Source organism: Streptomyces sp. NPDC002851, from assembly GCF_053591935.1.
Map to the genome: position 1 here is coordinate 1 of NZ_JBSFUT010000026.1, position 113892 is coordinate 113892.

The following is a 113892-nucleotide window of genomic DNA, read 5'->3' on the forward strand; positions in this document are numbered from 1 at the left end:
CGGCCCGGACCGGGGGCCTTCTCCCCGGCCCCGCCCCTTCCCGTACGCTGGGGGCTCTGCCCCCTGCACCCCCGCTCCTCAAACGCCGGAGGGGCTTGATTTGAAACGCCGGAGGGGGCTTGATTTGCTCACCGGTGCCGCGGGAACTCCACCACCTGCTGGTACGTCGGCCGGTTCTGCCACTGGATCGGCTGGTGCGTGATGCCGCCGACCGCGCGGTGGATGATCGCGTCCGCGCACCACTGGTCGCCCGCGGCGCAGTTGTCGTCGCCGGGGTAGACCTCCGACGCCGGTTCCGCGGCCGCCTTCGCGAGGGTGTCGAGGAGCGCGTCCCGGCAGGCGTCCAGGTCGCCGCCGCCGCAGTACGTGGCGCCGAGCCCGCCCTCGACCGGCTCGCCCAGGACCGCGCGCAGGTCCTTGTCGACAAAGCCCCACCAGCCGTACTGGAAGGCGGAGCCCGCGTGCCCGCCGGTCGGACCGTGGCCCGCTGACGGCGCCTCGTCGATCGCGAGCTGCCCCTTGAGCGCGTCGTACAGTCCGGCGCCCAGGCCCGGCTTGAACTCCGCCTCTACGAGGAGGGGCCACCAGGCGTCCATGATCCGGACGGCGTCCGGGTGTGCGTACGTCTTGCTGCCCGCCGCGGTCTGGTTGCGCTGCGCGCCCGCCTTCTGCCAGGCCTCCAACTGCTGTACGGCCCTGGCGAGTTCCGGGTCCGTGACCGGCTTGCTGCGCAGCACCTTGAGCAGTTCCGGCAGGACCTGTTCGCCGCGCAGGTCGGTGACGCCCGCCTCGGCCATGGCCCGGGTGAGCGAGGCGCGGGTGACGCCGCCGTCCTCGACGAGCTTCTTGACCCGGCCGTCGAGCAGGTCGCCGCGGTGGACGGCGCCGTGACCGAAGCCGGCGGCGCTGTAGTCGTCGGCCTGCTTGTTGTTCCAGGAGATGTAGTAGTCCTGGTTCACGGACTGCGGGTGCTCGGCGGGCGGCGTATAGGCCGAGGTGTTGTCGGCGGGGTCGAAGTCCCGCCATTCGTACGCCGCTTCGGCCCGGACCGGGAAGGCCGGGTCGACGCCCTCGGCGCGCTCCGGGTTGAGACCGCTGTTGTAGTACGCGATGTCGCGCGAGTCGGCGTAGAACCAGTTGAAGGCGTAGCCGATGTGGTCGGCGGCCCGCATGAAGGACCCGGCGTCCTTGACGTACGACGGGTCGTTGAACATCTGGAAGCCGATGATCGAGTCGGCCTCGTGCCGGTAGGTGGAGCGCAGCGAGGTGTACGCGACGGGCTTGCCGTCGACGGTCGCGCGGTGCGTGACGATGCCGTACTTGGTGCGGAACACCTGCATCCGGTACGAGCCTTCGGCCGTGGAGTCGGCGAGCGTCGGCTTCCAGGCGTTCTTCTTCTCGAGCTTCTCCAGGGGCAGGCAGTCGCCGCGGTAGCGGTAGTGGTTCGACTTCTTGGTGGGTGCCCGGCCGTCCGGCTCGCAGAGTTCGACGGCGTACGTGTCGGTGATGTCCTGCGAGGCGGAGGTGGCGCTCCACGAGTAGTCCTGGCCGCGGCCGAGCTGGATGTACATGCCGACCCCGGCGAAGGAGACGCCGCGGGCGCTGATGCCAGGGCCCTGGAGCTCCTGCATCATCAGGAGCTGGGGCGCGAAGTAGCCGGTCTGCGGCCCGAAGACGGCGATCGGGTTTCCGCTGGCCGTGTGCTTGCCGGAGACGAGCAGGGCGTTGGACATGCCCTTGCCCTCGGCGGCGCTGCCAGTGGCGAAGGTGTCCTCGGGCAGTACACCGTCGTCGTAGAGGCCCTGGAGCTTCTTCAGCTTCTCGGGCGCCTCGACCGGGTCCTTCGCCGGTTCCTTCCCTTCTTCTGTGGCGGCGGATCCGGTGCGGTCGTAGACGAGTTGTTCGCGCTCGACCGTGCCCGGGTCCGGCAGTGCGCCGCCGCGCGGGTTCTTGGGCTTGCCCGCGTACGGGAAGCTGGAGCCGTCGTGGATGGTCTGGACGGTCTCCGGGTCGTTCCGCTGCCGGAAGGACTCCCAGATCTTGGTGCCCTTTTCCACGCCGTACTTCTGTTGCGCCTGAAGCAGGGAGAGCGCGGCCTCGACCTCGCCGCCGCCTCCGTTGCCGAAGAGGCCGCCGACGACCGAGGCGAGCGCGATCAGGTCGGTGAGCTTGAACGGCTTGATCTCGCCGCTGTTGGTGACCGCGTCGATCTTGCCGGTGAGGACGTACTCGCCGGGGAAGTAGCGTCCCTTGTGGGCCTGTTCGCGGTAGGCGTTGAGGCCGTCGACGTAGGCCTGGGCGTCCTTCATGGCCTGTTCGCCGCGGGCGCCGTTGTGTTCCCGTATCCACTCGACCTGGCGCTCCAGATCCTCTTCCGAGTACGGCGCCATGGGCCAGAACTGCTGCTCCAGGCCCTGGTTGGCGAGCGCGCCGCCCGCGAAGGAGGTGAGCTCGCCGCGGCCGATGTGCCGGAACAGGTCGATCAGCCAGAGCCGGTCCTGCCCGGCGGCGTAGCCCGCGCCGAACTCGGTGCCGTAGCGGGTGGTGCCCTTGATGTGCGGGACACCGTTCTGCTTGTCCCGGGTGATCGTCACGTCGGGGTGCGGGCGGGTGACGGAGTCGACCTGGTCGTCCGGCACCCCGAAGGACGCGTCCCGGAAGAAGTCCGTGAGGGTGGCGTCGGTGACCTTGCCGTATCCGGAGGAGAGGGCGTCGTAGGGGCCCAACTGGTCGTCGCTGTGAGCGGGTTTGGTACCGAACACGCGGTGGCCGAGGATCTCGGCGAGCGTCGCGGAGCCGTTCGCGCCGGGCGGCAGGATGTCGACGCACTGCTTGCCGCAGTAGTCCTCCGGCCTGTCCGGCTCGGCGGCGGTCGCGGCCGTGGCGGCCGTAGCGGCCGTAGCGGCCTGCTGAGGCACAAGCAGCCCGGCGAGCAGGGCCGCGGCGGCGACGAGGACGCCGGTGGCTCTGCGGGTGCTGCGGGGTGCGGTGCGGGGGATGCGCCGTCGCATTCCTGCTCCTCCCGGGGGTCGGTGGTGGCCGGGAGGTTACCGGCGGTAGAGCCGGTACTGAAGATGAACAACCGTCACCTTTCTGAATCACCACACGCGTGGGGCATGCCGGATGCGTGCGGCGCCTGAAGCACCGCGGCCCGTGCGACAGTCACAGAGAGTTCCGGCAGTCACAGAGAGGACTTACGCGGAGCGCACGCCCCATGTGGTGGACTCCCCGCAACCTCGCGTATGGCAGCCATCGGAAAACGAATGGCACCGAAAGGGAGCCGGATCGCGGGTCGGTACGTCTATAGGCCGACGTCTCTTCGCGGACGCCGAGGTCCGAAGTACAAGCAGGACACGCAAGTACACGGCACGGAGGTGCGTTGCCATGGCCGGTTTCCGGAGCCTTGCGAGACAGGTGCGGGACCCGCACAACGACCTGGCGCTGCGGCGGTATTCGCTGCGCAAATGTCTGGAGCGGTTCGCCCCCTACGGGCACCGCGCGACCTGGGACCACCTGTGCGCCCGCGCCGGGTTCGGACCCGAGGACCGCTCCCCCGATCCGGCCCGGCTCACGGCCGCGCTCGACGAGTTGGAAGAGGCGCGGGCGGTCTGGCTCGCGTACGAGGCGGAGTTCGCGTCCCGCCGCAAACAGGAGAAGCACGACGGCCTGCGCCGCCCCGGCAGCATGGACGACTGGCACCGACTCACCTGGGGCGGCCACGGCGTGGCCTGGTGCGACGACCCGCACACCCACCCGACGGAGCCGCTCGCCGAGGTCCTGCGTCGGCTGATCTCGGCCCTGGAGCGGGAGCCCGGCGAGGAGTGCCCGGTCTGCTCCTCGTCCGCGATCGTCTGGCGGCACGGCCTGGCGCACGAGCCGGGCGCGGGCCCGGTCTGCACGGGCTGCGGCATCGTCGTCCCGCAGCCCGTGCTCGCGCCCCGCGCCCTCACCCGGGCCCGACTGTGCCGGGACCTCACCCCGGCGTGAACACGGCGGGGGTGCGCCGGCGCTGCCGCACCCCCGTATTGCCACGGGCGGACCTCACGGCAGGAGCACGTCCGTGTGGATGGTGAGCTTGAACTGGGCGTGCGTGATCGGCGTCGCAACCCCGGTACCGCTTCTTCGTGCCGAGATCTTGAAGCCGAGCGGCGTGCCCTTGTGCACATACATCTGCCAGTGGTACTGGCGGTACTGCCCGCCGCCCGTGGGCGGATAGTCGGTGGTCGCCGTCGAGTCGTACCCGTCGGTGAGCGGATGCCGTACGAACCGCGCACGGTACTCGGTGGGCGTGGCGTCGCCCTGCCAGAAGACGAGCGCCGAGAGCAGCCCCCAACCGTCGTGGCTCGGCCATATCAGTCCGGAGCGGGCGTCCGGGTACTGCGACTGGTTGTCCCCGCCGTGCGATGGGTCGTGCATCTTCCATGGGTCGTACGACTCCCGGCCGTCCCCGTAGGGGAAGCGCACCAGGTGGTAACCGTCGTTGTCGTACGTGATTTTCTGCTGTCCGTCGTGCGAGGCGTCCCACAGCAGGGAACACACGGCGATGCTCATCGACCTTCCTCCTAGCATCAGTTGCATGGTGCAGGTCTGTCTGAACGGTGCCCGCGGTGCGGGCGACGGTGCGCTCGTACCGATGTCCCCGGGGGACGCGGCGGATGCCGCGGCGGCCGCGGTCGCCGCGGGAGCGACGGACGTACACGTCCATCCCAAGACCCCCTGCGGGCGGGACACTCTCTCGGCTCGGGCGGTTACGGCCACCCTCGAAGCGATACGTTCCCGGGTCACGGTCCCCGTAGGCGTGACCACGTGCGCCTGGGCGGAGCCCGATGCGCGGGAGCGCGTGGAGCGGGTGCGGTCGTGGACGGTGCTGCCCGACCACGCCTCCGTCAACTGGCATGAGCCCGGCGCGGAGTTGGTCGCCGCAGCGCTCCTGGAGCGGGGTGTGGCGGTCGATGCGGGTGTGTGGTCGGGGACGGATGGGGCTCGGCGCTTTCTCGCGTCGCCTCTTGCCGCGCGGGTGGGGCGGGTGTTGGTGGAGGTGACGGAGCACGGGGCCCGGGCTGCGGAGGCTGCGGCGCACGCGCTTCTTGCGGAGTTGGGGGCGGAGCCCGGCGGGGCTGTGCGCGGGCGGCCTGTGCTGTTGCACGGGGAGGAGGGTGGCGCCTGGCCCGTGTTGCGCCTTGCACGACGGCTCGGTCTTGCTACGCGGATCGGGGCCGAGGATGTGCTCGTCCTGCCGGACGGGCGGGCGGCGGGGTCCAATGCTGAGCTGGTGGCGGCTGCGATGTCCGCACCCCGCACGAACTGAGCGACGCCCCGGTCCGTTGACACCGGCCACCCGGGACACCATCCTGAGCAAGCGCTTAGATATCTCAGTGCAGGGAAGAGTCGGGAGGCAGGGACATGGCAGAGCCGAGGACCTTCACGTCGGCCGAGGAGCTCCGGGCGGCCGTCGGGGAGCAGCTGGGCACCAGTGACTGGCTGGAGATCGACCAGAAGCGGATCGACCTGTTCGCCGAGGCGACCGGGGACCACCAGTGGATCCACGTGGACCCGGAGAAGGCCGCGCAGGGTCCCTTCGGTACGACCATCGCGCACGGCTATCTGACGCTCTCACTGCTGCCCGCCCTGGTGCCCCAGGTCATGCGGGTCGACAACGTGAAGATGGGCGTCAACTACGGCACCAATAAGGTGCGTTTCCCTTCTCCCGTTCCGGTGGGCTCCCGGGTGCGGGCCACTGGAGTACTGAAGGAAGTCGCCGAAACGTCCGACGGTGGGGTGCAGCTCACCACCGCCGTCACCGTGGAGCGCGAGGGCAGCGACAAGCCCGCCTGTGTGGCGGAGTCGGTGTCCCGCTTCTACTTCTGAGAACCCGGGACCCGGGAGGGGGCGGACTACCGGCGCGCCCCCACCATGCGCAGCACGAGGTCGGCGTAGGACGCGCCGACCTCGTCCGGCGTGCGGCGCCCCGCCGCGTTGAACCAGCGGGCCACGTCGATGCAGAGGGAGAGCACGGCCAGGGTGGCGCCGGGTACGTCCGGGACGTCGAACTCGCCCGCCCTGACGCCGTCTTCCAGGATCCGGCGCACCGCCGCGTCGCACTTGCGGCGCAGCTGGACGACCTCGGCGCGGTGCTCCTCGCCGAGCGCGTCCAGCTCGTACTGCACCACGCGCGCGGTGGTGTGGTGCCCGGCGTGCCAGACGACGAAGGAGCGTACGGCCGTGGCGAGCCGCTCGGTGGCGGTGCCCTCGCCGTCGGCGGCGGCCCGCAGGATGGCGAGCGCCTTGGCGTGGCCGAGGGTGCTGATCCGGTGGAGCAGCTCTTCCTTGGTCTTGTAGTGGATGTAGAGCGCGGCCGGGCTCATACCGGCGCGGCCCGCGATGTCCCGCGTGGTGGTCGCGTGGTAGCCGCGCTCGGCGAAGGCCTCGACGGCCGCCACGAGCAGCCGCCTGGCCGCGTCCGGGGCCACCTCGCCCCACGGCTGTTCCTCACCGCCGGTCTGCTCCGCCGTGCTCATCACTCGCCCTTTCCCAGTCCGAGGACGAACACCATACATCCTGGGGTGAGCAAGCGCTTAGGCCCCGAACGCGTCAGGGCGTCTTGTACGGGTCATGGTCCGTGAGGATCTTCTCCAGGCGGGCCTGGTCGACTCGGCTGTAGATCTGCCCGACCTCCTGCCGGTCCCTGATGACCTTGGACAGCGTGAAGGAGGAGGTGACGAGGTAGAGGAGGCCGATGCCCAGGAAGGCGCGCACCCAGACATCGACGTCCATGTAGAGAATGGCCACGGCCACCGCGACCAGGGAGACGCTGAAGGATGCGACGGCCATGCCGTAATAGGCGGCCGTGTTCTGTGGCTTGATCGGCTCATCAGTCATGCCCGACAGGATGGCCGCGCGCCCCGACTTCCGTATCCGCCGAGGTACTCAGATAGGTACTCAGAACGCCGATACGCCCGTCAGCGCCCGCCCGATGACCAGCTTCTGGATCTGGCTCGTGCCCTCGTAGAGGGTCATCACGCGGGCGTCGCGCAGGAGTTTGCCCGCCGGGTACTCGTCGATGTAGCCGTAGCCGCCGAAGACCTGGAGGGCGTTGTTGGCGGCGCGGACCGCGGCCTCCGAGGCGAACAGCTTGGCCTTGGAGGACTCCGTGGCGAACGGCTCGCCGCGGTCGATCAGGTCCGCCACCCGCCAGGTGAGCAGGCGGGCCGCGTCCACGTCCACGGCGATGTCGCTGATCAGCTCCTGGATCAGCTGGTGATGGGCGATGGTACGGCCGAACTGCTCGCGCTCGCCCGCGTACGTGACCGCCGCGTCGAGGGCGGCCTGCGCGATGCCGACGCAGCCCGCGGCCACCGACATCCGGCCCTTGGCGAGCGCCGACATGGCGACCGAGAAGCCCTTGCCCTCGGGCGCCAGCAGCGCGCTCGCGGGCACCCGGACGTCTTCGAGGACCAGCTCGGCGGTGGCCTGGCCGCGCAGGCCCAGCTTGCCGTGAACGGTGCGCCGGGTGAGGCCGGAGGTGTCGGTGGGGACGAGGAAGGCGGAGACGCCGCGGTGGCCAGGGGTGTCGTCGGTGCGGGCGAAGAGGAGCACCACGTCGGCCCAAGTCCCGTTCGTGATGAACATCTTGGTGCCGTTGATGACGTACGTATCGCCGTCCCGTACGGCCTTGGTGGCGAGGTTGCCCGCGTCGGAGCCGGTGCCCGGCTCGGTGAGCCCGAAGCAGCCGACGTACGCGCCGGAGGTGAGGCCGGGCAGCCACTGCCGCTTCTGCTCTTCGCTGCCCCAGGCGGCGATGGTCTTGGCGACCAGGCCGAGCGAGACCGAGACGATGCCGCGCACGGAGGAGTCGCCGCGGCCCAGTTCCTCGGTGACCAGGCAGTACGCGAGGTGGTCGCCGCCGGATCCGCCGTACTCCTCGTCGATGGTCAGGCCGAGGAAGCCGAGCTTGCCGAGCTTCTTGACGATCCCGCGGTCCACGCTCTCGGTGCGGTCCCACTCGATGACGTGGGGCTTGATCTCGCGCCGTACGAATTCCTCGGCGAGCTGCCGGACCGCGTTCTGCTCCTCGCTCAGTTCCAGGTTCACGCCCGCGCCACCCGCCTTTAAAAACCGCTTGGTTGCCACTTGGTTGCCGCTGGAATTACCGCTCGGCGGCCAACTTAATTATCACTGCTAGTTTTCTGTTCGCAGGCCCTACTATGAGCCGCATGGCCCGACCGCGCAAGCCCCTCCTCAGCCGAGACCGGATCGTCGACACGGCCCTCGCACTCGTGGACGCGGAGGGCCTCTCGGCCGTGTCCACGCGGCGGCTCGCCGCCGAGCTGGGCGTGAGCGGACCCTCGCTCTACAACCACTTCCGCACGAAGGACGAGATCCTGGAGGCGGTCGCGGACTCGGTGAGCGCCCGGGTCGACCTGTCGATGTTCGAGGACGGGCGGCCGTGGCGGACCGCGCTGCACGACTGGGCCGTCTCCTACCGCGCGGCCCTCGCCGAGCACCCGCACCTCGTGCCGGTGCTCGCGCGCGGGCCCGGCCGCCGCCCTGCCGGACTGCGGGTCGCGGACGCGGTGTTCGGGGCGATGACGGCGGCGGGGTGGCCGCCCGCGCAGGCGACCTCGATCGGCGCCCTGATGCGGTACTTCGTGATGGGCTCGGCGCTCGGCTCGTTCGCGGGCGGCTTTCCGGGCGACGAGACGGCGTACGACCCGGCGGACTATCCGCACCTGGGGCAGGCGCACTTGCTCGCGGACCGCCAGGAGAAGGTCGACGAGCGGGCCTTCGAGACGGGGTTGCGGGCGCTGCTCGATGGGCTCGAGGTGCAGTACCGGGGCCTCGGCCCGGCCGGGGCCGAGGCCTGAGCTTCCTCCGCCGGCGCTATCGGATGGGGCGCCGCCCCGTACGTCGGGACCAGCGCACGGCGATGAAGACCAGGTCGACCACCAGGAGCGCGATGCCGATGATCAGCAGGTAGCCCAGACCTTCTACCAACGCGCCGATGAACCCCAGCACGACGGCCACCAGTGCGAGGAACAGGAAGAGAGCCATCACGCGAACGCCTCCTTGGGACTGGGCGCGGGCGGCGGTCAGCGGCGTGCGAGTTGCCGTTCGCCGCCTGCTCCCGGCTCGTAGGTCATGTCGTAGTGCCGGAAGACCGCTTCCTCCGCCTCGGCGGGCAGGACGTCGTCCATACCGACCGAAGGCGCCTTCTTCACGACCGCCCTGGCGTGGGAGACCTTGAGATAGTCCGGCCCGAGGATCGCGTCGTCCAGGGGGACGAAGGCCAGGCGGTGACGGGTGGGGAGTCCGGTCCGGACCGTGGCCACGGCCGGTTCGTCGGTGGTGGTGTCCACATAGATCGCTTCGAGCACGCCGATCTTGTGGCCCTTCGGGTCGACGACGTTGTGGTTGCGCCACTCACGGATATCGGCTGCCTGGATCATGGCCTGCCCTCCTGAGCCGTTCACCCAGCCGGTGCGAGCCGTCACCACGGGAATCAGAGCCCGCCGAGACCGGCAGCGAGACCGGCAGCTGTTGCCCTTCCAGGCTATCCGGGAACCCGCGCGTCGCGCGTCCGCGCGGTGACCGTATCGACCGTGGCACACGAACGCCCGCCCGACGGCCGCGATGCCCTGAGCACCCACCGAGTTCCTGCTGCGTCAGGTCGCATCGCCGCGTCGCTCGTCCGTCTGTCCGCGTTCCGCGGGACCCCGGCGTGCGGGGTCGGTGCCGGTGTGGATGAGGATCTGCTCGGCTTGGGTGATGTTGTCGGCTCGTACGGCCTGGGCCATCGCGGCGCGTGCCGCGTCCGGCGTCGCCTGCGGGGGGACGACAAGCAGGGAGAAATGATCCTCGTCGCCCCGGGTGACGAGGACGGTGTCGTCACCGACCGGGAAGGAGTCGAGGTGCACAACCTGGTCGTCGACGATCAGTCGCTTCGGCAGTCCCTCCCAGGCACTCGCGTCCAGTCCGACGCGGGTGATCGGGCCGAGATGCCGGCTCAACGCGGTGATCAGACCGGGTAGTTCGGCGGCGATGTCACGGGATCGCGGCCACCACGCGCCATCGAGGATTCCCTCGCGAAGCCGTGTCGTCTCCAGCCTCAGAAGCGCTGTCCCGGGCTTCACGGCCTGGTGGATCGTTTCCGGCAGGAGCCTGGCGGGATGCGGGGTGTCGGAGTCGGCCATGGTGCATTCCCTCGACGGGGCTCGGCATCTTCACTGGGTAGTCCGTGGCAGAACCGCCGTGGCTGCCGCAGCGAGCTGTTCCAGGGCTTCACCGTACTCCGAAAGCGCTGGTCGCGAGGGCGGGCGGGCCCGTGCACCGGAGTAGTGTGAAGAGACCGGGAGCACTTCGCAGGAGTTGCCCGCTCCGGGCGGGGCCCCGCAGCTCAAGCACCCGATCGGGCTCCCGACCTCCGCCCAGGAGAGGTGAGGACAGTGGAGACCGTCATCACCACTGCGGTGATCCTCGCCATGATCGCCCTGGGAGTTCTGCTGATCGACCTGCTCAATGCCCAGCACGACCAAAGGATCGCGGCCTTCCGCTACAGCGGTGTCCTGCCGCTGCGCGGCGGCCGCAGCCGGAAGCGCCGGCGGTCGGCCGAGGGTACGCCCGGACACCGCGAAGAGAGGGCGGCACCGATGGCGACACTGCGCGAACGCAAGACTTACCGCACGAAGGTCCTCCGGGCGCTGTACGAGGCCACCGAAGGCAACCGCCTACTGGGCGTCGCCGGGGCCCAACTGCGCGATGACCTCGGTATCCACGAGGAGGACCTGGCTGCGGCCTGCACGTATCTGGTGGGCGAGGGCCTGATCGCGGTCGACTGGGCAGCCGGCAATACGCCCGCGATGGTCACTCTGACCCACGAGGGAATCCGGCTCATGGAGGCCGAGGAGGAGGAACGCGGCTGACGCGGCACGGGCCCTTCCCGATCAAGGACAGAAATACGACATAAGGGCAGAAATCCGACAAAAGATCCCTTCTGCCGGATAAGCGACACAGGCATAGCATGGTCAGTGGACCGGTGCACTCTCACGTGCAACCGGCCCGGAAGGGCGGCCCCGGTGTGTATACGCCGGGGCCGTTGCGCACCGTCGGCGGACGGCAGGGAACCAGCGGGTCCTGGCGAGTGTGGCGGCCGAGCAACACCCCAGCACGAGGCTCCCCTGTGACCCACTGAGGGGAGACCACCCTCTCGGGAGGGGCTGGCGCAATCAGGCCGGTGAGCTGAAAGGGCACGGCTATGGCGGAGGGTGATCGGCAGCCCGGTAGGGACGCGGTGGACCGGTCGGAGGGGTTCGGTGAGCGGCTCCTTGGGGTGCTGCTCGACCGGGCACACGAGATGCCGCCTCAGCTGATCGCTCCGCTGATCGCGGAAGAGGTGGCCAGGGTCGGTGGCCGGGACATCTCGATCCTCCTGCAGGACTACGCACAGCTGCTGCTGGTGCCGCTGCCGGGCAGACGGCTGGCCGTCGGCGGGCCCGAGCCGATCGGTGATTCCCCCGCCGGTACAGCCTTCCTGGAGGCGACCACCGTCGAGGTACCGCAGGCCGACGGTGTCCGGATGTATCTGCCGTTGCTGGACGGCAGTGACCAGGTGGGGGTGTTGGCCCTCACTCTGGAGACCGTCGATGACGACGACCGGCGCCTGCTGCGCAGGCTCACCGGTTTGATCGCCGACATGCTGGTCACCAAGCACAGCTATACCGACCAGTTCTTCCTCGCCCGGCGCCGTGAACCCATGAGCGTGGCTGCGGAAATCCAGTGGTCCTTGCTACCGCCGCTGGCGATGTCCGTACCGCAGGTCTCCGTGGCCGGGATCCTGGAGCCCGCCTACAGCGTCGCCGGGGACAGCTTCGACTACGCGCTGAACGACGACATCCTGCATGTGGCCGTGGTTGATGCCATGGGCCACGGCCTGAACGCCGCCACGATGGCCACGGTCGCCATCGGCGCCTACCGGCACTCCAGACGTGCCGGTATCGGTCTGCCCGAGATCTACACGTTCATGGATCGGGCCATCGCCGAGCAGTTCGGCCCCGAACACTTCGTGACCGCGCAGATGATGCGCCTGAACATCGCAACGGGTCACCTGCAGTGGGTCAACGCGGGTCACCCCGCACCGCTGCTGATCCGCAACCGCCAGGTCCTGCGGCAACTCGAGAGCCCGACCACCTTGCCGGTCGGCCTCGGAGGTGAAGAACCCCAGGTCAGCGAGCAGACACTACAGCGTGGCGATCGGGTCCTGTGCTTCACCGACGGCCTGATCGAGGAGCACGAAGCCGGCCAAGAGCAGTTCGGCGAGGAACAGCTCATCCACTGGGTCAACCGCGTCGGGCGGAAAGAGAAGGGAGTGCGGGCAATGGTGCGTGCGCTCTCCTGCACACTGATGGTGGAACGAGGCGGGAGTACCAGTGACGATGCGACCCTCTTCCTGATCGAGTGGCACGGGGGCGCCGCGGACCACCTCGCCGTCCTGGACTGAGCCGATAGCCGACCCGTCCTTGACGTAGCCGAGGCGCGCGGGCCCCCGGCCCTCGATCTCAATGCCGCAGTGGCTCGCTCACCCTGTCGAGGAAACGTGTCCTCCAGGCCCCGCGGGTCAGCGAGTGGCGGCCCGTCTGGCCAGGATGCGGATGCTGATCAGCGCGATCACCGCGAGCAGGATGAGGTACGCCGATACGGCCATCGACGTGCCGGTGGCCTCAAGGAGCAGCACCATCACGAACGGCGCGAGCCCGCCGCCGAACACCGCCGCGATCTGGTAGCCGAGCGAGGCGCCGGTGTAGCGCATCTCGGCGGTGAACAGCTCGGCGAACAGGGCGGCTTGGGGCCCGTACATGATGCTCAGGAAGCAGCTGGTGACGAAGGTTCCGACGGCCAGCCACAGCAGTGAGGCGGTGTCGATGAGCAGGAACATCGGTATCGCCCACAGCGCGAGCCCGACCGCCCCGAACGCGTAGATCCGGATCCGTCCGATGCGGTCGGAGAGCGCGGCCGCGAGCGGGATGAGGGCGAGCTGGGTGAGGCTGATGCAGAGCGAGACGGTCAGGACCGAGCTGCGCTGCATGCCGAGTTCGCGGGTGGTGTAGTCGAGGACGCCGGTGATGATGATGTAGAAGGTCGCGGTGTTCACGGCGAAGGAACCGCCCGCGAGGAACACCGTGCCGAGGTGCTCGCGGAGCACGGTGCGCAGCGGCGAGCGGCGCTCGCCCTCGCTCTTCTCCCGCTCGGCGAGGGCCCGTTCGGCCGCCTTGAACTCGGGGGTCTCCTCGACCTTGGTGTGGATGTACCAGGCGAGGCCGAGCACGAGCAGCCCGACCACGAACGGCAGTCGCCAGCCCCAGGACGCGAAGGCGGAGTCGCTGGTGAACGCCCCGGCGATCAGGAACACGGCGTTGGCCGTGACCACGCCGATGGGGACGCCGAGTTGGACCAGGCTGCCGTAGAGGCCGCGCTTGCCCTCCGGGGCGTACTCGGTGGCCATGAGCATCGCGCCGCCCCACTGGGCGCCGACGGCCAGGCCCTGAAAGACGCGCAGGATGACGAGCAGCAGCGGGGCGGCGATGCCGATCGTCTCGTACGTCGGGAGCAGGCCGATGCCCGTGGTGGCCAGGCCCATCGTGGTCAGGGCCAGGACCAGCATGGGCTTGCGGCCGCGCTTGTCGCCGAGGTGACCGGCGATGATGCCGCCGAGGGGGCGGGCGAGGAAGCCGACGGCGAAGGTCGCGAAGGCGGCGAGGACGCCGGCGGAGGGGCTGCCCGCGGGGAAGTAGAGGTCGCCGAGGACGAGGGCGGCGGCGATGCCGAAGACGAAGTAGTCGTACCACTCGACGGCCGAGGCGAGGGCGGCCGCGGTGGCGACGCGGCGGCGGTGGTTTTCGGCCGGGGCGGGGGTGGTGGTGGACGGGGGGACCGGTGCGGTGTCCATACGCGTGCACACTCCGAGGGTCCGTGGGGACGGGGACGTGTGGGGGGTGGTGCCGTGCCACGCGGCGTTAGCCGCATATCGACACGCTCGCGGAACGTACCGACCAGTCGGTGCGGGGTCAACGGGTTGTGCAGCAACGGTTCTGGGTGGCCTGGCCACGGGAAGCGCCGGAGGGGCTGAAGAATCAGCCCCTCCGGCGTTTGAGGAGCGGGGGTGCAGGGGGCAGAGCCCCCTGCTTACGGGAAGGGGCGGGACTGGGGAAGAAAAAGACGGCGCTAGGCGAAGACCACCAGGGCCCGGCCGCCCTTGCCCGCCAGCATGTTCTCGAACGCCGCCGGGATCCCGTCCAACCCGATCCGCTCCGTCACCAGTGACGACAGGTCCAGGCGGCCCGCACGGACGTGCTCCGCGAGGATCGGCAGGTCGCGTTCCGGGTCACTGTTGCCGTAGACGCAGCCCGAGAGCGTGCGGCCCCAGTGGAAGATCTCCAGGGCGTTGAAGGTGACTTGCTGGTCCTTGCCGCCGATGCCGACGACCGTCGTACGGCCGCCGCGCCGGGTCGACTCCCAGGCCGTACGGATCGTGGCGGCCCGGCCCACGCACTCCACCGCCACATCCGCGCCCTGGCCGTCCGTCAGTTTCCTGATGTCCTTGGCCGTTGTCTCCGAGGCGACTACGTACTCCGTCGCACCCGCCGCCCGCGCCAGCGCCTCCTTCTCCGGGGAGACGTCCACCGCCACGATCCGTTCCGCGCCCGCGATGCGGGCCGCCTGGAGCGTGGCCAGGCCCACGCCGCCGACGCCGAAGACGGCCACCGACTCGCCCGCGCGGACCCGCGCCGAGTGGTGGACCGCGCCGTACCCGGTGAGGACCGCGCAGCCGAGCAGGGCCGCGTCCGCGAGCGGGACACCGTCCGGGACCGGCAGGACGCAGTTCGCCGCGACCACCGTCTCCTCCGCGAACGCGGCGACGTTCAGGCCGGGGTACAGCTCGGTGCCGTCCGCACGGCGGGCGTAGACCGAGGCCGCCCCGGTGAGGGCCTGGGCGCAGAGCCAGACCTCGCCGAGGGTGCAGGGGTGGCAACTACCGCAGGACGGCGCCCAGTTGAGGACCACCCCGGCGCCGGGGGCCACGTGCGTCACCCCCTCGCCGACGGCGACCACCGTGCCCGCGCCCTCGTGCCCGAGGACGCACGGCGTCGGCACCCGCATCGTGCCGTTGGACAGGGACAGGTCGGAGTGGCAGACCCCGGCGGCGGCCAGGCGGACCCGCACCTGGCCGGGGCCCGGCTCGGGCAGGTCGATCTCGCCCAGTTCCAGGGGCGCGTTGACGGCGGGCAGGACGGCGGCGCGGACCACGGTGGCGTACTCCTCGATCGACGGGCGGGGCAGGGCGACGGGCGGGGGCGGAGCGGGTCAGGGGAAGGCGCTCAGAACTGCAGGGACTTCGTCTGGAGGTACTCCCCCAGGCCGTGCGGGCCGAGCTCGCGGCCCACGCCCGACTGCTTGTAACCGCCGAACGGGGCCAGCGGGTTGAAGCGGCCGCCGTTGATGTCGACCTGGCCGGTGTCCATTCGGCGGGCGAAGGCGACCGCCTCCGCCTCGTCCCCGGCCCAGACCGCGCCCGCGAGGCCGTACACCGTGCCGTTGGCGATCGCCAGGGCCTCGTCGTCGTCGGCGTACTTCAGGAGGGACAGGACCGGGCCGAAGATTTCCTCCTGCGCGATGGTCATGGCGGGCGTGACGTCCGCGAAGACCGTGGGCGGGATGAAGTAGCCCTTCTCCTGGGCGGATTCGGGGCCTCCCACCACCACGCGGGCGCCCTCGGCCACGCCCTTCTCGATGTAGCCGCGCACGCGTTCCCGCTGCTTGGCGTTGACGAGCGGGCCGATGCGGTCGCCGTACTTCGCGGCGGCAGCGGCGGCGAGTTCGACCGCCTCGTCGTACTGGTCGGCGTGGACGAGCATCCGGGTCCAGGCGCTGCACGTCTGGCCGGAGTTGGACATGACGTTGGCGACGCCGACGTTGACCGCCTTGGCCAGGTCGGCGCTGGGCAGGATGACGTTGGCGGACTTGCCGCCGAGCTCCAGGGCGACCGGTTTGACGGCCGCGCCCGCGGTGGCGCCGATCTGCTTGCCGACCGCGGTGGAGCCGGTGAAGGAGACCAGGTCCACGCCTTCGTGCGCGGCGAGCGCCTGTCCGGCGACCGTGCCGAGCCCGGTGACGAGGTTGAACACCCCTGCGGGGACGCCCGCTTCGTGCACCGCCTCGGCGAAGAGCTGGGCGACCAGCGGGGTGTCCTCGGCGGGCTTGAGTACGACGGTGCAGCCTGCGGCGAGCGCGGGAGCCGCCTTGGCAACGATCTGGTGCAGCGGATAGTTCCAGGGCGTGATCGCGCCGACCACGCCGACCGGTTCGAGCAGCACCGTCGAGTTGCCGATCTTCTCCTCGAAGGCGTACGAGGCGGCGAGTTCGGCATAGGATCCGGCGACCGCGATCGGCACGCCCGCGTGCACCTTCTGCGAGAACGGGAGCGGGGAGCCGAGCTCGGCGGTGACCGTTTCGGCGATCTCGTCCTTGCGGGCCTCGAGCACGTCGCGCAGGGCGGTGAGGCGTGCGGCGCGCTCGGCGGGCGGGGTCGCGGCCCAGGCCGGGAGTGCGGCGCGGGCGGCGCGGACCGCGGCGTCGACATCCTCGGCGGTACCGGCCGGGACGTGCGCGATCACCTGCTCGTCCACCGGGTTCACCACGGCGATCGTGTCCGGGCCCGCTGCGGGACGCCACTCGCCGCCGATGTACATGCCGTCGTGTGCCTTCATGGCACTCCTTCCGCGCCTGCTGCGCCTGCTGTCTGCGTTCTGGGTCCTGGTCCTGTCCTCAGCCTCTCAAACTAGCGGTGTTAATTTTAGGGCGCCAGGGCCGAATCGGCCCTGGCGCCCCGGACGTACTCGCTCAGGTCAGGACGGGCTCGGCGCCGCCACCGCCTCGACGGGGCGGACCGCCAGCGCGTTGTGCCGTTCCTGCCAGGTCGCGAGCGCCATCTCGCACGCGTGGTCCACGTGCCGCAGACCGCTCAGGTCGAGATGGATCGCGCGGTCGGCGGGCAGCGCCTCCAGGGAGTCCAGGAGCTTGGGCAGCCGCAGGAATGTGGCGTTGCCCAGGACGCGGACCCGCAGCGGCTCCTCGGGCGCCGCCTGCGGCGAGACCACCTCCACATGCACGTGCGATATCTCCCAGGCCGTCTTGGCGACCGCGAGCAGCAGCCCCAGGATGACGCCCTCGAAGAGGTTGCCGACCACGATGGCGACCGCCGTGGTCACCAGGATCAGCAGCTCGCCGCGGTGGCCCAGCCACAGCGGCCGCAGGTCCTTCCACGGGATGAGCTTGAACCCGGCGTGCACCAGGACGCCCGCGAGCGCGGCGACCGGGATGACGCCGAGCGCCGCCGGGAAGGCCGCCGCGAAGACCAGGAGCCATACGCCGTGCAGCACCCGGGACGCCTTGGTGCGGGCACCGGCGTGCACATTGGCGGCGCTGCGCACGATCACCGCGGTCATCGGGAGCGCGCCGAGCGCGCCGCAGACGGCGTTGCCCGCGCCCTGCGCCATGAGCTCCTTGTCGTAGTCGGTACGCGGCCCGGTGTGCAGCCGGTCCACGGCGGCCGCGCTGAACAGCGACTCGGCGGACGCGATCAGGGCGAAGGCGAGCACCGTGCCGATCATGCCGACGCTGAGGAGTCCGGCGAAGTCGTCGCCGCCGGGCGGCTGGATGGCGTCGAACAGGCCCTGCACCTCTACGCGGGCCACGGGCAGGCCGAGCACGACGACCGCGAGCGTCGCGGCGGCCACGGCGACCAGCGGGGCGGGCACGATCCGGGCGGCGGCGCGCCAGCGCGGCCAGAGCACCAGGATCGCGATGGTGCCGAGCCCGACGCAGGCGGCGGCGAGCGCCTCCGGCGAGGCGAGCACATCGGCGACCAGACCCGGGATTCCGGCCAGCTTGGCCAGGCCGCTGCCCGGCGCCTTCAGGTCGGCCATGGCGTACACCTGACCGGCGATCAGGACCAGGCCGATACCGGCGAGCATGCCCTGCACGACGGCGACGGAGATGGCCCGGAACCAGCGGCCGAGCCGCAGCGCCCCCATCGCCAGCTGGAGCAGCCCGGCGGCGAGCACCAGGACGCCGAGCGCGCCGAGGCCGTAGCGGTCCACGGCCTCGTACACGAGCACCGTCAGACCGGCCGCGGGGCCGCTGACCTGGAGCGAGCTGCCGGGCAGAAAGCCGGTGAGCAGGCCGCCCACGATGCCGGTGACGATGCCGAGTTCGGCGGGCACACCGGAGGCGACGGCGACGCCGACGCACAGCGGCACGGCCACCAGGAAGACCACGATGGAGGCGGTGACGTCGTGGCGGAGCGAGGAACGGTCGAAACGGCCGAAGCGGCCGCCCAGGCCGGAGCGCTTACTGCGGGCGGCAGCAGGCGCGGCGCCGGGCGCCGGATCCGGCGCCGCGGCGGTCATGCTGTCGTCGTTTTTCTTCACAGCAGCTTCCTCTTTCACAGCGGCAGAAAGGCGTCGGCCGCCGGCTTGTGTTCCATGACGAGACCGGTGTCGATCGCGTAGTACCAGCCGTGCAGGCGCAGTTCGCCCGCGGCCAGGCGCTCTTGTACGCAGGGGTAGTCGCGCAGCCGGTCGAGCTGTGCCTTCACGTGGCTCTGCACGGCGGCGGCCACCTGGGCGGTGTCGTCGACGCCCGGGGCCGGGGCCTCGCCCGCGGGCAGGTGGGACAGGTGCCGGTCGACCAGGGCGGCCACCGCCGGTACGGCCCCCAGGTCATCGCCCCGGACGCGGGCGGCGACGGCGCCGCAGTGCGAGTGGCCGCACACCACGATGTCGGGGACCCGGAGCACGCTGACCGCGTACTCGATGGTGGCGGCCTCGCCGTCGGCGGGTCCTTCGGCGCCGTAGGGCGGCACGGAGTTGCCCGCGGTGCGCAGCTCGAAGAGCTGGCCGGGGGCGGCGCCGGTGAACAGGGACGGGATCACGCGGGAGTCGGAGCAGGTGATGAACAGGGCCTCGGGCGACTGGCCCTCGGCGAGCTTGCCGAACCGCTCGCGGTCCTCTCCGTGGGCGGCGATGCGGCCGGGAAAGCTGCGGGCGTGGTCGATCAGCGATTGCATGAGGTTCCTCCGGATGCGCCATGGCAGGCGGGGGGACGGTCGTCGTACGCGTGGGGGGCTGGGCCGTGGTGATGAGGGCGCGCCGTTGCGGTACCTCGCGGCCGTGGAGTCTTGGAAAACAGTTGGAGCCTTGGACACTTGGAAACACATACGAAGGCAATGGGCGGCGAGTTCACCGGGTGTGCCGGTGTGTCGGTGTGTCGGCCCGCCCGGTGCCTCGCGGTGCGGGGTGGTTTGCGCTGCGCTGTGCGATCGGTCCGGCTCGGTCCGGGACCCTGCGAGCGGTTCCGGAACGCCGTGACGGTAGGGCTCAGTTGCGGATCAGGCTCAGCGGCCGGTCAGCAGCGGAACACCTGAAGCAGGCTGAGACGATCGCCCGATCCGGGCAGCGCGGCGCGGGGGTCGTCGAGCCCCGGCACCCGGGCTCCGGCCGCGTCGCCGAACTCCGCCCGGGTGCCGCCCGGTTCGTCAGGGTCGGGCTGCGGTACTGCGGGGGCGGCGAGCGACGCGCGTGAGGGGCGCCGGTGGCGGCAGTCGTCGAACGGGCTGTGTCCCTTGCCCTCCGCGGTGTAGGCGGGCAGCGGGGCGCTGTCGGCCGTATCGCCCGGCAGCTGGGTGTCGGTCGCCGTGGCGTCGCCGGTCGCTCCGCCGAATTGAGTGGGGGCGGAGTCGGCCGGGTCCGCGAGGGCGGTGTCCGTGGCGAGGACGAGGGCGAGGAAGACGCACACGGCGGCGATCAGCGTGCCGATCACAGCGCGTCCGTGTCGCATCTCAACTCCCCTCCTTCATCTGCGCATGGGTAACGGGCGGACCGGCCGACCACCCGTGACAACCCGTGATCACCATTGTGCCCAAGAGCCTTACCCAGTTTGGGGGTTGTGTTGTGAACACTGGGTAAATCCGACGGCGCAGTGTGGCCGAAATCTCGCTGCTCAGCGTCCTGATACGGGGTACGTGCCGCGCCCGCGCCCCGTACGCACGCCGTGCCCCGGCAACAGGAACGGCGCGGCCCGGGCAGAAGCCCGGCGCCGCGCCGTGACACAACAGCAAGGGTGGGAATGGCGGAAAGTGCAGCCCCCTCCAGACCTGTCAGGTCCCGTCGGGTCAGATGATCCCGAAGAGGAGTCCCGCGCCGAGCACCACCAGAGAGGTGAGCGCGGCCCACTTGACCGTGAATTTGGTGTGGTCGCCGAACTCGACCTTGGCCATGCCGACGAGCACGTACACGGCGGGCACCAGAGGGCTCGACATGTGCAGCGCCTGGCCGACGAGGGAGGCGCGGGCGATCTCCACGGGGGCGATGCCGTGGGCGGCACCCGCCTCGGCGAGCACCGGCACGATGCCGAAGTAGAAGCCGTCGTTCGACATGAAGTACGTCAGCGGGATGGAGAGGAGTCCGGTGACGATGCCCATCTGCGGCCCGAGCGCGTCGGGGATGGCCCCGACGAGCCACTTGGCCATGGAGTCGACCATGCCGGTGCCCTGCAGAACGCCGGTGAAGACGGCGGCGGCGAAGACCATGCCGGAGACGTTCAGGACGTTCTCGGCATGGGCACCGATGCGGGCCTTCTGGTCGGCCATGTGCGGGAAGTTGACGGTGAGCGCGAGCGCGGCACCGAGCAGGAACAGCACCGGGATGGGGAGCAGCTCCATGATCATCGCGGTGAGCAGGACGACGGTGAGCAGCGCGTTGAACCAGTAGAGCTTGGGGCGCAGCGTCGCCCGGTTCGGGTCAAGACCCTTGAAGCCTTCGTCATCGTCCGCCGGACCGTCGGCGGCGGGGGCGGGGGCGGGGGCGGGGGCGGGGACGGCACCAGCACCGTTTCCGGCACCCGCACCGTTTCCGGCACCCGCACCCGCACCCTTTCCAGCAGCGGCGGCGCCACCGGCGCCCACAAGAACCGTCTCCGACTCGGACTCCTTGACGAGGACGTCGTCCAGGGTGAGGACACCGAGCCGCTTGCGCTCGCGCAGGCCGAGGACGTACGCGAGGAGGAACACCGCGACGAGACCCACGGCGAGTGCGGGGATCATCGGCACGAAGATGTCGCTGGCGTCGAGCTTGAGCGCGGTCGCGGCGCGGGCCGTCGGGCCGCCCCAGGGCAGCGTGTTCATGACGCCGTTGGCGGTGGCGGCGACGCCGGTCATCGTGACGAGGCTCATCTTCAGGCGCTTGTACAGCGGGTACATCGCCGAGACGGTGATCATGAAGGTGGTCGAGCCGTCGCCGTCGAGCGACACGATCGCGGCGAGCACCGCGGTGCCGACCACGATCCGCATCGGGTCCGCCTTGCAGAACCGCAGGATGGCGCGGACGACCGGGTCGAAGAGACCGACGTCGATCATCACGCCGAAGTAGACGATCGCGAACATCAGCATCGCCGCGGTCGGCGCGAGGTCCGTGACGCCCTCCAGGACGTAATCCCCGAGCTGGGCTCCCTGTCCGACGAAGACACAGAAAAGCGCGGGGATAAGGACCAGTGCCGCAATCGGCGACATCTTCTTCATCATGATCAGGACCAGGAAGGTCGCGATCATGGCAAAGCCAAGAATGGTCAGCATGTGTGGGTACCTAACGTTCGCCCTTGAACTCCCACCAGGGCCGGGGGTGCGATGACGTTAGGTCGCCACGACAAGCGTTAACAAGATGTTGACCCGCGAGCAATAAGCGCAAAACTCCAGGTCACGAGCTTTTGCTAGCTCGCGGAGGGTCCGGCGGGCGGGCCCGCGGGCGCGACGATCACCGGCACGCCGTTGAGCACGGCCGTGCCGGAGACCGGGTCGATGAGGGCGCCGTCGGCCAGCTGGTTGCTGTTCACCCCGGGGTGGGCGGCGGCCACCGACATCCGGGTGCCGGGGCGGTCGTGGCCCCAGCCGTGCGGCAGGCTCACGACGCCGGTGCGCACGGCGTCGGTGACCTCGGCGGGTGCCGTCACCTCTCCCCCGTCCCCCTTGATGCGTACGGTCGCGCCGTCGGTGACGCCGAGCCGGGCGGCGTCCCCGGGGTGGATCTGGAGGGTGCAGCGGTTCGAGCCGCGGTTGAGCGCGGGGACGTTGTGCAGCCAGCTGTTGTTCGAGCGCAGATGGCGGCGGCCGACGAGGACCAGACCGGCGTCGCTCCCGTTGACGGCGGCGCGCACGCGTGCGGCGCTGAGCCGGGGCAGGTCGGCGGCGAGCGGCGCGGGGAAGAGCTCGATCCGGCCGCTGCGGGTCTTCAGCGGCTCCGGCAGCCGGGGGCGGAGCGGCCCGAGGTCGATGCCGTGCGGGTGGGCGAGCAGCCGGTCGAGGGTGAGGCCGTCGGGGTCGGCGCCGAAGCCGTCGCCGTACGGGCCGAGGCGCAGCATCATGTCGAGCCGCCGCTCGGTGCCGCTCTCGCCGGTCAGCTCCGCGGCGAGCTCCTTGGGGTCGCGGCCGTGCACGGGCGTGTGCGCGGCCTGGACGGCCTTGCCGAGGGTCTGGTCGACGACCAGGTCGTCCACGGCCGCGGGCGACGCGCCGTGCATGCCGCTGGCGGCGAGGACAAGCCGGGCGAGGATTTCACTCTCGGCCATCCGGCCGTTCTGGAGGGGTACGGCGGGCCGGGTGTAGCGGACCTGGTTGCGGATCGCCAGGGCGTTGAAGGCGAAGTCGAAGTGCGGGCTCTGGGCGGGCGGCGGCGGGGGCAGCACCACGTGCGCGTGCCGCGAGGTCTCGTTGAGATACGGGTCCACGGAGACCATGAAGTCGAGCTGCTCCAGGGCCCGTTCGAGCCGTAGCCCGTCGGGCGCGGAGAGCACGGGGTTGGCCCCGATGACGATGAGGGCACGCAGCCGCCCCTCCCCCGGGGTCTCGATCTCCTCCGCGAGCGCGGTCATCGGCAGCTCGCTCTTCACCTCGGGGTATCCGCTGACCCGGCTGGCCCAGCGGCCGAGCGTGAAGCCCTTGCCGGGTCCGGCGGGGCGCGGGAAGTCGGAGGTGGCGGAGAGCGGGAAGAGGGCACCGCCGGGCCGGTCGAGGTTGCCGGTCAGGACGTTCAGGACGTCGACGAGCCAACTGGCGAGGGAGCCGAACGCGACGGTGCTGGTGCCGACCCGTCCGTAGACGGCGGCGGTGGGCGCGGCGGCGAGCTCGCGTGCGAGGCTCCGGATGGTGTCGGGCTCGACGTCGCACGTACCGGAGACGGCCTCGGGCGTGAACTCGGCGAGCGCGTCCCGGAGTTCGTCAACGCCCTCGACGTGCCCGTCCAGTACATCCAGTTCGGTGAGCCCTTCCGCGAAGAGCACCTGAGCCATGGCGGCGAGCAGCAGCGCGTCGGTGCCGGGCCGTACGGCGATGTGCCGGTCGGCGAGTTCGGCGGTACGGGTGCGGCGCGGGTCGACGACGGTGAGGGTGCCGCCGCGCTTGCGGAGCGCCTTGAGGCGCCCGGGGAAGTCGGGGGCGGTGCACAGACTGCCGTTGGACTCCAGGGGGTTGGCGCCGAGGAGCAGCAGATGGTCGGTGCGGTCCAGGTCGGGCACGGGGATGGCGAGCGGGTCGCCGTAGAGCAGTCCGCTGGAGACGTGCTTGGGCATCTGGTCGAGCGTGCTCGCGGTGAACAGGCTCCGGGTGCCGAGCGCGGCGAGCAGTACGGGTGAGTAGAGCAGGCCGGCGACGCTGTGCACGATGGGGTTGCCGAGGACGACGCCGACGGAGCTCGGGCCGTGCTCCTCGACGATGGGGCGGAGGCGGGCGGCGATCAGGTCGAACGACTCGTTCCAGGTGGCCTCTCCGTGCACGGCTTCCGCGGCTTCCGGCGTACGGCGCAAAAGGGGTGCCGCGAGCCGGTCCGGGTCGGCGTCCAGCTCCCCGAACGCGGCGCCCTTGGGACAGATGAAGCCCCGGCTGAAGACGTCGTCCCGGTCGCCCCGGGCTCCGGTGACGCGGGTGCCCTCGATGGTGAGGGTGAGTCCGCAAGTTGCTTCGCAGAGGGGGCAGATGCGCAGGGCGGTGCGGGTCTCGCGGGACACGGGGCCTCCCAGGGCGGCGGCGTCGGTCGACGGGCTCGGTGGCCGAGCATACCGACCGGTCAGCTTGTCACCAATAGCCCGTCCGGTGTTTGAGGACGACGCCCTTCATGGCGGACAAGGGGGTCTGGGGGCTTGCCCCCAATTACGGGAAGGGGCGGGGCTGGGGCTGGGGCTGGGGCTGGGGCTGATCGAACGTCCGCGCCAAGTACGCGTGCAGCAACTCCCGCGTCTCCGCGATCAGTTCCGGGTCCCCGGAAGGCGCCGCGCGGAAGGCCAGGTGCAGGAGGGCGTCCGCGGCCTCCACGCTGACCAGGAGCGAGCGGCGTAGGCGGGCGTCCAGGGGGCGGCCGAGGTGGGTGGTGAGGAGTGCGCCGAGGCGGTCGGCGACCACGTGGTTGGCTTCGGCCACGCGGTCCGGGGCACCGAACTCGATCAGGCCGAAGCCCGGCACCGTGCGCTTCATCTCCAGGTACTCGTCGAGCGCCGCGTCGACCGCCGTGCGCCAGTCGTCGTGCGGCACCTCGGCGATCCGCGCGGTGATCCGGCGCGCGAACCGGTCGAGGTTGCGCTCCGCGAGCGCCTCGGCCAGGGCGCGCTTATTGCTGAAGAAGCGGTAGACGGAGCCGATCGGGACGCCCGCGCGGTCCGCAACGGCGCGGGTGCTCAGGTCGTCGTAGCCGACCTCGTCCAGAAGGGCTGCGCAGGCGTCGAGGATCCGGGTCAGGCGCTCGGCGCTGCGCCGCTGCACGGGTACGCGGCGCAGGCCCGCGGACCGGGGGCTGCTGATTCGGGGCACGGGCCCATCATGCCGCCGATCTCCGACCCCGATCCACGCCGCGTCAGCCGCCACCACACCCACCGCCGCACTCCCACGCCCCGCCCCACGGCCACCCCGCACCCCACCAACCACCGCCCCGATCACCGCCGTACGGGCGAACGGCTCCGGCCCGTGCCGTTGACGGACACCCTCGGTAATCCTACGGTTATCCATAGGATTCCAATAGAGGCAGCGGGGAGCGACCATGAGTGGCACCGGGCACGTCGGCATCGAGCAGGCGCGGAAGACGGCGGAGGGGCTTGCGTACCTCTCCGGTTTCGGGAACGAACACAGCAGCGAGGCCGTGCCGGGCGCGCTGCCCGTTGGCCGGAACTCGCCGCAGCGCGCACCGCTCGGCCTGTACGCGGAGCAGCTCAGCGGCACCGCGTTCACCGAGCCCCGGGCCGAGAACCGCCGCTCGTGGCTGTACCGGATCCGCCCCTCGGCCGCGCACCCGGCGTTCACGCGCGCGGACAACGGCGCGCTCCGCACGGCGCCGTTCACCGAGACCGTGCCCGACCCCAACCGCCTGCGCTGGAACCCGCTTCCGGAGCCCGCGCCGGGCACCGACTTCGTGGCGGGCCTGTGGACGCTCGGCGGCAACGGCGACGCGACACAGCGCTCCGGCATGGCCGTGCACCTCTACCACGCCAACTCCCCCATGGAGCGGCGGGTGTTCAGCGACGCCGACGGCGAGCTGCTCATCGTGCCCGAGCACGGCGCGCTGCTCCTGCGCACCGAGTTCGGGCTGCTGCGTGCCGCGCCGGGCGAGGTGGCGCTGATCCCGCGCGGGGTGCGGTTCCGCGTCGAGCTGCTCGACGGCACCGCCCGCGGCTATGTCTGCGAGAACTACGGGGCACCGTTCCGGCTCCCCGACCTGGGCCCGATCGGCGCCAACGGGCTCGCCAACGCACGGGACTTCCGGGCTCCCGTGGCGGCATACGATGAAGACGCGGCCGTGGAGGGCGAGGTGGAGGTGGTCAACAAGTTCTGCGGCAACCTCTGGACCGCGACGTACGACCACTCGCCGCTCGATGTCGTCGCCTGGCACGGCAACCACGTCCCGTACGTCTACGACCTGCGCCGCTTCAATGTCCTCGGGACGATCTCGTACGACCACCCGGACCCGTCGATCTTCACGGTGCTCACCTCGCCGTCGGACACCCCGGGGCTCGCGGGCCTCGACTTCGTCGTGTTCGCGCCGCGCTGGCTGGTGGGCGAGGACACGTTCCGGCCGCCGTACTTCCACCGGAATGTGATGAGCGAGTACATGGGCCTCATCGAGGGCGCGTACGACGCGAAAGCGGAAGGCTTCGTCCCGGGCGGTGGCTCGCTGCACAACATGATGTCGGCGCACGGGCCCGACCGGGAGACCTTCGACAAGGCGTCCGCGGCCGAGCTGAAGCCGCAGAAGATCGACGACGGGCTTGCGTTCATGTTCGAGACCCGCTGGCCGGTGACGCTCGCGCCGCAGGCCGCGGACCCGGAGAAGGCGCCCCACCTGCAGACGGGTTACGACGATGTGTGGCAGGGTCTCCAGCGTCATTTCCGGTCGTAAGACGGAGCAGGTACAAAACGGAGCGGAGCAGCTGTGACCGCCTTTGCCCCGGACTCGATCGTCCTGAACCGTAAGTTGCCGCTGTGGTACCAGGTGTCGCAGTCGCTGCGCGCCTCGATACTCGGCCGCTCGCCCTCCGCGCCGCTGCGGCTGCCGACCGAGGAGCAGCTCGCGGGGCACTACGGCGTGAGCGTGCTGACCATGCGGCAGGCGCTCAAGGAGCTCGAGGACGAGGGTCTGATCAGCAGGCACCGGCGGCGCGGCACGTTCATCGAGCCGAGCGCCGAGCGGGGCGCGCCGGTGCGGCTGCTCGGCTCCGTGGACGCGATCGTGGCGCAGCAGTCGGGGATGCACACCCGGCTGCTCGACCACGGCTCCGGGCCCGCGCCCAAGGACCTCGCCGAGTACTTCCCGGACGACGCCGAGGTGGCCACGTACCACCGGCTGCGCAGCGACGAGAAGACCGGTGAGCCGACGAACCACGCGCGCAACTGGGTACGCCCCGCGATCGGCGCCCGCATCGACCCGGCCGACCTGGAGCGTTGGCCGATGACGAAGGTGCTGCGGGACGTGGTGGGGGTGCGGATCAGCCGCATCACGGACACGGTGGAGGCGCGGCTCGCGGATCCGGAGACGGCGTCGCTGCTCGACGTGCCGTTGCTGAGCCCGATCCTGCACTACACGGGGGTGACGTATGACGAGGAGGGGTGCGTCCTTGATGTGGCGCGGATTCATTATCGGGGGGATCGGTTTTCGTTCACGGTGACGCTGGATGCTCACTGAGGCCGGTCTTTTTATCCCCAGTCCCGCCCCTTCCCGGCTGTGTTCAATATGCGGCTGACGCCGCGTGGGGGGGCTCCGCCCCCAGACCCCCGCTCCTCAAACGCCGGAGGGGCTGAATCATGGCCAGCGCCTACGATGCTGACCGTGACGACGCATGCCGACTTCGTTGACGCGCCGCTGCTCGAAGACCTGCTGCCGTGGTCGGTCGCACCCCTGCGGCTCGGCCGCAGCTGGCCGCTCGGGCCGGACGCCGCGTCCCTCAAGGCCCGTTGGGCGGCTTTTGTCCGGGCCCGTGGTGACGAGCGGGCCGCACTGCTTCGTCCGTCCCGTTCTCGTACGGTGACCAGCGCCGTCGGCCAACTCCCCGGGCAGTCCGGCGGGACCGGTCCGCTCGCCGAGGAGGACGGGCCCTGCCCGGAGCCCGTGCGCGTGGTGCACGGGCCGTTCGACGAGCAGTGGCTGATACCCGACCACCGGCTGATCGACGCGGCCCGCCCCGAGCTGTGGCGGGTCGCCGGACCGCACCAGCTGTTCCTGGTCGAGCCGGGCCACGTGCCCGAGGCCGCCGCCCCGACCCTGTCGGTGACCGCGCTGCTGCCCGACGGCCACTCCCCTGCCGGGCGCCCCGGCCGCATCCGCCCGCTGTACCGGCGCCCCGGCGGCGAGGAGCCCAACCTCGCGCCCGGACTGCTCGGACTCCTCGGAGAGCGGCTCGGCCGGACCGTACCGGCCGAGGAGCTGCTCACCTGGGTCCTGGCGACGGCCCGCCGCACCGGCGGCGCGGAGTTCCGGGTGCCGCTCACCGCCGACCCCGACCTGTGGGGGCACGGCGTACGGCTCGGGCACCGGCTGCTGTGGCTGCATCTGCGGACCGGGGAGCGGCCCAAACTGCCCGGCGGGCGCCGCCCGTACGTCCGCGCGGCGCTCCCGGCGCGCCCCACCGAGCTGCTCTACGACCGCGAGGACGAGACCCTGCACGTGGGCGAGGGCCGGATCTCCCCGGTGCCCGCGGCCGCCTGGGACTTCCACGCGTCAGGTGTACGGGTACTGGAGCTGTGGTTCGCGCGCCGTGCCTGGCCGGGTCCGGATGCGGAGCCGGGCGAGGGCCGGGCCGACGGCCTGGACACGATCCGGCCCGCCGCCTGGCCGCAGGCGTGGACCTCGGAGCTGCTCGAACTGATCACCGTACTCGCGCTGCTCGCCGAAGTGCGGCCGCAGCAGGAGGAGTTGGCGCGCGCCGCCGCGGCGGCCCCGCTCCCCGCGAGCGCCCTGCGGCGGGCCGGGGTACTGCCCGTACCGGCCGCGGCGCGCCGCCCCGCCTCGGTGCTCGACCACCACGAGGAGGGGCCTGGCGGTCAGTTCGCGCTGCTCTGAGCCGCCGTCGTCCCGGTCTGCTCCGGCTCGATCCGGTGCAACCGCCCGCGGGCGACGAGTTCGAGGCAGACGGCGACCGCGATCGCCTGGACGGCCATCAGGGCGACCAGGACGAAGAGTTGGACCGCGCCCGCCTGGACCGGTGACGCCCCGCCGAGGAGCATGCCGACGAACGCGCCGGGCAGCGTGACCAGGCCCACCGTGCGGGTCTGGTCGAGCCCGGGCAGCAGGGCGTCGGAGGTGGCGGGCCTGGCGACCAGGAGGCGGGCCTCGGGGTCGGTCAGGCCGAGCGCCATGCCCGCCTCCACCTCGCCCTTGCGGGCGTGCAGTTCGTCGAGGGCGCGGCGGCCCGCGAGCACGGTGGCGGTCAGGGCGCCGCCGATGAGGATGCCGGTGACGGGGATCAGGGCGATGCCCTTGAGCGGTACGAGTCCGGTGAGCAGCAGCGCGACGACCACGGGCGCGACTGCGGTGCCGATCGGCAGCGCGGTCCACCACCAGCTGCCGTTGGCGGTGATGCGGCGCCCCGCGGTGCGTACCGCCACGGCGTACATCAGGAGGAGAAAGCCGAGCAGCAGGGGTACGGAGCGCACCACCCAGCCGATCAGCAGGGAGACGGCGGCCAGTTGGGCCGCGGCCCGCACCCCGGCCACGGCGATCTCCCGGGCCCGGCCGCGGCCCTCATCGGGCGCGAGGCGGGCCAGGGCGGCCACGGTCGCGGCGACGACGAGGAGGGCGGCGAGTACCGCGCCCAGGGTGAGGTTGACGGGGAGGAGGGTGGCGGAGGCGGCGTACTCGAGCACGCGGTCACCCTAACCAGCCGACCGCACCCGCCCGTCCGCTACGCGAACCCGTCGAGCAGCCGCTCCACGGTCCGCTCGAACGCCTCGTCCGGGTCCGGAGGTGGCGGCCCCTGCGCGAGCAGCGCGGCAAGCCGGGGATAGGAGCCACCGGCGACCTGGCGCCGCAAGTACGCGCCCCGTACCGCCTGTTCCTGTTCCTCGGTCCACGGCAGGGAGCGGCTGCGTTCGGCGATGGCCAGTTCGTTGGCGACGGAGATCATGGCCGTGCCGTTGACCATCGCGATCAGTTCCATCTTGGTGCCGCCGGGTGCGTCGAGGGTGTCCAGGCACGCCAGGCAGTGTTCGAGGTAGCGCAGGGCGTTGGGGCTGTAGCCGTACACCGTGGACATGACGCGGGTGAGCCAGGGATGGCGGTGCAGGATGCCGCGGGTCTGGCGGGCGATGCCGCGCATGTCGGCGCGCCAGTCGCCGCTGGGTGGCGTGGAGAGGTCGTACTCGCCGCTGACCGCGTCGACCATCAGCTCGTACAGGTCCTCCTTGCGCGGCACGTAGTTGTAGAGCGACATGGTGCCGCAGCCGAGTTCGCCCGCGACGCGGCGCATGGAGACCGCGTCGAGGCCGTCGGCGTCGGCGATGCGGACGGCCGCCGCCGCGATATCGCTCCTGCTGTACGCGGGTTTCGGGCCGCGGCCCGTGCGCTCGGGGCGCGCCCAGATCACTTCGGGTTCGGCCGCTCGGCCCGCCATTGATCATCACCTCGCCCACCATCCTAGTTACGTACAGCGTACGAAGTGAGGTACGGTGGGCCGCATGACTTCTACGTACGCTGTACTTAGTGAAGGTCTGGACAAGCGCTTCGGCCGCGTCCATGCCCTGCGCGGGCTCGATCTCGCGGTCCCCGAGGGCTCGGTGTGCGGACTGCTCGGGCCTAACGGCGCGGGCAAGACGACCGCGGTCCGGCTGCTCACAACGCTGCTCGCGCCGGACGCGGGCAGTGCGCGGGTGGCGGGGCACGATCTCGTACGGGAGGCCGATGCGGTACGCCGCCACATCGGTGTCACCGGGCAGTACGCCTCCGTCGACGCGGATCTCACCGGCGCCGAGAACCTGCGGCTCTTCGCGAAGCTGCTGCGGGCGCCGCGCGCACGGGCCGCCGAACTCCTGGAGCGTTTCGGGCTCGACGGCGCCGCCGACCGGCCCGCACGCACCTATTCGGGCGGGATGCGGCGCCGTCTCGACCTCGCGGCGAGCCTGATCACCCGGCCGCGGGTGCTGTTCCTGGACGAGCCGACCACCGGGCTCGATCCGCACAGCCGCAACCAGATCTGGGACTCCGTACGGGAGCTGGCGGAGCAGCGCACGACCGTGGTCCTCACCACCCAGTACCTGGAGGAGGCCGATCAGCTGGCCGATGACATCGTCCTGATCGACGAGGGCCGGGCCGCGCACCGCGGCACGCCCGCCGAGCTCAAGGCCACGATCGGCAGCTACGCACAGGCGGTGGTCACCGACGCCTCCGCGCTGCCCGCCGCGGCCGCGGTCCTCGACCGCCTGACCGGAGCGGAACCGGTGCTCGACACGGAGCGCCGGACCGCCGCCGCCGTCTGCCTCGACCCCACGCTCACCCTGCCCCGGCTGGTCCGTGAACTCGACGCCGCGGGCGTGCCGTTGGCCGATGCGAGCCTGCGCCCGCCCACCCTCGACGAGGTGTTCCTGCGCCTCACCGCACGTAAGGAGACGATCGCCGCATGAGCGCCCCCGGGACCCTGGTCCACGACACCTCCGCCGTGTTCGGACGCCATCTGCTGCGGGTCCGGCACGCGCCCGCCATCACCGTCATGACGCAGGCGATGCCGATCGTCTTCCTGCTGTTCTTCGGGTACGTCTTCGGCTCCGCGGTCGCCATGCCGGGCGCCGACTACCGGGCCTTCCTGGTGCCGGGGCTGCTCGTCGCCACGGCGGCGGGTGGCCTCATGAACGGGATGTTCGCCGCTGCCCAGGACTCCCACCGGGGCGTCATGGACCGCTTCCGCACCCTGCCGATGCGCCGGGCCGCCGTTCCGGTGGGGCAGGCCGTGGCCGATCTGCTCGTCTCGGCGGTCGGGATGGTGCCGCTGCTGCTCGTGGGGCTCGCGATGGGCTGGCGGATCGAGGGCTCCGCGCTCCGAGCGGTGGGCGCCTTCGGTCTGCTGCTGCTCTTCCGGTTCGCGACCACCTGGGTCGGGATTCTGCTCGGGTTGGCCTCGCAGAGCGAGGAGGCGGCCGGGCAGCTGGGCAGCGCGACGTTCATCCTGCCGCTGCTGTCCAACGCGTACATCCCCACCGACAATCTGCCGTCCTGGCTGCGCACGGTCGCCGAGTGGAACCCGATCAGCGCGGTGACCACGGCGGTGCGCGACCTGTTCGGCAACGCGCCCGTGCCCGAGGGCGCGGCCTGGCCGGTCACGCATCCGGTGGCGGGGGCGGTTGCCTGGTGCGCGGTCCTGATCGCGGTGTTCGCACCACTGGCCGTCCGGCGGTACGCGACCGCCGGTCGGTAGCGTGCCGCCGGGTGGGGATGACAAAGCCGTCACCTGGGGTTCATGATCTCGAGGCATGCAGATACGTCCCCTGGCCTCGCAGCCACTCCCCCTGGACGGCATCACCGTCGTCGCCGTCGAGCAGGCCGTCTCCGCGCCCTTCGCCACCCGGCAGCTGGCCGATCTCGGTGCCCGGGTCATCAAGGTGGAGCGCCCCGACGGCGGCGACTTCGCCCGCGGGTACGACACCGCGGCCGGCGGGCTCGCCTCGCACTTCGTGTGGGCCAACCGCGGCAAGGAGTCCCTGGCCCTCGACCTCAAGGATCCGCGGGGGCTCGAGGCGATCCGCCGCCTGATCGCGGACGCCGATGTGTTCGTGCAGAACCTGGCGCAGGGCGCGGCGGCCCGGCTCGGCCTGGACGCGGCGAGCCTGTGCGCCGCGCATCCGCGCCTGGTCGCGGTGGACATCTCGGGGTACGGGGCGGGCGGGCCGTATGCCGACAAAAGGGCGTACGACATGCTGGTGCAGTGCGAGGCGGGTCTGGTGTCGGTGACCGGGACCCCGGAGCAGCCGGTGAAGGCGGGGATTCCGGCGGCCGATATCGCGGCGGCGATGTACGCGTTCTCCGGTGTTCTCGCGGCGCTCCTGCGGCGCGGCACGAGCGGGCGCGGCGGTCCGGTGGAGATCTCGATGCTGGAGGCGCTCGCCGAGTGGATGGGGCATCCGCTGCACCACGCGATGCACGGGGGTGAGCCCCCGGCGCGCACCGGCCTGGCCCACGCCGTCATCGCGCCGTACGACGCCTATCCGACGGCGGACGGGGCGCGGGTGCTGCTCTCCGTGCAGAACGACCGGGAGTGGCGGCGCCTGGCCGAACTGGTCCTGGAGCGGCCGGAGTTGGCGGATGACCCGGAGTACGCCACGAACGCGGCGCGGACCGCGCACCGCGCGGCCGTGGACGAACTGGTCGCGAAGGCGCTCGCGGGGCTCGACGCGGACACGGCCCTTGGACGCCTGGAGGCGGCGGGGATCGCGTGTGCGCGGCTGCGGGATGTGACGGAGGTCGCCGCGCATCCGCAGCTGGCGGCCAGGGAGCGGTGGCGCGAGGTGGATTCGCCGGTGGGGCCGCTGCGGGCGCTGCTGCCGCCGGTGACGCTGCCGGGCGGGGCCGAGCCGGTGATGGGGAGGGTGCCGGGGCTCGGGGAGCACTCGGAGGCGTTGCTGCGTTCCGTGGGGATGCGGGACGCGGAGATCGCGGCGCTGCGCCGGGACGGGGTGATCGCCTGCGGCGAGGCCACGGACCGGAGGCGGCGCGGGTAGGCAGGTACGGAAGTGTGGCCCGCGGGTGCGGGCCCACTTGGTCTTGCTCTACCGCTCAGCGGCCGCCGAAAAGGGATCGGGTCAGCCTGCGAAGCGGGGCGAAGAGCGAAACCCTGCGCACACGGGCCCTGTGACCGGTGGCCCGGTGCTCGTGCGCCACCTCACGCGTCGTCAGCTCACGCATCAGCGACGTCGCCTCGGCCGTCTCGCGCTGCGGCACGGCGGGACCGCCGAGCACCGCGAGATGGCGGTCGAGGCGAGAGCTGGTGGCGTTGCTCCCGCAGGTGATGGCAGGGACTCGCGCCCTGCTGCGCACTGTTATCTGTTCCATGGCTCTCCCCATACTTCAGCCCACCCCCGGAAGGGCACCCGGCCCGGGCAGGTTAACCCTATCGCCCTTGAGAGACACCCGGGTATCCCGGCCCTGTGATTCACCTACCCGGGGAAGTCGACCTCACTCTCCGAATACGACTGATCCCAGGGCGAGTTGACCACTGACGGGGACATGCCGCAAGAGCGCCCGGCACTGTCGGAGGGCCCGGACCGCGTGGGGCGGCCGGGCCCGCCGAGCAGCTCGCCGTCATACTCAGGCGGCGCTGTTGAACGAAGGCAGATAGCCACCGGACTGGCCGCTGGCGGTGGGGTGGTAGGACTCACCGAGGTTGCCCCAGTTGACGCTGTGCAGCCAGGAGTCGCCGGAGCAGATCTCGTGGCCGGTGAAGGCGGGGACGACGTCGGCGAAGGCGAAGCCGTGGTCGGCGGCGCGCTTGGCCGTGGCGGCGTTCAGGTGGTCGGCGCCACCGTTGATGGCCGACCGCTTCGTCTCCGACATGCCCACCGAGCAGCTGCCGTTGAGCTTGTAGAAGCGGGGGTAGCCAAGGACGACGACGCGGGCGTTGGGGGCCTTGGACTTGATCGCGGAGTAGGTGGAGTCGAGCTTTCCGGGCAGGGTCGTGTCGACATAGCGTTTTGCCTCTTCGACCCGGGCCACGCAGGCGCTGTCGGACGACGTCACACAGGTGATCATGACGTCGGCGAACCCGGCGTCATTGCCTCCGACGGTGATCGAGACGAGCGAGGTGGCGGACGAGAGCGGCCCCAGCTGTCCGTTCACCACATCACCCGTACGAGCGCCGGAACATGCGGTGAAGGCAAAGGACGAGGGGGAGTTGGCGGCCGCCCAGAGGGCCGGATAGGCGCGGGTGCTGCGCTTGCAGTCGCCGCTGCCACTGTCGTAGTTACCGGCCCCGACGCCCGAGGAGTAGGAGTCGCCGAGGGCCACATAGCTCTCGGCGGCGCGCTGTTCGGCGGATTGAGCCGGTCCCGCGGAGGTGAGCGCGAGACCGGCGGCCAGGAGGAGTGAGGAAGCGTATGCCGTGATTCGGGATAATCTCATGGAACCTCCCTTAGCAGGATCACTGCCACATCCGTGGTAGCACGCACCGGTAGCAACTAGCGGTGTCCATGCCAAGGAGCTTCTGGACAGAGACCTTCACAGCCAGCGGGTTTGAACTGCCGTCAGCCCGATGGACGATCAGATCGCGGGCATGCCCGAGCACGCCCGAACAGATCGGGAGCGGATCGGGAGCGGATCAGGAGCAGATTGCGCACAGATACGCCGTCGTCGACGGTCGGCTGACGGACCATCGACGACGGCGTATCAGGCAGCGATCGTGAGGGGCGCCCTCAGGCCGCGTGCAGTGCCAGCGTCGGGGAGAGGCGGGCCGCCCGTACCGCCGGATAGAGACCCGCGAGGGTGCCGATCGCCAGCGTCGCGCCGAAGCCGCCCGCCGCCGCCCACGGCGGCACCACCCACGGCAGCCCGCCCGACGACGCGTACACCGCCGTCGCGGCTGCCCCGAGCGCCACGCCCACGGCGCCGCCGAGTCCGGAGAGCAACAGCGACTCCGTTACGAACTGGACGCGGATATGGCCCTTGGTCGCGCCGAGCGAGCGGCGCAGGCCGATCTCGTGGCGGCGCTCCAACACCGAGATGATCATGGTGTTGGCGACGCCGACCCCGCCCACCAGAAGCGCGATCCCGCCGAGCCCGAGCAGCAGCGTGCTGAACGTGCCCTCCGTCGCGGCCCGCGCCTGTAGCGCCGCGGACGGGTCGCTGACCGCCACTCCGGTCGGGTTTCCGGGATTGACGGTACGGGCGAGGAGGTCCCGGACCTCGTCCACGGTGCCGTCGGCGGAGCGCTCGTAGATCGAGGTGGGGTGGCCGTCGAAGCCGAGGTACCGTTCGGCGGCGGCCCAGCCGACCAGGGCCGAGCGTTCGACCTCCGGGGCCAGCGGGAGCGGGGCGAGGATGCCCGTCACCGTGAAGTAGCGGCCGCCGATGAACACTTGCTGTCCGGGTTCGGTGATGCCGAGGCGCTGGGCCGTGAGGTGGCCGAGGACGACCGCGGGGTAGCGGCCGGTGGCGCCGTTCAGCCAGGAGCCGTCGCGCATCGTGCCGCGCAGCGTTTCCAGGAGCTCGCCCCGGGCGGCTTTGACCGTGATGCCGTTGGTCTCGTCCTCGTCGATCTTCTCGCTGCGGCGCGCCGTGTGGTCGAGGTCGCCGGTGGCGCCGACCTTCTCGACGCCCTCGATCCGGCCGACCATGCCGGGGGCGGTCTTCGGCAGCTTGTTGTTCTGCCCGGAGAACAGTTCCTCGCCGGGGGTCACCACCAGCATGTCGGTGCCCAACGCTTCCAGTTTTCGCAGGAGTTGGGCCTGGCTGGAGGCGGAGATGCCGACCACCGCGACCATGGTGGCGATGCCGATGGCGATGCCCAGGGCGGAGAGCACCACCCGCATCGGCCGGGAGCGGAGCCCGGGGGCGCCGACGTGCAGCACATCGCGCGGGGCCAGCCGGGCGGGTGACAGCCGGTGCCGCACCCGGCCCGCGCTGGCTCGCTCGTACCGTCGTACGGGGCTCGGCAGATCGCGCCGCACGCGCTCGTTCTCGAACGCCGGACGGGCTGAAGCATCCTCTTCGGTGCTCATGCGGACACCCGCCCCGGCTCGGAGCGCGCCGCGTGGTCCGGGTCGCCGACCGTCCGGCCGTCCCGGAGGCGTACCTGGCGCGGCAGCCGGGCCGCGATCTCCGTATCGTGGGTGATCACGGCGATCGTCGCGCCGTCCCGGTTCAGACCGTAGAGGAGCTCCATCACGGCCTCGCCCGACACCGAGTCGAGAGCGCCGGTCGGCTCGTCGGCGAGCAGCAGGTCGGGCTCGCCGACGACCGCGCGGGCGATCGCGACGCGCTGCTTCTGCCCGCCGGAGAGCTCGTGCGGCCGGTGGCCCATCCGGTCCCCGAGCCCGACCCGCTCCAGGGCCTCGGCGGCCCGGCGCCGCCGACGGGCCCGGGACAGGCCCGAGTAGAGCAGCCCCTCGGCGACGTTGTCCCGGGCGCTGATGCCGGGCACCAGGTGGAAGGACTGGAAGACGAACCCGATGTGCCGGGCGCGCAGTGCGGACAGGGCACGGTCGGAGAGCACGGAGATGTCGTATCCGGCGATCGCGACGGACCCGGCGGTGGGCCGGTCGAGGGTGCCCACGATGTGCAGCAGCGTCGACTTTCCGGAACCCGACGGTCCGACGATGCCGAGCAGTTCCCCCTCCCCCACGGTGAGGTCGACACCGCGCAGGGCGGCGACCCCGCCGGCGTACTCCTTGGTGACACCGCGCAGTTCGACGACGGGGCGCGGGGCGTCGTGCGGGGTGCTCATGGCGTGCGGGGTGCTCATGGTGCTCATAGCTTGGGCACCCCCACCTTCATCCCGGCGTGCAGCCCGGAGCCGCTGATCTCGACCCGGCCCTGCCCGAACATGCCAAGCTCGACCGGGACTTCGCGGGTCTTGCCGTCCTTGACGACCTGCACCCCGAAGCCGCCGCCGGGCAGGGCGAGCAGCGCGTTGACCGGCACGGACAGGACGTCCTTACGGGTCTCGCCGGTCAGCTGGACCGTCACCGGGGACGCGTCGGGGCCCTTGACCTTCGCCGAGTCGTCGAAGCTGACGGTGATTTTGATCTTGGGCTTGTCGTCTCCGCCGCCCTGCTGCTGATCCTTTTCGGGTGTGCTGCCGACCGAGGAGACCTTGCCCTTGGCGGTGCCGCCGCCGGGGAGCAGGACGGTGACGCGGGTGCCCTTCTTCGCCATGTCCGCCTGGCTGACGTCGAGCTTGAAGGTCACGACGCGCTCGTCTCCGGTGACCGTGAGGACGGGCTTGCCCGGGGCGAGTTCGTCGCCGGGCGCGGCCTCGGCCTGCCGCACCCGCAGCGGGCCGGGCGCGAAGGCGATGGCGTCCTTGCCGAGCTCGCCGGTGCGCTTCGCGCCGTGGTCCTTCTGCCAGCGCTTGACCGCGTCGGCCGTGCCGGGCGTGAACTGGTCGTCGAGCGCGAGCTGAGCCCCGTATCCGAGCGCCTTCAGATTCTCCTTGAGCAGGCCTACGTCGTCGCCCTCGTCGCCCTCCTTCATCGTCCGGTACGCGGGTGAGGTGCCGTAGAGGAGGCGTACGGGCTTGCCGTTGACCTCGTAGAGGACCTCGCCGCGGCGGACCGTGTCGCCCTCCTTCGGGACCTTGGTGAGGGTGCCGGGCGCCCCCGCGTTGACCTTGCGCTCCTTGGCGTGCCCGAGGGTGCCGTCCGCCTGGACGGTGTTCTTCAGATCGCCCTTGGTGATCGGCGCCGTCTCGGGCGGGAGCCCGGCGCTGCGCTGCTGCCCGGCGGTGCCGGTGTCGCCGCCCGGCCGGGCCTGGGTGACCGCGAAGCCGCCACCGGCCAGGGCCACGACGACGACCGCCGTGGCCAGGCCCCATGTCTTGCGTGCTGCCATCAGTGGACCCCGACCCCGCCTCAGCCGTTGTCCTGCGAGCAAAGCTTGTTGGCCTTCTCGAACTGGTCCTTCTTGCCGTCCGGGATCTTCATGGCCTCGCCCTTGGCGCCGCCGCCCTCGAACTTCGGGTCGGGCATGTCAATGCCGTTCTTCCGCATGCACTGGGCGTACTTGAGCATCTTGTCCTTGTCGGCCTGCGTCATCTTTCCGCCGCCCTTGCGGCCGGTGCTGCCGCACTTCTTCATGGCCTTCTCGAACTTCGCCGGGTCCGAGCCCTGGTCGAGGGTGAGGCCGCGCGGGTCCTGGCCGGGCTTGGGGTCCGGGATGTCGATGCCGTGCTTGCGCAGGCACTGGCGGAGCTTGAGCGCGGCGTCGACGTCCTTGCCGCCGTCGCTCACCGAGCTGCCGCCGCCCGCGGCACCGCTGTCCTCGACGCCGCCGGAGGAGTTCGAGCAGGCGGTGGCGAACAGGGCGAGGCCGCTGCAGCCCGCCACCACGGCCATCTGGAGCGACCGCTGCACGTTCGATGTCGTCCGCGTCTTCGGCACCTTGGGTCTCCTTGCGAGATTCGGTTGCAGGTGGCCGGAGCCTGGCAAGGAGTGCGGTTTCGTCTCTCTCACAGCACCCGCTTATCCCGGCGAAATGCGGCCCTCCGGTAAACAGGGGCCCATGCGTGTACTGGTGGTGGAGGACGAGGCGTTTCTCGCCGAGATGATCGCCGACGGGCTGCGCCGCGACGCGCTCGCCGTGGACGTGGCGGCCGACGGCCTCGAGGCGCTGCGCAAGCTGCAGCTGGGCGAGTACGACGTGCTCGTCCTCGACCGGGACCTGCCCGGACTGCACGGCGACGAGGTGTGCCGACAGGTGGTACGGCAGCGGCTGCTCACCCGGGTCCTGATGCTCACCGCCTCCGGAACCGTGCGCGACCGCGTGGAGGGCCTCGGCCTCGGCGCCGACGACTACATGAGCAAGCCGTTCGCGTACGACGAACTCCTCGCCCGGGTGCTCGCCCTCGGCCGCCGCGTCCACCCGGCGCTGCCGCCGGTCCTGGAACGCGGCGGCCTCGTCCTGGACACCGCGCGCCGCACCGCCGCCCGCGACGGCCGCCGACTGGCGCTCTCCCGCAAGGAGTTCGCCGTCCTGGAAACGCTGCTGCGCGCGGACGGGGCCGTGGTCCACCACGACGACCTGATCGAACAGGTCTGGGAGGAGGACACCAGCTACCGCACCAACGCGGTCCGCGTCACCCTCAGCAAGCTGCGCGCGAAGCTGGGCGAGCCTCCGGTCGTGGAGACGGTGCCGGGGGCCGGGTACCGGATCGCGGACGGGGCGACCGCGGATGCGTGACCGTACCGCCTTTTCAAGGGTTCTGGGGCACCCGAGTCCGCTGGGTCTGCGAGGGATTCCGGGCAGCGAGCGCGTCCGGCTCACCCTGCTCTACGGCACGCTGTTGTTGCTCTCCGGCGGGGCCCTGGTCGCGCTTGTCTACGTTCTCGTACGACAGAGCCTCTACCCCAGCATCACCCGCGCCGTGACCACCGCGGCGCCGGCGTACCGGATGCCCGCCACCCCGGTGGACCCGCGGGCGACGCCGAGCCCGGCCGCCTCGACGGCCCCGGGGTCGTCCACCGCCCTCGACGGCCAGGACTACGCGGTGACCCGGGGCGCGATCTCGGACGCCGTGGAGCAGGCCGCCCTGAGCCGGCTGCTGACCGTCTCGCTCCTGGCGCTCGCGCTGTTCGCGGTGGCGTCGATGCTGCTCGCCTGGTGGATGTCGGGCCGGGTCCTTCGCCCCGTCGGGGTGATCACCGAGCGGGCGCGGAAGCTCTCCGGCGAGAATCTGCACGAGCGGATCGCGCTCAAGGGCCCGCGCGGCGAGCTGAAGCGGCTCGCCGACACCTTCGACGGCATGCTGGGCCGGATCGAGCAACTGGTCTCCGCGCAGCAGCGGTTCGCCGCGAACGCGGCGCACGAGCTGCGTACCCCGCTCGCCGTGCAGCGGGCGGCGGCGGAGATCGGGCTCGCGGACCCGGACGACCCGGAGCGGGTACGGCGGATCCGGGCCAAGCTGATCGACCTGGCGGACGACAGCGAGCGCCTGATCGAGGGGCTGCTCCTGCTCTCGGTCGCCGACCAGGGCCTGAGCCGCACGGAGCCGGTCGACCTGGCGGAGACGGTCACGGAGGCGGCCGCGGGCCTGGCCGAGGAGGCGGCCCGCCGCGACGTCACGGTGCGCACGCACACCGAGCCGCTGACGGCGCCCGGCGCCCCGGTGCTCGCCCACCACCTGGTGGCCAACCTGCTCGCCAACGCCGTACGCCACAACGTGCCCGGAGGCACGGTCACGGTCCGGGTCGGCCCGGCGGGCCTCACCGTCACGAACACCGGGCCCGAGGTGCCGCCCGAGGCGGTGCCGCGGCTCTTCGAGCCGTTCCATCGCGGGGGTGGGCGGCGTGGGCACGGCCCCGGTGAGGGGGCGGGGCTCGGGCTGTCCATCGCGGCCGCCATCGCGCGGGCCCATGGGTGGGACCTGACGGCCACGCCGAATCGGGCGGGTGGGCTGCGGGTGCGGGTGACTATCTGAGCCCGTCCGGCGATTGAGGACGAGCGCGTTCAGCGCGAAAGGGCGGGGTCTGGGGGCGCAGCCCCCAGTTACGGGAAGGGGCGGGACTGGGGAAAGAAGACCTACCCGTACACGGCCCGCACCGCCTCCTCCACGGCCGCAAGTGCCGCGTCCCGCGACGCCCCAAGCCGCCGGGCCTCCGAGGCATACTGCGCCGCCGCCGCGGCCAGGCGCCGCTCAGCCGCATCCCCCGCCGCCGCGATGAACGTCCCGTTCCGCCCCCGCGTCTCGATGACCCCGTCGGCCTCGAGTGCCCGGTAGGCCTTCGCGACGGTGTTCGCCGCGAGCCCCAGTTCCTCGGCGAGCCCGCGCACGGTCGGCAGCCGGTAGCCCACCGGCAGCGCCCCGGATCGCGCCTGCTCCGAGAGCTGGGAGCGCAGTTGCTCGTACGGCGGCGCAGCGCCCGCGCCGTGGTCCACATGGATCTTCAAGGTCACGGCCCCGATTGTTCCGCACACCCGGGTCCGTCCCGCGCCCAACCCCCGCGAAATTCCCGGGCGTACACCCGCCTCGCCCCGTACTGTCCGCCCCATGACTGTGATCGTCCGAGATTTCCGCCCCGAGGACGCGGAGGGCACGGCCGAGGTGCTGCGCGCGTCCGTGCCCCCGCTGGTCGTCGTACCGGAGGAGATCGGCTGGGAGGTGGAGTACGCGCACCCGGCCGCCCGGTACCGGATCCTCGTCGCCGAGGAGCGCGCCGAGGGCACGGGGGGCGACGTCGGCGGGCGGATCGTGGCGCGCGGCCAGGTCGGCCTCGCCCATGACAGCCCCAAGCCCGGCCAGGCGTACGCCAATCTGTATGTCCATCCGGAACGGCGCGGCCATGGCATCGGCTCCCTGGTGCTGCGCGCCGCCGAGGAGCATCTGGCCGGGGCGGGCGCCACGGCCGTGCACTCCTGGGTTCTGGACGAGACCGCGAACCGCGCCTTCGCCGAGCGCCATGGCTATCGCCCGGGCCGCTCGGCGCACTTCCTGCGCCTCGACCTGGCGCACGGCACGCTGCCGCCGCCGCCCGAGCCGCCCGCCGACGTGGAGCTGCGCACGGCGGCGGACTTCGCGGCCGACCCGCGCCCGCTGTTCGACCTGGACGCGGCGGTGACCGCGGACGAGCCGAGCGACATCGGGGCCGACCTCGACGACTACGAGGACTGGCTGCGCACCACCTGGCACCGGCCGAGCCTGGACCGGGAGTTGAGCGTGGTGGCGGTGGTCGACGGCGTGCCGGTGGCGTTCACGGCGGCCCGTACGGACGGCCGCGGCCGTTATACGTCGGGCATGACCGGCACCGTCCGCGCCCACCGTGGCCGGGGCCTGGCCAAGCTCGTCAAGACCCACTCACTGCACCGCGCCCGCGCCGCCGGCTGCACCGAGGCGTTCACCGGCAACGACGCGGGGAACGGCCCGATGCTGGCGATCAACCGGTGGTTCGGCTACGAAATCAGCGCTACGGAGGTACGTCATGTCCGCGAACTCGCCTGAGCCCCGGCCCGAGCCCGACCCCGAGCGCGTCGGCGGCCCGGTGGAGGTCGTCCTCCGCAAGGCCGGGCGTACCAAGATCCGGTACGCCGCCGAGCTGCTGCGCGACGACGGCAACTGCATCACGGTGCGGGCGCCCTGGGCGGGCGCGGGCGACCGGGACTTCGGGTTCGTCCGCTTCGAGGTCGGCGATGTGTTCACCGAGCACTACTGGCGGGACCGCTGGTACGCGGTGAAGGAGGTGCACGCCCCCGACGGCACCCTGAAGGGCTGGTACTGCGACGTGACCCGGCCCGCGGAGCTGCACGAGGCGCTCGACAACGGCGCTGTCGGCGGCGCAGGTGGCACCGGGCCCGCCGAACTCGTCGTCGAGGACCTGGATCTGGACCTGTGGGCGTCCGGCGACGGCCGTACCGTGCTCCGCCTCGACGAGGACGAGTTCGCCGAGAGCGGCCTCACGGAGCGCGACCCGGCCGCGGCGGCCGAGGCGGTCCGCGCTCTGGACGAGCTCGAACTCCACGCCAAGGGCGAGGGGTTGGCCTCCCTGGTGCCACAGCTCCCGCCACCTCACACGCGCCCGTAGGGGCGCGCCGGGCCGGGTCAGGTCAGGTCAGGTCAGGTCAGGTCACCACGAGTTCCACCTCGAACCCGGACTCGTCCACCAGATAGGCCGCGCGGTGCCCGGGCCCACCCGCGTACGGATGCCGCTCCGGAAAGAGCAGCCGCCAGCCGTACGCGGGCGCCTCGGCCACCAACTCCTCGAGGCCATCGGGGGCGGCCGGTCCGCCTGCGACGTGGAACGCAAGGTGATTGAGCCCGGGCCGGGTGCGCTCGTGGCGGTCCGCGGTCAGGTCGGGTGACTGCTCGATCACCACATAGCTCCCCCGCGGCCCGCCCCGGCGCCAGCTCCGCCCGTGTTCCCAGCGCTGATACGGCTCGTGCCCGAGGCGGCCGAGCAGCCATCCCCAGGACCGTTCGGCGGCCGCGAGATCCGGCACCCACAGCTCCACGTGGTGCACGCCGCCCGTCCCACCGGTCCCGGTCTCCGGCAGGGCCACCGCACGCCGCGGCGCCGTACCGTCGTACGCGATGGAGTCGCCGTCCTCGTGCCAGTGCAGCACGAAGCGCTCGCCCCGGCGGTAGGCGTCGAGCCCTGCGCGGCAGTACGCGACCATGGCGTCCGGCAAGGCGGACAGCGGGTACCAGGCGAGCCCGGAGCACTTGTCGGGCTCGCGGTTGACCGGCTCGCCGGGCACCTCGCCGGGGCCCGGGCCGCACACCGCCTCGAAGAACCAGCCGATCCGGGGCCGCCCGCCCGGCCCGCGGTGCTGCATCACGAGGGCCACCCGCAGCTGCTCCGGGGCGAGTTGGAGCCCGATCTCCTCATACGCCTCACGGATCAGCCCCCGGTGCGCGTCCTCGCCGTCCTCTATGTGGCCGGACGGGGCATGCCAAAGCCCGTCCGCGTACCCGGTGTTGGCCCGGCGGGCGAGCAACACCTCGTCACCGCGGCGCAGGATGAGGTGGACGTCCACGACCTCGGTGTGCCGCCGGGTGGCGGCACCAGAGGTGGCATCGGCATCGGCAGTGCTCTCGGTCATGCGGCGATCCTGCCACCCACCACTGACAACGACGGATTTCGTCGCGTTAGGCTCTATCTACAACGAATAACGACAAGAATCTGGCGACCCACAGGACTAATCAGTAGCCTCAGCGCCCATGAGTGATCACTCCCGCACCCTCCCCGTAACCGACCGCACCCGCCACCGCCGCCTGCGTGAGCAGGGCAGCCTCGACCGGGACGAGCTGGACGCGGTGCTCGCCGCCGGGTTCCTGTGTCACCTCGGTGTCAGCGTGGACGGCACGGTCATGGTCGTACCTACGGTGTACGGCTGCGACGGCGGGACGCTCTACTTCCACGGCTCCGTGGCAAGCCGCAGCCTGGCCGCCGCGCCGGAGGCGCCCGTGTGCGTGACCGTCACACACGTCGACGGCCTGGTGCTCGCCCGCTCGGTCTTCGAGCACGGGGTCAACTACCGCAGCGCGATGGTCTACGGAGTCCCGCGCGCGGTGACCGACCCGGAGGAGAAGCTGGCCGGGCTGCGGTGTCTGACCGAGCAGTGCACGCCCGGGCAGTGGGAGTACGCGCGCCGCCCGAACCGTAAGGAGCTGGCGGCCACGGCGCTGCTCGCGCTCTCCCTCGACGAGTGCTCGGTGAAGACGCGCTTCGGACCGCCGGAGGACGGGGACGGCCCGGATGCCGCGCTCGGCCTGTGGGCGGGGGTGCTGCCGCTGCGGACGAGCTGGGGCACCCCGGAACCGGATCCCACGCTTCCCTCCGGTACCTCGGTTCCCGTCCACATCGCGGACCTCGCCGACCCTGCGGAACTCAAGTCTCACTAAAGAACGCACCGCGTCACACCGGACGACGTGACGCACGCCACAGACAGCGGTGCGGCGATGAGTAAGGCTCCTTGTCCGGGTCTACCTCCTTGCACCCCCGCAGGGCACCCGGCAGCGACTCCACCTAGGAGGCCGTTATGCGCCGCCAGACCGTTCAGAAGCCCGTCCGGACGCCCGCGAGCCGCCGTGAGCGGGAACGCCGCGGGGAGACCACGGGGCCACGCCCCGAAGTCCGCAAGGACATCGCGAAGACCTGGTGGCCGGACGGCTGAGCTCAGCCAAGGTCCTCAAGGCTCACCGACTTCCGATAGTGGATCCGGTCGTACGCGGCGCCGTCATGCCACTCCACGCGCCGCTCCACGACCTCGTACCCGAAGTGGGCGTAGATCTTCTGGTTCTCCCACATCTTCGCGTTGGTGAGCAGCCGCACCTCGGGCAGCCCGAGTGCGCGCGCCCGCCGTTCCACGAACTCGAGGAGCACGCGCCCGAGGCCGCGCCCGTGGGCCTCGGGGTGGAGCGCGATGGACTCCAGGTAGAGGTGGTCCGCGTGCGGCTCCAGGACCACGAGCCCGACGACCGGCTCCCCGATCACGAACACCCGCCCCGCCGCCACGTCCTCGGCGTGGTCCCGCTCCATCGGCGCGGGCCTGCGGCCGATGCGCTCGATGTAGTGGTGGTACGCCGTGTCGGTGACCGCCTTGACGGCGGGCACGTCGGACGGGTCGGCGGGGCGGATGTCGCTTGCGTCGAGGGGCGTATCGATCATGCGTCCACGGTACGGTCCTCCGAACTGCCCCGCTTGATCAGCCTCTTCAGCAGCGGCCAGGCAAGGATCAGCACGATCACGGCGTAAATCGTCACCGAGAAGGGCGTGTTGACGAGTCCGGTCACCTGGCCGTCGCTGATCTGGAGGGCGCGGCGGAGCTGTTGCTCGGCGGCCGGGCCGAGGATGACGCCGATGACGGCCGGCAGGACGGGCAGTCCGTACCGCCGCATGCCGAAGCCCACCAGGCCGATGACGAGCAGGATCACCAGGTCGAGTGCCTCTCCCCCGACGGCGTACGCGCCGACCGCGGCGAAGAAGAGGATGCCCGCGTAGAGGTACGGCCGCGGGATGCGGAGCAGCTTCGCCCACAGCGGCGCGAGCGGCAGATTCAGTGCGAGCAGCAGCACCATGCCGACGAAGAGGGACGCGATCAGGCCCCACACCAGTTCCGGCTCCCGCTCGAAGAGCAGCGGGCCCGGCTGAATGCCGTACTGCTGGAAGGCGGCGAGCATCACGGCCGCGACGGCGGTGGTGGGCAGGCCGAGGGTGAGCATGGAGACGAGGGTTCCGGCCGCGGACGCGGAGGCCGCGGACTCGGGCCCGGCGACGCCCTCGATGGCGCCCTTGCCGAACTCGTCCTTGTGCTTGGACAGGCGCTTTTCGGTGACGTACGAGAGGAAGGTGGGGATCTCCGCGCCACCGGCCGGGATCGCGCCGAACGGGAAGCCGATCGCGGGGCCGCGCAGCCAGGACTTCCAGGACCGCTTGACGTCGGCCTTGCCGAGCCAGGGGCGGCCGACCGGGATGGCCTCGCCGCTGGAGCGGCGCAGATGGGCCGCGACCCACAGGGCCTCGCCGATCGCGAAGAGACCCACGGCGACGATCACCACGTCCACGCCGTCGGCGAGTTGGAGCGTGCCGAAGGTCAGCCGCCGCTGGCCGGTCATCTGGTCCAGGCCGATCAGGCCGATGGTGAGGCCGATGAGCAGGGACGCGAGGCCACGGATGCGGGAGGAGCCGAGGACGCTGGTGACCGCGATGAACGCGAGCACCATGATGGCGAAGTAGTCGGGCGCGCCGATGTCGACGGCGAGTTCGGCGATCTTCGGGGCGAGCGCGACGAGCAGGATCGTGCCGACCATGCCGCCCGCGAAGTGCCCGATGGCGGCGGCCGCGAGCGCCTGGGAGCCGCGCCCGGCCTTGGCCATCGGGTTGCCCTCCATGGCGGCGACGACGGCCGCGCTCTCCCCGGGGGTGTTGAGGAGGATGGAGGTGGTGGACCCGCCGAACATGGCGCCGTAGTAGATCCCGGCGAACATGATGAACGCGCCGGTCGGATCGAGCCCGTACGTCACCGGGAGCAGCAGCGCCACGGCCATGGCGGGCCCGATGCCGGGAAGGACGCCGATCGCGGTGCCGAGCAGCACGCCTATCGCGGCCCAGAGCAGATTGAGCGGGGTGAGGGCGGTCCCGAAGCCGTCCATCAGGGAGTTGAGGGCGTTCATGTCACAGCACTCCCATCAGTGGACCGCCGGGCAGCGGCACCCCGAGCAGGTTGTTGAAGACGACGTAGGTGACGAGGGAGAGCACCGCGGCGATCAGCGGATCGCGGTCGATCCGGCGGCTGCCGAGCGCGTAGGCGGCGCCCCAGAAGAGCAGCGCGCCCGCGACCGGGAAGCCGAGCGGGTCGATGAGGACCGCGGTGCCCAGGAAGACCCCGGCGAGCAGCAGGACGGTGCGCCAGTCCGCGGGCTCGGACAGGTCCACGTCCTCGCCGCCCTCGGCCTCGCCGCGGCCACCGCGCAGCACATCGACGGCGAGCAGGACGGCGATGACGAGCAGCCCGATGCCGACCACGATGGGTACGGTCTTCGGCCCGATGGGCCCGCGCTGCGCGATGTCGACGTCCATGGTGAGGGCGTCGGTGAGGACGAGGACGCCGAGCGCCAAGAGCAGGACGCAGACGCCGAGTTCGGAGTGCTCGCGCAGCCAGGACTTGCGCCGCTCGGCGGCGGACGCGTCCGGGGTGTTGGGGCTGTCCGGGGTTTCGGTGGTGGTGGTCACAGCCCCAGCTCCTTCAGTACGGACACCACGCGCTTGTCCTGGGCCTCGAGGAAGGCGCCGAACTCGTCGCCGGTGGCGAAGGCGTCCTCCCAGCCGTTCTTCTTCAGGGACTTCTGCCACTGCTCGGAGGCGTGCAGCTTCTCCACCAGGCCGGTGAGCTTGTCGCGTTGGGCCTGGGAGAGTCCGGGCGGGGCGACGACGCCGCGCCAGTTGGTGAAGTTCACGTCGTAGCCGGACTCCTTGAGCGTCGGCCCGTCGAGACCCTCGACCCGCTCGGGCCCGGTGACGGCGAGCAGCCGCAGCTCCCCGGACTTGATCTGGTCGAGATATTCACCGACGCCGGACACCCCGAAGGCGACCTTGTTGCCGAGGATCGAGGCGAGCAGTTCGCCGCCGCCGTCGAAGGGGATGTAGTTGACCTTCTTCGGGGCGATCCCGGCGGCGCGGGCCATCAGCATGGGCGCGATGTGGTCGGGCCCACCGGGCGAGGAGCCACCGCCCACGGGCATCTTGCCCGGGTTCTTCTTCCAGGCCTCGATCAGGTCCTCGATGGTCTTGTACGGGGAGTCCTTGGAGACCACCACGACGTCCTGCTCCTCGGTGAGGCGGGCGATCGGGGTGGTGTCGGCGAGGGTCGTCGGGGAGTGGTTGGAGCGGGCGGCTCCGACGACGCCGAGTCCCATGGACATCGCGAGCTTGCCGTTGCCGTGCTCGCCGACGAGCCGGGTCAGGCCGACGGTGCCGCCTGCGCCGGGCAGGTTGAACACCTCGATGTTGTGGGTGAGTCCGGCGTCCTCGGCATCCTTGGCCGCCGTACGGGCCGTGATGTCGTAGCCGCCGCCGGGCGTGTTGGGGACCATGAAGCGCAGGCCCGGGATCTGCGTGCCGGTGTCGGCGCCGCTGCCCGAGGTGAGCAGCGGCGGCCCGGCGAGCACGAGCAGCGCGGCCCCGAGCAGGGCGAGGGGTGTGCGCAGGCGCACGGGTGCCACCACCTGTCGGTACGTGAAGGGACAAATGCCGTATATGACATACGTCTTGGTATGGGGCCGGCGGATAAGGGTTCCGTCAGCCCCTGTGAAGTGGCCCACATGTTGCCCGCGCGTTAACGAGCTGTCTCCCTTCCGCAAGCAAGGAACGTTGTGGTCGTTATGGCCACACGCTTAGCCTGCGGCGATGAGCGCGCAGCCGAAGGTCGCGGAGACAAGGGTCCTGATCGTGGACGACGACTTCATGGTGGCCAAGCTGCACGGCCGCTGTGTGTCCGCGATGGACGGGTTCACGGTGGCCGGGGTGGCGCACAGCGGCGCGGAGGCGCTGCGCGCGGCGGAACAGCTACGTCCGGATCTCGTCCTCCTTGACGTGTATCTGCCCGACATGGACGGGATCGCGGTGCTGCGGGAGCTGCGCGCGGCGGAGGAGACGGACCCGGGGCGGCCGCGTGTCGACGTCCTGTTCATCACGGCCGCGCGGGACGCGGAGGTCATCCGCTCGGCGCTGCGCGCCGGTGCCCTGCACTACCTGATCAAACCCTTCAACCAGGCGGCCCTGCAAGAACAGTTGAGACATGTGGCCGCGCTCCGTGCCCGCCTCGACGACCTGGGCGAGGCCCGCCAGGAGGACGTCGACCAGATCTTCGGCACCCGCCCGCCGGGCTCACGCGAGCTCCCCAAGGGCCTCGCGACCCACACCGCCGACCTGGTCGAACGCGTCCTCCGCGCCCACGAGGACGGCCTCTCCGCCTCCCAGTGCGCCGAAGCGGGCTCCCTTTCCCGGGTCAGCGCCCGCCGCTACTTGGAGTTCTTCGCGGAGACGGGCCGGGCGGAGGTGCGGCTGCGGTACGGCGGGACGGGGCGGCCGGAGCGGCGGTATCGGTGGGTGGGGTGACCCCGGGCCGGGGAGCAGGCCGCGGAAACGGACGATCCGGACCCGCTCTTAACCCGTACTGATCACTTCCTTAAAGGGACCATAAGGATCTCCAGAACCCCGCCTCAGCAGGCGATTTCCCGGTTTCCAGCGGCTAGCTTGCTGCACGCCGGGGCGGGTTCGGACCATCGGCACCGCTCGAACGGGGGGCTGTACCGCTGACCCGTACCCGCCCCGTACCCCCCGCTGACCGTTTCCGAGGAGACCCCCCATGACAGCTCGCCGCAAGGTCGCGACCGTCGCCGCCGTCGGCATCGCCCCGCTCGCGCTGACCGCGCTCGCCACCGCCCCCGCCGCCGCGCACGGTTCGATGACGGATCCGGTGAGCCGGGTGTCGGCCTGCTTCCAGGAGGGCCCCGAGTCCCCGAAGTCGGCGGCGTGCAAGGCGGCCGTCCAGGCCAGTGGCACGCAGGCGTTCTACGACTGGAACGGCGTGAACATAGCCGACGCGGGCGGCAAGTCGAAGGAGATCATCCCCGACGGCAAGCTGTGCAGCGCGGGCAACGACAAGTACAAGGGCCTCGACCTGCCGCGCAAGGACTGGCCGTCCACCAAGCTCTCCTCCGGCAACCACACCTTCCACTACGCGGGCACCGCCCCGCACAAGGGCTCCTTCGAGCTGTACATCACCAAGGACAGCTACGACCCGACGAAGCCGCTGAAGTGGTCGGACCTGGAGGAGAAGCCCTTCGTGAAGGTCACCGACCCGAAGATGGAGGGCGGCGACTACGTCTTCGACGGCAAGATCCCGCAGAAGTCCGGCCGCCACCTGATCTACTCGATCTGGCAGCGCTCTGATTCCCCCGAGGCGTTCTACACCTGCTCGGACGTGGTGTTCGGCGGGGACAACGCGGGCGCGTCGGACAGCGGCGACGCCGCCGCCCCGGCCCCGGAGGCCTCCGCCCCGTCCCAGGAGCAGATCGACGCGGGCGCCGACAAGTCGTCCGTCGAACACCACGGCCACGGTGACGACAGCGCCGCGACGGGCGCGGAGGCCACGGAGGCAGGCAGCAGCCCCGAGGACCACGGATCCCACGGCGATGCCGCGGCCAACGAGCCGGAGGTGAACGGCGCCGCCGAGCCCGCCGCCGGCCAGCAGAACCTCGCCGAGACGGGCGGCGACAGCACCACCCCGTACATCGCGATCGGCGGCGCCGCCGCCCTGGCCATCGGCGCAGCCGCCATGTTCGCCTCGGTCCGCCGCCGCGCGGTCGGCCGCCACGGCCGCTGATCGCTCTTAGGGAACCCGGGAGCCCGGAGCCCCACGGATCCGCCGCCGCCCCTCTTCCTTCACCTCAAGGGGGCGGCGGCGCCGTGTCCGGGCGGAGGTCGGCCCCTACGCTGAGCACGTGCCCGAGTTCCGCATCGACCGCCGCAGCCCGCTCACCCCGCACGAGGCCTGGCGGCGCGTCACCGACTGGCGGCGCCATGCCGCCCAGGTCCCGCTGACCAGAACGGTGGTCCTGACAGCGCCGCCCACCGGACTCGGCACCCGCTTCGTGGCCCGCACCGGCCTCGGCCGCCTCGCCTTCGACGACCCGATGGAGGTCACCGAGTGGGCCCCGCCCACCGCGACGGCGCCTCAGGGCCGCTGCCGCCTGGTGAAGACGGGCTCCTTCCTGACCGGCTGGGCCGAGATCGAGGTGCGGCCGCCCGCGGACGACGCAGCCACCGGCTCGTACGTCGTGTGGCGCGAGGAGCTGCGCGTGGCCCGACTGCCCCGTTTTCTGGACCCGTTGACGGCGCGGGTGGGCCGGGTGGTCTTCGGCCTGGCGCTGCGCAGACTGCTCGCGGCACGGGACCCCGCATAAGCCCGTCCGGCGTTCGAGGATCCGTAGCGCGTCGCCCTACGCGGCCAGCGTCCCCGGCCCCACAGCCCCCGCACCGAACCGCTCCCGCACCCGGTCCACCGCGCCCTCCAGCCTCCGCACCTTCTCGTCCGCGGGGTCGAAGGTCAGCTGTCGCGCGGCCCGTTCCACCGGAGCGAGCCCTTCCGCCCGCAGGGCGATGCCCCGTACCCGGGCCCGTTGCAGGCCGAGGCCCTCGTAGATGCGGTACGTGACCGCCGTGAGGTCGGCCGAGTGTGCGGTGGGCTCGCGCAGCGTGCGCGTACGCACCGTCGTCGAACGGTCCGCGTAGCGCACCGTTACCACCACAGCGCGGCATACCTGGCCGGTACCGCGCATCCGGGCCCCCAGTTCTTCGGTGAGGGAGAGCAGGGCGCGTCGGTGTCGGGTCGGGTCCAACTCGTCCCGGGGGAAGGTGCGTTCGGCGGCGATCGAGGACGTCGCCGCGTTGCGGACCACGGCGGTACGGTCCACGCCGCGGGCCTTCTCGTGCGCCTCGCGTCCGGCCCGCGCGCCGAGGATCCGCTGGAGCGTGCCGAGCGGTGCGACGGCCACCCGGCCGACCGTGTCCAGGCCGTACGCGCACAGGGCGCGGGCCGCGCTCCGGCCCACCCCTTCAAGGGCGGCGACCGGCTTGTGCTCCAGGAACTCCCGTACGCCGTCGGCCGATTCGGGCACCACACACGTCAGGCCCGGGCCCGCCTCGCGCGCCGCCATGCGGGCGAGCATCGGGTTCGGGCCCACCCCGATCACGCAGTCGACACCGTGCAGGGCGAGCGCCCGTACCCGTACGAGCGCGGCCAGCTCCGCCGCGTCCCGGCCGAAGTACCGTACGGCGCCGCGCACATCGGCGAGCACGGTGTCCGGCGGCAGCGCCGCCACGACCGGAGTCAGCTCGCCGAGCAGGCCGACCAGCGCAGGCAGCAGCGCCTCGCCCGCCGGGCCGGGCCGGAAACGTACACAGAGAATCATCCGGCGCTCCCTGGGCTCTGGTGCCACAACTTCCGTCCCCCCGCGGGCTGTTCGCCGGGTGGCTTCAGGTCGGCCCAGGGATGCATCTCGTACCCCGTGGACATCCGGATCCGCCGCTCATCACCGGAACCGGCCTCTTCGCCCGCACCCCCGTCCCCTGCAGGGGCAAGCTCCGCGAGCCGCTCCCCCACGGCCTCAAGGCCGCCCTCCGCCCGCAGCTCAAGGAGCTCCCGCAGGTCCCACGCCGCCGAGCCGACCACCGACAGGCTGCGCGGGCCGCGCCGCTGCACCACGCCGCGTACGAGAAGCAGCCAGGAGTGGAACACGGTGTGTGCGCACCGCTCGTGGCTGTCGCCGAAGAAGGCGAGGTCGACCAGGCCCGTGCCGTCGTCGAGGGTGGTGAAGATGACCCGCTGTCCGGAGCGGATCGGCGGCGTCTGGGTGGCCGCCTTGGCGCCCGCGACCAGGACGGTCTGCCCGTGCTCGGCAAGGCGAAGGCGTTTGGCCGAGGTCACGCCGAGCTCGCGCAGGAACTCCACGTGGTCGCCCATCAGATGGCGGGACGCGTCCATGCCGAGGACGCCGAGCTCGGCGCTGAGCCGCTCCGTCTCGTCCAGGTCGGGCAGCCCGGCCTGCGCGGTCCTGCGGCCACCGGCGAGCGGGAGCTGCTGCCCGTAGGAGCCGCGCCCGCCGCGGTGCAGCTCGGCGAGGTGCAGGAGCAGATCGCGCCGGTTGGCGCCGAACGCGTCCAACGCCCCCACCTGCGCGAGCCGTTCGGCCACCGGCCTGCCGGGCCGGGCCCGCTGCCAGAAGTCGAGCAGTGAGGCGTACGGCTGTCCCTCCTCGATCCGCCGCGTCTCCGCCTCGCTGATCCCGTACACATCGGAGAGCCCGAGCCGCAGGCCCCACCGGCCGTCAGCGGAACCGGCGGAACCGGACACCAGTTCGATCCGGTGCGCGGCCGCCGAGCGGTTCACATCGAGCGGAAGGATCGGCACCCCGCGCCGCCGCGCGTCCGCGAGCAGCAGCCGCTTCGGGTACATCCCGGGGTCGTGGGTGAGGAGTCCGGCGTAGAAGGCGGCCGGGTGGTGGGCCTTCAGCCATGCCGACTGGTAGGTGGGCACGGCGAAGGCCACGGCGTGCGCCTTGCAGAAGCCGTACGAGCCGAAGGCCGCGATGATGTCCCAAGTACGGTGGATCGTCTCGGCGTTATAGCCCCTGGCCGCCGCGTGCTGCGCGAACCACACCTTGATCCGTCCCTGCGACTCGGGGTCGGAGAGACCGCGCCGTACCCGGTCGGCCTCGCCCCGGCCGCAGCCGGTCATGATGTTCACCATCTCGATGATCTGCTCATGGAAGACGACGACGCCGTACGTCTCGCGCAGCGGCTCCTCCAGGTCGGGGTGCGGATACCGGACGGGTCGCCGCCCGTGCCGGGCCTCGATGAACGGCCGCACCATGTCGGCGGCGACGGGCCCGGGCCGGAACAGCGAGATGTCCACCACGAGGTCGTGGAAGGTCGCGGGCTGGAGCCGTCCGACGAGGTCCCGCTGTCCCGGCGACTCGATCTGGAAGCAGCCCAACGTCTCGGTGCTGCGGATGAGTTCGTACGTCGCCGGGTCCCCGGGCGGCACGGCGTCGAGGTCGACCCGCTCGCCGCAGGCCCGTTCGACCTCCGCGACCGCGTGGGCCATGGCGGACTGCATCCGCACGCCGAGCACGTCCAGCTTGAGCAGGCCGAGGTCCTCGACGTCGTCCTTGTCGAACTGGGACATGGGCAGGCCCTCGCCGCTGGTGGGCACCACGGGGGTCCGGGCGAGCAGCGAGGCGTCCGAGAGCAGCACGCCGCACGGGTGCATGGCGACGCCGCGGGGCAGCGCGTCAAGCCCTTCGACCAGCTCCCAGAACCGCCCGTGCCGCCCCATCTGTTCGCGTACGTCCCGCAGTTCGGGGAGTTCGTCGAGGGCGGCGCGGGCGTCCCGGGCCCGGATATGCGGGAACGCCTTGGCGAGCCGGTCGATCTCGGCGGGGTCCATGGACAGGGCGGCGCCCACGTCGCGTACGGCATGGCGCACCCGGTAGGTCTCGGGCATCGCCACGGTGGCGACCCGTTCGGCGCCGAAGCGGCCGAGGATCGCGCGGTAGACCTCCAGGCGGCGTGCGGACTCCACGTCGATGTCGATATCGGGCAGGACGGGGCGCCGCGTGGACAGGAACCGCTCCATGAGCAGCCCGTGCTCGACCGGGTCGGCGTGCGCGATCCCGAGCAGATGGTTGACCAGGGACCCGGCGCCGGACCCGCGCGCGGCCACCCGGATCCCCATCTCGCGTACGTCGTCGACGACTTGGGCGACGGTCAGGAAGTACGAGGCGAAGCCGTGGTGGGCGATGATGTCCAGCTCGAGGTGCATCCGCTCCCAGTATGCGGAGGCGTCGCGCCGCTTGTCGTACCCGTGCAGGAGCATCCCGGCGGCGGCCCGGGAGGCGAGCACCCGCTGGGCGGTGCGCCGCCCGGCGCCGACGAGGCGGGCCTCGGGGAAGTGCACGGAGCCGATACCGAGGTCGTCCTCGGGATCGACCCGGCAGGCGGCGGCAGCCTCCTGGGTGGTTTCGAGCAGTCGGTACGCGGTATCGCGCCGGTACCCGGCCGCTTCGGCGACGCGCTGCGCGGCATCCGCCATACCGTCGGCCCCCTTGAGCCAGCGCTCACCGCTGTCGAGGCCCTTGCGGGGGTCGATCGGGACGAGGCAGCGGGCCGCGTCCAGGACGTCGGCGATCGGGCCCTGGCCGGGGTCGGCGTAGCGGACGGCGTTGCTGAGCACCGGGAGCACCCGCTGTTCGACGGCGAGGCCGAGGGTGCGGGCGGCCAGGCGCAGCGAGCCGGGGCCGGTGCCCGCGAGTCCGTGGGGCACGACTTCGAGGCGCAGCGCGTCGCCGTACACCTCCCGCCAGGGCGCGAGCAGCTTCGCGGCCCGGTCGGGGCGTCCGGCGGCGAGCGCCCGGCCGACGTCGGAGGCGGGTCCGAGCAGCACGGTGAGCCCGTCCCCGTACCGCTCCGACCAGGGCAGCAGCGGAGGGCCGCCGCCGTCCCCGGCGTGCGCGGCGGTGATAAGCCGACAAAGCGAGGCCCAGCCCCGCGCCCCCTCCCGAGCGAGAAAGGTCACCCGTGGAGCGGACTCATCGACAAAGGCACCCCCGCGCACCGGCGCCCGCCGCTTCCTATGGGCGCCGCCGCTCCGTGGCGCCGCCTCCTCGACCGCGAGCTCGGCCCCGAACAGCGGGCGCACCCCGGCCTTCGCGCACGCCTTGGCGAACCGGACGGTTCCGGCGACGGTGTCCCGGTCGGTCAGCGCGAGGGCGTCCATGCCGCGCTCGGCGGCACGCTCGGCCAGGCGCTCCGGGTGGGAAGCGCCGTAGCGCAGGGAGAACCCGGACGCGGTGTGCAGATGCGTGAACCCCGGCACACGCACCTCCTGACGACCTGACCACTCTCATCCCCCTCCCCCCACCATAAACCAGTTTCGAACACACGTACGCCTTCGAACGCGGGTCACCGGCGCACCGCCCCGCGCACGCGAAAAAGGCCCGCCCGGCACGAACAGATCCGCACCGGACGGGCCCAGGACAAACTGGAAAAACCGGTCAGCCGATCTCCGCCCCGAAAGCCTCCAGAGCCTCCGGCACCGGCTGGAAGAAGGTCTCGCCGCCGGACGAGCAGTCGCCGCTGCCGCCGGAGGTCAGACCGAGCGCGGTCTCGCCCTCGAAGAGCGCGCCACCGCTGTCGCCGGGCTCGGCACAGACGTTGGTCTGGATCAGGCCGTTGACGACGTCGCCGCCGCCGTAGTCGACCGTGGCGTCCAGGCCGGTGACCTCACCGTCGTGCAGCTGCGTGGTGGAGCCGCTGCGCTGCACCTGCTGGCCGACCGTCGCCTCGCCCGCCGCCGTGATCGGCTGGGTCGAGCCGTTGTAGAGGTTGACCTCGCTGGGGTGCGCGGTGTCGCCGGTGTACTTGACGATGCCGTAGTCGTTGTCCGGGAAGCTGGAGCCCGCGTTCGTGCCGATGACCGGCCCGCCCTGCTCCTCGGACCACTCGGAGATGGACTCGGTGCAGTGGCCCGCGGTCAGGAAGTGCGGCTCGCCGCCCACGGTGACGTTGAAGCCGAGCGAACAGCGTCCGCCGCCGCCCCAGATCGCGTCGCCGCCCGCGATGAACCGCTTGAACTCGCCCTTGGAGTGCTTGAGTTCGGCCTTGGAGCCGAGCGCGTCCACGGCCTTGGTGAGCTTCTCGAGCTCGGCGCCCTTGACCGTGCGGTCGGCGGTGACGACGACCTTGTTGGTCTTCGGGTCGACGACCCAGGAGGTGCCCTTGGTGCTGGCCTGCTCCATCAGGTCGCTACGCGTGTTCTTGAGCTCGGCCATGGTGTTCTCGACGATTCTGGCCTTGGCCCCGGCCTGCTCGACGGCTCCGGCCGCCGCCTTGTCCAGGACGTTCACCACGAGCGCCTTGGCGTCGGCGTCGTAGTACGAGCCGGCGGTCTCGGCGCCGAGGTCGTTGATGAGGGTGTCCGCGAGCTGCCCGGCCGAGGTCGCCGAGAGGGTCTTCAGCTCCGGTGCGGGGGTGTCACTGGCGTTCGCGGTCTGGAGGGTGACTCCCGCGGCCACGAGCGCGGCAATGCCCGCGCCCGCAACGGCCACACGCCGCTTCGGTATCCGACGGTGCTTCAACTTGACGTCCTCCCTGGGGGGTGGAGCCCGGATCGGTGGGGTTCACCGGGCCCTGAAGGCGTACCGGCAAGGAAGCGAGCGAACGCTGTGGCGCCGGATTTCGCGTCCATGCCAATGTCGACAGCCACTATTCCCATGCGCACAGGGGGCACACAAGGTCGACTTCAGGACGCGCATGCGGCAACCGGCTTACGCCGGGGGCGCATTGGCAAAGGTCCGACCGCGCCGGTCCCACGCTCGCGCTCCCCGGCGCTTCTACGGCGCGCATGCGCCCCGTCGGCTATGGGTGAGGACTAGTCCTGTCTTGATGTCGTCCTTACGGACCGGATTCCGGCGGTACAGCGCCGGAATCCGACGGTACGGTGCCGGATTCCGACGGTACGGTGCCGGATTCCGACTGCGGCGTGCCGGAGTCCGAAGGCGTACGCGGCAGTTGTTGCCCCTGTGCCTCCGTCGCCCGCTCCAGGAACCTGAGCAGCTCCACCGGGAAGGGAAGCACCAGCGTGGAGTTCTTCTCGGCCGCCACGGCCACCACCGTCTGGAGCAGACGCAGTTGGAGCGCGGCCGGTTCCTGCCCCATCTCGTGCGCGGCCTCGGCCAGCTTCTTCGACGCCTGGAGTTCCGCGTCCGCGTTGATCACGCGGGCCCGCCGCTCGCGGTCCGCCTCCGCCTGCCGCGCCATCGAGCGCTTCATGGTCTCCGGCAGCGATACGTCCTTGATCTCCACCCGGTCGATCTGCACACCCCACCCGACCGCCGGGCTGTCGATCATCAACTCCAGGCCCTGATTGAGCTTTTCACGGTTCGACAGGAGATCGTCGAGGTCGCTCTTGCCGATGATCGACCGCAGCGAGGTCTGCGCCATCTGCGACACCGCGAACCGGTAGTCCTCCACGCGTACCACCGCTTCGGCGGCGTCGACGACCTTGAAGTAGATGACGGCGTCCACGCGGACCGTGACGTTGTCCCGGGTGATGCCGTCCTGGGCGGGCACCGGCAGGGTCACGATCTGCATATTGACCTTACGGAGCCGGTCGACGAACGGCAGGATCAGGGTGAACCCAGGACCGCGCACCTGCGGCCGCAGCCGCCCGAGGCGGAACACCACGCCCCGTTCGTACTGTTTGACCACCCTGGCCGCCGCCATCAGACCGACCGCACCGGCGGACGTCAGCACCGCTCCCGCCGTCACCAGCTCCTCGACCATCACGGCCCCCTGGGGTCCGATGGGACGCTCATGACGTCCATGACATCTACGAGGTCTCGTTCTTCGACGGTAGTCCCGGATCCGGTCAAGGGCGAGCCCCCGCCCGGGAGTTCGGACGGGGGCCCGCCTGCGTCAGCGTCAGTCGGCGAAGGGTTCAGTGGCGGCGTCTCAGTAGACGCTCACCCCGTACCGGCTCAGCGCCTCCTTGACCGGCTGGAAGAACGTCGTACCGCCGGAGGAGCAGTTGCCGCTGCCGCCGGAGGTCAGACCGATGGCGCGGGTCCCGGAGTAGAGCGGGCCGCCGGAGTCGCCGGGCTCGGCGCACACATTGGTCTTGATCATCCCGTAGACGACGTCGCCGCCGCCGTAGTTGACGGTGGCGTTGAGGCCGGTGACCCGACCGCTGTGGGTCCCGGTGGTGGAGCCGCGGCGCTTCACGGACATGCCCACGGTGGCGTCCGCGGCGCTGGTGATGTCCTGGCTGCCGACGGTGCCCGGGTGGGAGAGCGACGTGTTGGAGTAGCGCACCAGGCCGTAGTCGTTGCCGGGGAAGCTGGAGCCGGCCGTGGGGCCGATGGTGGTGGTGCGCGAGGAGTTGGTGTACCAGGTGCCCGCACCGTCGGTGCAGTGGCCCGCGGTCACGAAGTAGTAGGTGCCGCTCCCGTTACGCACGTTGAAGCCCAGGGAGCAGCGCCAGCTCGACGCGTAGATGGCGTCGCCGCCGGAGATCAGCTTGCTGAGCTTGCCTGGGGTGCGCTCGATCTTCAAGGCGCCCGCCTCGGCGCCCGCTGCACGCTTGATGCTGTTCAGCTCCGCCCGCGAGACGGTGCTGTCCGCCGTCACGACAAGGCGGTTCGTCTTCTTGTCGATATGCCAGGCGGTGCCCGCCACATCGGCCTCGAGGACAGCGTCGCTCGCCTTGCTCAGCTGGGCGGCGCTGTACGTGGTGGTTTCTTCGGCACTCGCCGTGGGCGCGGCCAGGGCGCCCGCGGCCACGAGCCCGCTCACCAGGGCGAGCAGGCCGCTACGTCTCGCGATGCCACTGCGTGGGGTAGTGCGCTCGTTCCTCACGTGACGTTCCTCCGAGGGGGGTCGAGGGCCCGCCTGGGAGAACGGGCCCGTGAGGCGCGGTCGGGGGGCGTCCGGATTCCGGATACGTTGTGCCCCTGACAAGCGCTGCTCGGAGTATTCGGCCGCGGCCTGGACGCGACAAGGGTGCCTTTCGGCCAGGGCAGGAGACGGCCCTAGCAGCCGTCGCAGGGGCAGCAGCACTCGCAGTTTCCGCAGTTGCAGCAGTCGTCGCACTTGTGACAGCAGCCCTCGCGCTTCTTCCGGGACCAGGGCCCCTCGTACTCCTCGGCACAGCACCATTTGCAGGTGCAGCACAGACCGATGAAGGCGGCGCAACCCGCCCAGAAGCCACGGGGCTTGGGCCCTTCGAACCGCCCGCCCTGCCCCCAGTCCCGGTTGCCCCACCCGCCGGACCCACCGGAGCCGCCGGTTCCACCAGACCCACCAGAGCCGCCGGTTCCACCGGAGCCATCGGACCCGCCGCCCTGGTACGGGTTGCCGGTCCCGCCACCCGCGTACGGGTTCGCGCCACCGGCGTACGGATTCCCTCCCTGGTACGGATTCCCGCCCTGCTGCCCGTACTGCCCCTGCTGCCCGTGCTGGTCCTCGGCCCGCTGATGCGCGCAGCTCGCCGTCCCGAAGGCCCGGTTCACCGAGCGGCCGAGTTCGTGCACGAGCAGCTGGTGCACGAGCCGCCCGTCGGTGAACTCCACGTCCTTGAGCGCGAGGCCGATCCCGTGCACCGCGTCGCTGGCGAGCCGACGCGCCTCGGCGCGCGAGGTGCCGGTGGCCGTCAGCGGGTTCCACGCGCCCGAGGCGGCGTCGGCCACCTGGTCCTCGACCGCGTCGAGGAGGTGCGCGAGCCGCCCGAAGAGCCGCCCCGCCTCGGCGAGCGGTCCGGCGTTCCCCGGCCGCCCGGCGAGCACGGCGGTGTGCGCGAAGGCCGCGGCCGTCGCCGTCTCGGTCGGCTCGGTGACCACGAGCACCGGCGTGCCAGGACCCGCGAGCGCCTCGACAACGCCCTGCCGGTCCACCGCGTCGAGGAGCACCGCGGTGTCGAAGCCGACCGCGGCACCGGCCCGCGCCCCGGCCTTGTCCCAGCCGCGGGCCACCCGGCGCGCGGCGGCGGCCACCGGGGCGCGGCCCAACAGGCCGTCCCGGTCGACCACGTGGTCCCGCACCTTGGCCGAGGCGAGCACCAGAGAGACGGCCGCGGCGAGCCGGGCACCCTCACCGTGCGCGACGGATGCGGTGCGCATCCCGCGCAGTGCGCAGGGCCCCGCGGTGCGCCGCCCACCGGCCACCGCCCCGGCCCCGACACCGGTCTGAGCCTCCGTCAGAACCGAGATGAGAAGCCCGTCGTAATTGGTCACGACCCGCGAGAACTGGCCGTGATCGCGGCGCAGCGCGAGGCAGAGCCCGCAGAGATGCGCCATCCACTGGGCCTTGAGTCCCTCACCGAGCCGGTGTGTACAGGGCCGGACCATTCCGAACACGACGTTCCCCCGTGGTTCGTTCAGCACGTACGCACGGAATCGTATCGGCCACTTCGATCATCGCGACACGCCCGTCGTCACCCGGACGCCGAACAAGTCATATTTCACTCACTGTCAGCAGCCTTGCCCAGTAATGGCCTTGGAGAATGGGGGCATGTTCTGCACCAGTACCGTCACGAAACCCTCGTGCGGCGACTATCCCCTTGGCGTCCTATCCGCATCATGGACGACGATAGGAATCGCGGACAGCAGAAACCGCTGTGAAAGGAGGCGTCCATGGGATCGGTGCGCAAGGCGAGTGCCTGGCTTGGCCTCGTAGACGACAACGATGACGAGCGTTACTACAACGGCTACGAAGACGAGACGGGCGAACAGGCCGAGCCCGGCGACGCCTGGGTGACCGACCCCCGGGTGCAGGTGGCGTCCGAGGCGGCCGAGGAGCAGGGCCGCCGGATCGGCACCGTTACCCCGGACGGCTTCCGGGACGCGCGCGGTATCGGCGAGATGTTCCGGGACGGCGTCCCGGTCATCATGAACCTCACGTCCATGGAGCCGGGCGACGCCAAGCGCGTGGTGGACTTCGCCGCGGGCCTGACCTTCGGTCTGCGCGGCTCGATCGAGCGGGTGGCCAACCGGGTCTTTCTGCTGACCCCGGCCGACACCCGGATCGTCAACGGCGAGGCGGCGGGGCGCCCGTCCGACGGCTTCTTCAACCAGAGCTGAGGCCGCGGGCGCCGGGCGCGACCTCCGGATTCCGTTTCGCGCCGTCGGCTCGGTTGCCGCACCTGGGGGCTGCGCCCCCAGACCCCCGCCTCATCGCGCGCAGGAGGGTACCTCCCTGCTCGAGCGAAGCCGAGAGCTTGGGGGAGCGCTCGTCCGCAAACGCCGGACGGGCTGATTCTTCTACCGGAACGCATCAAGCCCGGTGAGTGCCTTGCCAAGGACCAACTGGTGCATCTCTACGGTGCCTTCGTAGGTGAGCACCGACTCGAGGTTGGTGGCGTGCCGCATCACGGGGTACTCGAGCGAGATGCCGTTGGCGCCCAGGATCGTCCGGGACGTGCGGCAGATCTCGATCGCTTCTCGTACGTTGTTGAGCTTGCCGAAGCTGACCTGCTCGGGCCTCAGCCGCCCCGCGTCGAGGCGGCGCCCCAGGTGGTGGGCGAGCAGGATGCCCTTGTGCAGCTCCACCGCCATGTCGGCGAGCTTGGCCTGGGTGAGCTGGAAGCCGCCGATGGGCCGGCCGAACTGCTCGCGGGTCTTCGCGTAGTCGACGGCGGTCTCGAAGCAGGAGCGGGCCGCGCCCATCGCACCCCAGACGATGCCGTAGCGCGCGTGGCTGAGGCAGCTCAACGGACCGCGCAGGCCGGTGACTTCGGGCAGGACCGCATCCGCGGGCAACCGGACCTCGTCCAGGACGAGTTCACTGGTGACCGAGGCGCGCAGGGACCACTTGTGCTTGATCTCCGGCGCCGAGAAGCCGGGGGTGTCCGTCGGGACGACGAAGCCGCGGATCCCGGCCCCTTCCTCATCGGTCTGCGCCCAGACGACCGCGACTCCCGCGACCGAGCCGTTGGTGATCCACATCTTGCGGCCGCTGAGGACCCAGTCGGTGCCGTCCTTCTTCGCGTACGTGCGCATCGAGGCCGGGTCGGAGCCGTGGTCGGGTTCGGTGAGGCCGAAGCAGCCGATGGTCTCGCCCGCCGCCATGGCGGGCAGCCAGCGCTGCTTCTGCTCCTCGGAGCCGAACTTCCAGATCGCGTACATCGCGAGGGAACCCTGCACCGAGACGAGCGAGCGGATGCCGGAGTCCGCGGCCTCCAACTCCAGGCAGGCGAGGCCGTACTGGACCGCGCTCGCGCCCGCGCAGCCGTAGCCGGTCAGGGACATGCCGAGGGCGCCGAGGGCGCCGAGTTCGCGGGCGAGGTCACGGATGCCGGGCAGCTCGCCGCGCTCGTACCAGTCGGCGATGTGCGGCAGGACCCGGTCGGCGGCCCAACTGCGCACGGTGTCGCGGATCGCGAGGTCCTCGGGTGCGAGCAGGTCGTCGATGCCGAGCGGATCGAACGGGTCGAACGGGGTGCGGGCAGACACGGGGGGCCTCCATGTGATGCTGCGCGGCGCCGAAACTAGCGGTGGTAGTCAGTGTTCGGCCGACGTTACGGCGACAGTGTTCCGTACGTCCAGAGCATCACCGGGGCGGTGGCGGGCGGGCGCGCGGGCGCGACCGGAACGACGCCCGCAGGTCAGCGGGGGTAGCCGGTCGACTCGGCGGAGACCACGGGGCGCTCGCGGAGCTCCGTGCGCTGGGCGGGCGGCGCCGGACGCTTGTGTTCCACCGGTATGGACCTGGGCTCCGCCTCGACCGCGGGCTGCGGCTCCGAGCGGGTCACGGACTGTGGCTCCGGCCGCTCCGTGGGCTCCGGGTCCAGGTCGACCGCGTTGGTCATCTCCATGGTGCGGGGCAGCTTCAGGGCCGCGAGGGCGCCGATGAGCAGCAGGCCCGCGCTGGCGAGCAGCGTGACGTGCAGGCCGTGCACGAAGGAGCCCTGGGCCGCGGTGCGCAGCGCGTCCCCGGCCGCCGCGTCGAGGCCGTTCGCGACCTCGTACGCCTCGCCGAGCGAGTGCTTGGCCGCCTCGCTCGCCGCCGCCGGAACGCCCGGGACCGAGCCGATGCCGGGGGCGTACGCGGCGTTCATGACGCTGCCGATGAAGGCGATGCCGATGCCGCCGCCCAGCTGGTAGGCGGTCTCGCCGATGGCGGCGGCGCCGCCTGCCTGGCCCTGCGTGACATCGCTGAGCATCGACTCGTACGCGCCGAACAGCGTGGTCTGCAGGCCGAAGCCGAGCAGCACGAAGCCGGTGAGGAGCAGCGCGAGGTTGTCGCGGTGACCCATGAGAGTGAGCAGGAGCACCGCGCCCGCGGTGAGGCAGAAGCCGAAGGCGACCATCCGGCGCGGTCCGAGCCGGGGCAGGATGAAGGAGCCGGAGAGGCCGCCCGCCATCGCGGCGACCGTCAGCGGCACCATCCGCAGGCCGGTCTCCAGAGGCGAGAGGCCGAGCACCAGCTGGAGGTACTGGGCGGCGATCAGCATCAGGCCGACCAGGGCGAGCATCGCGAGCACGATGCAGCCGACCGAGGTACCGAAGGCGGGCCGGGCGAAGAGCGTGAGGTCGACCAAGGGGTGCTTGCGGCGGCGTTGGCGGCGCACGAAAGCGACGAGCAGGGCCGCGCCGAGCAGCAGCGGCACGAGCGTCATGACACTGAGCGCGCCCTCGCCGCCACCGGCCCGCTTCACGCCGAGCACGAGGCCGAAGAGTCCGGCCGCGGCCATGAGGGCGCCGACCACGTCCCACGGGCCGTCGCGGTCGCCCTTGGACTCGGGGAGCAGCCAGCGGCCGACGAGGAGGCTGGCGAACATCAGCGGGATGTTGACCAGGAAGACCGCGCCCCACCAGAAGTGTTCGAGCAGGAAGCCGCCGAGCAGCGGTCCGGTGGCGGCGCCGACGGCGGCCACGGCGCTCCAGATGCCGATGGCGAGGGCGCGTTCCCGGCGGTCCGGGAAGACCTGCCGGACGATCGACAGGGTCGCGGGCATGATCATCGCGCCACCGACGCCGAGCAGTGCGCGGGCCGCGATGAGCAGCGCGGGGTCGTGGGCGAGCGCGGCGAGCGCGGAGGCGACGCCGAACAGGCCGTACCCGAGCAGCAGGACGCGTCTGCGGCCGACGCGGTCGCCGAGGGTGCCGAAGAGGATCAGCAGGGACGCGCAGACCAGCGGGTAGGAGTCGACGATCCAGAGGAGCTGGATCCCGCCGGGCTTGAGGTCCTCGGTGACCGCGGGCACGGCGACGTGCAGGACGGTCGAGTCGATGGCGACGATCGCGAGGCTGACGCAGAGGACGACGAGAATGACCCAGCGGTTGGCACCGCCGGGGCGTCCGATGCCGATGCGCTCCAGAAACCGGGATGCCGAGGGCCGCGTCGAAGCGGCCGAGGTCGTCCCGGACATGCAGTACCTCCCAGTGGTCCTCGTACGCCGGCGGCCTGCGGGGCAGCCTTCCGGGCCCGACTGTGCCCGACTGCGTGTACGAGTGAACCGCCAGCGTACGCGAGTCCTCGCGGGTGGGAGGTGGTGGACCTCTCACGCAGCGGACCGACGGACTGTGGCGTACGCCACTGTGTGGTGTGCGCCACCCCCGCCCCGGACAAGCACGCAGCGTAGGGCCGCCGCGGTTCCACCCGCGACCGCAGGCACTCCCCCGCGACCGACCGCGACCGAAGGTGCGCACCCATAATCGAGCTTGTGACCGATATTGATCAACGCGCCCCGGCGACCCGTATGGCTCCGGTCGCCGACGCGCTGCGCCGGGCCGCACCCGCGCTGCTCGTGTACGTGGGCGTGCGCGCCCTCGGACTCACCGTTCTCGCGGTCTGGTCGGCGGTCGCGGGCAAGAGCGCGCACACGCTGCTTTCGGCGCGCTGGGACTCCCTCTGGTACACCCGGGTCGCGGACTTCGGCTACGGCTGGGAGGTGCGGCTTCCGGACGGCAGCGTCCACTCCAACCTGGCGTTCTTTCCGCTGCTTCCGTGGCTGGAGCGGCTCGTCTCGGCGGTCAGCCCGCTGTCGTACGCCGATGCGGGCCTGGTGGTCAGCGCGGTCGCGTCGGTGTGCGCGGCGGGCGGGATCTTCGCGATCGCGGACCGGCTGTACGGCCGGCGGGCCGGGGTCTGTGCGGTGGCGTTGTGGGCGGTGCTTCCGGTCGGGATCGTGCAGTCGATGGCGTACAGCGAGGCGCTGTTCACGGCGCTCGCGGCCTGGTCCCTGTACGCGGTCCTGCGGGAGCGCTGGGTGTGGGCCGGGGTGCTCGCCTCGCTCGCCGGGCTGACCCGGCCGGTGGGGGCGGTCGTGGTGGCGGCGGTGTGGGTGGCCGCCGTGGCGGCGCTCGTGCGGGAGCGGCAGGCCGCCGGGGACTCCGCGGGGGTGCAGGGGGCCTCCGGGCGGGTGCAGCGGGGCTTCGGGCGGCTGTCCCTGGAGCGGTCCTGGCGGCCGGTGCTCGGCGCGGTGTTCGCGCCGCTCGGTGCCGCGGGCTATGTGCTGTGGGTCGGGCGGCGGACCGGCGGCGGGCTCTTCGGTTACCTCGACGTGCAGGCGGGGTGGGGCAACGGCTTCGACGGGGGCTGGGCGTTCGCCCGATTCGTCGCCGAGAAGTTCACGTCCTTCCCGGACGCGCTCGCCGGGCTCGGGCTGATCGTCGGCGTCGCCCTCGTCATCTGGCTGTACGGGCGCTGCATACGCCAGGGCCAGCCGCTGCCGCTCCTTGTCTACTGCGGGATCGTGGTCGCGCTGGCGCTCTGCGCCTCCGGCTACTTCGGCTCGAAACCGCGCCTGCTGCTGCCCGCCTTCCCGCTCCTGCTGCCGCTCGCGGTGCCGCTGGCCCGGTGGCGCATCCGCAGGTCGGCGGCGTTGCTGGGGGCGGTGGCCGTGGTCTCGGCGGGGTACGGGGCGTTCTGGCTGAACGGCTCCGGACCGCCGTGATCCGTTTGCGCTCCGCACCATCGGCTCGCATAATCCGGCCGCTCGCACCGAACGCTTTTATCCACCACCTAAAATTCAGGTAAGCACCGCATAAAAAAATGGGACCCCACGGTCATCCGACTTAATCGAAAGTCCCGGGATAAAGGCGGGGCTGAGATCTATCCCACATCACATCGTCATCACAAACCCCGCGATTCGACCTGGCCCCGGACTCACTCGCTGTAGCGTCGATTGTGTGCGTACCGAACGAAACCTCACCCGTCTGGACCGGCTCTTTGCCCGTCTGGACCGTGAGCCGGAACGGCCGAAGGGCCTCGATGTACCGCGGATGAGCCCGCACAGGATGGTGCTGTTCGGCTCGACGCTGGTCTTCTATGCCCTGATCGTCGTGGCCGTGATCAACACTTCGTGGTTGGTCCGCCTCGACTGGCAGTTGATGTTCTTCCGGCCCTACCAGCAGTGGCACGAGCTGCACGCGTGGATCGACTACTACGTCGTCCTCGGCCAGCGCGGGCCGACCGCCGTGATGGTCGCGGCCTGGCTCGGCTGGCGCTCCTGGCGGCAGCACACGCTGCGGCCGCTGTTGATGCTGGGCACCTCGCTGCTGCTGCTCAACGTCACGGTGGGCGCGGCCAAGCTGAGCATGGGCCGGGAAGGTCCGCATTACGCCACCACCATCGGATCCAACGAGATGTGGCTGACCGGCGACATATTCCCTTCGGGCCACACCGCGAACGCCGTGGTGACCTGGGGCATCCTCGCCTATCTCGCGGCCACGCCGCGCGCCCGCCGCTGGCTGTCGGCGCTCTCGGCGGTGGTCTCGCTCGGCGTCGGCCTCAGCACCGTCTACCTGGGCACCCACTGGCTGAGCGACGTCCTGCTCGGCTGGGCCGCGGGCCTGCTCATCCTGCTCGCGCTGCCCTGGTGCGAACCGCTGATCGCCCGGGTCGAGGCGTGGCTCCTGGCCCAGCGGGACCGGCTGCTCAAGGGCCGCCGCACCGCCGTCCCGGCCACGGCGCCCGCCCCGGCCCCCGCGCCCGTGCTGCTCCCGCAGCACACCCCGGCGGACGGCACTCCGGTGCCGGTGGGCGCCGCCGCGCCGCGCGCCGCCCGGCCCGCCGGCCACCTCACGCAGCGCGGCCATACGGTGCGCTCCGAGCGCGGCCCGGTCGGTCCGGTCGGCAGCCGCAGGCCGCCGCACCCCGACACCCCGGTGACCACGGTCGGCTCCGGCCGCGTTCGCTCCACCAGTCCGTCGGCCCGCACGGCGGCGGGCGGCTGACCCGACCGCGGGACGGTACGCACACACCTCGCCCGCAGCACGAAGGCCCCGGCTCCACAGAGGAGTCCGGGGCCTTCGGCGTTTCCGGGTGCGGGTTGTTCCGCAGGCGTATCCCGCGGGCGTGCGGCGTGTGCCGGGTGGCCGCTCAGCCCTTCCAGCAGCGGGTCACGGTGTCGTCCTTGACCTCGAAGTTCAGCCGCCCGCCGACGTACTCCATGGTGATGATCGCGCCCGGCGGCAGCGCCCGGACCGTCGTCCAGCCGCGCTCCCGGGCCTGCCGCTCGGCGGCCTCGGCATCGAGTCCGACATACGCCTCGAGCTCGTCGTCGGGTTCCTGTGGGGCGTTCGGTAGAGGTGCCATGCGGACACCTTAGGCGGGCGGGTCCCACGGGTCACTCGTAGCCCGACGGTCACGCTTGTGTCACAAGATCGCCACACACGTTTGCCCATTCCCGCATCACACGGACGAGCGATTCAACGGGTGAAGAACAGCGCCCGCGGCGGGCCCCCGACAGGCCCGCAAGAAGAAAGCGATGGGCCGAAAATCGGGCCGGAAAGGGGTCGCTGAAACAGCCTCACGGAATTCCGTTGAATTACGAAGAGCCCCGCATCCGGCCATTCTGACGGCGCGTTCGTCATGCGCCGGATTGGCCGGTCCGGGCACCGCTCGCGCCCGCCCGCCGGAGGCCGAAAACGGCGGGGACGCACCCTGTTGGAGCAGCCCCCGGCGCGCGCATCATGGCGGGTGCCCGCAGGCCCGATTCGTCGACGCCACGAGGGGGCGCAGATGGGGACAGACGCCGGGACGGACGCAGCCACGGTCGGCCGCACCGCCGGAGTGCTCTTCGCGACGCCGACCTTCGCGGGCTCCGCCAACGAGATCATGCCGCTCCAGATCGGCTCCCCCGACGTGGCCTTCCCACGGCTCAACAGGCTGTCGTACTGGCTGTTCCTCTTCGGCGGGCTCATGGGGCTCGCGCTCTCCGGCTTCGGCACGATCCTCGGCGCGGTGAACTTCCCGACCACCATCATCGGCATGCGGGCGCCCGGCATGACGATGTTCCGGATGCCGGTGTTCACCTGGAACGTGCTCTTCACCTCGATCCTGGTGCTCGTCGCGTTCCCGGTGCTCGCGGCCGCGCTGCTCGTCCTGGAGGCGGACCGGCGGTTCCATTCGATGGTCTTCGAGGCGGAGTTCGGCGGTGCGCTGCTCTGGCAGCATCTCTTCTGGTTCTTCGGGCATCCGGAGGTCTACATCATCGCCTTGCCGTTCTTCGGCATCATCACGGAGATCCTGCCGGTGTTCTCGCGGAAGCCGATCTTCGGCTATGTGATGCTCGTCGGCGCCACGATGGCCATCACCGGGCTCTCCCTCGTGGTGTGGGCGCCTCACCGGGGTGCTGCTCGCCTCGCCGCCACTCGACTTCCACGTCACCGATACGTACTTCGTGGTGGCGCACTTCCACTACGTGGTGTTCGGCACCGTCGTCTTCGCGATGTTCGCCGGGTTCTTCTTCTGGTGGCCCAAGTTCACCGGCAAGCTGCTCGACGAACGGCTCGGGAAGATCCAGTTCTGGACGCTGTTCGCCGGCTTCCACACCACGTTCCTGGTGCAGCACTGGCTGGGCGCGGAAGGCATGCCACGGCGGTACGCGGACTATCTGGCGGCCGACGGGTTCACGGTGCTCAACACCGTGTCGACCATCGGGGCGGACGCGGCGCTCACGGCCGGGGCCGTGCCGTCTCCCCGGGACGGTCAGGGCTCCCCGGACGCTCAGGAGCTGTCCCCCGCTCGAGCGCCCGGGAAAGACGGTCCCGCAGCACCGTGATGTGCGCGGTGAGCTCCACGGGTTCAAGGACCTCGAACTCGTAGCCCAGGAGCGCCACATGGACCACCAGCGCTTCCAGGGTCCACGACCCGGTGCGCAGCAGACAGCTGTGCTCGCCCTCGGCCTCCAGGATTCCGGCCGGGGGCGAGATCCGCCCGGCCGCCTCTTCCTTGGACACCAGGAGACGTATCACCGCTTGTTCGGCGTACGCGCGCGTGGAGACGCCCCGCGCGACATAGGCGGCGAGGTCGTCGGCGGGCGGGGTGCGGTGCGCGAAGCGCGGGCCGTGCGGCGGCTTGGGCGTGATGCGGTCGACGCGGAACGTACGCCAGTCCTCCCGGTCGAGGTCCCAGGCGACCAGGTACCAGAGGCGCTCGGTGCACACCAGGCGGTGCGGCTCCACGGTGCGGCGGGTCGCGGTGCCGTGGTGGTCGCGGTACTCGAAACGGAGCCGCTCGGCGTCCCGGCAGACCCCGGCGAGCTCGGTGAGCAGCCCCGGGTCGACCGTCGCGGGTCCGGGGCCGCGCAGCATCGGCACGGTGAACGCGTTGAGCGCGCCGACCCGGCGGCGGAGCCGGTCCGGAAGGACCTGCTCCAGCTTGGTCAGGGCGCGTACGGAGGTCTCGCCGATGCCGTCGACGCCCTGCCCGGCGGCCGACCGCAGGCCGACGGCGACGGCCACCGCCTCCTCGTCGTCGAGCAGCAGCGGCGGCAACTCGGCGCCCACGCCCAGCTGGTAGCCGCCACCGGTGCCGGGGCTCGCGTGCACGGGGTAGCCGAGCTCGCGGAGCCGGTCGACATCGCGGCGCACGGTGCGCGGCGTGACGCCGAGGCGCTCCGCGAGGTCGGCACCGGACCATTCGCGGTGGGCCTGAAGGAGCGAGAGCAGACGGAGCAGACGTGCCGAGGTCTCCAGCATGGGGCAAGTGTGACAGGGGTTGCGGACAGGTACCTTCCGCAACCCCTGGGGCACTGGCCGCTCGCCGGAGACCCTCCGCGCCTCAACCCACCCGCAGCGACAGGTCGTTGTCCTTCGTGTAGTACGGCCGCACCAGGGAGTCCCCCACCCGCACCGCGGGATACGTGAAGATGTGCTTCTTGTCCGCCACGTCGTCCAGGAGCCGCGCGACCCGCGCCTGCGGCCCGCTCGCCCCCGCCGGAAGAAGCCAGAGGTCCCATGTTCCGGCCGTCCCTGCCACGTCCTCGTACGCCACCGAGAAGCTGAAGTCGGCGCCTTGGGCGGTCACTTGGGTGCGCCGGACCCCCGCCGGGTCCCGGCGGTCGCGCACCTCGGCGTACGCATTCGGCATGAGCGGGGTGCCGTAAAGCCGCCCGTGCACGGTCAGGGCGTCCGACTCGACGCACAGCTCCCCCGCCTCGGCGTGCGGTGCCCGGTCCCAGGCGCGCACCGTGAGGTTGCCGTACTTCGTGGTGTACGGGATGCGCACCGCCACATGCGGCCGCGTCACGGTCGGCGACCGGTCGACCAGGGAGCGCAGGTCGTTGACGCCGGGCACTATCCGCCGCGGCACGCCACAGGACCGGTCACGGGACCGGTCACGGGACCGGTCCCGGGTCGCGTCGCCGTCCGACGCGTCGCCGTCCGAGGCGTCGCCGTCCGAGGCGTCGCCGTCCGAGGCGTCGCCGTCGTGTCCGGTGGGGTCGGTGTAGATGTCCCAGCGCCCCTCGGAGAGCGTCACCGTGCTGGGCAGTACGGCGCGCAGCCGCCCGTTCCCGGCCGGGGTGAGCGGCAGCCGGACCTCGCCGCCCGCGGCCGGGTCCACGGTGCGCAGCCGCAGCAGCAGGTAGCGCGCGCCCCGGGCCTCCTCGGCGGCGAAGTCGAAGGTCAGGCCGCCCGCCGAGTCGGCCACGCAGTCGGCCCGGGCCTGCGGCGCCGGGATCTCCTCGGCGAGGTCTCCGGTGGGCGGCGGCAGCACGGCGGTCATGCGGTACGTCCCTTCCGCAGGGCTCCGCGCCCCGCGTCCCGGACCGCGTAGGCGCCGCCGAGCAGCGCGCCCCTGGTCCGGTGCAGCGAGCCGCGGATCCGGCCGAGCGGGCCCGAGCGGCCGCGCCCGGTGAGCTCGCCGAACAGGGACTCGTAGCGCTCGGCGACCCGGCTGGGGTCGAAGCGCTGGGAGCCCTTGAGCGCTGCGGCGGACATCTGCCCACGCAGGTCGTCGTCGTTGATCAGTTCGAGCAGTCCGTCGGCGATGGCGTCGACGTTGCCGACGGGGACGAGGCGGCCGTCGACGCCGTTGTCGATGATCTCGCCGGGTCCGAGCGGGCAGTCCGTGGACACCACCGGGAGCCCGCAGCGCATCGCCTCGACGATGGTCATGCCGAAGGACTCCAGGCTCGAGGTGACCGCGGCGATGGAGCCCTTGGCCCACTCCGGGTCGATGGGGTGCGCGGGCCCCATCAGGAACACGTGGTTGTACAGCCCGAGTTCGTCGATCAGGGCGCGAAGGCGGTCCTTCTGCTTGCCGCCGCCGTAGATCCGCAGGCGCCAGTCCGGGCGGGCCGCGCGCACCTGGGCGAAGGCCCGGATCAGCAGGTCGTACCGCTTGACCGGGGCGAGCCGCCCGGCCGCCACGACCCACTTGCCGCTGCCGTCCGCGGGCGCGACGCCGGGCGCCGGAACCGAGTTGGGCACGGCCTGCACGCGCACTCCGGGCAGCCGCATACGGCGGCGGTACGAGGCGGCATCGGCCTCCGTGGTCGTGGTGACCGCGTCGAGCCGTGGGTAGGCGCCGCGCAGCTGGGCGCGCAGCGCTCCGGAGTGGCTGTCGAGCGTGAGGTGTTCCTGCCCGACGAGGACGGGGCCGCGCCGCGCCTGCCGGGCGAGCTGCACATTGATCCCCGGCCGGGTGCCCACCAGAACATCGGCGTCGACGGTCGCAAGGTGGTCAGCGATGCGACGGTCGGTGAGCGCGTTGTACTGGCGATAGCGGCCTTCGGCCCGCGGGAAGGCCCGCGCCGGGGTGAGATACTCCGGATCCCGGCCCTCGTACCCGTTGGTGCCCCTGCGGATGTCGACGAGGTGACGCACGCGCACGCGCGGGTCGGCCTGGAACACCGGCTCGTCGCGGTGCCGGAACACCGAGACGATCTCCACGTCATGCTGTCCGGCCAGAGTGTTGGCCAGGTTGTATGTGGTCCGGATCGTCCCACCGATTCCGTACGCGTTGTGAATAAGGAAAGAGATGTGCATGCGTCCCCGTATCCCACGCTTCTCCGCGGACTAGCCCTTCTCGTCCGCCTACCGCAGGGTTAGACCGGGATCGGGGTGCGAAGGTTGGGCAGCATAACCGACTTGTGCCCCAACAGTTGTCGCATTGGGATCGCTTTTCCGGAACCTCCCGATCACTTTCCACGTCCGGGCCAGTGAGAGGTCATCAGATGGACGTGCGCGGAACGTGCCCAGAAACGCTACGGCTCGTACGCCAACTGCGGGACCTCGAAGCAGTTCTCCGTCATGTCGCCCTGGGAGACCCAGCCCTCGCCGTTCCGCCAGCGGGCCACGGACAGGCAGCTGCGGCGGGTCCGCGGCGGCTCGGCGCGCTCCTCGAAGACGACCGGAAGGAGCAGGCCCCCCGCGGTGTAGGGCTCGTCGCGGTTCATGAAGCGGTCCACACACGCGCGCGTGACGTCGCCGCTCTCCCGCTGGCAGGCCGTCGCCGCGTCGGTGAACCAGCGGGCGGCCGCCCAGCCCTCCAGGGCCCATTGGGAGAGCGGCCCGGCGGCGGACCCTCCGCCGAGCCCCGCCATCGCCTCCCGGAACTCCCGTACGGCCGGATGGTTCCGGTCGTCGTAGTTACGGCTCGACCCGGTCACCCATAGGGCGTTGCGGCAGCGCGGCGCGTTCTTGTAGTCCTCGGCGACCGTGTCGGCCCAGTTCTGCGCGTTGGTGACCTTGGCCGTGACGTCCGCGCCCACCTGGTCCATCGCCTCGCACAGCCGCGCGTTGCCGTGCGTGTCCAGCGCGTCGAAGACGAGGTCGGCGCCCTGATCCTTCAAGTCCGCGGCCACGGCACGGAAGTTGGGCAGCGCGAAGTCGACCTGCTCGGTCACCACCTGGTAGCCCTCCTCCCTCAGGCCCCGGGTCACAAGGCGGGCGTACGCCGCCGACGCGGACTGGTTGTAGGAGACCACCGCGGCGGTACGGGCGCCGTGCTCGCGCTTGAAGTAGCGGTAGACCTCCGTGCCGCCGTACTGCTTGCCGTCCCAGCCCGGCTTGCCGCCGTCGCGCGGGGCGAGGCTGCCGTAGATCGAGTAGAGATGCGGATAGGTGTCGTACGCCGGTCCGATCGGCTGTCCGCCGATGTCGGGGACGCCTGCCGCGGCGACCCGGGGCGCGCCCGCGTAGTCGAGCACCGTGGTGGCGACGAGCGCGACGACATTCCGCTCCTCGACGAGCTTGTCCACGCACTCGTTGTTGCCGACGCCGCTGCCGCCGTCGTCGCAGGTGTGCACCTCGACCTTGCGCCCGTCGATGCCGCCGCGCGCGTTCAGGCGCTCGAAGTAGGCCCGGGCGCCGGTGCCCGGGCCGGTGAACGTCTCGCCGCCGACCGGGCTTGTCCGGCTGGCGATGATGCCGACGCGCAGCGGTTCCCCGTCGGTCCGCGGAGGTTCGGCGGTGGACCGGCCACCGGTGAAGTCGCTCTCCGGCAGCCGACTGCCGCAGCCCGCCGCGAACAGCGTCAACAGGCCCGCGACGGCAGCGCCGACGGCCCGGGCCCGGCGCTTGGCGACCCGGGCCCCGCGACCCGCGACCCGGGCCCGCCGGGGGCCGTCGGACCGACCGGACCGCGCGGCCCGTCCGGGCTCAGCAGCCCGGGACGGGCGACGCATTGCCGCTCAACTGCACCAGCGCGCACAGCGTCTTGACCGACACCTTCCACGTGCCGTCCTGCTCCACCGCGGTCCCGGTCGCGCTGGGCATCACGGTCTGTCCCTGGAGGGCGAGCGAGTAGGTGACCTCCGCCTGCGTCGCCGAGGTGAACTTCACCTTGCTGACCTCCGCCGCGACCTGCCGGCCACGCTGGTCACCGCTGAAGGCCTGGAGCACCGGGCGCATCTTCGCCCCGTTCTCCAGGACAGCTTCCTTGTCCTGGAGGCTGACCTTCGGGTCGAAGAACTTCACCCAGTTCTCCCTGATCTCCTGCTCGGCCGCTGCCGGGTCGGCCGGCGCGCTCGGAGTCGGCGTCGGTTCGGCCGGTGCGGTCGGTGTGCTCTCCGCGGGGGGCTTGGGTGGCGGCGCACCGCCGTCATCGTCATCCCCACATGCCGTGGCGGCCGTTCCGAGTACCAGGACCGCGGCGGCCGCCCATGCCGCAGCCCGAACCCGTATGCCCCCTCCGGGGCTGCTCCCGAGAACCATGTGGCTCACCACCGGGTATTCGTCCGGGCCGCACCGGCCCGGTGCTTTCAGGGTCAGCTTGCGGAGGGCATAGTGCAACCGATCGGCTGACATGACCAGGGAGACCCGGATGCGGACTGCTCGACCGCGCACGACGGGACCGCTGCTCTGGGCGGCCTGCGCCGCCCTCGCCGCCGGTGCGGTGCTCTGTGTGATCGGCTGGTACGGAGTGTCCGGCGAGCGCTTCGCCGAGCGGCAGATCCCGTATCTCGCGTCCAGCACGCTGCCCGGGGTCGCCCTGATCGTGTCCGGCTCGGTCCTCCTCGCCCACGCCCGTGACGCCCTGGCCGCGGCCCGGGTGCAGGAGCTGTACGAACTCCTCGTGGCTACGGCACCGGCGGAGCGGGGTGTTCCGCTGGGCGGCGCGGAGGAAGGGCTACCGGGGGCGGCGGGCCCTGCGCGCCCGAGGGCGGTCTCCGGCGAACTGCTCAGGGTCCCCGGCGGCACGCTGTGGCACCGCTCCGACTGCCCCCTCGTCGCGGGCAAGCCGGAGGCCGTCCCCGTGGCCGCCGAAGCCCTCGCGAACGGCACGTTGACCCCGTGCCCGCTCTGTGCCCCGGACGCGGGACGGGAGGAAGCGGCGGCGCGGGAGGACGGGACGAGGCCACAGGAGGACCCGGCACCCGAGGGCCCCGAGCCCGACGGCCCCGCCGCCGGGGCCTGACGTGGCTTCGCTGACGTACGACCTTGCGCTCGCGGGGCTCGCGGTCGGCAGTGCGGCCGCGCTGACCGGCATCGGCCTGATCGTCACGTACCGCGCGACCGGCGTGCTCAACTTCGCGCACGGCGCGGTCGCCATGGTCTGCGCCTACCTACTGCGCCAGTTCACCGTCGAGTGGGGCTGGCCGCTCTGGCTCGCGGCCACCGTCACGCTCCTCGGAATCGCCCCCGGCATCGGACTGCTCCTGGAACGCGCCGTCTTCCGGCCGCTCTCGATCCTCGGCAGCGACCCCGCGCAGACCCTGGTGGCCTCCATCGGCGTCTTCGTGCTCCTGGTCGGCGGGGCCGCCCTGCTCTGGGGCCAGGGCGCGCGCGCCGACGCGCCCCGGCTGCTGCCCGCCGAGCCCTGGGGGCAGCTGGCCGCCACGCTCGCGCTTGCCCTCGCGGTGTGGGCGGTGACCCGCTGGACCCGGTTCGGGGCCGAGCTGCGGGCGGTCGTCGACAACCGGCGGCTCGCCGTGCTCGGCGGCATCGACGCGGACCGAGTGGCGGCGGCGGGCTGGGCGTTCGGCTCGTTCACGGCCGGACTGACCGGCGTGCTGCTCGCGCCGTATCTGCGCCTGGACCCGTTCGGGCTGCCCCTCCTGGTCATGGAGGTGATGGCGGTCGCGGTCGGCGCGGGCATGAGCAGTCTGCCGATCGCGGTGACCGTGGCACTCGGACTCGGCGTCGTCCAGGCCCAGTTGACCCGCCTGCACCCCTCGGGCTTGGCCGAGCCGCTGCTCCGGGCGGTGGGCGCCAATCTCTTCGTGGTGGCGCTGCTCGTCGCGGCCCTGGTGCTGCCCGGCGTCGGGGACCGCGACGCGCTGCCGCGCACCGCCACGGCCCGGGTGCCCACACCGCCCTGGGCCTGGCTCGTGGCGGGCGTGCTCTTCCTGCTCCCGCTCGGCTTCGCGGGCTCCGACCTGCATACGGCGGTGCAGGTCCCGGCGCTCGCGGTGGTGCTGCTCTCGCTGGTGGTCGTCACCGGCCGGGGCGGCCAGATCTCGCTCGGGCAGGCGGCGTACGCGGGCCTGGGCGCCCTCTTCACGGCCCTGCTCGCGGCGGGCCGGTTCCCCGGCCTGCCCGCCCTGCCGCACCTGGTCGCCCTCGGCACGGCGGTACTCCTGGTGGCACCGCTCGGCCTGCTCACCGGCTGGCCCGCGATCCGGCGGCACGGCCTGGCGCTCGCGCTCGCGACGTTCGCGGTCGGCGTCGGCGTGAGCCGCTTCGTCTTCGCGCAGCCGTACGCCACGGCCGGGCTCGGCCTCGCCCGCCCCGCGGGCTTCGTGGGCGACCGCGCGTACTACGTCCTCGAACTCGTCCTGCTCACGGGCGCGTTGCTCACGGTGGCGGCGCTGCGCCGGGGCCGCACGGGGCGGGCCCTGGCGGCGATGCGGGACCACGAGGCGGGGGCGGCGGCGGCCGGAGTGCCGGTGCCGCCGCTGAAGGTGGCGGCGTTCGTGGCGGGAGCGGCACTCGCCGCGCTCGGCGGCGGCATGCTCGGGATGGGCCTGCGCGCCTTCGACGCGGCGGCGTACGACCCGGTGCGCGGCCTCCTCTGGTTCGCCGCGATCGTGGTCCTGGGCGCGGACTCCCTGCTCGGCGCGCTGATCGCGGCGGCACTCCTGGTCGGCCTCGACGCGGGCACCCGCGGCGGCGTCGCGGCAGCCGTGATCGGCATCCTGGCCGTCCTGATCGGCCGCTTCCCGGGCGGCCCGTACGACGCCCTCCGCACCGCCACCGCCGCGCTGCGCCTCCGTACCACGGCGACCCTGACGCCGCTCGGGGTCGAGGTGCGGGACCGGCTGAGCGGTGGGGGTACGCGGGGTGGGCGCGCGGCCGGCGGCTCCGGGCCCGGCACACCCGTACGCGACAAGTCCGGGCCGGAAGAGCCCGATCCGGACGACCCCGGCCCCACAGATCCCGACCCCGCAGACCCCTCACCACCCAACGGGCCCGAACCCGGCCCCCCGACAACGGCCCTGACCCCGCTGACGCCCCTGACCGCCCACGGACTCCGCGTCGTCTACGGCGGTTTCACCGCGCTCGACGGGGTCGATCTGGAGGTCGTACCGGGGCGGATCACCGCCGTGGTGGGGCCGAACGGGGCGGGGAAGAGCACGCTCTTCCACTGTCTGGCCGGTACCGTGCGGCCGGAGGCGGGCCGGGTGGAGTTCCGGGGACGGGACATCACGGGCCTGCCCGCGCACGCGCGGACCCGGCTGGGGATCGGGCGGACCTTTCAACAGCTCGCCGTCTTCCCGTCGTTGACCGTCGCCGAGAACGTCCGCGTCGGTGCCGAGCAGGGCCGGGTACGCGACCCCGAGGCCGCCGACCGGGCGCTCGCACTGCTCGGGCTCGACGGACCGGTGCGGGACCTGCCCGCCGCCGAGCTGCCCACCGGGGCCCTGCGCCGGGTCGAACTGGCCCGGGCGCTCGCGGGCTCCCCGCACGTCCTGCTGCTCGACGAGCCCGCCGCGGGCCTCGACTCCGCCGAGGTCGCGGACCTCTCCCTGGTCCTGCGGGCGCTCGCCGCGGACGGCACGGCCCTGCTCGTCGTCGAGCACGACCTCGACCTGGTGGACCAACTCGCCGACACCGTACGGGTCATGGCCGCGGGCCGCATCGTCGCCTCGGGCCCACCGGACCGGGTCCTGGACACACCGAGCGCGGCCCCGGGCAGCGGCTCGGGCAGCGGGGGCGGAACGGAGCGGCCGGAAGCATGAGCGCCGAGATCGAACTGCGCCGAGCACGCGTGCGCTACGGCCCGCTGGAGGCGCTGCACGGCGTCTCCCTCGCCGCCGTGCGCCCCGGCGTGACCGTGCTCCTCGGCCGCAACGGCTCGGGGCGTACGACGGCACTGCGGGCGCTCGCCGGGACGGTGCCGCTGTCCGGGGGCGCCGTCGTGTGGCGCGGCACCGACGTGACCCGGCTCGCCCCCCATGACCGCGCCCGCCGCGGCCTGGCCTTCGTACCGGACCGGCAAGCCGTCTTCGGCTCGCTCACGGCCGCCGAAAACCTGGAACTGGCCGCCTCACACGGCGACTTCGGCCCGGCCCTGGACGCCTACCCGGAGCTGCGCCCCCTGCTCCCCCGACGCGCGGGCACCCTCTCCGGCGGAGAGCAACGCATGCTCGCCCTGGCCCGAGCCTTACTGGCCCACCTGTCGCACGCCCGCGTACTCCTGCTCGACGAGCCGACCCAGGGCATGGCCCCGGCCATCGCCACCCGCACGTACGACCTGCTCACGGGCCTCGACGCGGCGGTCCTGATCGCCGAGCAGCACCTGCCGACCGCCCTGCGAACGGCGGGTGACGCGGCACGCAGACCCGTACTCGTACACGAACTGCGCCGCGGCGCCGTGGTGTTCAGCGGGGAGGCGGCGGAGCGAGGGGCGAGGGCCTAGGGGGTCTTACGGATCACGCCCGGTGCCGTCGACCGGGTTGCCGCCCTGGGGGCTACCGCCCCAGACCCCCACATCGGCCTTAAGGGCCTCGTCCTCAAACGCCGGACGGGCTGTTGTTTGCCCCCGTCCGCCGCGGGAGCCGCGAACCAAGATCCGTAAGACACCCCCTATCTAGCCCTTCGCCCCAACCCTCGGAATGGCGAGCACCGTCCCGATGGCGAGCAGGTCCGGGTCGCTGCCCACCGTCTTGCGGTTGGCGCGGTACAGCGCGGGCCAGCCGCCCTTGACCCGGTAGCGGGACGCGATGCCGCTCAGGGTTTCGCCGGCCGTGACCGTGTGGCGTCGGCCGCTCCCGAAGCCGTACCGCTTGGCGCAGACCGGCCAGGCATTCCAGCCCTGCGTTTCGAGTACCTTCTCGGCGACCTTGATCTGCTCCGCGCGGGTGGCGAGGTCGGCGCGCGGGGCGTAGGCGAGGCCGCCGTGCGCCTCCCAGGTCGGTTGCCCGAACTGGAGCCCGCCGTAGTGGCCGTTGCCGGTGTTGGCGTGCCAGCGGCCGCCGCTCTCGCACTCGGCGATGCAGGTCCACCGCGACTTGTTGGCGGGACATTCGAGCGCCGCCGTGTAGTACGCGGCCGCGGGGCCGGAGACGAGAGCGGCGGCGACTGACGGCCATGCGATGTCCGAACGCGCGCGGGAACGGGCCTGGGAACGGTCGTCGGTGCGGACGTCGGCCGAGGCGTGGGCCGGGGCGTGGGCCGAGGCGTCGGCCGAGGCAGCAGCAGCCTCACCGACCGGGGCCAGAGAGAGCACAGCCGCGAGTAGCGCTACGGACCAGACACGTCTGTTCGGCATGCGTCACGCTAAGCAGCGGCCCACCGCCCCTACGGGCCTGCCGCGCCCGGCACGGACGAGCCCCACCCGGTCGAGCGACCGGTCGCGAGCAACCGCCGTACACCGCCCGGAATGCAGAGCTCCGCTCACCCCGCCACCAGGACCGGCCCGCGGTGGCGGCGACCGGCTCGGGAACCGCCGCCCCGCCGCGCGTGACCTGCGCCCTTGATCGCCCGTTGTTCCCTGCATGAGGCCGGGATGAAGAGCCGGCTCACGGGCCGGGGCCCTCCCGGCCGAGCGACGCACCGAAATTCCGAGGAGCACCCGTGCAGCGCATGCTCGACGTCAGCGACGACGTACGCGCCGAGATCGGCGATGAAGAGGCCGACCGGCTGCTCACCGGCGACAACTCCCCGGGCAGTTACGACTGCACGTCCTGCCGCACCCCGGGCGACTCGTCCCAGGAGCGCACCAGCACCGTCCTCTTCGTCGGCGACGAGACCGCGGTCCTCGCCTTCGCCCACGCCACCTGTCTCCCCTCACAGGTGGTCAAGGTCGCCGAGGAGCAGCTCCAGGGCGCCGTACGCTCCATCACCGGCGAGGCCGCCTCGGAGGGCCTGTCGGCTCCGGCGGCCCCGGCGGACCGGCCGATCCCGGGCGGGCAGGCCGTGCTCGGCGTCACCAGCGGGCTCGTACTGCTCCAGGGCGAGCTGCACCCGGCGCTCGTCGTGGAGCCCACGGGCCCCATCGCCCGGCCCGGCTCGACCGCCTCCGGGGACGAGTTCCTGACGCTCCTCGTGGAGCAGGGGTTCGCGCCGGTCAGCGAGCTGAGCGTGCCCCCGGCCGAGCTGAACGGCTGGTCGGTGCTGTTCGCCGCGGGGCAGCTGCACGCCGTGCTCCAGCCCGGCGGCGCCGACAGCCCCTCGGTCGCCTGGTGGCAGGCGCACCAGCCGCTCCAGGTCACGGAGGGCTGGCGGGCCGCGGCGCACCAGCAGGGGCGGGTCCTCGTCTACTGCGCCCCGGTCGGCTCGATCGGCCACCAGCCGCGTGAGGACCTGCTGCGCGACGCCCTGGACAAGGCGGCGGGCGGCGGCCGCCTGGTCGCCGCGGCCATGCCCCTCAGCGGAGCCTGATCCTCGCACCACCTGGGCGCGACCCGGGGAGCCTCACTCGGATGCGGCACGAACTCGCTCGTACCGCATCCGATGAGGCCCCCGGGTCGTTTGCACTTACGTGCCGTCCTACGACCCCTCCCGCCACCAGATTCCCCCCATGCGACGCCCCGCGAGGGACGCCTCCGCAGGCCGCTCGGCCACACCGATCTACGACGAGCTGTACGCGGAGTGGCGCCGGTCCTTCAAAGCCCTGCCCGGCGACCGCAGCGGCGAGGAGGACCTGGGCCTCCCGGGCTTCGACAGCCGCCAGCCGTACGCCTCGCAGCACGGACACCCGGGCAGCCACACCAGCTTCACGGGCCACCCGGACCCCACCGCCCACTCCTCCGGCCACCACGAACACACCGGCCACTCGGAGGGGTCCTCAGGGTCCTTCTCCTGGTACGCGACCGAGCGGCAGCGCGGAGCGCGCCCCCCGGCGGCCCTGCCCCCGGCCCCGCGCCGCCCGCGCTGGGAACGGGCCTAGGCCCTCTCCATCCGAAGCGGGGGTCTGGGGGCGGCAGCCCCCAGATGCGGCCACCGAGCCGACGGGACCGATACGGCTCCGGAAGACCCGCCGCCTACTTCTTGCGGCCGCGCTTCTCGCGCACCCGTACCGAAATATGGATCGGCGTGCCCTCGAAGCCGAACTCCTCGCGCAGCCGCCGCTCCACGTAGCGCCGGTAGCCGTGCTCGATGAAGCCCGAGGCGAAGAGCACGAAGCGGGGCGGCTTGGTGCCCGCCTGGGTGCCGAAGAGGATGCGGGGCTGCTTGCCGCCGCGGATCGGGTGCGGGTGGGACGAGACCAGCTCGCCGAGGAACGCGTTCAGGCGGCCGGTGGGCACCCGGGTCTCCCAGCCCGCGAGCGCCGTCTCGATCGCCGGGACCAGCTTCTCCATGTGCCGCCCGGTCTGCGCCGAGACGTTGACCCGGGGCGCCCACGCGACCTGGCCCAGCTCGGTCTCGATCTCGCGCTCCAGGTAGTAGCGGCGCTCCTCGTCGAGGGTGTCCCACTTGTTGTACGCCATCACGATCGCGCGCCCGGCCTCCACGGCCATGGTCACGATGCGCTGGTCCTGGACGCTGATGGTTTCGCTGGCGTCGATGAGGATGACCGCGACCTCGGCCTTCTCGACGGCGGCCGCGGTGCGCAGGGACGCGTAGTAGTCGGCGCCCTGCTGCAGGTGGACGCGCTTACGGATGCCCGCCGTGTCCACGAACTTCCAGGTGACGCCGCCGAGTTCGATGAGTTCGTCGACCGGGTCGCGGGTGGTGCCCGCCAGTTCGTTGACGACGACGCGCTCTTCCTTGGCCACCTTGTTCAGGAGCGAGGACTTGCCGACGTTCGGGCGGCCGATCAGGGCGATCCGGCGCGGGCCGCCGATGGCCGCACCGCCGAAGGTCTCGCGCGGGGCGTCCGGCAGCGCCTCGATGACGGCGTCCAGCATGTCGCCGGTGCCGCGGCCGTGCAGTGAGGAGACGGGGTGCGGCTCACCGATGCCGAGGGCCCACAGGGCGGTCGCATCGGCCTCGCCGCTGGGGCCGTCGACCTTGTTGGCGCACAGCACCACGGGCTTCTTGGACCGGCGGAGCAGCTTGACCACGGCCTCGTCGGTGTCCGTGACGCCGACCGTGGAGTCGACCACGAAGACCACGGCGTCCGCGGCCTCGATGGCGTACTCGGCCTGCGCGGCCACGGACGCGTCGATGCCGAGCACGTCCTGCTCCCAGCCGCCGGTGTCGACGACCTTGAAGCGGCGCCCGGCCCACTCGGCCTCGTACGTGACGCGGTCCCGGGTGACGCCCGGCTTGTCCTCGACGACCGCCTCGCGGCGGCCGATGATCCGGTTCACCAGGGTCGACTTGCCGACATTGGGGCGGCCGACGACGGCGAGCACCGGCAGCGGGCCGTGCCCGGCCGCGTCGATGGCGCCCTCGACGTCCTCGAGGTCGAAGCCCTCTTCCGCGGCGAGCTCCATGAACTCCGCGTACTCGGCGTCGCCAAGCTCCCCGTGCTCGTGCTCGAAGCCGGCCGAGCCCTCGGGCAGGTTCTGGTCGTTCATGAAGTCCGTACCTCTGTCATTTTCGTGATCGGTGGACCGCCTCGGGGCGGCCCACTACTCAAAGTCTCGCTCAGCGTCCGGTCAGACGCCTGGCGTTTTCCAGGTGGCCGGTCAGCCGGTCCTGAATGCGCACGGTCGCCTCGTCGAGCGCCTTACGGGTACGCCGCCCGCTCCCGTCCCCCGCGTCGAACGGGTCCCCGAACACGACGTCGATCCGGCTGCGCAGCCGCGGCAGTCCCTGCACGACCCGGCTGCGCCGCTCGGTGCTGCCGAGCACCGCCACCGGCACGATCGGCGCCCCGCTGCGCACCGCGAAGTACGCGAGGCCCGCGCGCAGCGACGCGAAGTCGCCCTCGCCCCGGGTGCCCTCGGGAAAGATCCCGAGGACGCCGCCGTCCCGGAGCACGGCGAGCGCGTCGGTGACCGCGGCCCGGTCGGCGGTGGACCGGTCGACCTCCAACTGCCCGATGTGGCGCAGGAACCGGCCGAGCGGGCCGACGAAGGCCTCCTTCTTGACCAGGAAGTGGGCGGGCCGCGGCGCGGTGCCCATCACCATCGGGCCGTCGACGTTGTGCGTGTGGTTCACGGCCAGGATCACCGGGCCGCTCGCGGGCACCCGCCAGGAGCCGAGCACCCGCGGGCGCCAGAGCCCGTACATCAGGCCGACGCCGATCCGGCGGCCGAGCTCCGCGCCCGCCTCGGAGGGCGTGAGCTCAGTGCGCTGCCCGGGCTGCCTGGTCCGGCTGGGCTGCCTGGTCAACGGGTCGCTCGCTTCTCCTCGACGAGGGTGACGACGCACTCGATGACCTGCTGGAGCGTGAGCTCGGTGGTGTCCACCTCGACGGCGTCGTCCGCCTTCGCGAGCGGCGAGGTCTTCCGGCCCGAGTCGGCGGCGTCCCGCTTGATCAGGGCTTCCTGGGTGGCCTTGATGTCGGCGCCCTTCAGCTCACCGTTACGACGGGCGGCGCGGGCCTCCGGGGACGCGGTGAGGAAGATCTTCAGGTCGGCGTCCGGCAGCACCGTCGTACCGATGTCGCGGCCCTCGACGACGATGCCCTTCTCGGCGCCCGCGGCGATGGAGCGCTGGAGCTCGGTGATCCGGGTGCGCACCTCGGGCACCGCGCTCACGGCGCTGACCTTGGAGGTGACCTCCTGGGTGCGGATCGGCCCGGCGACGTCGGTGCCGTCGACGCTGATGGTCGGGGCGGCCGGGTCGGTACCGGAGACGATCTCCGGCTTGTGCGCGGCGGCGGCGATGGCGGCCGGGTCCGCGAGGTCGATGCCGTTGTTCACCATCCACCAGGTGATCGCCCGGTACTGGGCGCCGGTGTCCAGGTAGCTCAGGCCGAGCTGCGCGGCGACGGCCTTGGAGGTGCTGGACTTGCCCGTGCCGGAGGGGCCGTCGATGGCGACAATCACTGCTGCCGGGGCGGTCCGGGCGGCGGTTTCCACGGTGGCGTACACCTTCCTGATCACGGGTTCGAGGGGGCAGACCGAAAATGGCCCCGCTCAAGGTTACTGGGTCCAGCACCGAAGCCCGTCCGGCGATTGAGGACGAGCGCCTTCAGCGCGATGTGCGGCGACCGAGCCGACGGTACGGGACAGGTTCCGTGAGAGACGCCCCGGCCTCGGAGCTACTGCTGCCGCAGGTTCCAGCCCCGCTCCCGCAGGGCCGCGCTGAGCACCGGTGCCGCCTTGGGCTCGACCATGAGCTGGATCAGGCCGGCCTGCTGGCCGGTGGCGTGTTCGATGCGGACGTCCTCGATGTTGACGCCCGCCATGCCCGCGTCGGCGAAGATCCGGGCCAGCTGGCCGGGCTGGTCGCTGATGAGGACGGCCACGGTCTCGTACCGCGTCGGGGCGGAGCCGTGCTTGCCAGGCATCCGGGCCCGGCCCGCGTTGCCGCGGCGCAGCACCCGCTCGATGCCCTCGGTGCCGGAGCGCCGCTTCTCCTCGTCGGAGGACTGGAGGGCGCGCAGCGCGGCGACGGTCTCGTCCAGGTCGGTGGCGACGGCGCCGAGCAGGTCGGCGACCGGGCCGGGGTTGGCGGCGAGGATGTCGAGCCACATCCGCGGGTCGGACGCGGCGATCCGCGTGACGTCCCGGATGCCCTGGCCGCACAGGCGTACCGCCGCGTCCTCGGCGTTCTCCAGGCGGGCCGCGACCATGCTGGAGACCAGGTGCGGCATGTGCGAGACGAGGGCCACGGCGCGGTCGTGGGCGTCGGCCTCCATGACGACCGGGACCGCGCGGCAGAGCGCCACCAGCTCGAGGGCGAGGTTGAGGACCTCGGTGTCGGAGTCGCGGGTGGGCGTCAGGACCCAGGGGCGTCCCTCGAAGAGGTCGGCGGTGGCGGCGAGCGGGCCCGACCTTTCGCGGCCGGACATGGGGTGGGTGCCGATGTACCGGCTCAGGTCGAGGCCGAGCTGCTCCAGCTCGCGGCGCGGGCCGCCCTTGACGCTGGCCACGTCGATGTAGCCGCGGGCGGCGCCCCGGCCCATCGCGTCGGCGAGGGTCGCGGCCGCGTGCGCGGGCGGTACGGCGACCACGACGAGGTCGACCGGGCCGTCCGGCGGGGTGTCGGTACCGGCGCCGAGGGAGGCCGCGGTGCGGGCCTGCTCCGGGTCGTGGTCGGCGAGGTGCACGGTCACGCCGCGGCTCGCCAGGGCCAGGGCGGCGGAGGTACCGATCAGACCGGTGCCGATGACGAGGGCGGTTCTCACTGGGCGATGTCCTTGCGGAGGGCGGCTGCGGCGCCGAGGTACACGTGGGCGATCTCGGAGCGTGGCTTGTCGGACTCGATGTGGGCGAGTACGCGGACGACCCGGGGCATGGCACCTTCGACGTCGAGTTCCTGGGCGCAGATCAGCGGGACGTCCGTGATGCCGAGGCGGCGGGCGGCGGCCGCCGGGAAGTCGCTGCGCAGGTCGGGGGTGGCCGTGAACCAGACGCTGATCAGGTCCTCCCCGGTCAGGCCGTTCCGCTCCAGGACGGCGGTGAGCAGGTCACCGACCTGCTCGTCCATGTGCTCGGCGTCGTCCCGCTCCAGCTGGACGGCGCCTCGGACCGCTCGTACCGCCACGGTGCCCGCTCCTTGCTACTTCTGTTGTCCGCCCAGGCCGTACGTCCCAACGCCGCGCTGCACGCTGTACTGCCCTGGGCCCCGGCTCTCGGATCAAGCGTATACAGGCCGGGACCGGCGGGTGCGCGGCGCCCGTCTGGCGAGACGGACGCCGCGCACTCTCCCCGCCGGGTGTGTGGGCCGGAACCGCCGCGCGCGGGCGGGGAGTTGACCGGCACTTGGACAAGGTCGGGAGCTGCCTAGAGCCGCTGGTGCTTGATCAGTTCGTCCATGGACGTGGGCACCTCGCCGTTGGGGGTCAGTCGGTCGATGGCCTGCGGGAGCTCCCGCGCGATCTGGTCGGCGGCCTGCTCGGGGCTCACACCGGCCTCCTGCGCGGCCTGCTGCAGCACCTCGTCCGGCAGGGCCCGGCGCAGCTGCTCGACGGTCAAGGGCTGGTTCTCGCCGGTGCTGACCCAGGACTTGGCCTGGTCCGTGAGCCCCGCCCGGGTCAGGCCGTCCAAGAGCCCGGAGAGCGCGTTCCGGCCGTCGCCGTAGTTGCTCATCAGGGCCGTGATCAGGGCGCCCAGGATGCCGCCGCCGCGCGACGGGCCAGGCCGCCCGTCGCCGCCCAGAAGCCCGCCGAGGATGGTGCCCAGATCGTTGCTCTGCGTCATCGTCCTGCCTTTCGGAAGGTCGCCCGGTCCCGGCGCACGGCCGATACCGGACCTTCCCAATGTCACCCCGGGCGCCCGTACCCGCCACTTGGGCACGGGGCGGTGCGTGGCCCGGGTGGCGGCGGAGGGCTTGTGCGGCCGCGGCCCCGGTGGTCTCGTGGGCGTCGGCGCCGCGATTCCCGAAGTCCCCCTCGCCCCCGCCGGACCGGAGTGACGCGATGACGCGTGAACGTACGACGATGACAACTGCCTGTGAGCACACGCGCTGTGAAGACACGCTCTGTGAGCACACACCCGATGCCCGTACGCCCCGCAGGACCGTCCTGTCCGTGGGCGCCGCACTCGCGGGCACGGCCGTCGCAGGCGCGGCGCTCGCGGGCTGCGGCGCGGAGAACCAGGGCGAGCCCGATGAGCCGAACGAGACGGACGAGACGGATCCCACGGGCAACACGCGCGGCACGGCCTCGCCCGGCGACGGGGAGTTGGCGCTCACCTCGGCGATCCCGGTCGGCGGCGGCAAGGTGTTCAAGGCGGAGAAGGTCGTCGTGACCCAGCCCGACGAGGGCACCTTCAAGGGCTTCTCGGCGGTGTGCACCCACCGCGGCTGTACGGTCGCGAACGTATCGGGCGGGACCATCAACTGCGTCTGCCACGGCAGCAAGTTCAACGTCGACGACGGCTCGGTCGCCCGCGGTCCCGCGACGCGGCCCCTGCCCGGCAGGGAGCTCGAGGTGGACGGGGACTCGATCTCGCTCGCGTGAGTTCGCCTGAGCTCGCGTGCCGGGAACCGAGGGCGAGGACCGTCCCTACCGCTTCCGCCCCCTGGCCGCCTTCCCGGCCCGGGCGGCCTTGGGCCTGCGCCCGGGGCGGGGCGGCCCCGGGACGGCGGCGACATGCCGTGCGGAGAACTCCCTGTTGATCTCGGTCTGGCTGCGGATCGCCGTCGGCAGGTCCGGCATGGCGAGCAGGCGGTCGCAGGCCTGGACGGAGGCGGCATGATCACCCACCCAGTGGGCGGCGATGGAGAACTCGAAGAGCAGACCCCACCGGTACACCCACGACCTGGTGAAGAGCAGGTCGTCCGGTTCGCGTCGGCCGACGACCCCGGCGAGCAGGGCGTACGCAGTGCGATGGCGGCCCCGGACACGCAGCCTGGAGGCCAACTCGTAGCAGGCTTCGAGCCGTTGGGGACGTGACTCCCAGGCCCGGGTGAACGTGTCCATCGCCCCGGGCCAGTCGCCGGTCTCCTCCGCCTTGAGGACCCCGGCCTCCAGGAGCGAGCAGTAGACCTCCTCGGCCCAGCCGCCCATCCCCGCGCGGCGCTCGTACAAGGCGACGGCCTCCTCGGCGTGCCCCAGGTCGCGTTCGGTGTTGGCGAGGTAGAAGACGGTGCGCGGATTGGCGGGGTCGCGTTCGAGCTCGGCCCGCAGCAGCCGCGCGTCGCGCTCGAACTTGTCCGCGCGGCAGCCGCCGTCGGCATGGTCCTCGATCACAAGCGCGTCCAGGTTCTGCTGGTCGTCGGGCTCGTCGGTGCACGGGTACTCGTGGGTCACGCCCTCGTACCGCCACAGCCGGTCGCCCCGCATGAGGTGCTTGAACCGGTGCTGGGTGCCCGGAGTGTCGTAGCGCAGCATGTACGAGCCCGCCGTCAGCCGGGGCAGCGGGGCGTCCTGGCGCAGCACGTGGTCCGCGTCGAGGGTGAGCAGGTAGTCGGCCTTGCCGTGGGCATGCTGGATGTTCCGGGTCCGGTTGTGCCCGAAGTCGACCCAGGGCTCCTCACGCAGCTCGCCCGGGATGCCGTCGAGCGCCTTGCGGATCACGTCCTGGGTGCCGTCCGTCGAACCGGTGTCGGAGATCACCCAGTGGTCGATGAGGGGACGGACGGACGCCAGGCAGCGCTCGATCACGCCCGCCTCGTTCTTGACGATCATGCACAGGCAAAGGGTCTGCTGCTTCACGGGCGCCAACGTGGCACAGCCCGCATCCCCTACCGCTGATCCACGCGGAGCGCAACTCGGAGGGGCCCTGATCGGACGTGTGCCGATTAGTCCGTTGCGTCAACGAGCGGGCGCGTCACCGCCGGGGTCCACCCATCGAGCCGCCGGGCCGCGCCAGGCTCGCACGCAGGTCCGGGAGGTCACCCGGACCGGTTGAGGAAGGAAAGCCACAGATGAACTCCGAGGACAGGACGCCGTCGTACCGGAGGACCTCGCGCCTGGGCCCGGTGGCCCGGGACCGGTTCACGAAGGCCGGAATGGTGGCCTCGCTCGCGCTGGTCCTGGCGGCCGGTGTGGCGAGTCCGGCCGCCGCCGCGGCCCAGAACGTGACCCGCCACGCGACGGCGACCGCCGCGCCCGCCACGGGCGACAAGTGCAAGTCCGGCCACCACCCCCACGGCCAAAAGGGCGCCTTCACGCCCGATGGCTACGGCCACGACAAGTGCAAGGGCGCGACGGGTCCCACGGGCCCGACCGGGCCGACCGGGCCCACCGGTGCCACCGGCCCGAGCGGCGGCGAGCCGGGCCCGACGGGCCCGACGGGCCCGACGGGAGCCACCGGCGCGGCGGGACCGTGCGTCGAGATCGACGGGTTCCAGGACCAGCAGGTGTACGAGGTCCGCGGCGCGGTGAGCGACGGCATCACCTACGCGGGTATCCGCGACGTCCGCCCCGGACAGGACCACACCCTGCGGTGGACCGACCTCAGCGGCCTCCTCGGCTATCCCGACGACGCCTGCGGCGTGTCCATCAACGAGCACAGCCAGGGCAACCAGGATCTGGCAGGCATCAAGATCGACATCATCACGGAGGAGGGCCTCGTCTACGAGACCATCTGCACCGAGGGCCACACCGCGAGCGCCCTGGCCACACTGAACTGTCCCGGCCCCTGGACCGAGCTGAACTCGCCCGAGCCGGGCAACGTCGACGAATAACCCGTAGCCCCCACTCACCCCTCGGGGATACGCGACCAAGGCGAGGGCCCGGTCACGCCGTCAGACGTGACCGGGCCCTCGGCCTGCTCGAAGGCACGTACCACGGAAGGAAGGCACGTCCCGCCGAAGGAATGACCTACAGGTGACCTACAGGTCGACTTCCTTCATCAGCATGCCGACCTCCGTATTGGAGAGCCGCCGCAGCCAGCCCGACTTCTGGTCGCCGAGCGTGATCGGGCCGAAGGCGACGCGCACCAGCTTGTCGACCGGGAATCCGGCCTCTGCCAGCATGCGGCGCACGATGTGCTTGCGGCCCTCGTGCAGGGTGACCTCGACGAGGTAGTTCTTGCCGGTCTGCTCGACGACGCGGAAGTGGTCCGCGCGCGCGTAGCCGTCCTCCAGCTGGATGCCGTCCTTGAGCCGCTTGCCCAGGTCGCGCGGGATGGGCCCGACGATGGCGGCGAGGTAGGTCTTCTTCACGCCGTACTTGGGGTGCGTCAGGCGGTGCGCCAGCTCGCCGTGGTTGGTGAGCAGGATGATGCCCTCGGTCTCGGTGTCGAGCCGCCCCACGTGGAAGAGCCGCGTCTCACGGTTCTGCACGTAGTCGCCCAGGCACTGGCGGCCCTCCGGGTCCTCCATCGTGGAGACGACGCCGGCGGGCTTGTTCAGGGCGAAGAACTGGTACGACTGCGTGGCCACGGTCAGGCCGTCGACCTTGATCTCGTCCTTGGCGGGGTCGACCCGCAGGCCCTGCTCGACCACGATCTTGCCGTTGACCTCGACCCGGGCCTGGTCGACCAGTTCCTCGCAGGCGCGCCGGGAGCCGTACCCGGCCCGCGCGAGCACCTTCTGCAGCCGCTCGCCCTCCTGCTCGGCACCGGGGAACGTCTTGGGCGGCTTCACGGCGCCATTGCCCGCGTTCCGCTCGGAAGTGCCCGCGTACCGGTCCCGATTGCGCTCCTCGGCGCGCGTCTCGTACTCACGGGAGCGGGCGGGCGCCGTACGCCTGCGGCCCTGCTCCGGCGACCGCTTGGGGCCGCCCTTGGCGCCGCCCCGGGCCGACGCGCCACGTCCCGATTTCGGGCCGTCCTGCGTGGCGCCCTGGCCCACGTCGTAGCGGCGCTCCTCGGGGCGTGGCTTCTTCGGCCGCCCGCCCTGCTTGTCGTCGCGGTTGTTACCGGCACCGCGGTAATTGCCGCGGCCACCGCTGCTGCCGCGGCCGCCGCTGTGCCCACCACGGCTCCCGCCGTTGTTTCCGCTGCTGTTCCTGCCGCTGCTGCTTCGCATCAAAGTTCCGTCTTAGTCGTCTGTGGCTCCGGGACCCGGCGCATCGGGTGCGTCCGGGTCGAACGACGGCACGCCTTCCTGCGTATCGCCCTCGATCGCGTCAGCCTCGGGGAGGAAGGGCGCGAGCTCCGGGAGTTCGTCCAGGCCGCGCAGGCCCATCCGCTCCAGAAAGTAGTTCGTCGTCCTGTACAGGATCGCACCTGTTTCGGGTTCCGCGCCCGCCTCCTCCAGGAGGCCCCGCTGGAGCAGGGTCCGCATCACGCCGTCACAGTTCACGCCGCGCACCGCGGAGACCCGGGAGCGGCTCACCGGCTGGCGGTACGCGACCACGGCGAGGGTCTCCAGAGCGGCCTGGGTGAGCCGGGCCTGCTGCCCGTCGAGCACGAAGGACTCGACGGCGGCGGCGTACTCGGGCCGCGTGTAGAACCGCCAGCCGCCCGCGACCAGGCGCAGCTCGAAGCCGCGTCGCTGCACGGTGTACTCGTCGGCGAGCTCGCGCAGCGCGTCGGCGACCTGGCGGCGCGGCCGGTCGAGCACCTTGGCCAGGTGCTCCTCGGTGGCGGGCTCGTCGACGACCATGAGGACCGCTTCGAGTGCGGGCTTGAGCTCCAGGTCGGCGACCTCGAGCAGCCCGGCCTCAGCACCGTCCACGGGGCTCTCCTGCACGCTCATCCGCGGTCCTCCTCCTCGTTCTGCTCCGAGTCGTTCTTCTGCTTCGAGTCGATGTCGGCTGCGTCGGCTGCGTCGTCAGCGGGTTCGGGTGCCCGGTCGAACTCGTCCGTGACCAGGGGCTCGGCGTCCTCGCCGCCGGTCCAGCGGACCACGAGGTCGCCGAGCGCCTCGTCCTGGTCGAGGGCGACCGCCTTCTCGCGGTAGAGCTCGAGCAGCGCCAGGAACCGGGCGACCACGGTGAGCGTGTCCGGCGCGTCCGCGACGAGTTCCCGGAAGCTCGCCTGCCCGGCCTCGCGCAGCCGCGCCACGACGACCTCGGCCTGTTCCCGTACGGAGACCAGCGGGGCGTGGATGTGGTCGACGTACACCTGCGGCTTCGGCTTGGGCTGCATGGCCTTCACGGCCAGCTTGGCGAACCCCTCGGCGCCGATGCTGATGACCACCTCGGGCAGCAGCTCTGCGTGGTGCGCTTCGAGCCCGACGGTACGGGGGTAGCGCCGGGCCTCGTCGTCCAGGCGACGGCTGAAGATGTCGGCGATCTCCTTGTACGCCCGGTACTGAAGCAGCCGCGCGAACAGCAGGTCACGCGCCTCGAGCAGCGCCAGGTCCGCCTCGTCCTCGACCTCGGCGGCGGGAAGCAGCCGGGCTGCCTTGAGGTCGAGCAGTGTGGCGGCCACGACGAGGAACTCGGTGGTCTGGTCCAGGTCCCAGTCCGGGCCCATGGCCCGGATATGCGCCATGAACTCGTCGGTGACCTTGGACAGGGCGACCTCGGTGACATCCAGCTTGTGCTTGGAGATCAGCTGGAGCAGCAGGTCGAAGGGCCCCTCGAAGTTGTCGAGCCGCACCTTGAAACGACCGTCGTCGGCACCATCGCTCCCGGCGTCGGGTTCGGGGTCGGGGTCGGGTACGGGGGCCGCTTCCGGTTCCCGCTCTGGTTCCAGCTCCGCCTCGGGCTCCGGCGCCGCCTCGGGCTCCCGTACCGGCTCCGGCTCCCGTACGGGCTCCGGCGCCGCCTCGGGTTCCGCCGGTGCGGGCGGCGGCGCCGCACCCGGCCCGAGGCCGAGGGAGCGTCGGCCGCCGCGGCGCGGGGCGGCGGGTTCTTCGGTGGTCGACATCGGGGTCCAGTGGGGGCAGCACGGAGGGGCCTGCCAGTACGTACGGCACGTACCAGCACGTACGAGCGGCTATGCACACGTACGAACAGGCAGGCTACCGTTCCCCGCCTTACCGGCCCCGCAGCCGCCGCACCAGAATGCTGGCGTCGCCCCGCGACTCCAGGTCCGCGAGGACCACCGCGACCGCCTCGCGCACGATCCGCCCGCGGTCGACCGCGAGGCCGTGCTCGCCGCGCAGTACGAGCCGCGCGTGCTCCAGGTCCATCAGTTCCTCGGCGGAGACATAGACCGTGATCTTCTCGTCGTGCCGCTCCCGGCCGCTGGGCCGACGGGCGGCCGCCCGGCCCCGGCGCCGCGCGGGCTGCTGCCCGGCGGAGGCGCCCGCCGCGGAGCGCGCCGCGGACGTCTTGGCGGCTCCGGCCGTGGCCGAACCTTCCTGCGCCTGGCCGGAGTTCCGGCGTGCGGACCGCTCGGACCGCTCGGATCGCTCGGACCGCTCGGCGGACTTTTCGCTCTCCGCGGCACGGCTGCGGTGCTCGCCCGACTCCGCCTCGGCGGCGGCGTGTTCGGTGCTCTCCTCGGCCTCGGCGCCGCCCTGCGCGGGCGGCTGCGGGGCGGCCGGGTCGCTCTCGCCGGCCGGAGCCGGCACGCGCGCCTCGCCGTTGACCTGACGGCGGCCCGACTTGGGAGTGGACGCCTGCAGCGCCGTGCCCCCGGTGGTGCGGAACAGTTCGTCGGCCCCCGGCAGACTCACTCGGCGTGACACCGGGCGAGCACCTCCCTGGCGAGCTGGCGATAGGCGGCGGCACCCACGGAGTTGGAGGCGTACGTGGTGATCGGCTCACCGGCGACGGTGGTCTCCGGGAAGCGCACGGTCCGGCCGATCACCGTGTGGTAGACGTGATCGTCGAACGCCTCGACCACGCGGGCCAGGACCTCACGGCTGTGCACGGTGCGCGAGTCGTACATCGTCGCGAGAATGCCGTCGAGCTCCAGGTCCGGGTTGAGACGTTCCTGCACCTTCTCGATGGTCTCGGTGAGCAGCGCGACCCCGCGCAGCGCGAAGAACTCGCACTCGAGCGGCACGATCACCTTGTGCGCCGCGGTGAGCGCGTTCACCGTGAGCAGACCGAGCGAGGGCTGGCAGTCGATCACGATGAAGTCGTAGTCCTGCATGAGCGGCTTGAGCGCCCGCTGCAGCGTGGACTCGCGCGCGACCTCGGAGACCAACTGCACCTCGGCGGCCGAGAGGTCGATATTGCTCGGCAGCAGGTCCATGTTGGGCACGGCGGTCTTCAGGAGCACCTCGTCGGCGGCCATGCCCCGCTCCATGAGCAGGTTGTAGACCGTGAGGTCGAGCTCCATCGGGTTGACGCCGAGGCCGACGGAGAGCGCGCCCTGCGGGTCGAAGTCGACGAGCAGGACCCGGCGTCCGTACTCCGCGAGCGCGGCACCCAGGTTGATGGTCGACGTGGTCTTGCCGACGCCGCCCTTCTGGTTGCACATCGCGATGATCTTCGCCGGGCCGTGGTCGGTCAGTGGCCCCGGGATCGGGAAGTACGGCAGCGGGCGCCCGGTCGGGCCGATCCGCTCCCGGCGCTGGCGGGCGGCGTCCGGGGCGAGCGTGGCCGCGTACTCGGGGTCGGGCTCGTACTCGGCGTCGGGGTCGTAGAAATGCCCCTCGGGCAACTCGTCGTAGTCGGCGAACTGAGCGGGGCTCTCGCCGCTCGGGTCGCCGGCCATGGCGTTCACTTGATGGCCATCCATGCTCTGGTGGGCTGAAAGCGTCGACTGCGGACGCTGTGTCTGCTGCGCGCGCTCGGTGTTCTGGCGGTCGGCGAAGGTGCGGACAGCGACGGAGCCGACAGCCTCGAGCCCCGTGGGACCCGGTCCCTGCGCAGGCATTCCTGGTTGACCACCCCCGGGAGTAAATGTCGACTCATTCACAAGTCGTCTTACCTCCTTGGTGACCAGGAAACTTCTAGATAGGTCAGCGTGGCACCATGCCGACGGTTGGCGACTCTATGGCGTGTCACCGGTCCGCAGCAACACAATCCGCCGGACCCGGCCCGATGTGTCGGCGCCCGAACACCCCTGTGTCAAGGGTGCACAGGGAGCGCACGGGCTGTATCGCGGGTGTACGAATCGGTGGAAGGGTTGCGTAGAAGGCGAGTTGACCGAGCTTCACAAAGTGACCCGATACACACGCGACCGGACCTTGGCGAGCAAGGTCCGGTCGCGTGCGCGCAGTTGACGTGCGAGGTTGACGCGCTCCTGGCGGGTCAGCCGAGCAGGGCGCTGAGCTCGACGCTCTCCAGGCCGTGGGCCTCGGCGACGGGGCCGTAAACGACCTTGCCGTCATGGGTGTTGAGGCCGAGCGCGAGCGCCGGGTCGCGCCGCAGCGCCTCGGTCCAGCCGCGGTTGGCGAGCTCCACGATGTACGGCAGCGTGGCGTTGGTCAGTGCGTACGTCGAGGTGTTGGGCACGGCGCCGGGCATGTTGGCGACGCAGTAGAAGACCGAGTTGTGCACCTTGAAGGTCGGCTCGGCGTGGGTGGTGGGACGCGAGTCCTCGAAGCAGCCGCCCTGGTCGATCGCGATGTCGACAAGGACACTTCCCGGCTTCATCTTGGCGACGAGCTCGTTGGTGACCAGCTTCGGGGCCTTGGCGCCCGGGATGAGCACGGCACCGATGACGAGGTCGGCCTCGACGACGGCCTTCTCCAGCTCGTAGGCGTTGGAGACGATCGTCTGCACCTTGGTGCCGAAGATCTTGTCGGCCTCGCGCAGCTTGTTGATGTCCTTGTCGAGCAGGGTCACGTGGAAGCCCATGCCGACGGCGATCTGGGTGGCGCTCCAGCCGGAGACGCCGCCGCCGATGACGACGGCCTTGCCGGCGTGGGTGCCGGGCACGCCGCCGGGCAGCACGCCGCGGCCGCCGTTGAAGGCCATCAGGTGGTAGGCGCCGACCTGCGGGGCGAGGCGGCCCGCGACCTCGGACATCGGGGCGAGCAGCGGCAGCGCGCGGTTCGCGGTCTCCACCGTCTCGTACGCGATGGCCGTGGTGCCCGACTCGAGGAGCGCGTCGGTGCACTCCTTGGAGGCGGCCAGGTGCAGGTAGGTGAAGAGCGTCTGGTCCTTGCGGAGGCGGTGGTACTCCTCGGCGATCGGCTCCTTGACCTTCAGAAGCAGGTCGGCGGTCGCCCAGACCTCATCGGCGGTGGGCAGGATCGTGGCGCCCGCGGCAACGAACTCGGCGTCCGTGATCGAGGAGCCGACGCCGGCGTTCTGCTCGATGACGACCTGGTGGCCGTGGCGGACGAGCTCGTGCACTCCGGCAGGGGTGATCGCCACCCGGAACTCGTTGTTCTTGACTTCGCGAGGGATGCCGACCTTCATCGTCGATCACGGTCCTTGGCTCTGGGGATGTTTCAAGCAATGGCAAGACATACCCGTATGCACTGCGGCACACCGGGCGACACCGCGGAAACACGCGGCAGAGCCAGTCTAATGAAGGATTATTCGCTGTCTAGCCTTTCAATGCATCAATCTTTGTCGGATGCACTGCGGATTTCGTAGGTGGAGGGGGTTCCTCCGGCTGGCTTCTCCCTGGTCCAGGCCGTGTTGGGGGCGTCGACGATCTCCGAAGGTCCGGTGCTCCCGCCGTGTTCGGTGAGCTCCGCTCCCAGCATGCGCTCGGCGGCGGCCCGGTGCAGCCCGGCGGCGGCGGGGTCGCCGAGCCGGTCGAGGGTGTCGGCCAGACGCAGCTGGAGCGCCGCGAGCAGCCGTACGTCCTGCGCCTCGCGCGCCCAGTCCACGGCCTCGCGGCAGGTGCGCAGGCATTCCTCGGGGCGGCCCGCGTACTCCTGGACCCGGGCCATCTCGCTCAGCGCCCGGGCGTGCGCCGGGATGTCCCCGGCCTTGCGGTAGCCGGTGACCGCGGAGCGCCAGTTGCGCAGCGCCTCGCCGTAGCGGCCCGCGTAGGTGTGGGCGGTGCCGATCCGGCCGTACAGGCGGGCGGCGTCGAGCCGCTCCCCGCGGGCGAGCCGCTCGCTCAGGGCGCGCCCGAACCAGTCGGCGGCCCGCGGCCAGTCCCCCAGCTCCTGGTAGGCGCCGCCCACGGATTCCATCGCGCGACCGGTGGCGTACGGGTCACGGGCCGCGCGCGCCGCGTCGAGGGCGGCCCGGTAGCGCTCGAGGGCCTCGCGGGTACGGCCGGTACCGGCGTCGAGGTCGCCGAGGTTGAGCAGCGCGGCGGCCTGCTCGCGGGGCAGGTCGCGGCGCTCGGCGACGTCCAGGACCAGGCGGTGGATGCCGTACAGCTCGGGCGCGGCCGCCTCGGTGCCGTCGTGTGCGACCAGGGCCCGGGTCAGCGCGGCCATCAGGCGCCGGGCCAGGGTGTCGAGCTCCCCGTCGGCGACCGCGAGCCGGGCCGAGGCGAGCAGCGCGGGTCGGCGCAGGTGCAGCCACTCGGCGGCCGCGTCCGGGCTCGGGAACCGCAGCGCGCGCGGCAACCCGGCCAGGCGCTTGCGGGCCGGGGAGCCCTCCGGCTCGGTGACGGCGCGGCAGGACTGCAGCAGCCGCACGGTGCGCTCCAGCATCCGGGCGCGCGCCAACTGCAGCTCGCCGGGCCGGTCCTGGGTCTCCGCGAGCCCGCGCAGAAGCGGAAGGAGACAGCCGGGCACCTCGTACTGGGGCAGCGGCCCGGGCACGCGGCGCAGCAGGCCGAGCGCGGCGAAGTCGTCGAGGATGGTGCGGGCCGCGGAGATCGAGCATCCGGCCAGGGCGGACGCGGTGTGCGGGTCGGCGAGGCCCACGGGGGCCAGGCTGAGCAGGCGCAGTATCCGCGCGGCGGGCGCGGGCAGTGCGTCGTACACGAAGCGGAACACCCTGGCGATGCTGCCGAAGCTGCCGAGGCCCCCGAGTGGGCCCTTGCCGCCGCCGGAGCCCGCGACGCCCCCGACGCCCCCGACGCCCTCGTGCTCGGGCCGGTTGTGCAGCAGCTTGGCGAGCGAGGCGACGGAGGCCTTGGGCCGGTCCGCGAGCCAGCCACCGGCCAGGACCAGGGCGGCGGGCTGGTGGGCGCACAGCTCGGCGAGGTGCTCGGCGGCGCGCGGGTCGACGGTGACGCGCACGGATCCGGTGTACGCGCTGAGCAGCTCGAGGGCGGACTTGGTGTCGAGGCCGCCGAGGGTGCACGGCCGTACGTCCGTCATGCCGGTGAGCGGCCCCTCGGCGGTGGCGACGACCAGGCACTTCGGGGCATCCGGAAGCAACGGTTCGACCTGCTCCGCGGTGGCGGCCCCGTCGAGAAGGAGCACGGCCCGGCGTACCGCGAGCGCCTCCCGCAGCACCTCGGTCAGCTCGTCCTCCGCGGCGCCGGGCGCGACCGCGACGCCGAGCAGGGCGAGCAGCTCCCGCGCGGTGCGCTCGGTGGGCACCAAGGTTCCGTCGGGCTCGGTGAGGCGGGCGCGCAGCACGCCGTCCGGGTAGCCGTCGCGGAGCTGACGGGTCAGCTCCTCGGCGAGCGCGGTGCGGCCGGAGCCGGGGCGTCCGGCGATCAGCAGGACGCGGGCGCGGGGCGGCGTGCGGCCGACGAGGGTGTCCAGGCCGGTGCGGGAGATATCCGCCCGCAGTTCCTTCAACTCCCGCTGCCGGCCGACGAACTCCGGGTTCCCCTCGGGGCGCACCGCACCGGGTGCGTCCTCCGCCACGGGCGAGGGCGCCTGGATGTCCACCGCCTGATCCGTCACGGGCCACGCTCCCGTTCAGCTGCGCACAGAGCCCGACCGCGGCTGCGGTCGGGGGGACTCTGAGCGTAGTTCAGGACCTGCGGTGTTCCGGGGCGAGCGGGCCCGCGGGATCCCTCGATCGGATCAGTAGATCGTCACACCGGTCGAGGGCCATCCGGCCGGTGTGACACACCATCAGGCCTCGAACGGCCGCGCGGGCCACGGCGCCTGGGCCGGGCGGAGGGCGTCGAGACCGTCGCCCTGCTGGGCCGCGATGAGCGAAAGGACGCCGACTACCAGGCAGTTGTTGTGCAGCTCTCCGGCGAGCACACCGCGTACGAGCTCGTCCACGGGCACCCGCGCGAGCTCCATGTCGGCCTCCTCCTCGGAGACCTCGAAGCGCTCCCCCTCGGCCTCCGAGAGGTCACGGGCGAGGAAGATCCGCACGGCTTCGTCACAGCCGCCGGGGGTGGTGAAGACATCGGTGAGGACCCGCCAGTCCTCGGCCTTGACGTGCGCCTCCTCGTACAGCTCGCGCTGGGCGGCGTGCAGCGGATTCTCGCCGGGTACGTCGAGCAGTCCGGCCGGGATCTCCCAGAGCTTGTGCCGCACGGGGTGCCGGTACTGGCGGATCACCAGGGCGCGGCCCTGGTCGTCCAGGGCGAGGACGGCGACCGAGCCGGGGTGGACCTGGTAGTCGCGGCGGACGACCGAGCCGTCCGGCATGACCACGTCGTCGGTGCGGACGCTGGTCTTGTTGCCGGTGAACGGGGTGGCCGTGGCCTCGATCCGCCACTCCTCGGCGGTGTCCTTGATCGTCATGAACTGTGTCCTCCCACACGAAAGCCGGGGCACGGACCGCAAGGCCCGCACCCCGGCAACCGTATCTCTCGTGTCTTACTTGCCCGACTTGCCCTTGGCCGCGGGCTTCTCTACCTGCTGCTGCCGCTCGACGGCCGCCTTCACCAGGCCCGCGAAGAGCGGGTGCGGGCGGGTCGGGCGGGAGCGCAGCTCCGGGTGGGCCTGGGTGGCGACCAGGTAGGGGTGGACGTCACGCGGGTACTCGACGTACTCGACGAGCTTGTTGTCCGGGGACGTGCCGGAGAACTGGAGCCCCGCGTTCTTCTCCAGCTCCGAGCGGTACGAGTTGTTGACCTCGTAGCGGTGCCGGTGGCGCTCCTCCACGTACTCCTTGCCGTCGTACACCTCGCGCACGATGGAGCCCTCGGCGAGCTTGGCCGGGTACATGCCGAGCCGCATGGTGCCGCCCATGTCGCCCTCACCGGCGACGATGTCGAGCTGCTCGGCCATGGTGGAGACCACCGGGTGCGCGGCCGCCGCGTCGAACTCGGTGGAGTTGGCCTCCTGGATGCCGAGCAGGTTGCGGGCCGCCTCGATGACGATGCACTGCAGGCCCAGGCAGATGCCGAGCAGCGGCACCTTGTTCTCACGGGCGTACGTGATGGCGCCGACCTTGCCGTTCACGCCGCGGTCGCCGAAGCCGCCGGGGACGAGGATCGCGTCGACGTCGCCGAGCTGCTTGGCCGCGCCCGCCGGGGTCTTGCAGTCGTCCGAGGCGACCCACTTGACCTTGACCCGGGCCTTGTTCGCGAAGCCGCCGGCGCGCAGCGCCTCGGTGACCGAGAGGTAGGCGTCGGGCAGGTCGATGTACTTGCCGACCAGGGCGATGGTGATCTCGTGGTTCGGGTTGTGCACCCGGTCGAGCAGGTCGTCCCACTGGGTCCAGTTCACATCGCGGAACGGCAGGTCCAGCTTGCGTACGACATAGGCGTCCAGGCCCTCGGTGTGCAGGACCTTCGGGATGTCGTAGATCGACTTGGCGTCGATGGCGGCGACCACGGCGGCCTCGTCGACGTCGCACATCAGCGAGATCTTGCGCTTGATGGAGGTCGGCACCTCGCGGTCGGCGCGCAGCACGATGGCGTCGGGCTGGATACCGATGTTCCGCAGCGCGGCCACCGAGTGCTGGGTCGGCTTGGTCTTCAGCTCGCCGGACGGGCCGATGTACGGGAGCAGCGAGATGTGCACGACGAAGACGTTGTCGCGGCCGACCTCGTGGCGGACCTGGCGGACCGTCTCCAGGAACGGAAGGGACTCGATGTCGCCGACCGTGCCGCCGACCTCGGTGATGACCACGTCGACGTCGTCGGTGGCCATGCGGCGGATGCGGTGCTTGATCTCGTTGGTGATGTGCGGGATGACCTGCACGGTGTCACCGAGGTACTCGCCGCGCCGCTCCTTGGCGATGACCTGCGAGTAGACCTGGCCGGTGGTGACGTTGGCCGAGCCGTCGAGGTCGACGTCGAGGAAGCGCTCGTAGTGGCCGATGTCCAGGTCGGTCTCGGCGCCGTCGTTGGTGACGAACACCTCACCGTGCTGGAACGGGTTCATCGTGCCCGGGTCGACGTTCAGGTACGGGTCGAGCTTCTGCATCGTGACCCGAAGGCCCCGCGCCTTGAGGAGCTGGCCCAGGCTGGAGGCGGTCAGGCCCTTGCCGAGGGAGGAGGCGACACCCCCGGTGACGAAGATGTGCTTGGTCGTCGTGGCTTTGGGCGGCATGGCCAAGAGGGGGCTCCCGTGGTCGCGAGGTGGTGGTGCGTACCGGCGTCCGGCCCGGAGCTTCGGGGGTGCCGTCGCTGCGGTTCGGGGGGGCGGCGGTCTGTCGCGGTTGCCCACCGGTCCACGGGCCACCAGGGTATCAGCGGGATGAGGGGGCTGCGCCCGCCCGCGCTCGCGCCGCTCCGTCCGCACGTTCCGTGGCGGCCATGTCACTGTCCGACCGCCTTCACTTGACGCTCACCCGTAAAGCGCAAACGCGTTGCCAAGACGGGTGCGCGGATCACCAGGGTGCGTCGTATCCTGCTCGGACGCTCGCTGCCGAGCCGGGCCCGGCGCAAGGCACCATCCCCGCCCGACCGGAACACCAAGCTCGTCAACGACCCTTGACTGCAGTGCAAGCGCCCTGCGGGGCGGACGTGGCCGTTCGACTGGAGATGTACGTGGCCGGGCGCATCGAAGATTACGCACTCATCGGCGATATGCAGACCGCTGCTCTGGTCTGCAGAGACGGCACGATCGACTGGCTCTGCCTGCCCCGCTTCGACTCACACGCCATCTTCGCGGGCCTGCTCGGCACCGGGGAGCACGGCTTCTGGCGGCTCGGCCCGGCGAACGGGAACGGGAACGGCAGCGAGCCGCCCGCGGCCACCCGTCGCAGCTACCGGGGCGACTCCCTGGTCCTGGAGTCCGAGTGGGACACCGGGCGCGGCACGATCCGGGTCACCGACTTCATGCCGCCGCGCGAGGGCGCCGCACCCCAGCTCGTGCGCATCGTCGAGGGGGTCAGCGGGCGCGTACCGGTGCGCTCGGCGCTGCGGATGCGGTTCAGCTACGGCCGCGTCGTGCCCTGGGTGCACAAGGTCGACGGTCGTACGGTCGCGGTGGCCGGGCCGGACTCGGTGTGGCTGGACACGCCCGCGGAGACGTACGGCAAGGACCTCACGACGTACTCGGACTTCTCCGTCGCCCCCGGGGACCGGATCACCTTCACCCTCAGCTGGCAGCCCTCGCACCAGGAGCCGCCGCCGCTGCCCGACCCGGAAGGCGCCCTGGAGGCGACCCAGGACTTCTGGCGCGACTGGATCGAGCACTGCACGTACCACGGGCCCTACCGGGACGCGGTGGTCCGCTCCCTGATCACGCTGAAGGCGCTGACCTACGCACCGACCGGCGGCATCGTGGCGGCGCCGACCACCTCGCTGCCGGAGGACATCGGCGGTTCGCGGAACTGGGACTACCGGTTCACCTGGCTGCGCGACGCCGCGATCACCCTCTCCTCGCTGCTGCGCACCGGCTACCGCGAAGAGGCCCGGGCCTGGCGCGAGTGGCTGCTCCGCGCGGTCGCGGGCGACCCGGAGAACCTCCAGATCATGTACGGCATCGCGGGCGAGCGTGAGCTGGGCGAGGCCGAGCTCGACTGGCTGCCGGGGTACGAGAACTCCACACCCGTACGGGTCGGCAACGGCGCCGCGCACCAGCTCCAGCTCGATGTGTACGGCGAGGTCACCGAGGCCCTGCACCTGGCCCATATGACGGGGCTCACCCGCAACGACTACGCCTCACTGCTTCAGCTCAAGCTGATCCGCTACCTGGAGACGCACTGGGAGCAGCCGGACGAGGGCATCTGGGAGGTGCGCGGCCCGCGTCGGCACTTCGTGCACTCCAAGGTGATGGCCTGGGTCGCCGTGGACCGCACCATCAAGCTGATCGAGTCGGGCGACGCGGACGGCCCGATCGAGAAGTGGCGCGAGCTGCGCGACGACATCCACCGGGACGTGTGCGAGAAGGGCTACGACCCGGAGCGCAACACCTTCACGCAGTCGTACGGCTCCAAGGAGCTGGACGCCTCGCTGCTGCTCATTCCGCAGGTGGGCTTTCTGCCGCCGGACGACAAGCGGGTGGTCGGCACCATCGAGGCGATCCAGCGGGAGCTGTCCACCCCGGACGGCTTCGTGCTGCGCTACCCGACCTCCGGCGAGCACGCGGGCGTGGACGGCCTGGAGGGTGACGAAGGGGCGTTCCTGGCCTGCTCGTTCTGGCTCGCGGACGATCTGGCGATGATCGGGCGCGTGGACGAGGCGCGGCAGCTCTTCGAGCGGCTGCTCTCGCTCCGGAACGACCTGGGGCTGCTCGCCGAGGAGTGGGATCCGCGGCTGCAGCGCCAGGTCGGGAACTTTCCGCAGGCGTTCAGCCACGTGCCGCTGATCGACACGGCACTGCGGCTGACGGCTTCGGGGGCGTACGGCGGCTAGCCGGTTCTACGGCGGTCAGCCGAGCTTCTCGATCACCTCGCGGGCGGCGCGTTCGCCTTCCGTCGCGCCGCCTTCCATGAAGCCCTGGAAGTCGTACGCGCAGTGCTCACCGGCGAGGTGAATGTTGCCCTGGGCGGTGCCCTCGTAGTTGGCGTAGCGGCTGACGTAGCCGACGGGCCAGCTGGAGTAGGCGCCCAGGGCGTACGGGTCGCGGTGCCAGGCGGAGAGCTGGGCCCGGCCGGTCCAGGCGGCCCTTGTGCCGGGGTAGATCCGGTCGACGCCGGTGAGGCGGGTGGCCGCCAACTCCTTGACGTACGGGTCGGATTCGGTGGCGAACGGGGTGCCGGGGGTCAGGCCCGCGGCGAGGCTGCCGCTGTTGAACTGGATCATGATGCCGCCGCTGCCGGGCTGTGCCTTGGTGGTGTCCCAGAGCTGCTGCAGCTCGTCACCAGTGAAGGTGTCGCCCGCACCGACGCCGGGCCAGGGGCCGGTGCCGCGCCAGGGGCGGTCGGTGAACTGCATGTTGAGCTTGGTGCAGGTGCCCATGCGGGCGGCGCGCAGCAGGTTCGTCATGCGGGTGTCGAAGGCGGCCGCGGACAGGTCGAGGCGCTGCAGGACCGGCAGCGGCAGGCACAGGATCGTGTGGTCGGCGGTGACGGTGCGGGTGCTGCCGGAGTCGTCGAAGGTCAGGGTCTGGGTACCGTCGGCGCCCGCGCGCACCGCTTGGAGGGACCAGCCCGGGCGCAGGGTGCCATCGGCGAGTTCGGCGGCGATGGCGTTCGGGAGCTGATCGTTGCCGCCGGTGATGTGGTAGCGCTCGTCGGACAGGCCCCAGATGTTGAAGTGGCCCGGATTGGGCTGGTAGCCCATGAGCAGCACGAGGGCGAGCGAGGACTGCTCGGGGGTGTCGAGGCCGTATTCGATGTTGTACGCGACGTCGAAGAACTGGCCGAGTGGCGAGGCGAAGCCGCCGGGGACGCGGGACTCGATCCACTCGCGGATGCTCATGTGGTCCAGGAGCGTGCCGTGTTCGGTGGTCTGGTTCCACATCACCTCGCCCGCCTTCTGGAGGTCGCTTCGTAGCGCCTGGTAGACGCCCTTGAAGTCCTCGTCGGCCTGGGAGCGCGGGTAGTAGGTGCCGTCGAACCAGAGGATTTCCTCGGCGCCGTTGGGGCCCGCGGCCGCGAAGTCCTCGACCTTCAGGCCGAATCGGCGGGCCAGTTCCAGCATCTTCTTGTGGCCGGTGTCGATCAGCTCGCCGCCGATCTCGGAGCTCTGGCCGTACGCCCAGTGGTCGCGTTGGGTCCAGATGCGGCCGCCGACGCGGTCCGGATTCGCCTCGTACAGGGTGCAGTTCAGGCCCGCGTCCTTGAGCGTGAGCGCGGCGGTCAGGCCCGCGATGCCGGCGCCGACGACGGCTATGCGGGCGTCGGCACGCGCGCGTGCGGGTGCGGGTGTGGGTGTGGGTGTGGGTGTGGGTGCGGCCTGGGCGGGGGCCGTACTTCTGTTGTACGCGGCGCCGCCGACGCCCGCCGCGAGGCCGACGGCGGCCGCGCGCTTGAGCAGGGCGCGGCGGCTGCTGCCGGACGGGGGCTCGGCGGCGGCTTCGGCGCGCAGGCCGCGCAGGTCGGCGACGGGGATGCGGAGGCGTTCCGCGTCGGCGTGGTCGGCGGCGAGGCGCTTGAGGAGGTGCATGGGGCGGGTGCGTGCCATGGACTGCTCTCCTTCTGTAGTGACCGATCAGGCTGTAGTGACCGATCAGGGGTGGGCGGGGGCCGGATCGACGGGTTCCTCGGTGCGTTCCTGGGCGTCCTCCAGGACGATCCGGCCGATGACCTCGTAGCTCTCCGGCCGCTTGGCCCGCAGGTACAGGGCCAGGGCGAGCCCGCCGAAGAAGACCGTGCCGACGATCCACGGGATCAGGCGGAAGAAGACCGAGTCGGCGGCGGTGCCTGCCGCGGTCTCCATGTTGAGCAGCAGCAGGACGACCACGGCGGTCATGCCGATGCCGCCGAGCAGTGGCGCCGTGAAGGTACGGAACCAGTGCCGGTCCTCGGGGTGGTGGTGGCGGAAGTAGCCGATGACGGCGAACGAGCAGAGCGTCTGCACGATGAGGATCGCCATCGTGCCGAGGATCGCGAGCAGCGTGTAGAGGTGGATGTACGGGTCCTGGCCGGTGGCCCAGAACAGGGCGACGAGCGTGACCGCGATGGCGCTCTGCACGCAGGACGCGATGTACGGGGAGCCGTGCTTCGGGTGCGTACGGCCGAGGGCCCGGTGCAGGAAGCCCTCGCGCCCGACGGCGTACAGATAGCGCGCGGCGCACTGGTGGAAGGCCATGCCGCAGGCGAACGAGCCGGTGAGCAGCAGCCATTGGAACGCGGTCACGGCCCAGTCGCCGATGAAGGTGCGCGTCGGGGCGAAGAACACGTCCAACGGGTTGTCGGAAGTGGCGAGACGGACCGACTCGTCCAGACCGTTACCGGCGAGGGTCATCCAGGACACGAAGATGTAGAAGAGGCCGACGCCGACGACCGCGACGAGGGTGGCCTTGGGGATGATCCGCTTCGGGCTGCGGGACTCCTCCCCGTACATGGCGGTGGACTCGAAGCCCACCCACGACCAGAACGCGAAGAACAGGCCGAGCCCGGCCGACGCCCCGGTGAAGGCGTTGCCGGGATTGACCGGCTCCAGGGGGATGCCGTCCGGGCCGCCGCCGTTCACCACGACCGCCATGGCCACCCCGAAGAGCACCGCTATCTCGGCGACCAGGACGATGCCGAGCGCGCGGGCGGTGAGGTGGATGTCGAAGAACGCGAGGACGCCGGTGACCGCGAGCATCAGCGCCGCGTACACCGTCCAGTGCAGGTCCACGCCGAGCTGATCGGCGACGGTGGTCTTCGCGAAGTACGAGAAGACGCCGACGATCGACGCCTCGAAGACGACGTACGCGAGGACCGCGAGCATCCCGGAAGCCATGCCCGCGGCCCGGCCCAGGCCGTGCGAGATATAGCCGTAGAAGGCACCGGCGGCGGTGATCCGCTTCGCCATGGCGACGTAGCCGACGGAGAAAACGGTCAGTACAAGAGTGGCGAAGAGATAGCCCGCGGGGGCGCCGGTGCCGTTGCCGAAGCCGACGGCGATGGGCACGTTGCCGGTCATCGCGGTGATCGGGGCGGCGGTGGCCACGGCCATGAAGACGACGCCGACCAATCCGACGGAGTTGGCCTTGAGGCGGTCGACCGGCGGGCGGTCCGGGGCGCCGCCGGTGGCTCTGCTGGGTTCCTGGGAGGTTGCACTCATGGCCGGGCAGCCTGGCCCCCGGGTGACGCAGGCCACAACCGACAGGAGGTCGCACAATTGCCGTGTGCGGGCGACGAGTTGTCGTCCCGGCAGGGCCGTGGATCACGCCCGTAATCGCCCGGAGATGGTCCTGGAACACGCACGCGAGTAGCGTTCGAAGGATGGACACGCACAGCCCCCAGGCCGGTATCACGGTGCAGCGCGCCCTTGAGCTTCCCGGACTGCGCGGCGGCCTCCCGGAAGTCGTCACGGGCGCCGACCGGCTGCAGCGCACGGTCCGCTGGGTGCACGCGGGCGAGGTGCCCAATATCGCGTCCCTACTGAAGGGCGGCGAACTGCTGCTCACCACGGGCCTCGGACTCGGCACCCGGCCCGCCGATCAGCGGGCCTTCATCCGCAAGCTCGCCGAGCGGCGGATCGCGGCCCTGGTGGTCGAGCTGGGGCCACGGTTCGCCCGGCTGCCCGCGGCGATCGTGGACACGGCCAGGTCGGCCGGGCTCCCGCTGGTGCAGCTGCACCGCGAGGTGCCCTTCGTGGCCGTCACCGAAGAGGTGCACACCGAGATCGTCAACGGCCACTACGCGCTCCTTCAGCAGGCCGAAGAGGTGCACCGGCGGTGCACGGAGGCGCTGCTCGGCGGCGGTGGTGTGCCGCAGGTCCTCGCGATCCTCGCGGAATTCAGCGGCAACCCGGTGTTCCTGGAGACGGCGGACGGGCAGCTCCTGTACGCCGCCGGGGCACCGGAGCCGGGCGGCGCGGCCCGCGGCGCCGGGGCCGGTGCGGCGGGCGGTCCGGGGTCGGCCCCGGGCGTCGACCCGCTCCAGGTCTGGGAGGGGCTGCGGGGCGGACGGTCACGCGAAGAGGGGCCGCCGGCCGGGGCCGTACTCGTGGACGTACCGGGCGGCGGGCCCGGGGCACCGGGACCGGGCGGGACGACGACGGGTGCCGGGACGGGCTCCGGCACGGTCGGCGGCCCGGGGCTCCCCGGAGTCGGACCGGTCGGGCCAGTCGGGTCCGGCGGATTCGGCGGATTCGGCGGATTCGGCGGGTCCGATTCCGATACGTCCGGTACAGAGGACGGGACGGCCGGAAACGGTGGCCCCTCCGGGGGGCGCGGGTCCTTCGGGGCGTACGCGCCCACATCCGTGCGGGCCCGGATCGTGCTGCTCCCGGTGTCGGCGCCACTTCAGCCGGTGCACCGGATCGCGGCCGAGCGCGCCGCGGGCAGCCTCGCCGTCGTCCTGATGCAGGCCCGGCAGGAGGAGGAGCTGGCGGCCCGCGGCCGCGGCGACTTCCTGACCGACCTCGCGGAGGGCCGCATCACCGCGGAGGACGCCCCGGCCCAGGCCCGCGTCCTCGGGTTCAAGCCGGGAGACGGCCCGCTGCTCCCGGTGGTGATGCGGCTGCCCGACGGCACCGTGAGCCGCTCCCCCGGCGGCGCACTCGCGGTCCTCGCGCGCGCCGTCGCCGAGGAGCTGGCCGCGGTGGGCGTGCCGACGCTGCTCGGCGTCCGCCCGGTGGAGGGTCGGGTTCCGCTGCTGCTCGGGCTGCGCTCGGAGTCGGAGCGTACGGCTGTCGCGGACCGGGTGGCGGCGGCGCTGCGGACCGGCGCGGAGCGGGCGGGGCTGCACGGCGCCGGGGTGCAGCCGCCGGTCGTGGTGGTGGGCGTCGCGGGCGGCTGGGCGGCGGCGTCGGCGGGGCTCCGGCACGCCGCCGAGACGGCCACGGCGGCGCAGGGCCTCACCGACCGGCCCTGGTACGACGCCCGCCGTCTCGACACGGAACTCCTTCTGTGGCGCCTTCGCCACCACGACGACGGCACCGCGCTCGCGGCCTTCGTGGAGCGGGCGATCGGCCCGCTGCGGGAGCACGACCGACGGTCCAAGTCGCCGCTCCTGCCCACCCTGGAGACGTATCTGACGCATGCGGGACGGAAGGCGGAGACGGCGCGCGAGCTGCATCTCAACCGACAGACGCTCTACAACCGGCTCGGCCGGATCGCGGAGCTCCTCGGCACGGACCTGGACGACCCACAGACGGTCCTCGCGCTGAGCTTGGCGCTGCGGGCGCGGCGGTTGGTGCCGTAGCGAACAAGCCCGTCCGGCGTTTGAGGACGAGGCCGTTCAGGCCGACCAAGGGGGTCTTGGGGCGCAGCCCCCTCACGCGGCGTCAGCCGCAGATCGACACAGCCGGCACCCTGGCCGACGGCGCGGGACGGACGTGGTCGGCACAACGCGTTCCGCCCTCGGAGGCTCAGCGTGCGAACGACTGGGTCAGCTCGTCGTACACGCTCAGGATCTGCGCCACCGTCGCGTCCTCGGTCGGCCAACTCGCCGCCTGCGCGAACCCCTTGGCGCGAAGCCGCGCCCGTCGCGCCGGGTCGGCGAGGAGTCCCGTGACCGCCGCGGCCAGGGTCTTCGCATCGCCGTACGGGACGAGTTCCGCGCCCTCGCCGACCAGTTCGGGGATGCCGCCGACCGCGGTCGCGACGAGCGGGACCCCGGCGTGCAGCGCCTCGTGGGCCAGGACCGGACGGGACTCCCAGCGGCTCGGCAGCACCGCGAGGTCGGCCGCGGCGAGCAGGTCCGGCACGTCGTCACGGCGCCCGGCCAGGCGTACCGGCAGCCCCTCCAGGTCGATACGGCGCTGTAGCACCCCCCGCTCAGGACCCTCACCCGCGATGACGAGGAGCGGCACCGGGTCGAGGCGGCACCACGCGTGCGTGGCGTCGAGCAGGGTGCCGTAGCCCCGGTGCGGGTCGAGGGATCCAACGGCGAGCAGCAACGGGCGGTCGACGGCGCCGAGTTCGGCCCGGGCCTTGTGCCGCAGGCGGTCGGCGTCCATGAGCCCCGGCGGTTCGGCGCGGCGCGGCGCCGGGAACGCGATGGGGGCCAGGCGGGCGTCCCGGGCGCCGCGGGTGCGGGCCCGGTCGACCAGCTCCGACGAGGTGCCGAGGACGACGGCCGAGGCCCGGGCGACGCGCCGCTCGACGAGCCGCAGCGCCTGCGCCCGCGCGCCCTCGGCGCAGGCCCGGGTGTGCCAGGTGACGACGAGCGGGGTGCGCCGCCCCACGGTCCGGCCGCGGCTGCCGCGCAGCGCGAGCGAGGAGCGGACGGCGGCGTGCAACCCGTGCGCGTGCACCACGTCCGCGTCGGCGCAGGCCGCGCGCAGGGAGGCCACCGACGCCGGGTCACTGCGGCGCGGCACGGGCACGAAGCGCGCCCCGGCGCCGGTGAAGTCGTACGGCTCGTCGAGCGCGGCGGGCGCGCACACGGTGACCCGCACGCCGCGGGCGACGAGCCCGGCGGTCAGCGAGCGGACGTGCACACTGCTGCCCGCGCTGCCGCCGCCGAGTACCTGCACGGTGCGCAGCGGCGGCTGTCCCTGCGGAGGTGGGCTGCTCACCTGGGTCACGTGGCCGGGGCTCCTGGGTTCCTGGATCGGCGACGGGCGGGACGGGGGCGGCATGCGCTGCGGGACCGCGTACGGGTGTGTGACACGCCCCGCCAAGGATGCCAGTCCGCACGGACGTTCCGGCACCGCCGCGGTTACGAGGCCGTGTCGGGCCGGGACGAAGACCTGGCGGACCACCCACACGGGTGAGCGTTCGCGCTTCTGTGTCTTACGGATCACGATCCGTACCGTCGGCTCGGTTGCCGCACCTGGGGGCTTCTTCCCCAGTCCCGCCCCTTCCCGTAAGCAAGGGGGCTCTGCCCCCTGCACCCCCGCTCCTCAAACGCCGGAGGGGCTTGATTGACCCCGTCTTCCCCACCCGTCCGGAACCAGGCTCACTCATCAGCCCGTCCGGCGTTTGAGGACGACGCCCGTTCAGGGCGGAGACGGGGGTCTGGGGGCGAAGCCCCCAGTTACGGGAAGGGGCGGGACTGGGGAAGAAAGCCCGCCGCGGGCACCCCGGCCGCGTTAGCCCTTCCCGGGCGTACGTCCACCAGGTTGACGAGATGCGCGGATCCCGCGACGACGACACCCGCCAGCAGCCGGTCGAGCGGGCGCTCCTTCAGTAGAGCCCCGGCAGCGAGACCCGCCGCCCCTATGCCGAAGAGCTTGACCGAGCCGCTGGTCACCTCGCCCCGGCGCAGCGCCGACAGGTGGGCGCGGAAGCCGCGGCGTGGGTCACCGGCGGCCGCCACGTCGTCGTAGCCGCCACAGACCCCCGCGGCGGTCACCGCGAGAACGGCCGCCGCACGCGCGCGTGCCGGTGTGCTGCGCGCGGCCGCGGCGCCGAGGGCGGCACCCGCGACGGCCGCGGGCCCGGCGCAGAGGTTCACGGTGCGTCCGGCGTAGTTCTTGCGCTCCCAGCGGTCCCGGCCGCCGGGCGCGGAGCGCCGCAGCAGCTCGTACCCGGCTCTGGCGGCCCCAAGTGCCTCCAGAAATACGGCCGACGGCCGTCCGACCCACACGCCCACTGTCTGCACACTCATCCGCCGAACCTACGCAAGCGTTCCGCGGGTCAGCCGTCCGTACGGGCCGCCGCGAGCAGTTCCTCCGCATGGGCCCGGGCCGTCTCCGAGTCCTCCTGGCCCGCGAGCATCCGGGACAGCTCCCGTACCCGGTCCTCGCCCTCAAGGACCTGCACGCCGGAGCGCGTGACCGAGCCGTCGTTGGTCTTCTCGACCAGGAGCTGCCGGTCGGCGAAGGCCGCCACCTGCGGCAGGTGCGTGACCACGACGACCTGCGCGGACCGGGCGAGCCTGGCCAGGCGGCGGCCCACCTCGACGGCCGCCTTGCCGCCGACGCCCGCGTCGACCTCGTCGAAGAGGTACGTCGGCACCGGGTCGGAGCCCGCGAACACCACCTCGACCGCCAGCATCACGCGGGACAGCTCACCGCCCGACGCACCCTTCGCGATCGGCCGGGGCGGGGCCCCGGGGTGCGGGGCGAGCAGCAGCTCCACCTCGTCGACGCCGCTTGCCGTGTACGCGACCCGGCGGCCGCCGACCTCGACGCCGTCCGCGTCCTCGGCCACCTCGGTCTGCCGGATATCGATGCTCACGCGCGCGTGCGGCATGGCGAGCGAGGCGAGCTCGGCGGTGACGGCCGCCGCGAACCGCTCGGCGGCCTCCGTCCGGGCGTCCGTCAACGCCTGGGCGAGACCGGCGAGTTCGGCGCTGAGCGCGTCCCGCTCGGTGGTCAGCTCGGTGATCCGGTCGTCGTCGCCGTCGAGTTCGGTGAGCCGGGCGGCGCTCTGTTCGGCCCAGGCGAGTACGGCATTGATGTCCTCGCCGTACTTCCGGGTCAGCGCCGTCAGGTCCGCGCGCCGCTCCTCGACCGCCGCGAGCCGCAGCGGGTCGGCGTCCAGGTTGTCCGCGTACCCGGCGAGCTCGCCCGCCACGTCGGAGAGCAGGATGCCCACCTCGCCGAGGCGTTCGGCGAGTCCCGCCAGGGCCGGGTCGTGTGCGCGGACCGCGTCCAGGGCGCGCTGCGCGGCGCCGACGAGCGTGCCCGCGTCGACCGCCTCGGGGTCCTCGGGGTTCCCGGCCAGCGCGCCGTGCGCGGCGCTCGCGGCGGAGGCGAGGGCCTCGGCGTGGCCGAGCCGTTCGGCCTCGGCGGCGAGTTCGGCGTCCTCGCCCGCGCGCGGCTCGACCGCGGCGATCTCGTCGAGGCCGAAGCGGAGCAGATCGGCCTCCTGGGCGCGTTCCCGCGCGCGCGTGGTCAGCTCGTCCAGCTCCGTCGCGACCGCGCGCAGGCGGCGGTACGCGGCGGTGTACTTGGCCAGCGGTACGGCGACCGCGTCACCCGCGTACCGGTCGAGCGCCCCGCGCTGCCGGGCGGGCTTGAGCAGGCCCTGCTGGTCGGTCTGGCCGTGCACGGCCACGAGGTCGTCGGCGAGTTCGCCGAGCAGGCCGACCGGCACGGAGCGGCCGCCCAGGTGGGCGCGTGAGCGGCCCTCGGCGGAGACCGTACGGCTGATGAGCAGGGCGCCGTCGTCGAGTTCGGCCCCGGCCTCCTCGGCGCGCACCACGGCCGCGGCGTCCGGGGGCACCGTGACCCGGCCCTCCACCACCGCCGACTTCGCGCCGATCCGCACCAGGGCGGGGTCGGCGCGCCCGCCGAGCAGCAGACCCAGGCTGGTGACCACCATCGTCTTGCCCGCGCCGGTCTCGCCGGTCACGGCGGTGAAGCCGGGTGACAGCTCGACGACCGCGTCGTCGATGACTCCGAGCGACCGTATCCGCATCTCCTCCAACACGGACACGACCATACGAGGTCAGGGACCCGGTGTGCGACGGACCCCGTGCCCCGGTCGGGAACCCGCAGGTGGTGAGGGGGCCTCCGGTTCGGCTTTCACTCGCGGGGATGGGCGCCCACGCGCGCGTACCGACCGAACACCACGCGCGCGTACTCCCCAAAAACCCGCCACGCGCGCGTGGCGCCGGAAAACCCCTCAGGTCCGGTCCGGCGACCCCCGCCACCCCGACACGGGCAGCGCGAACTTGGCGACGAGGCGGTCCGCGAACGACGCGTGGTGCAGGCGGGCGAGGCGCACCGGGACGGCGCTGCGGCGGACCTCCACCCGTGCGCCCCGGGGCAGTTCGACGGTGCGGCGGCCGTCGCACCACAGCACGCCGTGCGGCGTGTGCTGCTGCACCTCGACGGCGAGCACCGACGACGGCGAGGTCACCAGGGGCTTGGCGAACAGGGCGTGCGCGCTGATCGGCACCATGAGGAGCGCCTCGACCTCCGGCCACACCACGGGACCGCCCGCCGAGAACGCGTACGCCGTCGAACCGGTCGGCGTCGCGCAGACGATGCCGTCGCAGCCGAAGCCGGAGACGGGGCGGCCGTCGATCTCCAGGACGACCTCGAGCATCCGCTCGGCGGACATCTTCTGTACGGCCGCCTCGTTGAGCGCCCAGTCGGCGTACACGACGGCGCCGTTGTTGCGTACCCGCACATCGAGGGTCATGCGCTCCTCGACCTCGTACGCGCGCCGGACGACCCGGTCGACGACCTTGTCGAGGTCGTCCCGCTCGGCCTCGGCGAGAAACCCGACCCGGCCGAGGTTGACGCCGAGCATCGGCACCCCGGAGGCGCGCGCGAACTCGGCGCCGCGTAGCAGCGTGCCGTCGCCGCCGAGCACCACGATCAGCTCACAGCCCTCCACGACAGCGGGTCCGCCGTCGGCGACCTGCTCCACGGCGGCGGGCAGCGGCAGGTCGCATGCCTCGGCCTCGAGGACGCGCACGCCGATGCCACTCTTCAGGAGCCCCAGGACGACGAGTTCGGCGCTGCGGATCGCGGCGGGCCGGCCGGTGTGGGCGAGCAGGAAGACGGTACGCCGCGTCTCGTCGGCCGCCTCGGGTTCAGCGGCCGCACCGGTTGAACTGGTTACACCGGTTACTTCAGGAACATCGGATACGTC

General features: G+C 71.9%; 98 protein-coding genes and 4 pseudogenes (1 of these 102 only partly in view). 34 read left to right on the top strand and 68 right to left on the bottom strand.

Features of this window, described 5'->3' with window-relative positions:
• Positions 1 to 128: 128 nt before the first annotated feature.
• Positions 129 to 3011, bottom strand: a complete 2883-nt coding sequence (locus tag ACWD10_RS25045) for a penicillin acylase family protein (RefSeq protein ID WP_451094637.1) — start codon at positions 3009 to 3011, stop codon at positions 129 to 131.
• Between the two features lie 373 nt (positions 3012 to 3384).
• Here ACWD10_RS25045 and ACWD10_RS25050 point away from each other — a divergent pair, with 373 nt between their 5' ends.
• Positions 3385 to 3987, top strand: a complete 603-nt coding sequence (locus ACWD10_RS25050; RefSeq protein WP_451094639.1) for a hypothetical protein — start codon at positions 3385 to 3387, stop codon at positions 3985 to 3987.
• A gap of 54 nt (positions 3988 to 4041) precedes the next feature.
• Here the strand turns inward: ACWD10_RS25050 and ACWD10_RS25055 are convergent, their stop codons facing one another.
• Positions 4042 to 4551 (bottom strand): hypothetical protein, encoded by a 510-nt coding sequence (locus ACWD10_RS25055; protein ID WP_451094641.1) that lies wholly within the window; start codon positions 4549 to 4551, stop codon positions 4042 to 4044.
• Positions 4552 to 4576: 25 nt separating this feature from the next.
• Here ACWD10_RS25055 and ACWD10_RS25060 point away from each other — a divergent pair, with 25 nt between their 5' ends.
• Positions 4577 to 5308 carry a 3-keto-5-aminohexanoate cleavage protein gene (locus ACWD10_RS25060; protein ID WP_451094643.1) on the top strand — a complete coding sequence of 244 codons (732 nt, stop codon included), beginning with the start codon at positions 4577 to 4579 and terminating at the stop codon, positions 5306 to 5308.
• Positions 5309 to 5403: 95 nt separating this feature from the next.
• The gene (locus tag ACWD10_RS25065; RefSeq protein ID WP_451094644.1) at positions 5404 to 5868 is read left to right on the top strand and encodes a MaoC family dehydratase; all 465 of its coding nucleotides are present in this window, start codon (positions 5404 to 5406) and stop codon (positions 5866 to 5868) included.
• 26 nt (positions 5869 to 5894) lie between these two features.
• On the opposite strand, the gene ACWD10_RS25070 is transcribed toward ACWD10_RS25065, so the two are convergent.
• From ACWD10_RS25070 to ACWD10_RS25080, 3 genes are all read right to left on the bottom strand, one after another.
• Positions 5895 to 6518, bottom strand: a complete 624-nt coding sequence (locus ACWD10_RS25070) for a TetR/AcrR family transcriptional regulator (RefSeq protein ID WP_451094646.1) — start codon at positions 6516 to 6518, stop codon at positions 5895 to 5897.
• Between the two features lie 73 nt (positions 6519 to 6591).
• Complete coding sequence (locus ACWD10_RS25075; RefSeq protein WP_451094648.1) at positions 6592 to 6879, bottom strand: YiaA/YiaB family inner membrane protein; 288 nt, start codon at positions 6877 to 6879, stop codon at positions 6592 to 6594.
• A gap of 60 nt (positions 6880 to 6939) precedes the next feature.
• On the bottom strand, positions 6940 to 8091 hold the full coding sequence (locus tag ACWD10_RS25080; RefSeq protein ID WP_451094824.1) for an acyl-CoA dehydrogenase family protein: 1152 nt from the start codon (positions 8089 to 8091) through the stop codon (positions 6940 to 6942).
• A gap of 122 nt (positions 8092 to 8213) precedes the next feature.
• Here ACWD10_RS25080 and ACWD10_RS25085 point away from each other — a divergent pair, with 122 nt between their 5' ends.
• Positions 8214 to 8864, top strand: coding sequence for a TetR/AcrR family transcriptional regulator (locus ACWD10_RS25085; RefSeq protein ID WP_451094650.1), 651 nt, complete (start codon positions 8214 to 8216; stop codon positions 8862 to 8864).
• 16 nt (positions 8865 to 8880) lie between these two features.
• Here ACWD10_RS25085 and ACWD10_RS25090 read toward each other — a convergent pair whose 3' ends face one another.
• The 3 genes from ACWD10_RS25090 to ACWD10_RS25100 form a co-directional block, all read right to left on the bottom strand.
• The gene (locus ACWD10_RS25090; protein WP_451094652.1) at positions 8881 to 9051 is read right to left on the bottom strand and encodes a hypothetical protein; all 171 of its coding nucleotides are present in this window, start codon (positions 9049 to 9051) and stop codon (positions 8881 to 8883) included.
• A 38-nt stretch (positions 9052 to 9089) separates the two neighbouring features.
• Complete coding sequence (locus tag ACWD10_RS25095) at positions 9090 to 9446, bottom strand: PRC-barrel domain-containing protein (RefSeq protein ID WP_451094654.1); 357 nt, start codon at positions 9444 to 9446, stop codon at positions 9090 to 9092.
• Between the two features lie 216 nt (positions 9447 to 9662).
• Entirely contained in the window at positions 9663 to 10190 is a 528-nt protein-coding gene (locus ACWD10_RS25100; protein WP_451094656.1) for a DUF5994 family protein, read from the bottom strand.
• Positions 10191 to 10646: 456 nt separating this feature from the next.
• On the opposite strand from ACWD10_RS25100, the gene ACWD10_RS25105 reads away from it, so the two are divergent.
• Both ACWD10_RS25105 and ACWD10_RS25110 read left to right on the top strand, forming a co-directional pair.
• Positions 10647 to 10919 (top strand): hypothetical protein, encoded by a 273-nt coding sequence (locus ACWD10_RS25105; protein WP_451094826.1) that lies wholly within the window; start codon positions 10647 to 10649, stop codon positions 10917 to 10919.
• 332 nt (positions 10920 to 11251) lie between these two features.
• Positions 11252 to 12493, top strand: coding sequence for a PP2C family protein-serine/threonine phosphatase (locus tag ACWD10_RS25110; RefSeq protein ID WP_451094658.1), 1242 nt, complete (start codon positions 11252 to 11254; stop codon positions 12491 to 12493).
• Positions 12494 to 12610: 117 nt separating this feature from the next.
• Here ACWD10_RS25110 and ACWD10_RS25115 read toward each other — a convergent pair whose 3' ends face one another.
• The 9 genes from ACWD10_RS25115 to ACWD10_RS25155 form a co-directional block, all read right to left on the bottom strand.
• A complete protein-coding gene (locus tag ACWD10_RS25115; protein ID WP_451094660.1) occupies positions 12611 to 13939 on the bottom strand; it encodes an MFS transporter in 1329 nt (442 codons plus the stop codon).
• A 275-nt stretch (positions 13940 to 14214) separates the two neighbouring features.
• Positions 14215 to 15297 (bottom strand): Zn-dependent alcohol dehydrogenase, encoded by a 1083-nt coding sequence (locus tag ACWD10_RS25120; RefSeq protein WP_451094662.1) that lies wholly within the window; start codon positions 15295 to 15297, stop codon positions 14215 to 14217.
• Between the two features lie 71 nt (positions 15298 to 15368).
• On the bottom strand, positions 15369 to 16757 hold the full coding sequence (locus ACWD10_RS25125) for an aldehyde dehydrogenase family protein (RefSeq protein ID WP_451094664.1): 1389 nt from the start codon (positions 16755 to 16757) through the stop codon (positions 15369 to 15371).
• A 138-nt stretch (positions 16758 to 16895) separates the two neighbouring features.
• The gene (locus ACWD10_RS25130) at positions 16896 to 18458 is read right to left on the bottom strand and encodes a SulP family inorganic anion transporter (RefSeq protein WP_451094828.1); all 1563 of its coding nucleotides are present in this window, start codon (positions 18456 to 18458) and stop codon (positions 16896 to 16898) included.
• A gap of 35 nt (positions 18459 to 18493) precedes the next feature.
• Positions 18494 to 19117 carry a carbonic anhydrase gene (locus tag ACWD10_RS25135; protein WP_451094666.1) on the bottom strand — a complete coding sequence of 208 codons (624 nt, stop codon included), beginning with the start codon at positions 19115 to 19117 and terminating at the stop codon, positions 18494 to 18496.
• 338 nt (positions 19118 to 19455) lie between these two features.
• The gene (locus ACWD10_RS25140; protein WP_451094668.1) at positions 19456 to 19887 is read right to left on the bottom strand and encodes a hypothetical protein; all 432 of its coding nucleotides are present in this window, start codon (positions 19885 to 19887) and stop codon (positions 19456 to 19458) included.
• 334 nt (positions 19888 to 20221) lie between these two features.
• Positions 20222 to 21679, bottom strand: coding sequence for a CitMHS family transporter (locus ACWD10_RS25145; protein ID WP_451094670.1), 1458 nt, complete (start codon positions 21677 to 21679; stop codon positions 20222 to 20224).
• A gap of 134 nt (positions 21680 to 21813) precedes the next feature.
• On the bottom strand, positions 21814 to 24102 hold the full coding sequence (locus tag ACWD10_RS25150) for a molybdopterin oxidoreductase family protein (RefSeq protein ID WP_451094672.1): 2289 nt from the start codon (positions 24100 to 24102) through the stop codon (positions 21814 to 21816).
• Between the two features lie 142 nt (positions 24103 to 24244).
• Positions 24245 to 24889, bottom strand: a complete 645-nt coding sequence (locus ACWD10_RS25155; protein ID WP_451094830.1) for a TetR/AcrR family transcriptional regulator — start codon at positions 24887 to 24889, stop codon at positions 24245 to 24247.
• A gap of 235 nt (positions 24890 to 25124) precedes the next feature.
• Here ACWD10_RS25155 and hmgA point away from each other — a divergent pair, with 235 nt between their 5' ends.
• The 3 genes from hmgA (at position 25125) to ACWD10_RS25170 (ending at position 28634) form a co-directional block, all read left to right on the top strand.
• On the top strand, positions 25125 to 26477 hold the full coding sequence (gene hmgA, locus ACWD10_RS25160; protein WP_451094674.1) for a homogentisate 1,2-dioxygenase: 1353 nt from the start codon (positions 25125 to 25127) through the stop codon (positions 26475 to 26477).
• A gap of 33 nt (positions 26478 to 26510) precedes the next feature.
• On the top strand, positions 26511 to 27260 hold the full coding sequence (locus tag ACWD10_RS25165; protein ID WP_451094676.1) for a GntR family transcriptional regulator: 750 nt from the start codon (positions 26511 to 26513) through the stop codon (positions 27258 to 27260).
• 135 nt (positions 27261 to 27395) lie between these two features.
• On the top strand, positions 27396 to 28634 hold the full coding sequence (locus ACWD10_RS25170) for a type ISP restriction/modification enzyme (protein WP_451094678.1): 1239 nt from the start codon (positions 27396 to 27398) through the stop codon (positions 28632 to 28634).
• On the opposite strand, the gene ACWD10_RS25175 is transcribed toward ACWD10_RS25170, so the two are convergent.
• On the bottom strand, positions 28616 to 29437 hold the full coding sequence (locus ACWD10_RS25175) for an ABC transporter permease (protein ID WP_451094680.1): 822 nt from the start codon (positions 29435 to 29437) through the stop codon (positions 28616 to 28618). The genes ACWD10_RS25170 and ACWD10_RS25175 overlap by 19 nt on opposite strands.
• Positions 29438 to 29475: 38 nt before the next feature.
• The gene (locus ACWD10_RS25180; RefSeq protein WP_451094682.1) at positions 29476 to 30183 is read right to left on the bottom strand and encodes a TetR/AcrR family transcriptional regulator; all 708 of its coding nucleotides are present in this window, start codon (positions 30181 to 30183) and stop codon (positions 29476 to 29478) included.
• Between the two features lie 64 nt (positions 30184 to 30247).
• Between ACWD10_RS25180 and ACWD10_RS25185 the strand changes: the two genes are divergently transcribed.
• The 3 genes from ACWD10_RS25185 to ACWD10_RS25195 are packed head-to-tail and all read left to right on the top strand — an operon-like array spanning position 30248 to position 33277.
• Complete coding sequence (locus ACWD10_RS25185) at positions 30248 to 31189, top strand: ATP-binding cassette domain-containing protein (protein WP_451094684.1); 942 nt, start codon at positions 30248 to 30250, stop codon at positions 31187 to 31189.
• Positions 31186 to 31977: an ABC transporter permease gene (locus ACWD10_RS25190; protein WP_451094686.1), complete on the top strand. Its 792-nt coding sequence runs from the start codon at positions 31186 to 31188 to the stop codon at positions 31975 to 31977. The genes ACWD10_RS25185 and ACWD10_RS25190 overlap by 4 nt, the downstream gene beginning before the upstream one ends.
• A gap of 55 nt (positions 31978 to 32032) precedes the next feature.
• Positions 32033 to 33277 carry a CaiB/BaiF CoA transferase family protein gene (locus tag ACWD10_RS25195; protein WP_451094688.1) on the top strand — a complete coding sequence of 415 codons (1245 nt, stop codon included), beginning with the start codon at positions 32033 to 32035 and terminating at the stop codon, positions 33275 to 33277.
• Positions 33278 to 33332: 55 nt separating this feature from the next.
• Here the strand turns inward: ACWD10_RS25195 and ACWD10_RS25200 are convergent, their stop codons facing one another.
• The 6 genes from ACWD10_RS25200 to ACWD10_RS25225 all read right to left on the bottom strand — a co-directional run bounded on the left by ACWD10_RS25200 (position 33333) and on the right by ACWD10_RS25225 (position 38647).
• Positions 33333 to 33608: a hypothetical protein gene (locus ACWD10_RS25200; protein ID WP_451094690.1), complete on the bottom strand. Its 276-nt coding sequence runs from the start codon at positions 33606 to 33608 to the stop codon at positions 33333 to 33335.
• Between the two features lie 255 nt (positions 33609 to 33863).
• Complete coding sequence (locus ACWD10_RS25205) at positions 33864 to 34673, bottom strand: SGNH/GDSL hydrolase family protein (protein WP_451094692.1); 810 nt, start codon at positions 34671 to 34673, stop codon at positions 33864 to 33866.
• 290 nt (positions 34674 to 34963) lie between these two features.
• Positions 34964 to 36268, bottom strand: a complete 1305-nt coding sequence (locus ACWD10_RS25210) for an ABC transporter permease (protein ID WP_451094694.1) — start codon at positions 36266 to 36268, stop codon at positions 34964 to 34966.
• A complete protein-coding gene (locus tag ACWD10_RS25215) occupies positions 36265 to 37011 on the bottom strand; it encodes an ABC transporter ATP-binding protein (RefSeq protein WP_451094832.1) in 747 nt (248 codons plus the stop codon). The genes ACWD10_RS25210 and ACWD10_RS25215 overlap by 4 nt, the downstream gene beginning before the upstream one ends.
• A 5-nt stretch (positions 37012 to 37016) precedes the next feature.
• Positions 37017 to 38099 (bottom strand): efflux RND transporter periplasmic adaptor subunit, encoded by a 1083-nt coding sequence (locus ACWD10_RS25220; RefSeq protein WP_451094696.1) that lies wholly within the window; start codon positions 38097 to 38099, stop codon positions 37017 to 37019.
• Between the two features lie 20 nt (positions 38100 to 38119).
• The gene (locus ACWD10_RS25225; RefSeq protein WP_451094698.1) at positions 38120 to 38647 is read right to left on the bottom strand and encodes a hypothetical protein; all 528 of its coding nucleotides are present in this window, start codon (positions 38645 to 38647) and stop codon (positions 38120 to 38122) included.
• Positions 38648 to 38768: 121 nt separating this feature from the next.
• On the opposite strand from ACWD10_RS25225, the gene ACWD10_RS25230 reads away from it, so the two are divergent.
• Both ACWD10_RS25230 and ACWD10_RS25235 read left to right on the top strand, forming a co-directional pair.
• Positions 38769 to 39446 carry a response regulator transcription factor gene (locus ACWD10_RS25230; protein ID WP_451094700.1) on the top strand — a complete coding sequence of 226 codons (678 nt, stop codon included), beginning with the start codon at positions 38769 to 38771 and terminating at the stop codon, positions 39444 to 39446.
• Complete coding sequence (locus ACWD10_RS25235) at positions 39439 to 40683, top strand: sensor histidine kinase (RefSeq protein WP_451094702.1); 1245 nt, start codon at positions 39439 to 39441, stop codon at positions 40681 to 40683. The genes ACWD10_RS25230 and ACWD10_RS25235 overlap by 8 nt, the downstream gene beginning before the upstream one ends.
• 101 nt (positions 40684 to 40784) lie before the next feature.
• On the opposite strand, the gene ACWD10_RS25240 is transcribed toward ACWD10_RS25235, so the two are convergent.
• Entirely contained in the window at positions 40785 to 41159 is a 375-nt protein-coding gene (locus ACWD10_RS25240; protein WP_451094704.1) for a GntR family transcriptional regulator, read from the bottom strand.
• A 94-nt stretch (positions 41160 to 41253) separates the two neighbouring features.
• Between ACWD10_RS25240 and ACWD10_RS25245 the strand changes: the two genes are divergently transcribed.
• Positions 41254 to 42201 carry a GNAT family N-acetyltransferase gene (locus ACWD10_RS25245; protein ID WP_451094706.1) on the top strand — a complete coding sequence of 316 codons (948 nt, stop codon included), beginning with the start codon at positions 41254 to 41256 and terminating at the stop codon, positions 42199 to 42201.
• Positions 42182 to 42781 (top strand): DUF402 domain-containing protein, encoded by a 600-nt coding sequence (locus tag ACWD10_RS25250; RefSeq protein WP_451094708.1) that lies wholly within the window; start codon positions 42182 to 42184, stop codon positions 42779 to 42781. Before ACWD10_RS25245 ends, ACWD10_RS25250 begins: the two co-directional genes overlap by 20 nt.
• Positions 42782 to 42818: 37 nt before the next feature.
• On the opposite strand, the pseudogene ACWD10_RS25255 reads toward ACWD10_RS25250, so the two are convergent.
• Positions 42819 to 43748, bottom strand: a pseudogene (locus ACWD10_RS25255) (NUDIX domain-containing protein); the annotation flags it as partial.
• Positions 43749 to 43917: 169 nt separating this feature from the next.
• Between ACWD10_RS25255 and ACWD10_RS25260 the strand changes: the two are divergent.
• Positions 43918 to 44601: a pyridoxamine 5'-phosphate oxidase family protein gene (locus tag ACWD10_RS25260; protein WP_451094710.1), complete on the top strand. Its 684-nt coding sequence runs from the start codon at positions 43918 to 43920 to the stop codon at positions 44599 to 44601.
• Positions 44602 to 44738: 137 nt separating this feature from the next.
• Positions 44739 to 44873, top strand: coding sequence for a hypothetical protein (locus ACWD10_RS25265; RefSeq protein WP_451094712.1), 135 nt, complete (start codon positions 44739 to 44741; stop codon positions 44871 to 44873).
• A 2-nt stretch (positions 44874 to 44875) separates the two neighbouring features.
• Here ACWD10_RS25265 and ACWD10_RS25270 read toward each other — a convergent pair whose 3' ends face one another.
• From ACWD10_RS25270 to ACWD10_RS25285, 4 genes are read right to left on the bottom strand one after another with little or no spacing between them, the layout of a single operon-like run.
• A complete protein-coding gene (locus tag ACWD10_RS25270; RefSeq protein ID WP_451094714.1) occupies positions 44876 to 45367 on the bottom strand; it encodes a GNAT family N-acetyltransferase in 492 nt (163 codons plus the stop codon).
• On the bottom strand, positions 45364 to 46872 hold the full coding sequence (locus ACWD10_RS25275; RefSeq protein WP_451094716.1) for a tripartite tricarboxylate transporter permease: 1509 nt from the start codon (positions 46870 to 46872) through the stop codon (positions 45364 to 45366). The genes ACWD10_RS25270 and ACWD10_RS25275 overlap by 4 nt, the downstream gene beginning before the upstream one ends.
• A 1-nt stretch (position 46873) precedes the next feature.
• Positions 46874 to 47431, bottom strand: a complete 558-nt coding sequence (locus ACWD10_RS25280; protein WP_451094718.1) for a tripartite tricarboxylate transporter TctB family protein — start codon at positions 47429 to 47431, stop codon at positions 46874 to 46876.
• Complete coding sequence (locus tag ACWD10_RS25285; RefSeq protein WP_451094834.1) at positions 47428 to 48411, bottom strand: Bug family tripartite tricarboxylate transporter substrate binding protein; 984 nt, start codon at positions 48409 to 48411, stop codon at positions 47428 to 47430. Before ACWD10_RS25285 ends, ACWD10_RS25280 begins: the two co-directional genes overlap by 4 nt.
• A gap of 193 nt (positions 48412 to 48604) precedes the next feature.
• Between ACWD10_RS25285 and ACWD10_RS25290 the strand changes: the two genes are divergently transcribed.
• The 3 genes from ACWD10_RS25290 (at position 48605) to ACWD10_RS25300 (ending at position 51165) form a co-directional block, all read left to right on the top strand.
• Positions 48605 to 49315 (top strand): response regulator, encoded by a 711-nt coding sequence (locus ACWD10_RS25290; RefSeq protein ID WP_451094720.1) that lies wholly within the window; start codon positions 48605 to 48607, stop codon positions 49313 to 49315.
• A 250-nt stretch (positions 49316 to 49565) separates the two neighbouring features.
• Positions 49566 to 50585 (top strand): lytic polysaccharide monooxygenase, encoded by a 1020-nt coding sequence (locus ACWD10_RS25295; protein ID WP_451094722.1) that lies wholly within the window; start codon positions 49566 to 49568, stop codon positions 50583 to 50585.
• 118 nt (positions 50586 to 50703) lie between these two features.
• Entirely contained in the window at positions 50704 to 51165 is a 462-nt protein-coding gene (locus ACWD10_RS25300; protein WP_451094724.1) for an SRPBCC family protein, read from the top strand.
• A gap of 36 nt (positions 51166 to 51201) precedes the next feature.
• Here the strand turns inward: ACWD10_RS25300 and ACWD10_RS25305 are convergent, their stop codons facing one another.
• The 6 genes from ACWD10_RS25305 to ACWD10_RS25330 all read right to left on the bottom strand — a co-directional run bounded on the left by ACWD10_RS25305 (position 51202) and on the right by ACWD10_RS25330 (position 60672).
• The gene (locus ACWD10_RS25305; RefSeq protein WP_451094726.1) at positions 51202 to 52173 is read right to left on the bottom strand and encodes a DNA polymerase Y family protein; all 972 of its coding nucleotides are present in this window, start codon (positions 52171 to 52173) and stop codon (positions 51202 to 51204) included.
• Complete coding sequence (locus tag ACWD10_RS25310) at positions 52170 to 55637, bottom strand: DNA polymerase III subunit alpha (RefSeq protein ID WP_451094728.1); 3468 nt, start codon at positions 55635 to 55637, stop codon at positions 52170 to 52172. Before ACWD10_RS25310 ends, ACWD10_RS25305 begins: the two co-directional genes overlap by 4 nt.
• Positions 55638 to 55815: 178 nt before the next feature.
• Entirely contained in the window at positions 55816 to 56898 is a 1083-nt protein-coding gene (locus tag ACWD10_RS25315) for a S1 family peptidase (RefSeq protein WP_451094730.1), read from the bottom strand.
• A gap of 316 nt (positions 56899 to 57214) precedes the next feature.
• Positions 57215 to 58105: an SPFH domain-containing protein gene (locus tag ACWD10_RS25320; protein WP_451094732.1), complete on the bottom strand. Its 891-nt coding sequence runs from the start codon at positions 58103 to 58105 to the stop codon at positions 57215 to 57217.
• A 168-nt stretch (positions 58106 to 58273) separates the two neighbouring features.
• Entirely contained in the window at positions 58274 to 59176 is a 903-nt protein-coding gene (locus tag ACWD10_RS25325; protein ID WP_451094734.1) for a S1 family peptidase, read from the bottom strand.
• A 173-nt stretch (positions 59177 to 59349) separates the two neighbouring features.
• Positions 59350 to 60672 carry a DUF5685 family protein gene (locus ACWD10_RS25330; RefSeq protein WP_451094836.1) on the bottom strand — a complete coding sequence of 441 codons (1323 nt, stop codon included), beginning with the start codon at positions 60670 to 60672 and terminating at the stop codon, positions 59350 to 59352.
• Between the two features lie 276 nt (positions 60673 to 60948).
• Between ACWD10_RS25330 and ACWD10_RS25335 the strand changes: the two genes are divergently transcribed.
• Positions 60949 to 61395 carry a cell division protein SepF gene (locus ACWD10_RS25335; protein WP_451094736.1) on the top strand — a complete coding sequence of 149 codons (447 nt, stop codon included), beginning with the start codon at positions 60949 to 60951 and terminating at the stop codon, positions 61393 to 61395.
• Positions 61396 to 61575: 180 nt separating this feature from the next.
• On the opposite strand, the gene ACWD10_RS25340 is transcribed toward ACWD10_RS25335, so the two are convergent.
• Entirely contained in the window at positions 61576 to 62766 is a 1191-nt protein-coding gene (locus ACWD10_RS25340; RefSeq protein WP_451094738.1) for an acyl-CoA dehydrogenase family protein, read from the bottom strand.
• Between the two features lie 152 nt (positions 62767 to 62918).
• Positions 62919 to 64685 (bottom strand): MFS transporter, encoded by a 1767-nt coding sequence (locus ACWD10_RS25345; protein WP_451094740.1) that lies wholly within the window; start codon positions 64683 to 64685, stop codon positions 62919 to 62921.
• Between the two features lie 330 nt (positions 64686 to 65015).
• On the opposite strand from ACWD10_RS25345, the gene ACWD10_RS25350 reads away from it, so the two are divergent.
• Positions 65016 to 66212 carry a glycosyltransferase family 39 protein gene (locus tag ACWD10_RS25350; RefSeq protein ID WP_451094838.1) on the top strand — a complete coding sequence of 399 codons (1197 nt, stop codon included), beginning with the start codon at positions 65016 to 65018 and terminating at the stop codon, positions 66210 to 66212.
• 235 nt (positions 66213 to 66447) lie between these two features.
• Positions 66448 to 67494: a phosphatase PAP2 family protein gene (locus ACWD10_RS25355; protein ID WP_451094741.1), complete on the top strand. Its 1047-nt coding sequence runs from the start codon at positions 66448 to 66450 to the stop codon at positions 67492 to 67494.
• A gap of 145 nt (positions 67495 to 67639) precedes the next feature.
• Here ACWD10_RS25355 and ACWD10_RS25360 read toward each other — a convergent pair whose 3' ends face one another.
• The gene (locus tag ACWD10_RS25360; protein ID WP_451094743.1) at positions 67640 to 67855 is read right to left on the bottom strand and encodes an I78 family peptidase inhibitor; all 216 of its coding nucleotides are present in this window, start codon (positions 67853 to 67855) and stop codon (positions 67640 to 67642) included.
• 477 nt (positions 67856 to 68332) lie between these two features.
• Here ACWD10_RS25360 and ACWD10_RS25365 point away from each other — a divergent pair.
• Positions 68333 to 69206, top strand: a pseudogene (locus tag ACWD10_RS25365) (cbb3-type cytochrome c oxidase subunit I); the annotation flags it as partial.
• Between the two features lie 10 nt (positions 69207 to 69216).
• Here ACWD10_RS25365 and ACWD10_RS25370 read toward each other — a convergent pair.
• The 5 genes from ACWD10_RS25370 to ACWD10_RS25390 form a co-directional block, all read right to left on the bottom strand.
• Positions 69217 to 70242: a helix-turn-helix transcriptional regulator gene (locus ACWD10_RS25370; protein WP_451094745.1), complete on the bottom strand. Its 1026-nt coding sequence runs from the start codon at positions 70240 to 70242 to the stop codon at positions 69217 to 69219.
• Between the two features lie 82 nt (positions 70243 to 70324).
• Positions 70325 to 71269 carry a hypothetical protein gene (locus ACWD10_RS25375; protein WP_451094747.1) on the bottom strand — a complete coding sequence of 315 codons (945 nt, stop codon included), beginning with the start codon at positions 71267 to 71269 and terminating at the stop codon, positions 70325 to 70327.
• Positions 71266 to 72534, bottom strand: a complete 1269-nt coding sequence (locus ACWD10_RS25380; RefSeq protein WP_451094749.1) for a glycosyltransferase family 4 protein — start codon at positions 72532 to 72534, stop codon at positions 71266 to 71268. Before ACWD10_RS25380 ends, ACWD10_RS25375 begins: the two co-directional genes overlap by 4 nt.
• A gap of 218 nt (positions 72535 to 72752) precedes the next feature.
• Positions 72753 to 74174: an ABC transporter substrate-binding protein gene (locus tag ACWD10_RS25385; protein WP_451094751.1), complete on the bottom strand. Its 1422-nt coding sequence runs from the start codon at positions 74172 to 74174 to the stop codon at positions 72753 to 72755.
• Positions 74149 to 74703, bottom strand: coding sequence for a hypothetical protein (locus ACWD10_RS25390; protein ID WP_451094753.1), 555 nt, complete (start codon positions 74701 to 74703; stop codon positions 74149 to 74151). Before ACWD10_RS25390 ends, ACWD10_RS25385 begins: the two co-directional genes overlap by 26 nt.
• A 109-nt stretch (positions 74704 to 74812) precedes the next feature.
• Here ACWD10_RS25390 and ACWD10_RS25395 point away from each other — a divergent pair.
• The 3 genes and pseudogenes from ACWD10_RS25395 to ACWD10_RS25405 form a co-directional block, all read left to right on the top strand.
• A pseudogene (locus ACWD10_RS25395) lies at positions 74813 to 75301 on the top strand (hypothetical protein); the annotation flags it as partial.
• Positions 75302 to 75407: 106 nt separating this feature from the next.
• Entirely contained in the window at positions 75408 to 78170 is a 2763-nt protein-coding gene (locus ACWD10_RS25400; protein ID WP_451094755.1) for an ABC transporter permease subunit, read from the top strand.
• Positions 78167 to 78850 (top strand): ATP-binding cassette domain-containing protein, encoded by a 684-nt coding sequence (locus tag ACWD10_RS25405; RefSeq protein WP_451094757.1) that lies wholly within the window; start codon positions 78167 to 78169, stop codon positions 78848 to 78850. Before ACWD10_RS25400 ends, ACWD10_RS25405 begins: the two co-directional genes overlap by 4 nt.
• Positions 78851 to 79021: 171 nt before the next feature.
• Here the strand turns inward: ACWD10_RS25405 and ACWD10_RS25410 are convergent, their stop codons facing one another.
• Positions 79022 to 79702, bottom strand: a complete 681-nt coding sequence (locus ACWD10_RS25410; RefSeq protein ID WP_451094759.1) for a transglycosylase family protein — start codon at positions 79700 to 79702, stop codon at positions 79022 to 79024.
• 305 nt (positions 79703 to 80007) lie between these two features.
• Here ACWD10_RS25410 and ACWD10_RS25415 point away from each other — a divergent pair, with 305 nt between their 5' ends.
• Positions 80008 to 80814 (top strand): hypothetical protein, encoded by an 807-nt coding sequence (locus ACWD10_RS25415; RefSeq protein WP_451094761.1) that lies wholly within the window; start codon positions 80008 to 80010, stop codon positions 80812 to 80814.
• Between the two features lie 139 nt (positions 80815 to 80953).
• Positions 80954 to 81322 (top strand): hypothetical protein, encoded by a 369-nt coding sequence (locus tag ACWD10_RS25420; RefSeq protein ID WP_451094763.1) that lies wholly within the window; start codon positions 80954 to 80956, stop codon positions 81320 to 81322.
• 94 nt (positions 81323 to 81416) lie between these two features.
• On the opposite strand, the gene der is transcribed toward ACWD10_RS25420, so the two are convergent.
• The 6 genes from der to ACWD10_RS25450 all read right to left on the bottom strand — a co-directional run bounded on the left by der (position 81417) and on the right by ACWD10_RS25450 (position 86636).
• Entirely contained in the window at positions 81417 to 82898 is a 1482-nt protein-coding gene (gene der / locus ACWD10_RS25425) for a ribosome biogenesis GTPase Der (RefSeq protein ID WP_451094765.1), read from the bottom strand.
• A 70-nt stretch (positions 82899 to 82968) separates the two neighbouring features.
• Positions 82969 to 83697, bottom strand: coding sequence for a lysophospholipid acyltransferase family protein (locus tag ACWD10_RS25430; protein WP_451094767.1), 729 nt, complete (start codon positions 83695 to 83697; stop codon positions 82969 to 82971).
• Entirely contained in the window at positions 83655 to 84350 is a 696-nt protein-coding gene (gene cmk / locus ACWD10_RS25435; protein ID WP_451094839.1) for a (d)CMP kinase, read from the bottom strand. The genes ACWD10_RS25430 and cmk overlap by 43 nt, the downstream gene beginning before the upstream one ends.
• Positions 84351 to 84532: 182 nt before the next feature.
• Positions 84533 to 85621: a prephenate dehydrogenase gene (locus ACWD10_RS25440; RefSeq protein ID WP_451094769.1), complete on the bottom strand. Its 1089-nt coding sequence runs from the start codon at positions 85619 to 85621 to the stop codon at positions 84533 to 84535.
• The gene (gene aroH, locus ACWD10_RS25445) at positions 85618 to 85980 is read right to left on the bottom strand and encodes a chorismate mutase (protein WP_451094771.1); all 363 of its coding nucleotides are present in this window, start codon (positions 85978 to 85980) and stop codon (positions 85618 to 85620) included. Before aroH ends, ACWD10_RS25440 begins: the two co-directional genes overlap by 4 nt.
• A 239-nt stretch (positions 85981 to 86219) precedes the next feature.
• A complete protein-coding gene (locus ACWD10_RS25450; RefSeq protein ID WP_451094773.1) occupies positions 86220 to 86636 on the bottom strand; it encodes a YidB family protein in 417 nt (138 codons plus the stop codon).
• Positions 86637 to 86965: 329 nt separating this feature from the next.
• On the opposite strand from ACWD10_RS25450, the gene ACWD10_RS25455 reads away from it, so the two are divergent.
• Positions 86966 to 87397, top strand: a complete 432-nt coding sequence (locus ACWD10_RS25455) for a Rieske (2Fe-2S) protein (protein ID WP_451094775.1) — start codon at positions 86966 to 86968, stop codon at positions 87395 to 87397.
• A 45-nt stretch (positions 87398 to 87442) separates the two neighbouring features.
• Here the strand turns inward: ACWD10_RS25455 and ACWD10_RS25460 are convergent, their stop codons facing one another.
• A complete protein-coding gene (locus ACWD10_RS25460; RefSeq protein ID WP_451094777.1) occupies positions 87443 to 88594 on the bottom strand; it encodes a glycosyltransferase in 1152 nt (383 codons plus the stop codon).
• A 212-nt stretch (positions 88595 to 88806) separates the two neighbouring features.
• Here ACWD10_RS25460 and ACWD10_RS25465 point away from each other — a divergent pair, with 212 nt between their 5' ends.
• Positions 88807 to 89568, top strand: a complete 762-nt coding sequence (locus ACWD10_RS25465) for a hypothetical protein (protein WP_451094779.1) — start codon at positions 88807 to 88809, stop codon at positions 89566 to 89568.
• Between the two features lie 147 nt (positions 89569 to 89715).
• On the opposite strand, the gene ACWD10_RS25470 is transcribed toward ACWD10_RS25465, so the two are convergent.
• The 9 genes from ACWD10_RS25470 to ACWD10_RS25510 all read right to left on the bottom strand — a co-directional run bounded on the left by ACWD10_RS25470 (position 89716) and on the right by ACWD10_RS25510 (position 100956).
• Positions 89716 to 90855 (bottom strand): pseudouridine synthase, encoded by a 1140-nt coding sequence (locus ACWD10_RS25470; RefSeq protein ID WP_451094781.1) that lies wholly within the window; start codon positions 90853 to 90855, stop codon positions 89716 to 89718.
• Between the two features lie 12 nt (positions 90856 to 90867).
• Entirely contained in the window at positions 90868 to 91527 is a 660-nt protein-coding gene (gene scpB / locus ACWD10_RS25475; RefSeq protein ID WP_451094783.1) for an SMC-Scp complex subunit ScpB, read from the bottom strand.
• Positions 91524 to 92645 carry a segregation and condensation protein A gene (locus ACWD10_RS25480; RefSeq protein ID WP_451094785.1) on the bottom strand — a complete coding sequence of 374 codons (1122 nt, stop codon included), beginning with the start codon at positions 92643 to 92645 and terminating at the stop codon, positions 91524 to 91526. Before ACWD10_RS25480 ends, scpB begins: the two co-directional genes overlap by 4 nt.
• Positions 92646 to 92754: 109 nt before the next feature.
• A complete protein-coding gene (locus ACWD10_RS25485; protein WP_451094787.1) occupies positions 92755 to 93411 on the bottom strand; it encodes a hypothetical protein in 657 nt (218 codons plus the stop codon).
• Positions 93396 to 94550, bottom strand: coding sequence for a ParA family protein (locus ACWD10_RS25490; protein ID WP_451094789.1), 1155 nt, complete (start codon positions 94548 to 94550; stop codon positions 93396 to 93398). Before ACWD10_RS25490 ends, ACWD10_RS25485 begins: the two co-directional genes overlap by 16 nt.
• Before the next feature lie 377 nt (positions 94551 to 94927).
• Entirely contained in the window at positions 94928 to 96043 is a 1116-nt protein-coding gene (ald, locus tag ACWD10_RS25495) for an alanine dehydrogenase (RefSeq protein WP_451094791.1), read from the bottom strand.
• Between the two features lie 146 nt (positions 96044 to 96189).
• On the bottom strand, positions 96190 to 98397 hold the full coding sequence (locus ACWD10_RS25500; protein WP_451094793.1) for a tetratricopeptide repeat protein: 2208 nt from the start codon (positions 98395 to 98397) through the stop codon (positions 96190 to 96192).
• Positions 98398 to 98571: 174 nt separating this feature from the next.
• The gene (locus ACWD10_RS25505) at positions 98572 to 99198 is read right to left on the bottom strand and encodes an NUDIX domain-containing protein (RefSeq protein WP_451094795.1); all 627 of its coding nucleotides are present in this window, start codon (positions 99196 to 99198) and stop codon (positions 98572 to 98574) included.
• A 75-nt stretch (positions 99199 to 99273) separates the two neighbouring features.
• Positions 99274 to 100956: a CTP synthase gene (locus tag ACWD10_RS25510; protein WP_451094797.1), complete on the bottom strand. Its 1683-nt coding sequence runs from the start codon at positions 100954 to 100956 to the stop codon at positions 99274 to 99276.
• Between the two features lie 434 nt (positions 100957 to 101390).
• On the opposite strand from ACWD10_RS25510, the gene ACWD10_RS25515 reads away from it, so the two are divergent.
• Positions 101391 to 103208 carry a glycoside hydrolase family 15 protein gene (locus tag ACWD10_RS25515; RefSeq protein ID WP_451094841.1) on the top strand — a complete coding sequence of 606 codons (1818 nt, stop codon included), beginning with the start codon at positions 101391 to 101393 and terminating at the stop codon, positions 103206 to 103208.
• Positions 103209 to 103223: 15 nt separating this feature from the next.
• Here the strand turns inward: ACWD10_RS25515 and ACWD10_RS25520 are convergent, their stop codons facing one another.
• On the bottom strand, positions 103224 to 104921 hold the full coding sequence (locus ACWD10_RS25520) for a flavin monoamine oxidase family protein (RefSeq protein WP_451094799.1): 1698 nt from the start codon (positions 104919 to 104921) through the stop codon (positions 103224 to 103226).
• 45 nt (positions 104922 to 104966) lie between these two features.
• Entirely contained in the window at positions 104967 to 106511 is a 1545-nt protein-coding gene (locus tag ACWD10_RS25525; protein WP_451094801.1) for an APC family permease, read from the bottom strand.
• Between the two features lie 161 nt (positions 106512 to 106672).
• Between ACWD10_RS25525 and ACWD10_RS25530 the strand changes: the two genes are divergently transcribed.
• Entirely contained in the window at positions 106673 to 108598 is a 1926-nt protein-coding gene (locus tag ACWD10_RS25530) for a PucR family transcriptional regulator (protein WP_451094803.1), read from the top strand.
• A 166-nt stretch (positions 108599 to 108764) separates the two neighbouring features.
• Here ACWD10_RS25530 and ACWD10_RS25535 read toward each other — a convergent pair whose 3' ends face one another.
• The 4 genes and pseudogenes from ACWD10_RS25535 to ACWD10_RS25550 all read right to left on the bottom strand — a co-directional run.
• Positions 108765 to 109925 carry a glycosyltransferase family 4 protein gene (locus ACWD10_RS25535; protein ID WP_451094805.1) on the bottom strand — a complete coding sequence of 387 codons (1161 nt, stop codon included), beginning with the start codon at positions 109923 to 109925 and terminating at the stop codon, positions 108765 to 108767.
• Positions 109926 to 110425: 500 nt separating this feature from the next.
• Positions 110426 to 110950: pseudogene (locus ACWD10_RS25540) on the bottom strand (hypothetical protein); the annotation flags it as partial.
• 29 nt (positions 110951 to 110979) lie between these two features.
• Positions 110980 to 112731, bottom strand: a complete 1752-nt coding sequence (gene recN, locus ACWD10_RS25545; RefSeq protein WP_451094807.1) for a DNA repair protein RecN — start codon at positions 112729 to 112731, stop codon at positions 110980 to 110982.
• A gap of 183 nt (positions 112732 to 112914) precedes the next feature.
• On the bottom strand, positions 112915 to 113892 hold the 3' portion of the coding sequence (locus ACWD10_RS25550) for an NAD kinase (protein ID WP_451094809.1). It continues 6 nt past the right edge of the window; 978 of the gene's 984 nt are visible here — the last part of the coding sequence; its start codon lies off the right edge, out of view — the gene reads right to left on this strand; it ends in the stop codon at positions 112915 to 112917.

Bases quoted from the DNA above. Each gene is read 5' to 3' on its own strand.
- ACWD10_RS25045 (WP_451094637.1), bottom strand. From the start codon at position 3,011: ATGCGACGGCGCATCCCCCGCACCGCACCCCGCAGCACCCGCAGAGCC.
- ACWD10_RS25050 (WP_451094639.1), top strand. From the start codon at position 3,385: ATGGCCGGTTTCCGGAGCCTTGCGAGACAGGTGCGGGACCCGCACAAC.
- ACWD10_RS25055 (WP_451094641.1), bottom strand. From the start codon at position 4,551: ATGAGCATCGCCGTGTGTTCCCTGCTGTGGGACGCCTCGCACGACGGA.
- ACWD10_RS25060 (WP_451094643.1), top strand. From the start codon at position 4,577: ATGGTGCAGGTCTGTCTGAACGGTGCCCGCGGTGCGGGCGACGGTGCG.
- ACWD10_RS25065 (WP_451094644.1), top strand. From the start codon at position 5,404: ATGGCAGAGCCGAGGACCTTCACGTCGGCCGAGGAGCTCCGGGCGGCC.
- ACWD10_RS25070 (WP_451094646.1), bottom strand. From the start codon at position 6,518: ATGAGCACGGCGGAGCAGACCGGCGGTGAGGAACAGCCGTGGGGCGAG.
- ACWD10_RS25075 (WP_451094648.1), bottom strand. From the start codon at position 6,879: ATGACTGATGAGCCGATCAAGCCACAGAACACGGCCGCCTATTACGGC.
- ACWD10_RS25085 (WP_451094650.1), top strand. From the start codon at position 8,214: ATGGCCCGACCGCGCAAGCCCCTCCTCAGCCGAGACCGGATCGTCGAC.
- ACWD10_RS25090 (WP_451094652.1), bottom strand. From the start codon at position 9,051: ATGGCTCTCTTCCTGTTCCTCGCACTGGTGGCCGTCGTGCTGGGGTTC.
- ACWD10_RS25095 (WP_451094654.1), bottom strand. From the start codon at position 9,446: ATGATCCAGGCAGCCGATATCCGTGAGTGGCGCAACCACAACGTCGTC.
- ACWD10_RS25100 (WP_451094656.1), bottom strand. From the start codon at position 10,190: ATGGCCGACTCCGACACCCCGCATCCCGCCAGGCTCCTGCCGGAAACG.
- ACWD10_RS25105 (WP_451094826.1), top strand. From the start codon at position 10,647: ATGGCGACACTGCGCGAACGCAAGACTTACCGCACGAAGGTCCTCCGG.
- ACWD10_RS25110 (WP_451094658.1), top strand. From the start codon at position 11,252: ATGGCGGAGGGTGATCGGCAGCCCGGTAGGGACGCGGTGGACCGGTCG.
- ACWD10_RS25115 (WP_451094660.1), bottom strand. From the start codon at position 13,939: ATGGACACCGCACCGGTCCCCCCGTCCACCACCACCCCCGCCCCGGCC.
- ACWD10_RS25125 (WP_451094664.1), bottom strand. From the start codon at position 16,757: ATGAAGGCACACGACGGCATGTACATCGGCGGCGAGTGGCGTCCCGCA.
- ACWD10_RS25130 (WP_451094828.1), bottom strand. From the start codon at position 18,458: ATGACCGCCGCGGCGCCGGATCCGGCGCCCGGCGCCGCGCCTGCTGCC.
- ACWD10_RS25135 (WP_451094666.1), bottom strand. From the start codon at position 19,117: ATGCAATCGCTGATCGACCACGCCCGCAGCTTTCCCGGCCGCATCGCC.
- ACWD10_RS25140 (WP_451094668.1), bottom strand. From the start codon at position 19,887: ATGCGACACGGACGCGCTGTGATCGGCACGCTGATCGCCGCCGTGTGC.
- ACWD10_RS25145 (WP_451094670.1), bottom strand. From the start codon at position 21,679: ATGCTGACCATTCTTGGCTTTGCCATGATCGCGACCTTCCTGGTCCTG.
- hmgA (WP_451094674.1), top strand. From the start codon at position 25,125: ATGAGTGGCACCGGGCACGTCGGCATCGAGCAGGCGCGGAAGACGGCG.
- ACWD10_RS25170 (WP_451094678.1), top strand. From the start codon at position 27,396: ATGCTGACCGTGACGACGCATGCCGACTTCGTTGACGCGCCGCTGCTC.
- ACWD10_RS25180 (WP_451094682.1), bottom strand. From the start codon at position 30,183: ATGGCGGGCCGAGCGGCCGAACCCGAAGTGATCTGGGCGCGCCCCGAG.
- ACWD10_RS25185 (WP_451094684.1), top strand. From the start codon at position 30,248: ATGACTTCTACGTACGCTGTACTTAGTGAAGGTCTGGACAAGCGCTTC.
- ACWD10_RS25190 (WP_451094686.1), top strand. From the start codon at position 31,186: ATGAGCGCCCCCGGGACCCTGGTCCACGACACCTCCGCCGTGTTCGGA.
- ACWD10_RS25195 (WP_451094688.1), top strand. From the start codon at position 32,033: ATGCAGATACGTCCCCTGGCCTCGCAGCCACTCCCCCTGGACGGCATC.
- ACWD10_RS25200 (WP_451094690.1), bottom strand. From the start codon at position 33,608: ATGGAACAGATAACAGTGCGCAGCAGGGCGCGAGTCCCTGCCATCACC.
- ACWD10_RS25205 (WP_451094692.1), bottom strand. From the start codon at position 34,673: ATGAGATTATCCCGAATCACGGCATACGCTTCCTCACTCCTCCTGGCC.
- ACWD10_RS25210 (WP_451094694.1), bottom strand. From the start codon at position 36,268: ATGAGCACCGAAGAGGATGCTTCAGCCCGTCCGGCGTTCGAGAACGAG.
- ACWD10_RS25215 (WP_451094832.1), bottom strand. From the start codon at position 37,011: ATGAGCACCCCGCACGCCATGAGCACCCCGCACGACGCCCCGCGCCCC.
- ACWD10_RS25220 (WP_451094696.1), bottom strand. From the start codon at position 38,099: ATGGCAGCACGCAAGACATGGGGCCTGGCCACGGCGGTCGTCGTCGTG.
- ACWD10_RS25230 (WP_451094700.1), top strand. From the start codon at position 38,769: ATGCGTGTACTGGTGGTGGAGGACGAGGCGTTTCTCGCCGAGATGATC.
- ACWD10_RS25235 (WP_451094702.1), top strand. From the start codon at position 39,439: ATGCGTGACCGTACCGCCTTTTCAAGGGTTCTGGGGCACCCGAGTCCG.
- ACWD10_RS25245 (WP_451094706.1), top strand. From the start codon at position 41,254: ATGACTGTGATCGTCCGAGATTTCCGCCCCGAGGACGCGGAGGGCACG.
- ACWD10_RS25250 (WP_451094708.1), top strand. From the start codon at position 42,182: ATGTCCGCGAACTCGCCTGAGCCCCGGCCCGAGCCCGACCCCGAGCGC.
- ACWD10_RS25260 (WP_451094710.1), top strand. From the start codon at position 43,918: ATGAGTGATCACTCCCGCACCCTCCCCGTAACCGACCGCACCCGCCAC.
- ACWD10_RS25265 (WP_451094712.1), top strand. From the start codon at position 44,739: ATGCGCCGCCAGACCGTTCAGAAGCCCGTCCGGACGCCCGCGAGCCGC.
- ACWD10_RS25270 (WP_451094714.1), bottom strand. From the start codon at position 45,367: ATGATCGATACGCCCCTCGACGCAAGCGACATCCGCCCCGCCGACCCG.
- ACWD10_RS25275 (WP_451094716.1), bottom strand. From the start codon at position 46,872: ATGAACGCCCTCAACTCCCTGATGGACGGCTTCGGGACCGCCCTCACC.
- ACWD10_RS25290 (WP_451094720.1), top strand. From the start codon at position 48,605: ATGAGCGCGCAGCCGAAGGTCGCGGAGACAAGGGTCCTGATCGTGGAC.
- ACWD10_RS25295 (WP_451094722.1), top strand. From the start codon at position 49,566: ATGACAGCTCGCCGCAAGGTCGCGACCGTCGCCGCCGTCGGCATCGCC.
- ACWD10_RS25305 (WP_451094726.1), bottom strand. From the start codon at position 52,173: ATGATTCTCTGTGTACGTTTCCGGCCCGGCCCGGCGGGCGAGGCGCTG.
- ACWD10_RS25320 (WP_451094732.1), bottom strand. From the start codon at position 58,105: ATGGTCGAGGAGCTGGTGACGGCGGGAGCGGTGCTGACGTCCGCCGGT.
- ACWD10_RS25335 (WP_451094736.1), top strand. From the start codon at position 60,949: ATGGGATCGGTGCGCAAGGCGAGTGCCTGGCTTGGCCTCGTAGACGAC.
- ACWD10_RS25345 (WP_451094740.1), bottom strand. From the start codon at position 64,685: ATGTCCGGGACGACCTCGGCCGCTTCGACGCGGCCCTCGGCATCCCGG.
- ACWD10_RS25350 (WP_451094838.1), top strand. From the start codon at position 65,016: ATGGCTCCGGTCGCCGACGCGCTGCGCCGGGCCGCACCCGCGCTGCTC.
- ACWD10_RS25360 (WP_451094743.1), bottom strand. From the start codon at position 67,855: ATGGCACCTCTACCGAACGCCCCACAGGAACCCGACGACGAGCTCGAG.
- ACWD10_RS25370 (WP_451094745.1), bottom strand. From the start codon at position 70,242: ATGCTGGAGACCTCGGCACGTCTGCTCCGTCTGCTCTCGCTCCTTCAG.
- ACWD10_RS25375 (WP_451094747.1), bottom strand. From the start codon at position 71,269: ATGACCGCCGTGCTGCCGCCGCCCACCGGAGACCTCGCCGAGGAGATC.
- ACWD10_RS25380 (WP_451094749.1), bottom strand. From the start codon at position 72,534: ATGCACATCTCTTTCCTTATTCACAACGCGTACGGAATCGGTGGGACG.
- ACWD10_RS25385 (WP_451094751.1), bottom strand. From the start codon at position 74,174: ATGCGTCGCCCGTCCCGGGCTGCTGAGCCCGGACGGGCCGCGCGGTCC.
- ACWD10_RS25390 (WP_451094753.1), bottom strand. From the start codon at position 74,703: ATGGTTCTCGGGAGCAGCCCCGGAGGGGGCATACGGGTTCGGGCTGCG.
- ACWD10_RS25405 (WP_451094757.1), top strand. From the start codon at position 78,167: ATGAGCGCCGAGATCGAACTGCGCCGAGCACGCGTGCGCTACGGCCCG.
- ACWD10_RS25410 (WP_451094759.1), bottom strand. From the start codon at position 79,702: ATGCCGAACAGACGTGTCTGGTCCGTAGCGCTACTCGCGGCTGTGCTC.
- ACWD10_RS25420 (WP_451094763.1), top strand. From the start codon at position 80,954: ATGCGACGCCCCGCGAGGGACGCCTCCGCAGGCCGCTCGGCCACACCG.
- der (WP_451094765.1), bottom strand. From the start codon at position 82,898: ATGAACGACCAGAACCTGCCCGAGGGCTCGGCCGGCTTCGAGCACGAG.
- ACWD10_RS25450 (WP_451094773.1), bottom strand. From the start codon at position 86,636: ATGACGCAGAGCAACGATCTGGGCACCATCCTCGGCGGGCTTCTGGGC.
- ACWD10_RS25465 (WP_451094779.1), top strand. From the start codon at position 88,807: ATGAACTCCGAGGACAGGACGCCGTCGTACCGGAGGACCTCGCGCCTG.
- ACWD10_RS25470 (WP_451094781.1), bottom strand. From the start codon at position 90,855: ATGCGAAGCAGCAGCGGCAGGAACAGCAGCGGAAACAACGGCGGGAGC.
- scpB (WP_451094783.1), bottom strand. From the start codon at position 91,527: ATGAGCGTGCAGGAGAGCCCCGTGGACGGTGCTGAGGCCGGGCTGCTC.
- ACWD10_RS25480 (WP_451094785.1), bottom strand. From the start codon at position 92,645: ATGTCGACCACCGAAGAACCCGCCGCCCCGCGCCGCGGCGGCCGACGC.
- ACWD10_RS25490 (WP_451094789.1), bottom strand. From the start codon at position 94,550: ATGCCTGCGCAGGGACCGGGTCCCACGGGGCTCGAGGCTGTCGGCTCC.
- ald (WP_451094791.1), bottom strand. From the start codon at position 96,043: ATGAAGGTCGGCATCCCTCGCGAAGTCAAGAACAACGAGTTCCGGGTG.
- ACWD10_RS25505 (WP_451094795.1), bottom strand. From the start codon at position 99,198: ATGACGATCAAGGACACCGCCGAGGAGTGGCGGATCGAGGCCACGGCC.
- ACWD10_RS25510 (WP_451094797.1), bottom strand. From the start codon at position 100,956: ATGCCGCCCAAAGCCACGACGACCAAGCACATCTTCGTCACCGGGGGT.
- ACWD10_RS25515 (WP_451094841.1), top strand. From the start codon at position 101,391: ATGTACGTGGCCGGGCGCATCGAAGATTACGCACTCATCGGCGATATG.
- ACWD10_RS25520 (WP_451094799.1), bottom strand. From the start codon at position 104,921: ATGGCACGCACCCGCCCCATGCACCTCCTCAAGCGCCTCGCCGCCGAC.
- ACWD10_RS25525 (WP_451094801.1), bottom strand. From the start codon at position 106,511: ATGAGTGCAACCTCCCAGGAACCCAGCAGAGCCACCGGCGGCGCCCCG.
- ACWD10_RS25530 (WP_451094803.1), top strand. From the start codon at position 106,673: ATGGACACGCACAGCCCCCAGGCCGGTATCACGGTGCAGCGCGCCCTT.
- recN (WP_451094807.1), bottom strand. From the start codon at position 112,731: ATGGTCGTGTCCGTGTTGGAGGAGATGCGGATACGGTCGCTCGGAGTC.